We start from the raw sequence: 106,328 nt of genomic DNA, 5'->3' as shown, positions 1-106,328 counted from the left end.
CTTTTGTAGGCCAGGATGCAGTGAAAGAGGCGTCCAAAGGCCCCGGTCTGGCGGTGGCGCAGGCGCCCTCCGGGTGGAACAGGGCGGGGGGAGCAGGGGCCGGCAGTGCCGGATTTCATGCATGAAATCGGTCTCCAGCCCAATACAGTCAAGCGGGGATAGCTATTGTTTGCATAGCAAAATGGAGCCGGTGCATGGCCCCCAAGGAGGCGGAAACCGGTTCAGGCCCCGGGGGTCATCAGGGCAGGCGCTTGTCGCTGCGAATCTCGCGCACTTCAACGTCGACCACGTCGGCCTCGCGCGCCGCGGTGGTGCCGGGTTTGACGGCGCCCGGCCAGGCGGCTTGGGACGAGAAGCGCTGGAAACTGCCAAACACGACGGGTTTGGGCTTCTGGCCGGTGATCAGTGAGCGCAGCAGGCCCAGCGCCAGCAGGACAAGGCCGGCCAGCATCAGGCTTACCGCGAAGATGGCGGCAAAGGTCCACAGGACCAGACGCAGGAGAAAGGACAGGACGCGGCTGAGGAAGCTGGGCACGTGAGGGTTTCCCGTAAGAGTCAGAGCAGCTTATATGCGGGCAACTACCGTCGCTTCAAGCCCGGTAGAGAGGCGTAGAAGCTACCAGCGGACCCCCAGCTTGCCGAACAGCTTGCTCAGCACGAACAGCGGGCCCACCCAGAGGTACTGGATGTCCTCGAAAAACGAAGGCTTTTTGCCTTCGAGCTTGTGGCCGACAAACTGCAAAATCCAGGCGCCGACAAAAATCGCCAGCGACAGCGGCAGCACGCGCTCACCCATGGCGTGCACCAGCGCCAGCAGGATGGCCGACCAGAGCACCATGGTTGCCAGAAAAACCAGCGACAGCCGCAGGTAGTAAACCATGCTGGCGGCGACAAAAAGATAGGCAACCCAGGGATGCAGCGCAAACATCATGCCGAGCAGGCTCAGCATGATGAGCGGGATGGCAATGAAGTGGATCAGCTCGTTCTTCGGGTTCTGGTGGCTTTCGCCGTAATGGGCGAGCAGGCGGTCCACCTCGCGTGGATCGGCGGATGCGTCGGATGATGTGCTGGGGTTCATGTGGCCTCCGGTGCCGCGGTCGAAAAGCCGCCGGCTAGCGGGTCACTGTAAGGGATCGCTGCGGTTTGCGAAAGCAGGGGAATTACTGCATTTTCGCCAGCCGATGCAGTTGTTCGTGCAGCGCATCGGGAATCGTCAGCCCCGATTGTCCGGCTTGCTGTTCCAGCGCGATTCTGCGCGCGCCGGCCAGGCGCACACCGTCGTCCACCAGCATTTCCGCGATCAGCGTTTCCATGCGTTCGTAATAGACGTCCTGGCCCGCCAGCGCGCCCGGGTTGATCACGACAAAGGCCTGGCCAAGGCGCGGCGCGTTGCCCTCGTCGACAAAAAACGAGGAAGCTTCAAAGCCGAACTGCGCACCGAGCAGGGCCGTGACCAGCAGCTCGACGATCAGCGCCAGCATGGCGCCTTTGGGGCTGCTGGCAGCGCCCAGCGGCAGCATGGAGCCCGCCAGGCCGGCTTTCGGGTCGGTGGTGGGTCGCCCCTGGCTGTCCAGCGCCCAGCCCAGCGGAATGGCCTGGCCCTCGCGGGCTGCCACCATCAGCTTGCCGCGCGCGACTTCGCTGAGGGACAGGTCGATCATCAGCGGGTCGGCGCTGCGCCGCGGAAAAGTCGCTGCGACCGGGTTGGTGCCGAAGATGGCGTGTTTGCCGCCGGCCGCCGGCATGGCGGCCGGCGAGTTGGCAAAAGCCAGCCCGACCAGGCCGGCGTCGGCCACTGCCCGCAGATGATCGACCAGCACACCGCAGTGGTGGCTGTTGGTCACGCCGGCGAAGCTCACACCCAGCGTGCGGGCGGTCGCGATCGCTGTGGAGACGGCCAGATCGCAGGCCGGAAAGGCCAGGCCCTGGCCGGCATCGACCAGCACGGCCGCCCCCTGGTGTCGCATCACCCGGGGCACGGCGCTGCCGTCGGCCCGGCCGTTACGCAGGTGGGTCGCGTACTGCGCCACACGGATCAGGCCATGCGAGGCCAGGCCTTGCGCCTCGGCGCGCACCAGCGCTTTTGCGGTGCTGGCTGCCATGGCCTGGCCCGCGCCGGCATGGTGCAGTGCCTGCAAGGCCAAGCGGGTGGCTTCTTCAAGGGACAGGTGGGCCATGGTTTCAGGTTCTCAGGCCAGCAGGGCCTGCGAAAATTCCCGGGCGTTGAAGGTTTCGAGGTCTTCGAGTTTTTCGCCGACGCCGATGAAATAAACCGGCACGGGCCGCAGGCCCGGCGAGGCCTTGGCGCGCTCGCGCGACCACAGCGCAATGGCGGCCAGCACGCCGCCTTTGGCCGTGCCGTCGAGTTTGGTGACGATCAGGCCGGTCAGCTGCAGGGTCTCGTCGAAGGCCTTGACCTGGCTCAGCGCGTTCTGTCCGGTGTTGCCGTCGATCACCAGCAGCACTTCATGCGGCGCCGTGGCATCCGCCTTGCTGACGACACGTTTGATCTTGCGCAGCTCTTCCATCAGGTGCAACTGCGTCGGCAGGCGCCCGGCGGTGTCCACCAGCACCACGTCCTTGCCGCGTGCCTTGCCGGCGCTGACCGCATCGAAACTCACAGCGGCTGGATCGCCCCCCTCCTGGCTGACGATCTCCACCATGTTCCGGTCCGCCCAGGCTTCGAGCTGTTCGCGCGCGGCGGCCCGGAAGGTGTCGGCCGCGGCCAGCAGCACCGACGCGCCTTCGTTGGCCAGGTGGTGCGTGAGCTTGCCGATCGAGGTCGTCTTGCCCGCACCGTTGACACCGGCCACCATGATGACCGTGGGTTTGTATTCGCCGATCACCAGCGGCTGCTCCAGCGGCTTGAGCAGTTGGGTGAGCGCCTCGGTCAGGATGTTCTTCACGGCCACCGGATGGGTGACGCCGCTGTCTTTCACGCGTCGCTTGACTTCATCGAGCAGGTAGGCGGTGGCGCCGGTGCCGGCATCGGCCATCAGCAGGGCCGACTCCAGGTCTTCGTACAGCGCGTCGTCGATGCGGTTGCCGGTGAACACGCCGGAAATGCTGGCGCCGGTCTTGTGCAGGCCAGAGCGCAGCTTGCTGACCCAGTGCTCGCGGCTCGCCGGTATCGTTCCGGGCAGCGGGATGTCGATGGGCGTGACCAGCGCACTGCCGATCAGTCCACCGCCAGGCAGCGCCGGCGTGGCTGCAGCCGGGGCCGTAGCGGGTGCCGCACCGCCGGGCAGGGCAGGGGGCGGTACCGCTGCCGGCGCGGCCTCAGGGGGGGCAGGGGGCTTTTTTTTCTTGAAGAAACTGAACATTGGTTGTGCTTTGGAGTCACACTATTCTATGAAACACACCACACAGGATTTCATGGGCAGTTTTATCCGGCTTCCGGCACCCTCGCGCAACACGCTTCTCCCCCTTCTTTCCCTGCTCTTCAGCTTCTTTCTGGCCAGCCCCGCGGTGGCCCAGACTGCTACCCCCGTCACGCAGTTCCAGCTGGTCAATGGCCTCACGGTCATTGTCAAGACCGACCGGCGTGCGCCCACTGCGGCCCACATGCTCTGGGTGCGGGTCGGCTCCATGGACGAGGTCGATGGCACCACCGGCGTGGCCCATGTGCTGGAACACATGATGTTCAAGGGCACACCCAGCCTGAAGCCGGGCGAGTTCTCACGCCGTGTCGCGGCGCTCGGTGGGCGCGAAAACGCGTTCACATCCCGGGATGCCACCGGTTATTACCAGCAAATCCCTTCCGGCAAGCTCGAGGAGGTGATGCGCCTGGAGGCCGACCGGTTTGCCCACAACCAGTGGGCCGACGAGGAGTTCATCAAGGAACTCGAGGTCGTCAAGGAGGAGCGCCGCCTGCGCACCGAAGACTCGCCGCGCGCGCTGATGCACGAAGCCGCCAACGCCATCACCTTTGTTGCGTCGCCTTACCGGCGCCCGGTGGTGGGCTGGATGAGCGACCTCGAGGCCATGACGCCCGACGATGCCCGCGCGTTTTACCGGCGCTGGTATGTGCCGGCCAATGCGGCCGTGGTGATTGCCGGCGATGTGGATGTGGCGCAGGTGCGGCGGCTGGCGGAAAAATACTATGGCGCCGCGGTTTTCCGACCGGTGCCGTCGCGCAAGCCGCGCATCGAGCCGGTGCAGACCGGCCTGCGCAGGATGGACTTCAAGGCACCGGCCAGCCAGGCCTATGTGAGCCTGTCCTACAAGGTGCCGGGTCTGCAGTCGCCAGCGAACGCCGCGCCGGCCACGGCGGACGTCTTCAACCGCGATGCGCTGGCGCTGACGGTGCTGGCCGCTGTGCTCGACGGTTACAGCGGCGCCCGGCTGGAACGCGCCCTGACCCAGGGTGACAACCGGCTCGCCGACAGCGCCGGCGCGTCCAATGGCCTGATCGGCCGCGGCCCGCAGGTCTTTGTGCTCGATGGGGTGCCTGCCGCCGGAATAACCACCGACCAGGTGGCCGACGTCCTGCGCCAGCAGGTCGCGCTGATTGCCCGCGAAGGCGTCAGCGAGGCCGAACTCCAACGCGTCAAGACCCAGTGGGTGGCCAGCGAAACCTACAAACTCGATGCATTGTTCAGCCAGGCCCGCGGGCTGGGCGCCTACTGGGTCAACGGCCTGCCGCTCGACACCGACGAGCGCCTGATCAGCCAGTTGCGCAGCATCAGCAGCGCCGAAGTGCAGGCCGTGGCAGCACGTTATTTCCGTGACGACCAACTGACCCTGGCCAACCTGCTGCCGCAGCCGCCCGACCCGGGCCGCGCCAAACGTGTGCCTGCCGCGGGGTTGCGGCATTGAGCGCGCGCCGCCCGCACGGGGCCTTCTCTTCCATCCTGTCTTCTTCGGGAACCGTTGTGACAAGTGCTATCAAAAAAAGAGCTATTGGCGCCCTGTTGATGGGGGCTGCAGCCATTTTTCATCCCATGTTTTCATGGGCCGCGATTCCCGTGCAGCACTGGACGCAGCCCTGCGGCGCCAGGGTCTACCTGGTCGAAAGCCCGGCCATCGCCATGGTCGATGTGCAGCTGGACTTCGATGCCGGCAGCCGGCGTGTCGCGGCCGACCAGGCCGGTCTGGCCGGGATCACCGCGTCGCTGCTCTCCAAGGGTGTGGCGGCACGCGGCGGCGAGCCTGCGCTCGATGAAAATGCGCTGGGCGAAGCCTGGGCCGATCTCGGCGCGCAGTTCGGCGCATCGGCGGGTGCCGACCGTTTCAGCTTTTCACTGCGCAGCCTGACCGAGCCGGATCTGCTGGGCCAGGCCATGCGGCTGGCCGCACGCCAGATCGCCGAGCCCTCGTTTCCGGACCCGGTGTGGCAACGCGACCGCCAGCGCATGCTGGCCCAGCTCAAGGAGGCTTACACCCGGCCCGGCTACCGGGTGGCACGCGCTTTTTCCGAAGCGGTGTACGGCAGCCATCCGTACGGCCATGAAACCAGCGAAGCCAGCCTGGGGCGCATCAGCGTGGCCGACATGCGGGCCTTTCATGCGCGCTACATCACGCCCTGCCACGCCCGTGTCAGCGTCGTGGGTGCGCTGACCCGCGCGCAGGCCGACACGCTGGTGACGGGGCTGCTCGCGCGCCTGCCCCAAGGCGACTGTGCGGCAGTGCCACCGCTGCCGGCGGTGGCGGAGGTGGCGCCGCTGGAGCGCGCGCAGCAGATCAACATCCCGTTTGACTCGGCACAGGCGCATGTGCTGATGGGCCAGCCCGGCTACAAACGCAACGACCCTGATTTTTATGCCCTCACCGTGGGCAACTATGTGCTGGGCGGTGGCGGTTTTGTCTCGCGTCTGACCGAAGAGGTGCGCGAAAAACGCGGCCTCAGCTACAGCGTCTCCAGTTATTTTTCGCCGGGCCGCCATGCCGGCGCGTTCACGGTGGGCCTGCAGACCCGTCCCGACCAGGCCGCGCAGGCCACCGCGGTCGCCCGTGAGGTGGTTGCAAAGTTTGTCGCCAAGGGCCCGACACAGGCCGAACTCCAGGCCGCCAAGGACAACCTGATAGGCGGCTTCCCGCTGCTGATCGACAGCAACCGCAAACTGCTCGGCAACCTGGCCAACATCGCCTGGAACGATTTGCCGCTCGATTACCTGGACACCTGGACCGACCGCATCGGCAAAGTCAGTGTCGCGGAGGTCAAGGCCGCGTTTGCGCGCAAGCTGCAGCCTGAAAAAATGGTGACTGTTATCCTAGGCGCTGCTCCCCAGTAAACGGCATGTCCTTTGATGGGATCCATCCCAGGCGCCGCACATGAGCCGTACATGAAATACACCCCAGCCTCCGACAACAAATCTTCCAAACCTGCCGCGCCACGACCGAAATCGGGCAAGGTGGTGGGCCGCAAGTCCGTGCCGCCGGGCGAGATCCGCATCATCGGTGGGCAGTACAAACGCACCAAGCTGCCGGTGGCCAACAAGCCCGGCCTGCGCCCGACGCCTGACCGCGTGCGCGAAACCCTGTTCAACTGGCTGGGCCAGGACCTGAGCGGATGGCGCTGCATCGACGTGTTTGCCGGCACCGGCGTGCTGGGCTTTGAGGCCGCCTCGCGCGGCGCTGCCGAGGTGCTGCTGTGCGAGCAGGATGCCGGCCTGGTGGACCAGCTCAAGGCACTGCAGGCCAGGCTGCACGCCGACATGGTGCGGGTGGAGCGCGGCGATGGCGTCGCCGTCCTCCGGCTGGCAACACCGGCCAGCATGCAACTGGTGTTCCTGGACCCGCCGTTCGATTCGCCGCTGTTCGAGCCCGCGCTCAAGGCGGCGGCGCAGGTGGTGGCCGAGCCCGGTTATGTCTACCTCGAGGCGCCGCAGGCCTGGACCGACGAGGCACTGGCCGACTACGGCCTGCAGCTGCACCGCAGCGGCAAAGCGGGCGCGGTGCACTTTCACTTGCTGGTGCGCAAGAGCGTTTCGCTGGAAGGCGCGTAGCCCTGCAAGCGGCAGGGACTCGCGGCACCACGGTCAGGCGGGCATAATTGCCGCATGGCGACAAGCACCCCGAGTTCCCGTGTGGCGGTTTATTCCGGCACCTTCGATCCCTTCACGCTCGGGCACCAGGACATCGTGCGCCGCGCGGCCGGGCTGTTTGACCGGCTCATCATCGGGGTGGCCGTGGCGCACCACAAGAAAACGCTGTTCAGCCTGGACGCGCGCCTGCAGCAGGTGCGCGAGGAAACCCAAGGCATGGCCAACGTCAGCGTGCTGCCTTTCGACGGCCTGATCATGGATTTTTGCGCGGCTGAGCAGGCCGTCGCGGTGGTGCGCGGCGTGCGCAACCTCACCGACTTTGACTACGAGGCGCAAATGGCCGCGATGAACCGCAAGCTGCGGCCCCAGGTGGAAACCGTGTTTTTGCTGCCGGACGCGCCGCTGCAATGCATCAGCAGCACCCTGGTGCGCGAGATCAGCAAGCTCGGCGGCGATGTGGGCCAGATGGTCAGCGCCAATGTCGCCATCGCCATGCAGCAGGCGCAGAAGGAGGGCTGACCATGGCCTTGCTGATCACCGACGAGTGCATCAACTGCGACGTGTGCGAACCCGAATGCCCGAACCAGGCGATTTACCTGGGCAAGGAAATCTACGAGATCGACCCGAATCGCTGCACCGAGTGTGTCGGCCATTTCGATGAGCCGCAATGTGTGCAGGTCTGTCCGGTGGCGTGTATTCCGGTCAACCCGGCTTTCATCGAAGACCGGGAAACGCTCTGGCAGAAGTACCAGCGCTTGCAGGCAGAGCAGCCTGCGGCGGTGGTGGCAGTGCGTTCTTCATAGTTTTTTGGTTTCCAGCCATTATGTGGCGGGCGCAAGCAGCTATTGAATTCATAGCAACCTCTCCCCACATCTGTCATCCCGGACTTGATCCGGGATCCATGTTTGCTCACCAATCATTTTTTCGAAGGGCTGAAGCTTGCCTGCAAGCCGGGTCTCGCCCCGGCGGGCGAGGTACTTTCTCTTGCGTCGCCAAGAGAGAGTAAGCAAAGAGAAGGCGACCCGATGGTCTGGGTCCTTCCGCTTCGCTGCAGGCAACCTGCGGTGCTCGGCAAAAGCGGGGTCTCGCTCGAACTCGCCTTCGGCTCAGACAATCGCGAGCCCTGATCCGCTTTGACCTGTGCTCCTCGGCCCAGCCTAACGGGTAGGGAACGGAAACGGACGCGGGGAGCCCTGACGCGCAAAGCGCGTCAGGGCCAACGCCGTGGTGGGCGTGATCTAGCGGCAGTGACGTTTGCACGCGGTCGCAGCACACACGGCCAAATGAAGCTCCCCGCCATCGCCCAGCGGGGCGATGGGAGGGGCGGGAGTGGGGAGTTGCGCCTACTGTCCTGGGCAAGCATTTGCCGCAGCGTGACGCCCCTAATCGTTGATGGAGTCGTCAGCCTCAGGCTTGCGCGGTGGCTTGGGCCGCTGTGGCGCGCTGGTGTGGATCAGCATGGTGGCTTTTTCCATCTCGCCGGCGAGCAGGTCGGGCACGGCCTTGAGCGCGCGCGCGATGCTGTCCTCGATCGCCACGCGGTGTTCCTGCGATGGTTTTTTCAGCACCCAGTTGATGACTTCCGACTTCACGCCCGGGTGGCCGACGCCTATGCGCAGGCGCCAGTAGTCGCCCGTGCCGAGCTGGGCATGGATGTCGCGCAGGCCGTTGTGCCCGGCGTGGCTGCCGCCGAACTTGAGCTTGGCCTGGCCGGGCACGATGTCGAGCTCGTCGTGGGCCACCAGGATCTCTTCGGGGACGATCTTGAAAAAACGCGCCAGTGCCGCCACCGATTTGCCCGACAGGTTCATGAAAGTCAGCGGCTCGAGCAGCCAGACGGTCTGGCCCTTGATGGTGGTGCGGGCAACGCGGCCGTGGTAGTTTTTGTCGAGTGCCAGGTTCAGCTTGAGCTCGCGCGCCAGCGCCTCGGTCCACCAGAAACCGGCGTTGTGGCGGGTTGCCTCGTATTCAGGGCCGGGGTTTCCCAAGCCTACAAAAAGTTTGATCATGCTGTGTGATGAGAGGGGAAAACGGTCTGCAGGTGGGGCCCGCCACCGGATTATGGGTGCAGCAAGACCTGGCCCCAAGAAAAACGGCCCTTGACCTCCGGGGAGGACAAGGGCCGCTGGCCTTTCAGGCCGGTGCCGTCAGGAATTACTTCTTGGCAGCAGGCTTGGCAGCGTCGGCCTTGGCGCCGGCTTTGGCTTCCTTGGCGGCAGCGGCCTTGGCGGCCTTGGGATCCACAGGCGCGGCAGCGGCAGCGGCTGCGGCGGCATCGGCTTCAGCCTCTTCCGAAACGGCAGAGACCGACACCAGCACCGGGTTGTCCATGCCGCCTTTGGCGACAAACTTCACGCCCTTGGGCAGCGTGATGTCCTTGACGTGCAGCGAAGTGCCTTTTTTCAGACCGCTCAGATCGACGGCGATGAATTCAGGCAGGTCTTTGGGCAGGCAGGAAATGCTCAGCTCGGTCAGCACGTGGTTGACCAGGCAGTTTTCGGCCTTGACCGCGGGGGACTCTTCCTGGCCGCTGTAGTGCAGTGGCACTTTCATGGTCAGGCGGGTCTTCGCGTCGACGCGCTGGAAGTCGATGTGCAGGACCAGTTGCTTGAACGGGTGCATCTGCAGATCGCGCAGCAAGACCTTTTGTGTCTTGCCGCCCAGTTCCATCTCGAGGACGGAAGCGTGGAAAGCTTCTTTCTTGATGGCGTGCCACAGTGCGTTGTGATCGAGTTCGATCAGCGACGGTTCACCGGTGCCACCGTAAACGATACCGGGCGTGCGGCCCGTGATGCGGAGACGGCGGCTCGCACCCGTACCCTGCTTGGCGCGCTCAAAAGCGACGAATTTCATAATCTTCTCCAAAAGAGGTGGGCCGCGACCAGCTCACCCCGACATAAAAAAGCTGCACGAATGCAGCCGGCTTTTCGCTCCGGATCAGAACAGGTTGTCCTGGTCCGAGAACAAACTCATGACCGACTCACCGTTGGCGATGCGCTGGATTGTCTCGGCAATCAGCGGTGCCACGGAGAGCTGGCGAATTTTCTTGCAGTCCTGCGCGGCCTGGCTCAGCGGAATGGTGTTGGTGATCACCACTTCGTCGAGGGCTTCGCCCTGCGCAATGCGTTCAATCGCGGGGCCCGAAAAAATCGGGTGCGTGCAATAGGCATACACCTTTTTGGCGCCGCGCTCCTTGAGCACCTCGGCGGCCTTGACCAGCGTGCCGGCGGTGTCGATCATGTCGTCCATGATGACGCAGTTGCGCCCGTCGATGTCGCCGATCACATGCATCACTTCCGACACATTGGCCTTGGGGCGGCGCTTGTCGATGATGGCCATGTCGCAGCCCAGCTGCTTGGCCAGCGCGCGGGCGCGGACCACGCCGCCGACGTCGGGCGACACCACCATCAGGTCGTTGTAATTTTTCTGGCGCAGGTCGCCCAGCAGCACCGGCGAGGCGTAGATGTTGTCCACCGGGATGTCGAAAAAGCCCTGGATCTGGTCGGCATGCAGGTCCATGGTCAACACGCGCGAGACGCCGACGGCCTGCAGCATGTTGGCCACCACCTTGGCGCTGATGGGCACGCGTGCCGAACGCGGGCGCCGGTCTTGCCGGGCGTAGCCGAAGTAGGGGATCACCGCGGAAATGCGCTCGGCCGAGGCGCGCTTGAGCGCATCGACCATGATCAGCAGTTCCATCAGGTTTTCATTGGTCGGCGCGCAGGTGGACTGCACCACAAACACGTCACGCGCGCGCACATTCTGCTGGATCTCGACCGTCACTTCTCCGTCGGAGAAACGTCCCACATGGGCGGCCCCCAGCGAAATGCCCAGATGCTGGGCGATCTCGGATGCCATGCTCGGATTGGCATTGCCCGTGAAAAGCATGAAGTCGGAGTGGTGCGGTTGCATGTGTGGCCCAGCGGGTGTCCAGGAAGAAAACGTTGCTGAATGGATAAAAGCAATAAGCGCACTGAAAACACGGACGCCCCGTGTCCGTTCCGTGTCAATGCGGCTTCTGGCCATTTCCTGCCCGGCCAATTCAGCGGCTGAATTGCGCAGGCAGAGCCTTCACCGGAGACACTCAACAGTCAGCGAGCACGGCCCCCGTTGTCGGGTGGCCTAAAAACACGGGCCCCACATGGGACCCGAAAATTTTGGCAGGGGTGGAAGGATTCGAACCTGCGAATGCCGGAATCAAAATCCGGTGCCTTAACCAACTTGGCGACACCCCTACACAGGTAGATTGTCGGACCTGAAAACTGTCAAAGACAGATGTCAGGGGACCGGCAACCAACCCTTTAATCGTTGTTTCTGGAAACACATTCCATGGCCCTTATCTTACCAACCGGCCAGAGGATGTGCATCCAGGTTGCTGCACTTGCGGACCTGCCAGTCGCCCGGGGCGACCGCGAGTTCCATCTCGTGCGGCATATGCGCAAATACAGCACTTCCCGAGCCAGTCATGCGGCCTTGCAAATGCTGCATGGACAGCCAATCGAGGGATTGGCCAACCTGCGGACACAAGGTCTGCGCGACTGGCTGCAAGTCGTTATGGCCGAATTCGTAAACAGAGCCATTTGCGTTTGCAGCAAAGCCTCGGATTGTAGCAGTTTCTGTATCGCGTTTGAGCCCAGGCGAGCGGAAAATGGCGTCGGTCGGCAGCCCGGCAGCGGGCTTGACCACGACAAAGCGGGCAGCAGGCAGGGCCAGTGGCGTGATTTTTTCACCGACACCTTCCACCCAGGCGTGGCCGCCGCTGAGGAAAAACGGCACGTCGGCACCGAGGCCGAGGGCGATGGCCTGCAGTTGCTCCGTTGGCAGCCTGACGCCCCACAGGCGTTGCAGGCTCAAGAGGCAACTGGCCGCATCGGACGAGCCGCCGCCCATGCCGGCCTGCGACGGAATGCGCTTTTCCAGCCCGATGTGCACACCCAGTGGGGTGCCGGTCGCGCTTTGCAGCGCCCGCGCGGCACGCACCACCAGGTCTTCGGCCGGCAGCGCCTCGCTGGCCTCGCTGCCAAGGTCGGTGCGCGTGATCTGGCCGTCCTGGCGCAGTTCGAAATGCAGGGTGTCGCACCAGTCGATCAGCATGAACACCGACTGCAGCAGGTGGTAGCCGTCGGGACGGCGCCCGGTGATGTGCAGGAACAGGTTGAGTTTGGCCGGCGCCGCGACATCGTAGATCGCTTTCAGCGGCGGGGCCGAAGCAGGGCGTGACAGTCCGACTTGCATCAGGGTGCCGCCAGCACGATGCGCAGGTCGGAGCGCGGTTGCGGCATCGTCCGGCTGGCCGAAATCCGGCCCTCGGCCTGTTGCGAAAGATCGGCATTCCAGCCGGCCGCGGCGGTGTTTTTGCCGTCCAGCCAGTCAAACAGCGCCGGCAGCGGCACGGCTGCGCCGGTGGCTTTTTCAATCAGTTCGTCGACGGTGGCAAAGCGCTGGATCTGGTTGCCGGAATCGAGCACGGCCTCCTGCGGCGACCAGCGCAGCACGGCCAGGCTGTTGCCCAACGGGCTGTTCAGCGTCAGCTCGCCCTGCGTGGGGTTGCCCTTGAGTTCGAAGCCGGCAAAAAAGGCCTGGGGCGGCTCGCTTTGCACCTGCAGGCTGATGCGGCCTGCCCAGAATGATTTTTTTTCATCATTTTGGCCTGTAGCCCTTGGTGGACTTGCGCAACCAGCTATGAAAAATGTAGCAAATAACAGGCTCGCCAGCAGGGCGGCCGACCGGCGCAGCGGGGCGTCAAAGACGGTCATGGCGGTTTACAGCCTGACCCGCAGGCGCTTGAGGGTACCCAGCAGCGTCTCGTTCTCGGCGTTGAGCAGCATGCCCTCCTTCCAGATGGCCAGGGCCCTGTCGCGCTGGCCCAGACTCCACAGGACCTCCCCGAAATGCGCGGCGATCTCGGCATCGGGCTTGGCCTTGTAGGCGGCTTCAAAAATGCTCAAGGCTTCGGCCTTGTTGCCCAGGCGGAACTCCACCCAGCCCAGGCTGTCCTTGATGAAGGGGTCCTCGGGTGCGTACTCCAGTGCCTTGAGAATCAGCTGTTTGGCCTCGGGCAGGCGCACGTTGCGATCGGCCAGCGAGTAACCCAGCGCGTTGTAGGCGTGGTGGTAGTCGGGCTTGCGCTCCACCACCTGGCGCAACAGGCGTTCCATTTCCGGCAGCGCATCGAGCTTCTCGGCCATCATGGCCTGGTCGTAGAGAAGCTCGGGTTCGTCCGGGAATTGCGTGACGGCCTGCGCGAGCAGCTCGTAAGCGCTGCGGTATTCCTTTTGCTCGCGCAGCAGGTTGACCTCGGCCATCAGCTTGAGGCGCTTGTCATCGGGGTTGCGTTCGGGCAGCTTGCGGATCAGCTGGCGGGCCTCGGCGAGTTTGCCCTGCCGGGCCAGCAGCGAAGCGCGGCGCACCTGCGCCTGGACCAGTTCCTGCGCATCGGGAATCTTGTTGATCCAGCTTTCCGCTGCGGCGAAATCCTTGCGTTTTTCAGCAATCTGCGCGAGCGACAGGTAGGCCTGGGACTGGCCGCGGCTGGTCTGTGGCTGGGCTTCACCCTGGCCGGCCAGTTCGAGATAACGCAGCAGCGAAGTCTGCGCCGCCGCCAGCTGGTTGTCCTGCAATTGCAGGGAGCCCAGCACCAGCCAGCCTTCGGGGTAGTCGGGCTTGTCGCGCGTGACCAGCTGCAGCTGCGTGCTGGCTTCGGCATAACGCTGGACATCGAGCAGGACGCGGGCATAGGCCATGCGGAGTTCAGGCACGGCCTTGGGGTTGCCCTCGAGGTATTTCTGGACCAGGGCCTCGGCGCGCGGCAGTTTGGGGTCCATCAGTTCCAGTGCCAGCAGGGTCGGCCCTTCAGCCGCGGGGTCGATGGCCTGCCCGCGTTCGGCCGCCTCCAGCGCGCCGGGCTGTTCGCCGGCGGCCAGCCGCATGCGCCCGACGGCGGTCCAGGCGGCTGCGCCCGTGGCGGGGGCCTTGAGCTCGTCGGCCAGTGCCTGCTCAAGCACGCTGGCGGCGAGTTTTTTGTCGCCGACACGGGCAAAAAATCGTGGCAGGCTGGTGATGGCCTGCGGGCGTTCGACCTGGGGCGCGAGCTTCACCTCATTTTTCAGCGGCTCCGTGGTCTCGGTGATGCGGTTCAGCGCCAGCAGGATTTGCAGCACATAACGGTTGGCTTCCCGCGAGGCCGGCTGGGCCTGGCGCCAGGCCTGCGCCGCCTGCAGCGCTGCGTCGCCCGAGCGCGATTGCAGGGCAATGTCGGCTGCGCGCTGGTACAGCTGGGCGTCGTTGGTTTTGCGGGCAGCGTCCAGCATCAGTGAAAAACCGCTCGGGGCATCCCCTTCGCGGGCCGTGAGTTCACCGAGCAGCACCTGGTAGAACAGCTCTCCGTCCAGGCTGGAAGGTACGGGGGTGAGGGTCTGGGTCGCGGCCGGCGCCTCAGGCTGGGCAGCGGGTGGCAAGGCCGGGGCAGGCTGGGCGGTCTGGGCCCACAGCACCGGAACTGCCAGGCAAAGTGCACTGAAAACGCTGATAAGTTGTTTCATCGGACCATGATAATTGAAGCCCTGCGCCCATGTAGGCGTGTTTCCCGATTGCCCCGAGTTGCCCATGCCCGAATTGCCTGAAGTCGAAGTCACCCGCCTGAGTTTTGCCAGTCGCATTGCCGGCGCAAAAATACTGGACCTGCAGATGGGCAAGCCGCTGCGCTGGCCCCTGGGCTGCGATGCCGCGCACCTGACCGGGCACACCGTGCTCGAGGTCCGCAGGCGCGGCAAATACCTGCTGCTCGACACCACCGGCGGCCTGCTGCTGATCCATCTGGGCATGTCCGGCAGCCTGGGTTTCGCTGCAGACTTGCCGCCACCCGGGAAACACGACCATTTCGACCTGCGTACCACGGCAGGCACCTTGCGACTGCACGATCCGCGCCGCTTTGGTGCCGTGGTGTACGCGCCTGCCGAGCACGACGCTGCTGCGCAGAAGCTTCTGGGCCGGCTGGGTGTGGAGCCGCTGACGGACGCCTTTGAGGCGCTGGCCTTTTACCGTGCGCTGCAAGGCAGGCAGACGGCGATCAAGCAGGTGTTGCTGGCCGGCGAGATCGTGGTCGGAGTTGGCAACATCTATGCCTCGGAAGCGCTGTTCATGGCCGGCATCCGTCCGACCGTGCGGGCGGGGCGGCTGAGCAAACCCCGCGCCGCCAGGCTGCATGCGGCAATTCGCAGCGTGTTGACACAGGCGCTTACAAAAGGCGGCAGCACCCTGAAGGATTTTTCCAACGCCATGGGCGAGAGCGGCTACTTCCAGCTCGAAGCCATGGTTTACGACCGGGCCGGCCTTCCCTGCAAGCTGTGTGCGGCGCCGATCCGCATGCTGCGGCAGGGGCAACGTTCCACTTTTTACTGTGTCAACTGCCAGAAACCCTGAACATCCGTCTGCCCGGGGGCTGACCGTTTCCGGTGGGCGATGCTATATTGATTGACCTATGTCCACGGCGCACCATGTCCTTTAACCAACAATTTGACCAGCACGGCGCCTGGCGGCGCGAGTTTGCCTTGCGTCTCAAGCTTTTATCCGAATGGATGAAGGGCCACGACCTGCTCAACGCCGCCGTGGAAGAACGCCTGCTCCGGCTGGAGTCGCAGGTGCGTTCGGACAAGGTCATGGTGGCTTTTGTCGCCGAATTTTCGCGCGGCAAATCAGAGCTGATCAATGCGATCTTTTTCGCCGGTTATGGCCGTCGCATCATGCCGGCCAGTGCCGGCCGCACCACCATGTGCCCGACCGAACTGGGCTACGACGCGGACTCACCGCCCTGCCTGCGCCTGCTGCCCATCGAGACCCGGCTCAAGCCGCAGGCCCTGATGGAGTGGCGCATGGTTCCCGAGAAATGGACACGTGTCGACCTCGATGTGAACGATCCGGTCAAGCTCTCGAAAGCGCTGGAAAAGGTGGCCGAAGTCCGCCACGTCACGCAGGACGAGGCGCGCGCGCTGGGTTTCTGGCATGACGACGCGCCGCAGGACAATCCGCGGGTCAATGCCGACGGTCTGGTCGAAGTGCCCAAGTGGCGCCATGCGCTGATCAATATCGCCCACCCGCTGCTCAAGCAGGGGCTGGTGATTCTGGACACCCCGGGGCTCAACGCGATTGGCGCCGAGCCGGAACTCACGGTGAGCCTGATTCCGCAGGCCCACGCGGTGGTCTTCATCCTGGCGGCCGACACCGGCGTGACCAAATCCGACCTGGCCATCTGGCGTGAACACCTGATCACCGAGGGTGACGACAACGACGCCCGCCTGGTGGTACTCAACAAGATAGACACCCTGTGGGACGCCCTGAGCTCGCCCGCGCAGATCCAGGCCCAGATCGACCGTCAGCGTGCAAGCTCGGCAGAAATTCTCGGGCTGCCGGTGGCGCAGGTCATTCCCGTCTCGGCCCAGAAAGGCCTGGTCGCCAAAGTCACAGGCGATGACAAGCTGCTGCAGGCCAGCTGCCTGCCCGGGCTGGAGCTGGCTCTGGCGCAGGGCGTGATGGGGCAGCGGCAGAAAATACTGCGCTCTGCGGTGGCCGCCGGCATTGTCGAATTGCGTGCTGAGGCCGGCCGCGTCATCCACATCCGCCGCCGCGACCTGGCCGAGCAGATGATCGAACTGCGCGGCCTGCGCGGCAAGAACGACTCGGTCATCAAACACATGCGCTCGCGCATCGAGCAGGAGCAGGTCGAATTCAACGCCAGCGGCGCCAGGATACAGGCCGTGCGTTCCATCCATCTGAAGCTGCTCAGGGAAGTGTTCCACCTGCTGGGCACGCCGACCCTCAAGACGGAGCTGGCCGAACTGACCGACGCGCTCAAGCAGCCCGGCATCAAGCTCGGTGTCAAGAAAGCCTATGGCCAGACCTTTGGGCGGCTGCGCGAAGGCCTGAAGAAAGCCCAGACCACCAGCGCTGACATCCAGAGCATGCTGGGCGGATCGTTCAAGCAGCTCAATGCCGAGTTCGGTTTTTCCCTGCAGGCGCCCAAAGAGCCTGAAATGAACCGTTTCCTGGAGGACCTGGAGCAGATCGAACGCAGCCACCTGCAGTACTTGGGCGTGGCCAACATCCTCAAGCTGGCGCAGCCGGATTTTTCCGAACGGCTGGTGCGGGCCCTGGCCACACGGCTGCGCGTGGTCTACGAGACCGCACTGGGCGAGGTCGAGCTGTGGAACAAGTCGGCGGCTTCTCAGCTGGATGCCCAACTCAAGGAACGCCGCAAGAATTTCAGCCGCCGCATCGAGGCGATCGAACGCATCCAGCAGGCCGCCACCGGCCTGGACGAACGCATTGCTGAAATTGCCGCTCACGAGCGTGCGCTCGATGAACTCGACGGCAAGCTCGACGAGCTGACGGACCAGCTCGTGCATGCACCGGCCAGTCCGCATGACCCGGCTCTGGCGGCTCCGGCCGCAGCAATGATCCAGGCCGCCTGAGCGCGGGCATGGCCCTGACCTCCACGCCCGGCGCCGGTGTGCCCCCGCTGCTTTCCGGGGCGACCGAAACCGGTTCGCAGGCGGCGGCACTGGGCAGCCGTTTTTCCACGCAGGTCGTGCGCTGGCAGAAAAGCCACGGACGCCACAGCCTGCCCTGGCAGAACACGCGTGACCCTTACCGCGTCTGGCTGTCAGAGATCATGCTCCAGCAAACGCAGGTGGCCACGGTGCTCGACTACTACACCCGCTTCCTGGCGCGGTTTCCGGCGGTGGCCGATCTGGCCGCCGCCGCGCAGGACGATGTGCTGGGTTTGTGGAGCGGGCTGGGTTATTACAGCCGGGCCAGAAACCTGCACCGCTGTGCACAGGACGTCGTGCGTTTGCATGGCGGAGAGTTTCCGCAGACGGCGGAGCTGTTGCAAACCCTGCCCGGCATCGGGCCTTCGACCGCTGCGGCCATCGCCTCTTTCTGTTTTTCGGAGCGGGTGGCCATCCTCGACGGCAACGTCAAGCGGGTGTTGACACGGGTTACCGCGTTTTCCGGCGATCTGGCCTCCAGCGCGCAGGAGCGGGAACTGTGGGCCATCGCCACCGAGCTGCTGCCGCGCCGCCAGCTGCCTGAGACCATGCCGCGTTACACCCAGGGCCTGATGGATCTGGGCGCCACGATTTGCACAACACGCCAGCCCTCCTGCCTGCTGTGCCCGGTGCAGGGCATGTGCCGGGGCCTGGCCGGCGGCACGCCGGAAAGTTTCCCGGTCAAGACCCGCAAGCTCAAGCGCAGCGCGCAGTCGCTCTCGCTGCTGTGGGCTGAAAAAGCCGACGGTAGCGTGTGGCTGGAACGCCGCGCTGCGCCCGGCATCTGGGGCGGCCTTTATTGTTTTCCGGTGTTCGACAGCGAAGAGGATTTGCTGGCGGCCTTGCCCGCGTCCCTGCAGTCCCGCCTCGCGGCGATCCAGCCCTTTGTGCATGTGCTGACCCACAAGGACCTGCGCCTGTCGCCCATGGTGCTGGCGCTGTCGGCCCGTGAGGCCAGAAGCATCCGCCTGCCGGGCACGGGGGCCTGGTTTGCGCGCGGCGCCTGGGAGGCCCTGGGACTGCCTGCACCGATCAGGAAGCTGCTCGCGCAGCGCGAGGCCTGATCCTCCGCGGTTATTGATGAAAAAGGCTTCCAGCCGTTGAGGAACGGGCGCAGGCAGCTATCAAAAAGAGAGTAACTGAGTCGCGGCGGCCAGGCTCACGGCGCGGCGTCGAGTTCCCGGTGGCGCTTGAGGGTGACCCAGTGCGGGCCAAAGGCCTGCGCCAGCTGCTCGACCAGGTAGACCGAGCGGTGCTGGCCGCCGGTGCAGCCGATGGCCACCGTCACATAGCTGCGGTGGTCGCGGGCCAGTGCCTGCAGCCAGTGGCCGATGAACTGCTCGATGTGGCGGAACATGTCGCCCACCTCGGGGTAGCCTTGCAGGTAGCTCACCACCGCTTCGTCCTTGCCGGTCAGGCGGCGCAACTCCGGTTCGTAGTGCGGATTGGGCAACATGCGCACGTCAAACACATAGTCGGCGTCGACGGGTACGCCGCGCTTGAAGGCAAACGATTCAAACACCAGGGTCAGCTGGGTGGCCGGTGAGGAAATCAGCGCCTTCACATAACCCTGCAGCTGGGACGGCCGGATCATGCTGGTGTCGATCACATGGGCATGCTCGCGCAGCTCGCCAAGCAGTTCGCGCTCCTCGCCAATCGCATCGACCAGGGCCCGCTGCTGGTCCAGGTCGTCCCGCCGCGACAGCGGGTGCATGCGCCGGGTTTCCGAAAAGCGCCGCACCAGCGTGTCGGTGCTGGCGTCGAGAAACACCGATTGCACGGACACGCCTTCTTCCCTCATCTGGGCCAGTTGCAGCGGCACCAGCGGCAGCGAGGTGGCGCTGCGCACGTCCATTGCGATCGCCACCTTGCTGGCGCCGTGCTGCTTTTCCAGCGCGACAAAAGGCAGCAGCAACTCAGGCGGCAGGTTGTCCACGCAGTAGTAGCCCGCGTCTTCCAGGGCATGCAGCGCGATGGATTTGCCGGAACCGGACATGCCGGTGATCAGCACCATGTCCATATCCGGGGCCATGCTCGGAGCCCTGTCCGGGGTGAGGTCGGTGGCGGTGTTCATTGGCCCAGCATCTCCTTGGCGTGGGCCAGTGTGGTGCCGGAGAGCTTTTCGCCGCCCAGCATGCGGGCCACCTCGGCCACCCGCTGCTCGCTGTGGACCAGCTCGACGGTGCTCACGGTCTGGCCCTTGTCCGGGCGTTTGGCCACCATCAGGTGATGGTCGGCACAGGCTGCGACCTGCGGCAGGTGGGTGACGGCCATGACCTGGCGGTCCTTGCCGAGCTGCTTCATCAGGCGGCCCACGGTTTCGGCAACGGCGCCGCCGACGCCCGAATCGACCTCGTCAAAAATCAGGGTCTGTGCCTGCCCGAGCTGGCTGGTGGTCACGGCGATGGCCAGCGCAATGCGCGACAACTCGCCGCCCGAGGCAACCTTGCCGACCGGCCGCGGCGTGCTGCCGCTGTGGCCGGCCACCAGAAATTCTGCCTGCTCGAGGCCATGCTGCGCGGGCTGCTCCAGCTTGCCCAAGGCCACTTCGAACTTGCCGCCCTGCATGCCCAGGCCCTGCATCGCCTGTGTGATGGCCTTGGCCAGCAGGGGCGCGGCCTTGCTGCGGGCTTTCGACACCTGGCGCGCTGCGTCCATGTAGACGGCCTGGGCCCCTTGCTCGGTTTTCTCCAGGCCGACGAGGTCGGCCGCCGCATCGAGTTTTTGCAGCTCGCTGCGCCAGGCGGACAGCAGTTCCGGCAGCTCGGCCGGCGTGCGCTTGTAGCGGCGTGCCAGGCTGACCCACAGCGAGAGGCGCTCATCGAGTTCGGCGAGCCGCTGCGGCTCCAGCTCGGCATGCCGCGCGTAGCCGTTCAGCGAATGCACGGCATCTTCAACCTGCGCCAGGGCACTGCTCAAAACATCGATCAGCCCTTTGAATTCGGGCTCAATATGCTCCTGATTCTGTAGCGCGGTGAGGGCACGGCCCAGCAGGGCGCTGGCGTTGTCGTCGGACTCCTGCAGCGCATCGACCGCAGTCTGCACTGCATCGCGCAAGGCCTGCACATTGGACAGCCGGCTGTGCTGCGTGTTGAGTTCTTCCCACTCGTGCTCGCCCGGTGCCAGCTTGTCGAGTTCGCCGATCTGCCAGGCCAGGCGTTCACGTTCGCGCTGCAGGCTGTCCTGCGCCTGGCGCGCGTCAAGCAGGGCCTTGTGCGCGTTGCGCCAGGCCTGCCACGGCTGCGCCAGGGCCTGGGCCGGTACGCCAGCGTAGGCATCGAGCAGGCCGCGCACCGCCTCGGGCCGGGTCAGGCTTTGCCAGGCATGCTGGCCGTGGATGTCGACCAGCAGGTCGGCGATCTCGCGCAGCTGGGTGGCCGTGGCCGGGCTGCCGTTGATCCAGGCCCGGCTTTTGCCCTGGGTGTCGATCGTGCGGCGCAGCAGCAAGTCGTCTTCTGCGGCAAAGCCGGCCTGGTCCAGCCAGCCGGCCAGAGTGGCCGGCGCGTCGAAGGTGGCACTGATCTCGCAGCGCTGCGCGCCCTCACGCACCACACCGGCGTCGGCGCGTGCGCCCAGGGCCAGTTGCAGTGCGTCGATCAGGATGGATTTTCCGGCACCGGTCTCGCCGGTGAGGACGGTGAAGCCGCTGTCCAGGTCCAGCGCGAGTTCGCGCACGATGACAAAGTCGCGCAGGGCGATGTTTTTAAGACTCATACCGCACCTTCATTCCAGTGAAGTTTTTTCCGCAGGGTGTCGAAGTAGCTCCAGCCCCGGGGATGCAGGAAACGCATCTGGTATTCCGAGCGCCGCACCGTGATGCGGTCGCCGTGCAGCAGGGTGGCCAGCGACTGCATGTCAAAATTGGCGCTGGCATCGCGGCCCGCGACAATTTCCACGGTGACCTCGCCGGTGTCGGGCAACACGATGGGCCGGTTCGACAGCGTGTGCGGCGCAATCGGCACCATGACCCAGCCGGAAATCGAAGGATGCATCAGCGGACCGCCCGCCGACAGCGCATAGGCGGTGGAGCCGGTGGGCGTGGCAATGATCAGGCCGTCGGCGCGCTGGTTGGCCACAAAACGGCCATCGACTTCGACCCTGAGCTCGACCATGCCGGCCGTGGCGCCGCGGTTGACGACCACGTCGTTCATGGCGGTGGCACTGAAGACGCAGCGGCCGTCACGCATGACTTCGGCCTGCATCATCCAGCGCCGGTCTTCCTCGTATTCGCCGCGCAGCATGGGCTCGAGCGCCGTCTGGAAATCCTCGAAGGCAATGTCGGTGATGAAGCCCAGGCGGCCCTGGTTGATGCCGACCAGCGGCACACCGAACTGGGCCAGCTGCCGTCCTATGCCCAGCATGGTGCCGTCGCCGCCGACCACCAGGGCCAGGTCGCAATGCGCACCGACGCCGGCCACATCGAGCACCGGGTAGTGCATCAGGCCGGTGTTGCTGGCCGTGTCTTTTTCCAGCGTGACCTCGCAACCCTGCGTGTGCAGGAAGCCGGCAATTTCCTCCAGCGCCGAGAGTGAACCCTGTGCGTGGTACTTCCCGATCAGGGCGACGTGACGAAATTGCGACTTCATCGCCAAATTACATCACAACATCCTTGCCAAGCTTCGTAGAATGGCTTCATGCTTGATGAACGTGCCCGACTGTTGTTAAAAGCGCTTGTGGAGCGCTACATCGCCGACGGTCAACCGGTCGGTTCGCGCACCTTGTCCAAGGCCTCCGGACTGGACCTGTCGCCGGCGACCATACGCAATGTCATGAGCGATCTGGAGGATCTGGGCCTGATCGTCAGCCCGCACACCTCGGCCGGCCGCATCCCGACCGCCCGCGGTTACCGCCTGTTTGTCGACACCATGCTGACCATGCAGCGCGACCAGTATTCGTCGCTCAGCGCGCTGGGCACACCCCGCCTGGCACCGGACCAGCCGCAAAAGGTTTTCAGCAACGCAGCCAACATCCTGTCGGACCTGTCGCAGTTTGTCGGTGTCGTGATGGCCCCGCGCCGCACCTCCGTGTTCCGCCACATCGAATTTCTGCGCCTGTCCGAAAAACGCATCCTGGTCATCATCGTTTCGCCCGACGGCGATGTGCAGAACCGCGTGATCTTCACCGAGACCGACTACACCCAGAGCCAGCTCATCGAGGCGGCCAACTTCCTCAATTCGCATTACGCCGGCATGGCGATCGAGGAAGTGCGCGAGCGGCTGGGGAGCGAGGTGGAAGCCCTGCGCGGCGAGATCGCCAGCCTGATGCAGGCGGCCGTGCAGGTCAGCAGCGAAGCGATCGAGTCGCGCGACGAGGTGGTGATCTCGGGCGAACGCAACCTGCTGGCGGTCAGCGATTTTTCCAGCGACATGGGCAACCTGCGTAAGTTGTTCGACCTGTTCGAGCAGAAAGCCCAGCTCATGCGCCTGCTCGATGTGTCCAGCCGGGCCGAGGGCGTGCGCATCTATATCGGCGGCGAAAGCCAGGTCGTGCCCTACCAGGAGCTGTCCATCGTGACCGCACCCTACGAGGTGGACGGCAAGGTCGTGGGCACCTTGGGCGTGATCGGGCCCATGCGCATGCCCTATGAAAAAATGATCCAGATCGTCGACATCACGGCCAAGATGGTCAGCAGCGCACTGAGCCACAGCAAGTAGGGCCGGTACAATCGGCACTGGCGACGTGGGGCGTTAGCTCAGTTGGTTAGAGCAGAGGACTCATAATCCTTTGGTCCACAGTTCAAGTCTGTGACGCCCTACCATAGCCAATAACGATAGTTCGCTATCAACATTATAGCAAAACTTCCGCAAAAATAGGATGCTGTTCCGCAAAATCACCGGATCGGCCTTACTTTTTTGCCGACTTTGTGCCGGATGTAGTCGGCTGTCATCGCCTCCGTCGCGTGTCCAAGAATTGACTGCGCGGCCTTGGTTCCGGCTTTGTCATCGGTGGCCGTCGCTACCTTTGCGCGGAAGTCCCGGAACTGGAAAACATCCTTTTCGATCCCCGCAGCCTCGCGGGCCTTGTCGAATCTGTAGCGCAGCGCGTCCTTGCGCAGTGTCTCGCCGTTCTCGTTGACCAGCAGTGTCAGCGAATGCACCGGCTTACCTCGCTTAAATTCCCTGATTTCCTCAAGCAAGACCTCCAGATCACCGGATACCTCAATCCTTAGCTTGGCCTTGGTCTTGCCTTGTTCGACGTGTAGCAGGCCATCCCGCACGTCTGTCTCACTCATGCGCAGAACATCCCCCGGCCTCTGCCCCACAATGTCGGCCAGGCGCATCGCAAAGATCAGCGGCTGGTCGGCGTGCGCCTTGACCAACTCAACAAGCGCGCTATCTGGCGCGGCGTCCCGGCCATCTTCCTTGAAGCCGTTAACGCCGGTACATGGGTTCGGCATGGCGGTAAACCCTTCTTCGCGGGCATAGTTCCACATATGCGAGAAAAGAGCCTTGGCGCGGTTTGCCCGCACTTGCCCGTGCGTGCTTTTGATCTTAATGGGTGCTTGCTTTTTCTCGACTCTGGCGACATTGCGCAGCTCTGCCGCCTTTTTGGCCTCTGCCGCCCGCCAGCGCATGAACTGCCGGATGTGTTGCGGCTCGACGGCATCCAGCGGGGCGGGTGGATCATTGAAGAATTTCAGCAGCCATGCCTTTTCCTGCTCGTTGTCCTTTCGCGTCAGCGGCGCCTTGTTCGGCACGACCTCAAGGAAATAGCGATTCAAGGCGTAAGCGACGGTAATCACGCCGTCCGCTGGCTTTTTCGAGCCGGTGAGTTCGCCCCACTTTTGCACGGCCATCACGTAATCACTGCCCAAAGGAATCTCGCGCCGGGGCTTTTCTCCGGTATCGAGGTAATAGTGGATCAGCTTGCCACGCGGGCGGGCGCGCATCCCTTTGGGTAGATTGTTCCAGCGGCTCGGTTTTCTGCCCATGTCAGGCTCCAACTAGGCGGGGTTTCCAGGATTGCGGAACAGCCTGCAAGGGTGCGCGCTGATCCACAGTGCTACGCAACACGACGGGATGGCCGGTTGCGTTCACCCTGAATGCTAAACCTTCCTTACGCAGCCATGCAATCTGGTGTGATTTCAACTTGCGGCCAGTCAGACGCATCAGCTCGGCGTCCTCAAGAAACAGGCTGTCGCTCATGCCACACCTCGCAAAAACACCTCGACCATAGCCCGCTGCCGACACCGTGCAAGCGTCCAGCCCGTCCGGTCCTGAATCAGCCGCTGTAGAACTGCGTCAATCTGCTGCCGTGTTGGCGAACCGCACTGATCAGCCGTAGCCTGCGACTTGCGGCAAGCCTTTTTTCTGGATTGCTCGCTCATGGTGTCTCGGCTCCTTGATCTTGCCCCGTGGGTGCGGCACGGCGGGCATCTCGCACGGTTTGAATAAAACCCAAGTCTTTCCCGCAACTACGGCATATCGCGCTGCAAGCTCTGTTCTCAAAATATTCAACGTGTTTGCAGCGGTATTTGCGCCATGAGTCAATCGCCCATACTGCCGCTAAAGCCAAGCCAACCAGCCCGCCAGCGGCAATCCCAACAATGTCGCCAAGGGTGATAAAAATCTGCATCACTCCCCCTCCTGTTGACCGATAGCGGCGGCAGCGCGGACTATTGCGCGGCGGGTTGCTGCTTCGATTCCGCCGTACTTGTGGGCCTCGCACGCCTGCCACATTTGATCTGGACGACGCGCAGCGGTCCCGTATCCGTTGTCGATGTGGATTTGCAATTTGACAGCCACTGCAAGCTGTAGCGCGTGGGCGTCATCCTCAAGTGGGTGCCACCAGCCGTGACGGGCCTTGTAAACGCCGTCAGCGTCCGAGTACACGACCGGCTGGGCCAACTCAATGCCCGCAGCCTTAGCCGCCCACTCCAAAAGCTCGCGGTCAGTCATGATTTCTCCTTGTCAGCGCTGGCAGGATTGGCGGGGGTGATGTTGTGGGCTTGTTTCATTTGGCCGGTGGCAAGCACGTCACCGCGTGCAGGCTCGACTATCCGTTTCACTGCAAACCCCACCGGCTTACCGTCTTCGCTGACAATGACCATGTGATGCGTCAGCCCGCAGTCGCAGCATGAGAACGCGAAAGGCTTGGTGGATTCCAATGTGATGCCTTCGCAGTCGATTAGTTGTTCGGTTTTCATGGGAGCCCTTCACGCGACGGGGTTGTGGAACGGCGGCTTTGGGGCGCCAGCCGCAGGGTTTGGGCGTCTTACTCCATCCAGACCGGCCACCCAGCCACCTTGTTCGGGGGCGGGGTTTGTGGTGGCCATGCCCAAAGGCGGATCGCACTGCTCGGCTAAGCGGACGCAGCCCACGGCGGCACAGCGGCGCTTTTCTGCGCAGTTGGTGCAGCGAATTGGCCCGTCGCAGTCGGCTATTGCGCGAGAGACTTGGGCCAGCTTGGATTTCCTGCGCTGCTGCTGCCATCCGATGGCGTAACCGATAGCAAGGCCGCAGATTAGCCCGAGAAAAAGATAGGGTGCGTTCATGCTGCACCGCCTTTCTGTTCAGTGGATGTGCTTGTCGCAAGCATTCGATGCGCTGCGGCAGTTGGTTGAAAATTGATGCATTCCAACAGCCCACGCTGCGCCCAATTCACCAAAACCTCGTAGTCGGTTTCAGTCTCTCCACAGTCTGCAAAATCTTCAAGGGTTTGCTGGAACAGTGCCAGCTCATCGCCGCTAAGCTCCACCCTTTGCACGCGGTCACATTCGCCACTGTCAGAATGAAAAGAATCCGGTCGCGCATCCATCACCACCGCCCCACCAGCATCAGCAGCGATAAGCCTCAGAACGTAGCGCGCCTGTTCCGACTCGATGACGCTGCACTTTTTGTAAACCAGAATCGGCGTGCCCGTTGAAATATCAAGGCCCCAATCCGCCCCACCAGCACCAACGGGAGAGGTGGCGAATAGTTCTTCGCGCAGGAACCGAAGTTGCTGCTCAAGCGCATCCAGACCGGCGACATTTTCAAACCGGATGCGCACGCACATATCCTCGGGATTGAGAATTTTGCGCGGCTCCAGATTCCGAGAGTCACCGACAGCGCGCCCCGCCTTTTCTTCCTCGGTGGCTATGCTGATGATCAACTCTGCTGGATGGTCGCCAGTGTGGTTCAGTATGTACTGGCCTGTGCCCAAATTCGCATAGCCGCGATACTCAGGAGCCAATACCCGGCCCGGCTCCGCAGGCGAAGCAACCGACACACTTTGCATATAGAGCTTTCCTTGATCGTCGTAATGATTCCAATGGCCCTCCCCGTGCTGCTCCCAGCGCCCTTTTTCGCCGGAGTCTTCTGAAGCAACCGGCACACGGATGGCTGCGATCAGTGCCCGGACTTGCGGAGCGCTGAAATACTCAGCCAGATTTGGTGAAGGCGTTGTCATGGCTGGCTTGGGCCACACGATTCCATCCTCATCCGGACCAAACCAGACAGGTGCCGCCACCTCCAGCGGGCGGGCAAGCTCGGCGCGGAGTGATTCCAGCTCTTTGCGCTGGGCAAAAATAATTTGGTCATCAATCGACATTGGCGAGTCTGAGCCTGACCGCGCAAATTTGATGACCTTGACTAAATGATCGCAGCCTGGAATCGGAATTGCGATAGAGTCTGCCGCCTGGTTGGTTGATGTGGTCATGGCGTTTCCTTCGTTGGTTGTGGGGTGAGGGCGGCGCTGGCAGTGGCGAACACGGCGTCCAAGCACCCTTCGCGGTCGTCAGATCGGTAGTTGTCGTCTTTGTCGGGGTCGGTGCACTCGGCAACATCCTCCAAAGCCGCCCGCAGCCGCTCTATCTCGGCCCGCTGCGATTGGGTGGTGGCGTCATGCTCGGCAAGGACCAGCCGAATAATTGCTGCCAACGATGTGACAGAAAGTTTCGCACCCGTATCGCAAGCCCGCAAAACTTCCTCAAGTCCCGCCCGAACCGATGGCTCTGCTTGTGTGTTCATGGTTGTTCCTTGTTCTTGACGTAGTTCAAATTCAGCAGAAACAGGAGCGACCACAGGCTGTGCCACGAGTGGCTCATGTAATACAACCCCAGCAGACAAAGTGCCGTCACCACGAGCGTTACGGCGTTTTCAGCGTGATAGTTCATTTCTGCTCCTTGTTGTCGTTCAATTCACCAGCCTCAAAGTTCTGCACAAGCTGTTCTGGCTCTGCTTGGCCGCTGTTGATGCATTCCAACAACTGCAAAACCCGGTCGTTTGTAGGCGGCTGTTCGCCGTGCTTATGGCTTACTGCCTGGATTCGCTCTCTGTGATTGATCTGCATACAAAACTCCTGGTTTATTTGGCCGCGTGTTTTGCGTGGCCGCGTGCATTAATGACCTACGCTGGCACGTCCTCAAACACCTCGGCGCGCACGGTCTGGAACGTCAGGCGGGCACGGCGCGCTTCCAGTTTTCGTTTCTTCTGATCCGTCGCACGGTCGCTGGGTTCACCCCGAAACTCCGCGCCAATACTGGGGCGACTTCATTGCTCGATAAAACCAGGGCAACATCAGATTCGCTCAACTTGCAGTTTGGGTTTTTTGTTCTAGCCAAACTTCTCTTCTTTTGAACCATGTCTGCCATGTTGTCGGAATTGGTCCCCAAGAAAAGATGGCTTGGGTTGACGCAGCCCGGTGTATCGCATCGATGTAATACGCCAAGCCCGTCCGGGATAGGGCCATTTGCCAGCTCCCATGAGACACGGTGCGCCTTGCCTTGTGTGCCAACGCCAAGCTGAAATACTCCGTATCCACGACGACTGATCGCGCCAGTCCAAAGCCAGCAGCCGGACGCTTCGTCAACGCAATACTTCGCGGAAAATCGCTCGGCTGTATTTGGGCGTTCACGCAGTGGATCGCCGTAGCGCAGGTATCGTGTGTAGTGCTTCTGGCAAAGCGATTTTCTAAGTTTGCCTGTTGTTTCACACCCATCAACGGAGCAGCAATTCATACGAATTCCTCCTGTCTATTTGTCGCAAACGTCAGTCTCCTGTGAACCATTCGAACAGCAGAAACGTCCTTTTTGCAGTAGTCGGCTACTTCTGCAATGCGCCCAGCCTTGACCGCATCCCAAACCGTAGCGCCAGTAATATCGCCCTTGGGTGACTGGATGCCCAGCGCCTTGCACAGCTTGTCCAGGCTGATGCGATTTCCGACACCGGCCCACTGGACCATCGTGTCGAACACCTTGTCTGTCTCCCACGGCTTAGCCTGCGATGCGCGGGAAATCACGCCATGCGGACGGATGCCTTTGACAATCGAGCGTTGCACCATAAAACGCAGGTCAAAGCTGGCGACGTTGTGGCCGATCACGGTAATGGAGCGTTCGGCAGACGGTGAAATCGCATCACCCAAAGCGATGTAGAAGTCTTCCAGCAGCTCGCGCTCGCAGTCGGGACGGTTCCACTCTGCCGACCAGACGGTTCGCGGGGCGTCGTTGTCAACAGCGAAGCCGATAACGCAAATCTGGCCGTAAGCACCATCTAGGCCGGTTTTGCGGTAAGCGGCGTCAACATCCGCATCAAAGGCGTCACGCAGGGCCTGTGCCTTTTGCTGGCCCTCGTTGCTCAGCCATGCCGCGATCTTGTCAGCGTCCTTGTAATTTCCAGGGGCGCGGATTGCTTCAATGTCGGCGGAAAGCTGGGTCTGCTTGCTTTCGCGTATTTCCTCCAGCACGTCCGTGCGCTGGGCTGGGATGGTTTCAATGTCAATGGTCAGGTGTTCTTGCATGATGATTCCTTAGTAGCCGCCGTGGCCTTGGTTGTCGTCGTTGTTGGGTTTACCGCCAAGCATCTGCATTTCACTGGCAACAATGTCGGTTGAATACTTTTCAACACCGTCTTTGTCGGTGTACTTGCGGGTTTTGATCTTCCCTTCTACGTAGACTGGCGAGCCTTTCTTAAGGTACTGCCCGACCACCTCGGCCAACTTGCCGAAAAAGCTGACCCGGTGCCATTCGGTCTCTTCGACCATCTCGCCGGCCTTGTTCTTGTACTTGCTGCTGGTGGCAACAGTGATGTTCGCCACAGCGTCACCGCTGGGCAGGTAGCGCATTTCGGGATCTTTGCCCAAGTTGCCGACGATGATTGCTTTGTTGATTGATGCCATTACGCTGTTTCCTTCGGCCATTCGGCGGTGAGTTTGGTTTGTGTTTTTGCATCAAGCAGCGTCCATACGCTGTCAAGAAGCGGCTTGTCCCATCCGGCCATTGCAATCGCAGCGCCAGCGGCATCGCCAGCAGCAACGCCGATAGTGATTCGATTGGCGCGGGCCTTGGGACTCATGTCCATTTCAGGCTCTGCCGCCTTTTTGACCGGAGTTTTTGCTGCCGCTGGCTTGTTGCTGGCTGCGTTGCCGTCATCGTCTTCAGGGGCGATTCCGCAGGCCGTGGTGAGGCTGTAGCGGCGCGCATAGGTCAAGGCGCTGCCATACCCCTGCGGGTCTTGCTTGCTTGCTGGAACGTGCAACTTCCCGCAGCGGATGGTTTCGCCAGACTCGTGCAGAAATACGGTTTCCACCGTCACGCCGCTGGCGTCCTCGAAAGTTTCCTGTATGAACGCGATACCGTTGGCAAGCAGCGCGTCCTCCACAGCGTCAATGCACGCGCCCAAATCCGCGTACTTGCTGCGAAACGCCGGGTTGTTTTTTTCCTTCAAGGCTGGGCCGAACTGCCGCTTTGCCTTCACGAAAGCCATTGCGATTTTTGGCGCTGGATGGCTCGATTGATTGTTGTCCATAGTTTTCTCCTTGATATTCACCAGATAAATCAGCCCGCTCTTGCAGGTCAAAAACAAGTTCTTTGATGCGGCTCATGTCATCGCCTCCCCGATTTCAGCGGCGGCGCGGACTATGGCGCGGCGGGTGGCGGCGAAGCGGTCAGCGCCAGCCTTGTACCACTCGACGTACACCGGGTCATTTCCGTCCTGAATCCAAATTTCCACCATGCCCCAGAGAGTGGCGTCGGGAGGAGCTTGCGCAATTTCTGGGTTATCGAACGGGGCGAAGTCCTTGATGGTGAAGCGTTTCAAAACAGCTAACCTCATCGCCTCACCATCGTTTTCCAACGGGTTCCACATCATTGAAGGTGTGACCATGTGCCCAAGGTTGCGGACGTAGTCATAGTCCCAATGTCCGCGCCCAATCCCCGCAGCCTTAGCCGCCAGCTCCAAAAGTTCGCGGTCGGTGCTCATGTCATCGCCTCCACAGCAGCAACAGCCGCCGCAAAACAAAGCGCCACTCCAAAAACAGCGGTGCAAATCTTGCCCAGCTCGTTGAGCTTGTCCCACAGGTTGCCAACCCAATCAAGCACCCGGTGCAGCCTGCTCGGTCCGGTGTAAACGTCGATGTGCAGCGCCTGGTTCGGCTCCCAGAAGTGGCGGGCTGCGATGTCTTGCGGTGTTTCGAGTTCTGCTTGCTCGAAGTGACAGAACGTAGGGCTGCAATTCGCGGGGTTGGGGCAGGCGTTGCAGGTCATGGCTTCACCGCCAGTCCGCGCCATGATTTTGGGATGTGCCCGCCAAGTCGGCCCGGAAGTCTTGGGTATTCTGGCCTTGCGTCTTGCAAATAAATCTGACCGGAATGCCAGTGCAAACCGTCAAAATAGTTGTAATAAACGATGCAGGAATCTTCATAATCCCATTCCGCTTCGTATACGCCATCACGCACAGGTTTCACACCCCCCGGAAACCACGGCGTCAATTTCTGTTTCTTGCTCATTGCAGATCCTCCTTTTTCATCGGCAGACCGACCCAGCGATCCCCAAGCATCAGCACAGAGCGAAGCCATGCGCGACGATTGGCCTTGTTGATGTGAAGCGGCGCAAGCTCGTATGAGTACAGGCGAACAGCGCGGCGTTTGAGTTGAATGTTCATGCTGATAGTCCAATCACAAGGTAAGTGGCGAGCAGTACGCCGATGGTTATTGCCAAAATCCAGCCCGCAACGTCCTCCCATAGCGGCCTTGTGGTGCGGTAGTGGGTGCGGTTCATGGCTTGGCCTCTGTTGCTTTCTTGTAAGCTGCTACCCCGGCGTTAAACAGTTCGTCATCGCCTTCCCATCCGCCAGATGCCTCCATGCCGACAAGAATGTTGTTCAGCGCTTCCAGCAAGTCAGGCGCAGCATTGCGGATTCGCTCATGCATTGCTATCGCATCCTGTGCAAATGCACGGCTTACATCGCTCTGCGCATCGCCAAACTTAAACCAGCCATGCTTTTCGTTGAGGGCATGAACTTGATCGTCCGTAAGGAATCGCTCGTTTTGCGCGCTCATAGCCGCCACCCCCCAAGCCGCGCAGCCTCAGACCACTGCTGCTCAAGCTTCACGGCGCGATCCTGGCTGTCCTTTGCTGGGCCGCCGCTTTGCTTGTAGCGAAGATTTGCCAGATCGGCCTCGATGCAGTCGGCTTCGGTAGCCAGCACTGGCAGGCCGTCGCAAACCTGTTCTATGGCATCCGCGTATTTCTGTGCTTTGGCTTCGGACTGCGTCCAGTCGCCATAAAGGCGCGCGCCGCCGATGTATGCCTTAACGCGGTATTCGGTTCCCGATTCATCCGTCACGGACTCGACAAATACTGAATTCTTCATACCGCCTCCGGATATTTTTTGTCGAAAGCAGTGCGCCCGATGGCTTGGCACTCTTCGACGAAATCCCAAACGGCGTCAACAAGGTGCTCCCTGCCGTACAGGTCATCTCCATACTTGAGGGTTTCAAAGTCCCAGCGCTTGTCGATAGCGCGCCGTGCCAGCCGGACAAGCTCAGCTTCTGGCACCCCGCCACCATCCCCACCGGCCAAATGATCTTTTTGCATTTGCTGCTCCTTGTTAGGCGGTGACTGCTTCGCATTCGGCGCACAACTCGCGGAGGCGTTTCGCCTGCGCATCCCCCGCCGCATCCCCCGCCGCATCCCACGCCGCAGCCCCCGCCGCAGCCCACGCCGCAGCCCACGCCGCATCCCACGCCGCAGCCCACGCCGCAGCCCTCGCCGCAGCCCTCGCCGCAGCCCTCGCCGCAGCCCTCGCCGCAGCCCCCGCCGCAGCCCACGCCGCAGCCCTCTCGGCCTCAGTGGCTTCGCCATTTGCAAAGCGTTCGGCAACGTCCAGTGCATCAAGGCTGCGCTGATCTGTCATCAGGTGTTGAACCTGCCGGGCGCACCAAACGCCAAATAGGCGGATTTCGCGCTCGCGGCCTTTGACGGCTTGCAGGCACCACAACGCATCGTCCAGCCCATTGCTATCAAGAATCGTGACGATGCTTAGCGGATCGTCGTCGGCTTTTGTTTTGCCAAGATGTGCCAGCAGCTTTGTCCAGCCTTCATGGCAAGGCGACTTGGCGCGGATTTCGTTCAATGTCGTTTTCATGCTTTTCTCCTTAGTTCAATCACATCCACAAGGCTCTAGGCCCACTACAAAAGTGATGGGTAGGCGTTACTCGGTGCATGAATAGTTTTGCGGGCAAGCGGTACGGCCTGCACACTGCTTCGGGGCATGGCAGAACGTTGGCGTCTTGCCGTGGAGGGGATGCTCGAAGCGCCACACAACCGGCTCGGCGGGATATGGCAGTGGCTTCATGTCGAAGTTTTGGTATTTGCCGCCACCAACAGTTTTGCCCGTGAGCTTTTCCGCAATCGCTTTTGCGTCGTACTCACTTTGGCCCTGTGAGCAGGCTTGGCTACCGTCTGTAAAAGTTATCCAAAATGTCTGCATGCTCATTTCTCCAAGTAGTTAGTAAATCCACACCAAAACTCCAAAGCGCAAGCCCGTTGCGCTGAGGGGTTTAGGCGACAAGCTTTTCAACAATGTCAAAGCCGGTCTGACGGCCCGTGACGTATTGACCGTGATCAGAGAAAGAGGCGATGCGGTTGTGCGCTCCGTCCGCGTCCAAGATGTCGCCAAAGAACCGGCCGTCGTCGTCCTGCCCCCTGATCAGAACGCTGCCGCCGAAGCGGGTCTTGTAGGTGTTGCCGATTTCGAGTTGCATCACGTTTCTCCGTTAGTTGACTTACTCACCACCTCAATCAGCGCGGAACTTGTTCCTAAGACCTCCCTGCTCCATCGTTGGGGTTAGCGCCGTATCGGTTGCGCTAGGTCTTTTGCTTTTTTGAAGTGATGGGGTTACTGTAATCCCATGAATGGGACGTGTCAATCCCAATCGTGGGATTCCGACGAACGGTAGGGGTTATTGAAACGCGCACAAAAAAGCCCGCTCAAGGCGGGCCGCTGTTGGTGGGTTGGTGGCTGGCGGTGCGGTTAGCTGCCAGCGATCAGGCTGGATTGTGTGCCGTCTGCAAGCGTGTGCAGCTTGTAGAGGATTCTGGAGGTGACGGCAGCGGCCATGATTGGGTCGCGGGCGTATTCCCCAGATATTCCCATTGCGTGCTTCTTAATGCCAAGCCGAACGGCGAACAGAAACCCCTTGATTTCCCCTCGCCTGGCTTGCTCAAGCAGGCCCTCTAGTGTCTCAATTGTCTCTCTATTTGCGTACTCGACTAGTTTTGTGACCGACATTTGAATCCTTGGGTTTTGGTCGAGCCAACCCCCCAAAAGTCCCAAGGTTCGCGCCTTTTGTCGGTTTAGGCTCGGGCTGCGATGAAACAAGCAATACCTTCTTAGTATTTTTTGCAGCGAATTCATCTTGCACCGTTTTGGGGCTTTGTCCTACAGGTAGTTCTACGGATGTGTGGTTTTGGCTCACTTGATGCGGCGCAGACACAAGCTGTTTGATTTGGTCTATCAATCTCATGTCGGCAATCACAGGGGGAGAGGCTGGGTTTAAGTCCTCAACCAGTAGCTGCCACGGCTGCAGCCCGAAAACCTCAGCAATCTCGCCAATGGTCTCAATGTCGGTCTTTCCGCCCAATCTTACCCGCCCGATCTTGCCGTTGCTTAGGCGACCGCAGCTGACCTGAACAATTTTCAGGTTTGTTTCCAGGCGTGGCGTGGCCTTCATTAGTTTATTGAGGTTGGCGGCAAGAATTTCGCTGGGGCGCATCCTGAAATTCTGCCGAATCCCTAGTCCCGCGAATGGGATTGACAAAATCCCAGACGTGGGATTATGATGGGGCATGGAATCAATCATTGAATACCTCAAGCGCAACCTGAAAGAGGCGGGTCCGGCCCGATGGGAGCTGATCGCTGACAAAGCCGGGGTCGCCAAAACCCTCCCTAGAAAAATCGCCTACGACTCGAAACGCGAGAACCCCGGCGTGCAGACCATCCAACCCCTGATCGACTATTTCAGGGCCGTTGAGCGCGGGGAGTTTGATCTTCCTGAGCCTGCCAAGCAGGAGGCCTAAATGCCCTCTCTCACCACCACCCAACTGCGCGCCCTCGGCTCTGCTGCTGCTGACCGTGGCGAACAAATCTACGAAGCCAGCATTCGCAGCGGCCTGACCAGCGCCGAACTGATCGAGTTTGAAGCGGGTTATTTCGCGCGGCAGTTTGAGGCGCAGGGGCAGGGCGTCGTATGCGCTGATGAAGGTTGTTTTTCTCATGGGACTGATGGTCCCGTTTTTTTGTCCTAAAGAGGTAGTCAAGTGGCGTCAAAAGAATTGAACCGGAATGACGGACAGGGCGAACTGGCCCTCACGCGCTGCGCTGAGCCAAATGATGTGCCGATGGAAATGGTGCGCCGCCAGAAGTCGCCAGCTGCCGCCTTCGCCCTTTCCTGCCAATCGTCCGGCCTTGAAGACAAGGAGATTTATTCGGGCCTTGGGATTGACCCCGGCTACTTCTCGCGCATCAAAAAGGGCGAGGCCACATTGCAGGCTGATCTTGTTAAGCCGTTCTGCGACTTGGTCAACAACCGCATTTATCCAGAGTGGGGGGCGTACCAGCTCGGATGCACCCTAACCCAACTCAAGTCAGAGGCAGAGAGGCAGCTCGAATTGATGCAGAAGGCACTTGCCGACGAAAAAACAAAGGTTCGCATCCTCACAGAAGCAATCAACGGAAGGGTTCCAGCATGAGTCCAGACCTGTTCGGCTACGCGTCTCCACGCCCAGCCTTCAAAGACATCGGAAACCAGCGGGACACCGTCGCAGAAGAGAAGGCCATTCTTTGCAAGCAGCTTGGAGAGCTGTTCCGCTCTGTCCCGAAATCCATTCAGAGCGCCGACATCAAGAAAACCCGCGAGTGGATGCATCACCTCGAAATGGCAAAGAAGGTTCTTGCCTCCAGCCGTTCAAGCCGAACGCAACTACAGACCGCAGTTGACCAGATGCGCAGCTATATAGCCGCCTAACCACAAGGAGAGAAACATGAACGATTACCGCAACAAGCTGATTAAAAACGGCGTCAAAAACCTCAAAACTTTTGGCTATCCAGAGGTGAACGAAATCAACATCCTGACCGACCTAATTTACAAAGCCTTCTTCCGGTCGATGTTGGAAGACAACCTAGGGTCAAGCGCTGGCATTGACGAGGCTATCAACGAGCTGCTGAAAGAGACCGCCTAACCCCCACCCCAAAAGCTAGGAGATACAGATGAAAAAGCCTTTCAAGATTTATCCATCCATCAAGATCAAAAGTTGCGAAGCCTGTCCCTACAAAGTCGAATGGGAATGCACCTTTACTGGTGGTCCACGGTTCGAGCAAGGTCCGCCGCGCTACATCCATGAATCTTGTCCGGTGGCAAAAGACGAAAAAGCAGACGCCTAACCCCCAACTAAGGAGAAATCATGTTCAACAGCAAACGAATCAAGGCCCTTGAAGACCGGAATACCGAGCTACTGGAGCGCGTCCGCGAATTGGGCGATGAAGTTGCAAAGCTGAAAAGAGCCTGCACCATGCGCGTCGGCGAACACAAGCCATCGCAATCATCGCTCTATGGATATTTATTCTCGGATAGCCGGCCAACCGCCACGGCGATCGAGCTTATTCAGCAGCTCATGGAGCGCCAAAAGCTGACCGTTGAAGCTGTTCCAGCAAGCCCTGCCACGTTCACCGTCACCAAAAGCAATTAAGGAGATACACATGGACGAACAGATTGGAATTTCTGATGAAGAATTGTCCGATGCAATGAGGATGGTCTATGGGACTGGGGTGAACTCAAAAAACCCTATTCATCAATCCGTGATGCGTTCGGCGCTTGAGCAATTTTTACGAGGCCGCGCCGCAGCCCTATCCCAGCCAGCCGCGCAGGGTGATTTACTTCAGGCGGCAAAAGCCGTGGCTTTCTCCAATGGATTCGATGCAGCCTATCCGGACAAGCTGGAAGCGCTCCTCGCAGCCATCGCAAAGGCGCAGGGTGATTCTTCTCATCCTGCCGGTGGTGAATGTGGCAGGGTGCAGGCGCCAAGCGTGACGGTAATCGGCCTTGATGCGATATACGCTGCTGAAATTGAGCGTGTTAGCAATGTGCCATACGACTCGCAGGCGATTTGCCGCTGGTTTTACAGGAACCTCCGGGACGCAATCTGCGCAAAGGCAACAGCATGACACCCAAAGCAATTGCAAACGGCAACCCGCGCTGCTGGCATTGCCTGAACCGCCTGACCTACAAAAAAGGCGGCGGCTTCAAGTTCTCGCTGGTGGTTGACCCGCTGGGTGCAGAGCATCGGGTTCACCTTTGTTGCGTGTCGGAAGTTATCGGCGACGGCGTCAGGGTTGCGCCAAAACAAACGGCGGTGCCAGCATGACCCCAACCCAACAAAAGCGCCGCGCAGCATACGCCCGACTTGTTCTGTCTCTGGACGTACCCAAGCGCTACAGCATCAAAACTCCAACCATGTCAGACGCCGACAAGACGCGGCTGATTCAGCGGGGCAACGTGCGATGAATTCTCAATACACCGGCGCCGGGTTTCAGGCGCAGATTCGGAGGACGGTATGAAGAAGCCTTTTCGGTCTGGCGACATGGTTATTTTGGTTTCCGCCAAGAACCCAGCGGCTAAACAATATTTAGGCCAGATTCACAAGCTTGGCGCTCGCAATCCGTCAAATCGCGAATATTGGCGATTTGATCCCCCGCTTCACCATCCTGGCTATTCCCAGGTTTCATGGTGGGAGGCTGACATGCGCCCCATCCGCGACCAACCCGGCAACGAATCATTCGTCGTCGAGGCCCGCAAGAAGCTGCCGCGCACAAAAGACACGCCAGCGACTATTAACGAGCGCGGGGAGTTGCAGACATGAAGCTGTCCGGCGACCGCAACCAGTGCCAAGGTTGCAAAGAGTACTTCAATTCCTCTTTTGCTTTCAACAAGCACCGGCACGGCGACCACGGCATTGATCGCCGTTGCATGACTGTTGACGAAATGCAGGCCAAGGGCATGAGCAAGAACGCGGCAGGCTTCTGGATTTCTGCCGCCATGCCTGACGCCGTAACCGCTGAAATATCGGAGGCCGTATGACTGCCACCCAACTATCCCTAACGCTCACCACCCCCTACGTGCGCGGATCAGCAACCAGCAAAGCCGCTGCAAACCGCGCCCAATCTCGCACCCACATAGACCGCTCCATGCTGCTCACCTACCTGCGCAAATGCGGCCAGGAAGGCGCCACCGATGAAGAACAACAGCTCGCCACCGGAATCTGCGGCGACCGTCAAAGGCCGCGCCGGGGGGATCTGGACAAGTGCGGGCTGATCTGCAAAACCGATAGGACGCGCACGACTTTGAGCGGGAATCAGGCCGCTGTTTGGGTTGCTGCATGAACTTGTACCTGCGTCACATTGGGGATTTCAACAATGCGACACGGCATTTAACACGTGTTGAACGGAGCGTGTACAGCGATGCAATAGAACTGTACTACGACACCGAACAGCCGTTGCAGTGCGTTGATATGGCTGCATTGGAGCGCCGTTTGTTGTGCCGTAGTGATGACGAAAAGGGCGCACTGAAGGCTATTTTGGCTGAGTTTTTTGTGCTGACCGATGCTGGTTACACCCACGCACGCTGCGATGCGGAAATCGCCAAATACCGCGCCAACACTAGCGCTAAAGCTCGCGCAGGCATAGCAAGCGCAGCCGCACGGAAACAGAATTCAACAGCCGACCAACATAAGTCAACACCTGTTGAACATACGTCAACAAACCGTAAACCGTTAACCGTTAACCATAAACCAATGGAGAGGGAGCGCGCAACGCGCATCCCCGCAGACTTTGAGCCAAAACCCGAACCCGAAGCCGAGTCCGGAATTGATCGACAAAAAGAGCTGGCGAACTTCCGCGACTACTGGACTTCAAAAGCCCGCGACAACACCAAGCTCGATTGGCAAGCGACATGGCGCCAATGGGCACGCAAGGCTGACAGGCCGGGTGTAAGCCGCTTTGCCAAGCCTGACCCCTCCGCCACCGTCCCAAGTCGACCAGGCCCGGACCCCGAGCTTTTGAAGGCAGAGGCCGATTCAAAAAACCGGGCGCCGATGCCTGACGCCGTGCGTGAGTTCAAAAGCCGAATGAAACAAGGAGCCACAACATGATGAAACCTCTCACCGCTAGTCAGGCAATTCTCATTAACTATTTGTGGGCGTTTTTCAACGATAACGACCAGATACCGCCGTGCCAAACCATCGCAAGGGATTTTGGCTGGTCGTCCCCAAACGCTGCGCAAGAAAAACTCGAATCGCTTTGTGGGCGCGGGCTGCTTGCGAAAAACCGAATTGGTAAGTGGAAGTTCACGCCGCAGGCGAAGTCGGAGCTTGCTAAAGGACCATGGGCGATCCCGGAACGTCCGGTAGCGATTATTCAAAAGGCGCTTAAACAACTTCAGCCAAAGAGCGAGTTAACGGCAAATAACCCGTTCTCACTGGAGGCGGCATGAGTCGCCCAAAAACCGTTGAAGAAGCCCGCCGCATTTTGAACGCAGTGCGCGCCGGGTGTGGGAAGCATATCCCGCTGCCGATTATCGATTTTTGCTTGGCCTTGACGGGGGACTTGTCTTGAACTGCGCCGACTGCAAAAACATCACCCGCCACAAGCAGGCCAGCCAAGCGATGTACGCCCGCAAGCACGGATTCAGCGGCTGCGCGCTTCAGCCGGCCTACGTGTATTTTTCGCGCCTCTATGAGCGGCAGTGTGCTGATTTTGTGAGGGTGGCGGGATGACAGTAGCCGTTCTTTTTGCCCGCAGCGACTCGATTTACAAGACGCTGCCAGACGTGGACGTTTACGACATTGACCGTGATGCCAGGACGTGGAGTGGCGACGGCCCAATAGTTGCCCATCCTCCATGTAGGGCTTGGGGCCGCTTGTCACATATGGCAAAACCCCGCCCAGACGAAAAGGAGTTAGCTGTATTTGCCGTCAACCAAATTAGAAAGTTTGGCGGGGTTTTGGAGCACCCATCTGCATCTAAATTGTGGCCGGCTATGGGGCTTCCAAAGCCCGGAGAGGTTGATTGTTACGGGGGGTGGACTTTACCGATACATCAACACTGGTTCGGGCATAAGGCTGAAAAATCCACATTGCTTTACATCGTTGGATGCCGGCCGGGTGATGAGCCGCCTATGCCTATGGTGCTTGGGCTGGCTAAGTATGTTGTAGCGTCTAGCTTACACAGAAATAAAAAAGCGACATGGGCGCGCCCGGAAATTCCAGATGCGGAAAGGGAGCACACCCCGCCAGAACTTGCTGTTTGGCTTGTTGAGTTGGCAAAGCGGTGTTCAAAGGTTGCCGCATGAACCCCACCGACCGCCAAAAATCCATCCATGCCGCAAGGGTGTACCTGATGCAGTCACGGGCGACGAAGCATCGCGGGGTGGCTGCTCAGACCTTTCGATTTCTCCGCGCCTTGATGTTGAGTAACTCCCATAAGCCGGGATGCATGGCGGCTATGCCAGCCTCCCAGTCCTGCAGTGTCCGGCGGGTGCTGCTGACCTGTGCTGCGCACTCTTCCTGCGTCCAGCCCGCAGATTTTCGGAGAGTTTGCAGGGCCTCTGGCGAAAAGGCCACCAGGGGCCTGCTGCGATTCGGATGGTTCGCCATATCAGGCGCTGCTAACTTCTTTGTGAAACCGTGCCGGGACCTTGGCAACTGGATTTTGATAGGCGTCCTCAAAGTGAGTAGGGAGCTTGCCGTCGATCAAGTACGCCCAGGACCGTCCGTTGTCGTCGTCGCGCACCAGCACGGGATCGTAGTGAACATGCCCATCTTCAACATCGTGCGCCTTGAGTTCGTCCAATTGACTTTTGAGGCTTTTGAAATCTGGCTGGAAAAGATGGTCCAGCACGTCATTAAGGCCATCGTCCTTCCCGGTGTAGTCAATCGTTTCTTCGATATCCCATTCGTAAGTAACAGTCATGATTTTCCTTTTGCCCCTGTGCCCGAGGCGCGGTGGATTAATTTAATCCATGACTGTATTATAGCACGGAATCCGTGCTTAGCAACTACCGTTCGTCGGAAGGTTTTGGCGCGGCGCGAGTGCTTGCCTGTGCAGAGGGGGTTGCTGTGATCCAGACCAAGCCGCCAAAACTCAAGGTGTGCAAGGTCTGTGAGTGCAACTTCCTTGCCCCGCCCGGATTGCTTCGCGCTAAGGTGTGCGGCCCTGTATGCGCTGGGAAGATTGGCAGGGCGCAGCGCATCAAGGCTGAAAAGGCCCGCCTGGTCAGGGAAAAGCGCGAGACACGGGAAAAGCTGTCCATCCTAAAGCCACGCGGCTACTGGCTGGCCCGCGCAAAGAAGGCCATTCAACAATTTCGCCGCCTGGAAGAACTGGCAAAGGGCCGGGGCTGCATGAGCTGCGGACGGTCACAGGAGGAAGTCACCGGAACCGACTCATGGAAACCGGGCGGCTTATGGGACGGCGGGCACTTCCTGAGTAAAGGCGCCCGCCCTGAATTGGCCCTTGAGCCGCTGAATATCTGGCTGCAATGCAAGTCCTGTAACGGTGGATCTGGCAAGTACGCCCGCAAGGGCTACACGGTAAACCAGTCGTTTGAAGCAAACCTGATTGCGCAGGAAGGCGCTGAGCTTGTCGAGTGGCTGAAAGGCCCGCATGAGGCAAAGCACTACGAGACGGACGAAATCAAGTCGATTGAGGCGACCTACACGGCAAAGACCAAAGAACTGAAAGCGAGGCAAGCACATGCATAACGCCCACATCCTGAAATGGTATCGCTGGAGGATTTGGGTAGCTGGACAGCAGGGCCGTCTGATGCGTAAGACCTTCCTGATCCAGTGGCACAACGAAGAATTGGCGAGGGCTGCATGAAAGCCATGCTAATCAAGTCCCCCGCTGGTTTGCGCGGATCAACCCCGGCAGATCAGGAGCTGTGGGCGAAGTTCAAACGCAAGCTGGAAACCATGAAACCCGGAGCCTGGTTGCGCATGGAGTGGTCAAGCCCGCGCAATGGCCCGCACCACCGGAAATTCATGGCGCTTGTGCATTTGGTGACGGAAAACAGCGAGGTTTATAACACGCAGGCTAAGGCACTGGTGGCGATCAAGCTGGCCGCCGCCTACTTCGATCCGCACATCGACCCGACTACCGGGGAGGTCACAAAGATACCGCATTCGATCAGCTATGACGCGATGGGGCAGGAGGACTTCGACGTGTTTTACAGCGCCGCGCTTGATGGCGTGTTGCAAGTCATTTTGCCGACCATGAGCCGCGAGACAGCCGACAAGCTGATGGACATGATTGCTGATGGCTGGGCCTAACTTTGATGCCGAGCGGCCCCGGCACCGGGCGCAACAACCGAAAGGAATAGACATGGACAAAGCAGCAATAAGAGCCGAGCTGATGAAGTTCACAGACCATGCGCAGAAAAAAGGCATGAGTTTGGCCGGCGATTACGTGAGGTTTTTCAACCAGAAAACCGCGATGGCTTGGACTAAGTGGCTGGCAGCGCCACGGGACAAATGAACAAAGACTACACCCCGATCCCGGCCCGAAACGCCGAAATAGTAGCCCGAATCCAGCAAGGCGAAAAGCGCTACATGCTGGCAGAGGAATACGGACTGACCAAGCCGTCCATCACCATGATTGGCAGGAAGGCCGGCATTCCCGCCTACACCCGCCCGGGGCGCAGCCAATGAACCACGGCGGCAAACGAGCAGGGGCAGGAAAGCCCCGCACCCAGCTAGACGAAAGGCGCGTTCTGGTGCTGATGGCCCAAAAGGTCAGCCAGCGCGAGATAGCACAGAGGTTCGGGGTGACGCTGGGTGTGATTCAGTACTTCGCCCGCAGGCAGGCGGCAATCAAGGCTGCGGAATCGGTTAACAACTAAAAGGACGGAAACATGGCACGCAGACTAAAAATCCTTGAATCACACACCGACCTTTGCGCCCTGCTTGACCGCTGGGTAATCCACCAGATGAAGTCTGTAAGCGGCGGGCTGGGCTACCCGCGCAAAAGCCTGGACTTTGCCTACATTCAATCGCCGGCCAGCTCAATCGACCCCACGGGCTACGCCGCAGAGGACCACAGCGACACGGACGCAGCCTTTGCCAGCCTGTGCGAAGCCGATCTGCAATTAGCCGCCGCAATCAAGATGCACTACATGCCGTGGACCATCATGGCCCTGATGGGTGAGGGCTACCCGTTTTCGCCAGATAAAACCTTCTATAACCGCCTTGTTCGGGCGCATGTGTGGATGGAAAGCGAGCTTTTCCGGGTTTTGGAAGAAAGAAAGTCTAAAAATCGTGAAAATATCAGGAAATATGCTTGACAGCGCCCGGAAATTACAATATTCTGTCGATAAGTGATATGGTGAATACCTGTCACCCCGCAAGCAAAGCGGGACAAATTCCAAGCCGCCGATAGCAATATCAGGCGGCTTTTCTGTTTCCGTGCCCACAAGCGCAACCCCATGCGGGCCACGTCTTCACCGTAACTATCGCGCCACCGCTCACGAAGCACAGGTTGCTACTCGATAACGGACGTGGCCCCGCTGTTTCACAACACCAGCTAAGCCCATAGCTGGCTGCCCAAGGCAGGCTCCGCATAGCTAGTGCCCCGGGCTTGCAGGGCACGTAACACCGCAGGCGCGCAGCAGCTTCGCTGTCAAGACGTAATGCGCGGCCACAACACAACACAGGGTCACCAACCCTGAGATTTCAAGCAATACCTAGCCTGGCCGGGTGAAAACAGAGAACGCCACTCTGCTGGTATTTGCTCCTAATGGCGGTGAAGGGCGATCACCATGAAAAGCATTCTTGTTAGGTTGTTGAGTAAATACAAGGTGGATGAGTCTTCTGGCTGCTGGAACTGGACTGGCGACAAATACCGCAATGGGTATGGGCGAATCAGGGAGGGCGGCGCATCGAAGCGATTGCTTCGGGTCCACCGCGTTTCCTTTGAGCGGCACAAAGGCCCGATTCCCGCTGGTTTGGTTGTTATGCATGAGTGCGACAACAAAGCGTGCATTAACCCGGCTCATTTATCAGTTGGGACGGTTAAGCAAAACATCAATGACGCGATAGATCGTGGGCTTTCAAGGCCATTCCGAGCGGGTGTTCTCAATTCATCAGCAAGGCTTGATTGCGAGCGTGTTCAGCAAATACGGCAGGACTACAGCGCAGGCGGCATTAGTCAGCGGGTGTTAGCTCAGATGCATGGAGTGGCAGAAAGCACGATTCAGGCGTTGATAGGCGGCAGAAGTTGGAAGTCAGACTAGGAAACATAAGGGCCGAGCAAGTCGAAAGGCACTCGGGAGAACATCATGGGACGACCAAGCAACTACAGCCAAGAGATTGTTGGCGCTATCTGCGAGCGCCTCGCCAACGGTGAGAGCTTGAGGAAGATTTGCGCTGATGACGATATGCCAGCCATTTCGTCGGTGTTTCAGTGGTTGTCGCTGCACAAAGAGTTTGCGGAACAATACGCGCGCGCGAGGGAAGTGCAGGCCGATACGCTGTTTGACGAGATTCTGGAGATCGCGGACAACGGCTTAAATGACACGTACACCGACGAACAAGGCAATGTCAGGACGGATCAGGACGTGATTGCCCGGTCCAGGCTGCGGGTTGACTCGCGCAAATGGATGGCTGGCAAGCTGCGGCCTAAGGTGTACGGCGACAAGCTGGCGCTGGGTGGCGCGGATGATCTGCCGCCGATCGCGGTTGTTAGCCGTGTTGAGTTGGTGGCGCTTGACGACAGCCAAAATTAAGCTCCCTAAGAAGCTCATTCCTGTATTTGCAGGCAGGGCTGACGTAAGGGGTGCAAAGGGAGGGCGCGGCTCAGCCAAAACCCGCAGCTTCGCCAAGATGATCGCCGTCGAGGGCTACCGGCACGGGATGGCGGGCACAAGCGGAATCTTGCTGTGTGGCCGGCAGTTCATGAACTCGCTGGCTGATTCCTCACTGGAAGAGTGCAAGCGGGCAATTGAAGACGAGCCGTTCCTTGCCGCGTATTACGAAATCGGCGACACGTACATAAAAAGCCGCGACGGGCGGATTTCCTTCGCCTTCGCTGGCCTTGATCGCAACATCGCAAGCATCAAGTCCAAGGGCCGGATTCTGATTTGCTGGGTCGATGAGGCTGAGCCGGTCACCGATACGGCCTGGTCAACGCTGATCCCGACTCTGCGCGAAGAAGGCTCAGACTGGAACGCTGAGCTGTGGGTGACGTGGAACCCCAAGCGCAAGACTTCGGCGGTTGAAAAGCGGTTTCTTGGCACCAACGACCCGTTAATCAAGATCGTCGAGCTGAATTGGCGCGACAACCCCAAGTTTCCCGCCAAGCTAGAGCGCGAACGTCTGCGCGACAAGGAAGAGCGCCCCGATCAGTATGGGCACATCTGGGAAGGCGAACACGTTTCAGTCGTTGAGGGCGCTTACTTCGCCAAGCAGATCACAGATGCCAAGGCGCAGGGGCGAATAACCCGCATCTCAGCCGACCCTTTGCTGACGTTGAAAGCCTTTGTGGACATAGGCGGCACAGGCGCCAAGTCTGACAACTTCGTTATCTGGATTGAGCAGTTCGTGGCCCGTGAAATCCGCGTGTTGGACCATTATGAGGTGCAAGGGCAACCCATTAGTGCGCACCTGATCTGGCTGCGCAGCAAGGGCTATATCCCTGGATTGGTGACGATCTGGCTGCCACACGATGGCGACACGCAGGAGAAGGTTTACGACACGTCCTACCGTAAAGCGTTTGAAGACGCCGGCTACGCGGTTGAGGTGGTAGAAAACCAAGGTAAAGGCGCGGCCAGCCAGAGGATCGAAGCGGTCCGGCGAGTGTTCCCCATGATGTGGTTCAACGAAGAGACAACACAAGCCGGGCGCGATGCGTTGGGCTGGTATCACGAAAAACGAGATTTAGAGCGTGGCATTGGTTTGGGGCCTGATCACGATTGGGCATCCCATTCATCGGATGCCTTCGGGCTTGGTGCAACGGTGTACGAAATACCCAACCCGAACGCGCAAAAACCCATCGAATACAAGCGGAAATATCTATGAAACAACTCAAGCAGAAGGCCGCGTAATGGCAAAAATGGACGAAATCTCGCTACTTTCGCACCTGCAAGCGCTAGAGCAAGACTCGTCCGCGTTTACCTGGGGTGAGTTGGCATCCGAGCGCGAGCGCGGCATGAAGGACTACTACCGCCAGCCCTACGGCAACGAGGAAGAAGGGCTGTCGGGCATCGTCACTAGCGAAGTGCAGGACACTATCGAGTGGATCTTGCCAGACCTGCTGGATATTTTCACCAGCAGCGACCAGGCGGTGAGCTTTGAGCCATCCAGCGAAGAAGATGTGAATGGCGCTGAGCAGGCCACGGATGCTTGCAATTACGTGTTTTACAAGCAGAACAACGGATTCCTGAACCTGTACACCGCGTTTAAAGACGCTCTGATGGTGAAGAACTGCGCTGTGATGTGGCGCAAGGAAACCAAGCGCACCAAGAGCGTTACGCCAGTGCAGGGCGCCACCGCTGAAATGCTGGCAATGCTGATGCAAGAGGCCGGCAAAGACGCGGAGATTGAGTCGGCTACGCCTATCGAGCCGCAGCCGATGCAGGGGCCTGATGGTCAGCCGATGCTGGACATGATGGGTCAGCCGATGCTTGGCCCGCAGATGTACAACGCCCGCATCAGCAAGATCGAGCAAAAAACCACCATCAAGGTCGATGTTTTCCCGCCCGAGGACTTGCTCATTAAGCGCGATTGGACTAGTCCGCTGCTGGCAGATTGCCCTTATGTCTGCCGCAACATGCCGGTGACGCTGTCTGACATTCATGAGATGGGTTACACCGATGTGACGGTTGAGGACCTTGATTCGTCGGACGACGCAGGCAAGAGCGCGGACGGCTCCTACCGCATGAACCGCGCCGGCACGAACGGCGATGCCTTCTCCGACAACCGGACAGCCTCCAACGAGGATGACAGCCAGACACAGGGCTTTCTGCGGATTGAATTCGTGTTGGTGGACTTCGACGGCGACGGCATCGCAGAGCGGCGCTGCATCTACCGCCTGAAAGACAAGATACTCAAAAACGAGGAAGCTAGCCACGTACCGATCGCCACCGCATCGCCGATTCTGAACCCGCACCGCTGGGACGGCATGAGCATGCAGGAAGTGGTGAGCGACCTGCAGATTCTGAGTACCGAACTGACGCGCCAAATGGTCGATTCGGGCCGCTTGGCGTTGAACCCGCGCACCAAAGTACTGACGGATAGCAACGGCTCGCCATACGCCAACATTGACGACCTGTTGGACTCGCGTGCCGGTGGTCTGGTGCGACAGAGCCGGGTTGATGCGACCGCTGAGATGATTACCCCGTGGGTGGGTGGGCAAATGTTCCCGATGCTGGAATACAAAGACGCCATGCTCGCCAAGCGCACGGGCGTTTCAGGCCAGTCGCAAGGTGTGGACGCAAATGCCTTGAACCGTGGCGGCAACTACGAAACCCGCGTCATGAACGCCGCACAGAAGCGCATCAAGCTGATCGCCCGCGTGTTCGCCGAAGTGCTGCTGAAGCCTACATTCCAGGGCATCCTGAAGCTGCTGACCGAAGGAGACATGGAAAAACTGTCATTCCGCCTGCGCAACAAGTTTGTGCAGATGGACCCGAACGAATGGCGCGACAGCTACGACATGACCGCCAATGTTGGCCTTGGCACGGGCGACAAGGAGCAGCAAACGATAGTTTTGCAGGCTATTGCCCAATCGCAGGCAGGGATCGCCATGTCGCCGTTTGGCAAACTGCTGGTGACGCCTAAAGGCATCTATAACGCACAGGCTAAGCTGGTGGAGCACGCTGGCTTCAAGAATGTTGGCGACTTCTGGCAAGATCCGGGCGACAAGCAGCCCGAGCCGCAACAGCCGCCGCCTGATCCTGCTATCCAACTCAAGCAGATGGAACTGCAGGCCGACGCGCAGAAGTTCCAGGCCACCAGCCAGCAGGAAACGCAGCGCATCAGCTTTGAAGCGCAAGCCAAGGCGCGAGAGCAGGCCAACACGCTGATGCTGCAGCAGCAAAACGACGAACGCGACGCGCAGCGGGAACTGGCAAAAGCCCAGTATCAGGCCCAACTGGACCGGGCGCAGATCGAGCTGGACCGCTACAAGACCGACCGCGACAACGAAACACGGATTCAGGTCGCCATGATTAACCAACAAGGCCGGCAACAAGCCAGGGCACAACAGGAGCCACAAGCATGACCATCAGGACTTTCACAGCACTTGCCAGCGCAGCGCGCACCACATCTGGCACCGTTGACCTTGACGCGGTGCCGTCAGAGTATCAGGAATTGTCTGTGTACCTGGATGTGACAGCGACATCAGGCACATCGCCATCGATGACCGTCACCTACCAATCCAGCCCGGACGGCGTGACATTCTTTGACAACACGGCAGGCGCTGCGATTACTGCTGTTGGCAAACAACTGATCAAAGTGCCCAGCACCATCGGCGGTTATGGGCGGCTGTCCTACGCCATCAGCGGCACAACCCCATCGTTCACATTCTCGGCAGTGGCGGAGTACAAACGCTCATGACCGAGCAGCAGACCGCAAGCATGGGCGTCAACGCCCGCCAAGTCCTCGACAACGCCGCCTATCAAGCCGCCATGACCTCGCTCAAGGCGCAAGTGGTGCAGCAGTGGAAGGATTGCCCGGTGCGCGACAAGGAGGGCCAGTTGCTGCTGCTCCAGCTTGCCAAGCTGGCCGACAAGTTCGACGGCATCTTGAGCGGAATGATTGAGGCGGGCAAGTTTGCTGAGCACAAGATTGACCTCGATGCAGAGCGCGACGAATCGCGCGGCCGCAGGATGCTGCGTAGGGCGTGGGGCTAACGGCAGGACTTACATGAACATTTTTAAGGGCAAGACATGACGACACAAACAATACGCAACGGGCTAAGCATTGTGATTAATGTTCCACCAGGCCAAAGTGTCGCGGTGGTTGCGGTATCGGGGACTTACAGCGCGTCGATTACGGCGGGGGCTGGTATTGGTGTGATTGCTACGGCTGCAACAGGCGGGACGTATGGCCCATACACTGACGGAACGGTCATTTTGCTAACTGCGAGCGCATTGAGTGAAATCGACTTTGATGTGGCTGTCACGCCTGTGATTATCTCTGACACACACGTCATCGCCGTCATTGATCCAACAACAGGGGCGCAGGGCGTGGCCTTGCTTGGAACGCCTACCTCTTTGGTACTTACAAACGCCACTGGCTTGCCTACTGCTGGCCTAGTTAACCTCGCTGTCACCACGGCTAAGGTTGCCGATCTTGCAGTCACCACGGCAAAAATAGCCGACGGTGCTGTTACATCAGCACAGAACAAAGTCAAGGCGGTTGTAGCTCTCGCAGATGCTGCCGCGACACTTACGGCAGCGCAGATGGTGGATAGCAGCATATTTACCATCACGCCGACGGTTGCACGCACCTTGACTACTGATACTGCTGCCAACATCGTCGCAGCCCTGCCACGTTATCAAGTTGGCACGTGGTTCGACATCATCATCGTCAACACCGCCGCTTTTGACGTTACTTTAGCGGCAGGGACAGGGATAACAATTGTAGGCAAGGCAATCATCAACAACGTCTCTGGCACTTGGAGAGCGAGGATTGACTCCGCCACCGCAATAACAATCTATAGGGGATAAGTAGGAAATATTTGAACGGACCCGATAAGGGTTAACAGTTACCGGCTAATCACCTAGCCTTTCCGGCCTCCGCAGTGAGGCGTGCCATACCCGCCCCGGTGACTTGGGCGGCGGGTTCGACTGAAAGCAAACCATGAGCACTGGACAAGCCGAACACGCCCCAGCAACTATCGATGACCTGGCCGATTTCCTTGTGGACAACTCCGACGCCGACGCAGCGGAGCCCACGGACGAGGAAAAAGACCAACCCTCCGAGGAATCCGATGAGGACAACTCCGACGAGGCAGACGACAAAGCAGACCCTGCTGACGACGAATCGCCCGATGAGGACGAGGAAGCCGAAGACGCCAAAGAGCAGACAAGTCTGAAATTCAAAGTCCCCGTCAAAGGCGAAGACGGAGCCGATACCACGATTGAAGTGGACGAAAAAGAACTGGTGGCCGGATACCAGCGTCACAGCGATTACACGCGAAAGACGCAGGAACTGGCGACAAAGGAACGCGAAGTCACGCAGGTTCTAACGACCAAGCTCCAGGAGGGGCAGAGTTATTACATGCAGCAGGCGCAAATGGCACATGCGGCTGTCCGGCAATTCGCGGGCCTGAAATCTCCTGATGAAATGGCGCAGCTTGCGCACATCGACCCGGCAGCCTGGGTGCAGGAACAACAGCGTGAGCGCTATGTTGCAGCAACCCTGCAGCAGATCGAGCATGGCCTGCAGCGCGAAACCGCTGAGCAGGAAAACACGCGCAAGCAGAATGAATCGCAGGCGTATGAGGAAGCATGGACGGAACTGAAAAAGGACGGCATCGACAAGACCGCCCTGAAGAAAGTTTTCGACACCATGCGCGACAAGTACCAGGTGCCCAATGAGCGCCTGGCAACAGTCATGGACCCAAAACTGGTCCGCATCATGCGCGACGCAGCCGCGTATCAGGAGCTGAAAGACAAGAAGGCGGCGGTGACGAAGAAGGCGCAAGACGCGCCAAAACTTCCAGCCCAGCGCCAGAGCGTGCCCAAACAAGTGCAGCGCGACCAGGCACTCAACAAGCGTTTTGCCACCGGTAAGGCGAAATTGAGCGACCTCGCTGCTTACATCGCAAACAGTTAATCGCATCGCTAAGCAGCGACCGAAAGGTTAGAAATGGCTCTCCCAACAAACACATATACCCGCTATTCGGTGGGTACGAACGCACGCGAAGACCTGATCGAAAAGATCAGCAACGTGTCACCCGAAGAAACCCCCGTTATCTCCAGCTTTGGCCGTGCCACTGCTGAGAACACCTACCACGAATGGCAGCGCGACACCCTGCGTGCAGCCAACGCCGATAATGCCGCGCTGGACGGTGACGACGCATCCGGTTCGGCAAAAGCCGCGCCTGGCCGTGTTGCCAATTACTGCCAGATTTTCCAGGACACCATCGTCGTGTCTGGTCGGGCAGAAATCGTCAAGAAAGCGGGCATGAAGTCTGCATTGGCCTACCACAAGGCCAAGGCTTACAAAGAGCTGCAGCGCGACATGGAGGCTGCTGCGCTGTCCATCAATCCGGCTGTGGCTGGCGCCGCTGCCACTGCTCCGAAGCTCGGCAGCCTCGGCGTGCTGATCTACACCAACGCCCTGCACGGCGGCGCGGGCGCAACGGCTGCGCACACCACTGGCGCTCCCACGGTCGCCAACACTGCCGGCACCAACCGCGCCTTCACCAAGGCGCTGCTGGACACCGCCGCTTCGCAGACCTTCACATCTGCGGGCAAGGTGCCCGAGATGATTGTTGTATCTCCGGCCCACAAAGTGCTGTTCTCCGCCTTTACCGGCCTTGCCTCGAACCGCTGGGACGTGACCAAGAAGGACACACAGGGCGCAGTGGTTGGCGGGGCGGACGTTTACCTGTCCGACTTCGGCAAGATGACCATTGTCCCGCACTACCTGATGGTGGGCGCGGATCGTGTCTACGGCCTGAATCCTGAGTACGGCGATGCGGTCTACCTGCGCGGCTTCCAGTCGGCCAAGCTGGGTAAATCCGGCGACAGCGAGCGCGAGCAGGTTTTGGTGGATTCAACCATCCGCCTGACCAGCGAAACGGCACACTTCGCCATCAAAAACCTGACCCCCTGATAACTAGCTACGGCTAGTCAAGCAGCTCCACGAGGGGCTGTTTCTCTAGACGCGCACACCAAGCCAGCCCGCCCGCTGGCTTTTTTTATGGGAAAAGCATGGCTGATTACACGATCGACGAAGGGTTTAATGCTCAGACGGGTGTGCATACCCGCGTGCATTTTGAGGATGGCGCAATCATCCATCAAAAGACCTTTGACGCTGAGCCATACCTGAAGGCGGCAGAGGAGGCGCGCATTGCATCTGAAGGCGAGCGCTGGGGTGATGGAAAGATCATAGGCACGCTGCCGCCGCTGGTCTATGCGGAAATTCAAGGCATCCCCGACACTGACGAGCGCGACCGCCGAATCATGGCCTTCTTTCGCGCCAACCCGATGTTTGTCAAGTTTTCCAGGGCGCTTAAGTAATGGCCATCGCCACCTACACCGAGCTGCAGGCGTCCGTCCTGTCGTGGATGAACCGTCCCGACTTGTCGGCGCAAGTGCCGGATTTTGTCGCCATTGCTGAATCACGCATCAACGACGATCTGCGCGTCAGTCAGATGCTGACGGCTGCAGCACTGTTCACCGTTGCCAACATGCAAACCGTGGCTCTGCCGACCGACTGGCTGGCCTTCAAGGCGCTCAGCGTGAGTGGCGAGCCGATGCAGTACCTGCCAGCAGACCGCATCCGTGCGCAGGCTGACGGCGGCACCCGCGAGCCAGACAGCTACGCCATTGAAGGAGGTAATCTGCTGCTGAGTCAGACCCCGGACGCGGTGTACACCATCGACACGGTTTACTTCGCCAAAATCCCCTCGCTGGCCTCTGCCGTGGGCGGCGTCAACTGGCTGCTGACCAAGTACCCAAATATCTACCTCTACGGCGCGCTTGTTTCGGCCTGCCAGTTCACCATGAACGACGAGCGGGCGAACTACTGGGGCGGGCTGTACGCCAGCGCGATTGAATCTGCCATTCGCGCCGACCGGCTGGCAACCTCCAGCGGATCCCCACTTCGGATTCGCACGCGATGAACCCAATCGTTGGTTTTGCACCGGATGCTGACAAGATGGCACCGGGAATTTTCACGGACTGCAGCAATGTAATCCCGTATGAGGCGGGATTCAAGGGCGCTCCGACGCCGGTAGCGGTGGCTGTCACTGCACTGGCCGCTGAATGTCGCGGCGCGGTGGTGGCGACCCAGCTTGACGGGATTCGGCGCATTTTTGCGGGCACACAGACCAAACTCTATGAACTGGTGTCGTCCGCATGGACGGACGTTAGCGCAGTAGGCAGTTACACCGGGTCAAGCGAAACGCGCTGGAGCTTCTGCCAGTTCGGTAACACGACCATCGCCAGCAATTTGATTGACGCGATGCAGTCCAGCGCATCCGGAAACTTTGCCGCCGTGCCGACCGCTCCAAAGGCAAAGATTGTTGTCAGTGCGTCAAATAACTTTGTTGTCGCTTTCAACACCAACGACGCGACTTATTCCGCCTCGCCGGATCGCTGGTGGTGCTGCGCGCAGGGCGACCAAACCAACTGGACGCCCAGCGTCACCACATCGGCGACAACGGGCCGCCTGGTAGCTGTAGAGGGCGCGATTGAAGCCGCGATGACGCTGGGCAACGACATTGTGGCTTACAAGCGCCGTGCGATGTTTGTGGGCCGCTTCGCGGCCGCCCCAGTGGTGTGGGAGTGGACCTTGATCCCGGCTGGCGAGGCTGGGGCAGTCGGGCAGGAGGCGGTTTGCGACATTGGCGGCGCGCACTTCTTTGTGAGTGACGACAACTTTTGGTTGTTTGACGGCACGCGGCCTATTCCCATTGGTGACGGTGAGGTTCGGCAATGGTTCCTGAACAACTCTAGCCCGACCTATCGCTACCGGACGAAGGCGATCTACGAAAAGCAGAACAACCTGGTGCGGGTGTTTTACCCGTCACTGTCTTCTACCGGCGCGTGTGACGCAACCCTTGTTTATCACGTCCTGAAAAAACAGTGGGGTCGCCATGACCTGACGATTCAGGCGCCGCTGAACTACATCGCACCGGGCGCGACGATTGACGGCCTGGACGCCTATTCCGCCACGATTGACGGTTTGCCGGATGTGCCGTTTGACTCGCAATTCTGGCTGGCGGGCGGGCGGCAGGCGGCTTATTTCAATACCTCGCACCAACTGGTTTCACTGACCGGCGCAACCGGGCCGTCCAGCTTCACGACCGGCGACATGGGCGACGATGACGCGGTGACGGTGATTGACCGCTTCCGCGTGCGCTTTGAATCGTCGCCGACTACCGCGACGGCGACGGGTTATTACAAGTTCAACGAGGGTGATGCGCTGGCGACCGGACCGAGCAGCACCATCAATGACGGCAAGTTTGACATCCGCCAGTCTGGACGCTTCCACCGGGTCAAGGTGGAAATGACCGGTGACCACAAGGAATACGCCTACGCAGGCAAACCAAAAGTGGTGGGCGGGCGATGAGACTCCCGGCAAATCCCGTCCTGCCGCAGAACCCGGACACGGAATATGCGCGCCAGCTGAACCGGGCGCTGACCGACTACACGCGACTAGTGAGCCAAAAGGTCAATCAGTTGGCTGATGGCCGCTTTGTTGGGCGCGACCTGGTGGCCGCATCGGTCCCGACAACAGGCATGTATGCCAAGGGCGATTTTGTCGCCAACAGCGCACCGGCTGAGCTTGGCTCGGCATCAAGCAAATACGTGATTTTCGGGTGGATGTGCATTACTGCAGGCGAACCCGGCACCTTTGTGCAATGCAGATTTTTGACAGGAAACTAAATGGCAACCAACAACCCTTATTTGCAGCCCGCAATAGACGCGGCTCAAGGCGACATTGTTCGCAATTACAACCTGTCCACGCAGCCTGCCTACAACTCTGCGATGGTGCGCAGTGGTTCGTTCGGCAATTCCGGCGTGCAGCAGCTCAATGAAAACGCGCAATTGAACTTGCAGAAGTCGCTGGGTGACGTGTCCAGCAATATGCGCAACAACGATTATCAATTCAACAACCAGTTCAACCGCTCGCTGTTCAATGACGCCTACAGCCAAAACCAGCAGAACCTGCAGACCGGCATCGGCTTGCTGGACCGGATGCAGGCTTATGACAGCACTGCTACCGGCAACGCTACCACGCAGCAAAACACGCCCCTGAACTACTGGCAGCAATTCAGCCAGGGCGCCAACAGCATCGGGCAGGGCTACGGCACCAGCACTGGATCGCAGGCGGGTGGCGGGTCTAACCCGTGGGTGTCTGCCTTGGGCGGCGCACAGCTTGGCTCGTCGGTGGCGAAGGGCATGGGATGGGGCGGCGGTTGGTCGCCTAGTACCAGCAGCGGCAGCTCTGATTGGGCCAGCGGCTCCGGGTCTTACAGCGGTTACAACCAGCCCGACTACGGAGGCTATTTCTGATGACTGCCACAAGAATAGTTCACCACTTCGGCGCGCATACCTACATCAAGGAAACGCACATAGACGCGGGGACCATCCTGCCAAAACACAAACACAGCTTTGACCATTTATCGGTCCTTGTTAGCGGCTCTGTGCTGCTGACTGTTGACGATGAATCCCGTGCAATTACCGGGTACACAACTTTGAAAATTGAGGCTGGCAAGGCCCACACAGTATCTGCGTTAACTGACGTGATATGGCTGTGTATCCACGCTACCGAGGAAACAGACCCTGAAAAGGTCGATCACGTTTTGATTAAGGAGCATTGATATGCCATGGATTGGACCTGCAATTGGGCTCGTTGGTGGGCTTTTAAGTGATGGCGGCGATGAGGGGGGGCAACAGCAGCAGCAAACCGTGTCGAAAGACCCGTGGTCGTCTGCCGCCCCGTGGTTGCAGGAAAACATCAAGAGCGGGCAGGCGCTGCAGGGCCAATACGCCGCCAACCCGTTCAACGCTCAACAAGTGCAGGGCTATAACAACCAATATGGCAATGCCGACTACATGCGCAGCCTGACCAGCTCGGTACTGGGTCAATTGAACGGCTTCCAGCCATTCGATCGTGGCAACCAAGACGCACGCCCGCAGACCTTCCAGTTCCCGGCTCCGCAGAAAATCGCCGCACCGTCGCCTTACATGCAAGCGCCTATTCCTGCGCCAGTCGTGCAGCAAGCAGTTGCCGCTCCAGCGCCAACCCAAGCCGCACCGTCGCCTATGGATGCCGTACCCGCCGACTACAAAGCCGCCTATAGCGGCTGGCGCGACCTGATGCGGAGCCAGTATGGCGTAACCGACCCAAGTCAACTCAGTTACGACTACTACAGAACCTTCTATGGCGGCGGTCCAGCCAATCCGGAAAACGCCGGTCCCGGCGTAGGGGGTTACTGACATGGCCGGCCTACTCGACGCCCTCAACACCGATGAAGCCCGCCTGGGCTTGGGCCTGCTCGCTGCGGGTGGTTACTCGCCAACGCCCATGAGCTTCGGCCAGCGCATCCAATCCGCAATGCAGGGGCAGGACGCACAAAAACGCGGCGCGCTGCAAAACAAGCTGCTGCAGTCGCAGGTTGACGAGAACGCCAGCCAGGCGCAGCTTCGTCAGCAGCAATTGCTCATGGCGCAGAAAGAGCAGGAATTGGACGCGCAGTTTATGGGCGGCGGCTTGCTTGGCGCATCGCCTGCGGCTCCCGGCGCCATGCCTGGTGCTGCAGGCCCCGCCGCGCCCGGTGGTCAAGCGGCTCCTGCTGGCGGCTTCACGGCGCAACAAATCTCCCAGCAGTTCGGCATCCCTTACGAAGCGGTGGTGGCGGACTACAAATTCAACGGCGGCAAGAAAATCTCTGAATTGATTTCCGAGCGTACGAAGCCGAACTGGCAGAACGTCAATGGCAATCTGGTCAACACCAGCGCGCCAGGCTTCACGGGCGGGATGCAGGGCGGTATGGCCTCCAGTGCAGACGGCAAGGTCACCGCATGGCAGCCTGACGGGCAAGGCGGGCTTGTGGTGGGCGCTCCAAAGGGTGCGCTTGACACATTCCGGGCCTATCAGGGCGCATCTGCTGACTTCAAGCCTATCAGGGTGTTCAATCCTGCCACGCAGCGCGAGGAATTCACCTCCGAGGGCGCAGTGGTGCGTCCCGCTCCCGCGCTCAATCGTAGCGAGGCTGGTATGCGTGCTGACGCACAGGGCAACATGGGCGCCGACCCCGCAGGCATTCAGCGCGAAATCAAGGCCGTGCAGACCGACCTTGCGACCAAGCCACTTGATCCCGGCTCCCGCGCTCAACTGCAGGCGCATCTGGCCGACTTGCAGCAGGCCGCTAAGGTTACGCCAATGCCGTCCGGGAACATGGCGGCTGGGCCTTCTGCTGCGGAGGCGACCAAGGCCGCGACGGATAAAGAGTACGCCGTCAACGCCACCAAAGACATCGGCGAAACGCGCAAAACCATCATGAACGCCGGGTTTTCTGCGCCTTCGACCATTGCCAAATATCAGCAGCTCGGCAAGCTGTTGCAGGACGTAGACGGCGGAACCCTGACAGCCACCGGCACCAATATTGCCAGCGCTATGAACTCGCTTGGCTTCAAGATTGACAAAAATCTCTCCAATAAAGAGGCCGCTGCCGCGCTCGGTAACGAGATGGCGCTGGAACTGCGTAATCCAGCAAACGGCGCAGGCATGCCGGGGGCCATGTCGGACGCTGACCGTAACTACCTTGTCAGCATGATCCCGAATGCCAGCCAGTCCGCGCAAGGCCGCGCTCAATTGTTGGCGGCAAAGATTGCTGTCGAACAGCGAAAGGTGCAGACAGCTACCTTCGCCCGCAATTATGAGAAAAAGTACGGACGCCTGGACAACGGCTTTTTCGAGCAGATGTCCGCATGGTCTAACCAAAACCCACTGTTCAAGGGCAAATAATGGCTGGTTTTGACGCTGATGTTTTTGGGGCGCCCGCTGCATCTGGTGGATTTGACGCGGATGTGTTTTCTGCGCCGTCTTCAAAGCCGGCCGCCCCAGCGCAAGTCACAGCCGCGCCTAAAAAATCCGCACCTGTTGGCCTTCGTGGCGAAGGCTTCGACAAGGCTATGAGCTATAGCGGGCGCGATGCTGTTGGTGGTGCGGTTCGTGGCGCTGGCTCAGTCGGCTCAACCCTGCTCGCTCCGTTCGACTACGGCGAAGAAGCGCTCGGATCGGCAATGGGGATGCCCGCAAATGCTGTCCCAGCCAACACACAGAGGCGCAGGGACATAGACGCGGGGCTGACTTCTGCCATTGGCTCCAACCCAGAATCGACGCCCTACAAGACCACCAAACTGCTGGCCGAAATAGGCGGCAGTTCTGGGGCTGGCGGCTTGGTGTCAAACCTGATCGCAAAGATCCCCGGCGCAGCTACGGCAATACCCGGCTTGCTCGATGCCATCAGCACGGGCGGCATGTCTGCTAGCGGCTACACCGGGGCGGGTGGACTGGCGACACGCGTGGCTGGTGGCGCTGTTAACGGTGCTGTGACGGCGGGTATTGTCAATCCGCAGGATGCTCCGGAAGGGATGATGATTGGCGGTGGCTTCCCGGTTGCCACAAAGCTTGCTGGCGAGGTCGGCGGGGCTATCGGTGGCATCTTTGGATCAAAGGTTCCGCCTGTCAACCCAACAAAATTGCAGACTGCAAAAGAGTCCATGGATGCCGGTTATGTCATTCCGCCTAACATGATCAAGCCCACGTTTAAAAACAGCGTCATCGAGTCTATTTCCGGCAAGCAGGCAACCCAACAGTTCGCCTCCACCAAAAACACCGAAGTAACCGAAAAGCTGACGCGCCAAGCTCTCGGAATTGCTGACGACATTCCACTGACACGCGGCACGATGGACGATCTGCGCAAGACGGCCGGCAAGGCTTACGCGGATGTGTCTAGCTTGTCGCCTCAAGCTGCGACGGATCTGGAGGCGCTGAAAGTCGCCCGCAACGAGTCGCAAGGGTGGTTTAACGCTTACAACCGCTCAGCCAGCCCTGACGACTTGGTGAAGGCAAAAGCGGCCCGACAACTGTCTGACCAACTGGAAACAGCACTTGAAAACCACGCAAAGACGGCAGGAAAAGACGAACTGATCCCAGCCCTTCGCGCAGCTCGCAAGCAGATTGCCAAAACGTACACCGTTAGCCGCGCGCTCAACGACGCATCCGGTACGGTAGATGCCCGCGTGTTTGGGCGGCTTTATGAGAAGGGTAAGCCCCTGTCGGATGGTCTGGATACGGCGGGCCGGTTCGCCAGCGCATTCCCAAAAGCTGCAATGACGCCTCAGCAGGTAGGAAGCCCCGGGGCTCACAACCTCAAGGCCGGACTTGCCGCTGCAATGAGCGCAGCCGGTAGCGCGGGAGGGGTGGCAACGGGTATGGGTGGAGTCGCTACGGGCGGCCTTGGTTTGGCGCTTGGGGCGGTTCCGTTCGTGGCGCCTCCCATGGCCCGCTCAATCATGTTTTCCAAGGGTGCGCAGCAGGGATTGCTTAACCAGGGCGGCGGCCCGGGCTTGCTCAGCAACACGCTCGATGAAGCATTGCCACTGATGTACCGGACGAACCCCCTACTTGCGCAGGGACTTATCGGCCAGTGAACGCCTTCCAAAAGCGATAGCAAAAAGCCAGTACCGCAACGATTACAAGCTTCCAGATCATCCAGTCGGTAATTTCCATCGGCAAATTCTAAGCCGTAACTGCAAAACCACCAAACCGCCCCCGAGGCGGTTTTTTTACGTCCAAAAGAGGTAATAAATGCCAATTCCAACAGTTATCACCGACCTGTCTGCAACGGCTGCGTCCAACTACCCCGCAGGAAGCAATGCCCCCAGCGTGCTTGATGACGTGCAGCGCGCGCACGGCGGATTCATCCGTAATCTGCTTGATGCTACGCAATCGCAGGCTTATACGGCATTCACGACCGCAGGCACCAGCACAGCCTACACGCTGACGCCATCGCCAGCGATCACCGCCTATGCGGCCAATCAGTCGTTTTTTGTCAACTTCAACGCAGCCTCTGGTGCCGATCCAACGCTTGCAATTAGCGGGATTGCAACACCGCCGAACCTGGTTAAAGAAAACAGCGACGGCACTTACAGCAACATCGCAGCGAACGACATCCCCATCAACCACCGCAGCCGGGTAACGCTCATCAGCACCACACAGGCGCTGGTGGAGCGGTTGCCATCGATTCCCGGATATAGCAGCGGCAATCAGACCATTACAACAGGCGGCGCACTTACATTGGCGCACGGACTGACCAAAGAGCCAAGAATAGTAATCTTATGGCTGAAATGTCTGACCGCCGAGTATGGCTACTCCATCGGCGACAAGTTGCTGACCAACAGCGAACACAACAGGGTTGATGGCTCGCCCATCGGCACCAGCGTTATTGTCAACACCACAAACATCGTTATTCGGTATTCATCGAGTGCAACCTGTTTCTCAGCCGCAAACGCGACTACCGGCTCAGCAACAAACCTCACAAACGCAAACTGGGCTCTTGTCGTGGAGGCGTTCGCATGACGTACCACTTTCGGCAATCTCACTGCTCCCTGTAAAGCTAGAAGTTAACCAAAGGCCATCATGTTTTCATCGCACGTATTCATTCCTTTCGCTGTCGAAGCGGAGCCAGTTGTGTTCAACGGCAGGTTGATTGTTCTCTATTCGTCGCGGATTCCTGAAAAGACGAATCTGCTGAGTATTTGCGACTACTTCACGGGGGAATTAATTGCCGAGGTGCCAAATCACGGTCTTGGCCTTGGATGCGCCCTTGTCGTTGGTTCAACGCTGCATTTCTGGGGTACGGATCAAGTTTTGAGCAAAAGCATCAGGCATATGTCCACCACTGATCCGAACATGCTGGTCTGGACGACGCCCGATGATGCGTGGACCTCGACCTCGCAGGGGCAGTATTTGTTTAATACAAGTGTCTGTTATGACCCGTTGAACAACAGATACATCATGGCCTATGAAACGGACGAGCTTGGTACTCCGATGTTCAGTATTCGCTGGCATTCCTCCAGTAGCCCCAACGGACCATGGACTCCATACGGCGGAGTTTATGGAGCAGAAAGATACGTCGCGTGTCCGACCTTGAAGTTTTCGACGGCAAACAATTGCTGGTATATGTTTTATCTTGTGCACGAAGGCGGCCAATTCCGCACTCGCGTTGCCAAGGCATCGGACCCGGCTGCTACGTGGGTTGAATCAACCAGCTATATTCTGCTTCCAAAATTCCCGGATGACTTGATTAACGTATCCGACTTTGGTTTTGTTGAGTTCAACGGTGTGACTTACGCGCTCTACTCGGTTGGCGACCAGACAACCTCGATGGATGTGAAGCGCGTTTGGTGGACTCAAACACAAAACCAATTCCTGGCAGCGATTCCGTGACTATGATGTAGTCATGAAAATTGGACTATCCACCCTTGCGCTTCTTCTGTTGACATGGTTTCCGCTGTGGTGGTCAACCACACCCAGCATCGGTATTCGCGGCATTTACAAGCAAGACTCCGTCTACATGCGGGACGTGATGGAGTCTACCCCGATAGTCTTCAATTGGACGATGTACGCCATCATTCACAAACGGTCACCACGAGGAGCGCCACTGGTCAGTGAGGTGATTATTCAGGAGATTGGAGGCAAGCATATTGCAACCCTGCAACTGCCGGGACTGAGCCTGATTTCTGCTTTTGTTGACGGTGGCCGGGTGACCATCTTCGCCTCAGATTCTGAAAAGTCTGATCTTGTCGTGTCCCTGAGTTCCGCAGACCTGCGAAATTGGTCCAAGCCAGAAACAGTATTGCGTGCCGCTCCAGACCAGCAGATATTGAACACATCAGTTACTCGCGGGCCTGCTGGATTCGTGATGGCCTACGAGGTGCAGGAAAAGGGAGTGGTCGGGTTTACACCGCGCTTTGCGACTTCACCAGACATGAGAAACTGGACGCCAGTTGGCGAGCCGTTCGACCGGACAAGGTATGCGGCCTGCCCGACGCTGCGGCATATCGACGGCTGGTATTACATGCTGTACCTCACCATTCTGGACGAGGACAACGCAAAGAAAAGGTTCGTTACGGTTGCGGCGCGAAGCCGGGATTTGAAGGTCTGGCAGCACGCAACAAAGCCAGCATTTGAGCCGACCGGAGGCGAAGGAATAAACAACTCTGATGTTGACATGGTGCAGGCCCTTGGAGTTACCACATTCCTGTATGCAGATGGCGACCAGCAGGACCGCGTTGCATTGAAGCGCGCCGTCTACATTGGATCAGAGGGCGATTTTTTCAGGCAGTTTGAGTACGCCGACAAGCGGCTCTAAAAACAACAACCCCAACACCAACCCGCCGCGTGCGGGCTTTTTTACGCCCAACCGATAAGGACCATGCCCATGCACGAGCAAAACAACCCCGTACTAAAAGCGACCGTCGCATGGGGGGGCGTTGCCTTTTCCAAGTGGCTGGAGTCAGTAGGCATCACGTCATGGGGCGACTTCGCCGCGATGCTGGCCGCCATTTATTCGCTGTTCCTGATTCTGGACTGGTTGTACAAAAAATGGTCAAACCGCTGATTCTCGTTTTGCTACTGCTGACCGGCTGCGCAACGACAAAGCCGGATACCTGCGACGACTGCCTGACGCTGACAAAAGCAAATCTGGTGAAGGCCATGCAATCAGCTTGGAATGACGGCTACACCAAGGGCTGGGACAAGGGTGAGGACAGCGTTGCTTGCATGAGGTCGCTATGAAAACCGCGCACGACTGGTACGACATTTTGGTCCGTTGCCAAGTCAAGCCGACCGTGGCCGCCGTCTGGTCTGAGGTGTTTGCCGATGTAGTCAAGCCCGGGAGCTTCAGCCAGGGCGATGCGGAAATAGACGATTTTCTCGGGCAAGTTTTGCACGAATCCGCAGGGCTGACACGATTCAGCGAAAACCTGAACTACAGCGCTGACCGCTTATGCAAGGTTTGGCCCTCTCGCTTTCATACGCTGGCCGATGCGCGGCCTTATGAAAGAAACCCGGAGGCACTGGCAAACCGGGTGTACGGCGGGCGCATGGGCAACACCGACCCGGGCGACGGCTGGCGGTATCGCGGGCGCGGGCCGATTCAGCTTACCGGGAAAGACAACTACCGGATTGTGGGCGACCTCATGGGGCAGGACCTTATCGGGTTACCGGAACTCATGGAACAGCCGCGATACGCCCTTGAGGCAGCTATTGCATGGTGGGAGGACCGGATTCCTGATTCCATGCTTGGAGACACAGAAAAGGTTTCTCACAGGGTCAACGGCGGGCTTATTGGGCTTGCTGACCGCATCGAATTAACTCACGCGGCTGGTGCCGCACTCGCCTAAAGGACTGCTATGGACTGGCTTGCAACACTCAAATCAATCGCCCCGACCGTGGCGACTGCCTTTCTCGGACCGCTGGGCGGCATCGCTGTAAGCGCCGTGGGCGACCTCTTGGGCGTGTCAGACGCCACGCAGACAAAGATTGCCGATGCCATCAAGTCCGGGCAGATGACTCCTGAGCAGATCAGCGCCCTCAAAAAGCTGGAACTTGAGTACCAGAACAACGAAAAGGAGCGCGGCTTTCGCTACGCAGAGCTTGCCTTCAAGGACCGGGATTCAGCGCGGCACGCCAATGTCCAAGGCGGCACCCAGCGCTACCTTTTTTGGCTCAGCCTGGTTCTGCTGGCATTTACGCTTGGGTGTGAGGGGTACGTGTTGTTCAACGGGCTGCCGGCAGACACGCCGGATATTGTTGTCGGACGCGTGCTCGGATTGATGGATTCCGTTGCGCTCATGGTCATGGCCTACTGGTACGGCACCAGCAGCGGCAGCGCACAAAAGAGCGAACTGCTCGCACAGGCGCCCGCCAAATGATCACCGGATACGCCATCTGCCTTCTGGTCGGCATAGTGGCCGGCATCTGCATATCGGCCATGATTCGCGGCTGGTAATGAAATACCCCGACCAAGACGGCAGCGACGCCCGCCACCATCGACGGACCGAAAAACAGCAGCTTGACCGGCAAACGCGGGACATCAGAATGGCGCGGCGAATACTGCTTGAGCGCATCGCCGACGAACCGCCGCGTGATGATGATCTGCCGCCGCCTAGGGTGGATTAATAGCCGTCTTTCCGCAACTGCGTCCGGCCATTGCTGGCAGGGATAGGCAGAGGGCTAGGAGTAGGGCGGGGGTCATCATCTATAAGCTTCGACTTGGCGATCCCCGTCTTCATACGTCGCATGCCCACCACCGGCGCGGAACCCGGCCACTATTCCCAAATAGCCAAAATCAACGCCATCGTAAGTCGCATCCTCTATAGCCTGCTGCGTGCACTTGAAGCGCCTTGCCGCTTGGCGGACAGTGGGGTAGACGGAGCCACTGCCAGCCAACTCGTGGCGGCGGGTAAATTTCTCGGCATAGTTAAAAAGTTTCTGAGAATCAATACTCATCACTCACTCCTTAAAAACTTTGGAATTGTTCCGCAAATAAAACGACTGCCGCGCCAGTGTTGGTTTTGCGGTGCACGTAAAACCAATTATTGCGGAACACGTCTTGCCGCAAGTTGTTGATTTCATTGAATCCAGCGAGGGACTCATAATCCTTTGGTCCACAGTTCAAGTCTGTGACGCCCTACCATCCCACATAAAGCTTCCGGCGGAAGTGAGCGTATACAAACGCTGCGCCAAAACGGCGTCCAGTCGCCACTTCGTTGCCGTTCTTGCCGCGAAAGGGTAGAGCGATGAAATCACCTGAGCTGTTTCGATCTTTTCCTATTCGCCGAATGGGCGGATTCGATTTGATTGGGAGTCGTTCCAAATTGTTATCGGAGTTGTCTCAAGACGAACTAAAAGAGTTTGCCATACGTCTTGAGGCCGACGATTACACCTTTCAGCGTTACCACGGCGTTCCACAGCTTCGTGTTTGGGAGGCATTGGCGCTGCATCACTACCTGGACCCTGCGATGTTGGGGCTCAACAGGAAAGGCCGATTGGCCGAATTAAAGCGAGCGGCATACAAGCTGCTGCCTTCAAGCGTCCGGCTGCTGAACTTTGTTGCTTCGGTGCCGCCTCTGCTGCAAGACATTGATCAGGGAAAGCTGGTCTGCGTCAAAGCAACAGACGACCTTTTGCAAAGCTTCACAACGCCGGAGCGATTCAAGACCTACGTGGCGAACCAGCGACTTGGTGTTTATCCGCAGCGGGCATCTCCCCGGAAGAGTGAGGCATTCGATCCGGCGTCATTGCCGCCCGAACTCCGCGATATGTGGGAAGGCAGGGAGCTCTGGAAGACGATTGACCAAGGAGGAAAAGTTGTCCCAGGACGCCGTTCGACCGAGCCAGACTTAGTGCAATTTTTTGTTGGCCGGGACTATTCACTCCACCAAAGTGAAGTTTTAGCGTCAATTCTTCGGCCATCCTATGCCCGCCACATTGGACGTCCCCCTAAAGCGGGATGATAGTGGGTGCTATTTGCTTGGCAAGGACAAATACGAAAGGGTGAAACCCTTTCGTCCCTTCGGAGAAATAACTGTTGAACTTTTAATTTTCTCACCCCTGACGCAGCATGTGGCCTCACTTAGGCTTACATCCATGGCGAGCATCATGACGAAAAAAGAGGAGTCCGCAGACCTCTCTCTGTTACGCGAAGGTCAGATCCTTCAGTTGATCCCAGTGTCCCGATCAACCTTTAGACGGTGGATCAAGGCGGGGAAATTTCCCGCCGGCTTCAAGATAACAGAGAGAATCACCATGTGGCGTAGCTACGTTGTTTTCGATTGGATAAAAACCCAAAAAATTGGCGGGGGGTGCACCAATGAAATTGACCCGTGAGCAGCTCTACAAATGGGTATGGAATTATCCGGTGACGAGAGTTGCCGAGAAACTCGGAATCTCTGACTCCAGCTTGGCCAGAAAATGCAGAGCGCACAACGTGCCTACACCTGGTAGGGGTTACTGGCGGCGGGTAGAACAGGGCATACCTGTCCAGCGCCTGCCACTTCCGAATCCAGATCAAGGTTCTACCGAGGTATCCGTAAGAGTGAGCGAGGCGCGCGCGGCAGAGTTGGATCAATTGCTGCTGCCATTTGTCGAATCATTGATTGGTCAGACCGCGAAAGTCAATTCGAGTGACGGGCTGGATTTACCAGAAGCATTGGAAGTTTTTGAGGGCCACCAAGTCGCGCCTACACTCGATTTTGCTAGCGGTATTGCAAGTCCGCAGATTGGCTTGACCGAAGAGACATGCCAAGCCATGGCAGATCCCGCCGACATCATTGCGCTGGCGGCACTTCATGACAAAACCGAATTAGCGAGGCGCTTTATAGAGGCTGTGAGAGAGGCCAGCCATGATTGCGATGCAGCGACGAAGGCGGTGCTCATTTTATGGACCGATGCCGCCAGAGCTACCATCTTTGAATCTGATCCTACCACCTGTGTCCTCAAAGAGTGCCGATGTGTGGCGTCCGGGAGAGTCAATCCTGAATGGTGGATCACTATGCAGAAGGGAAAGCGCGAGCATCACTGACTCATGTGCTGCCAAATTGGAATGCTGGGCATTGGCAAGTATTCCGCAGATGACTTTAATTCCTGCTTTCTTTTGGTTCTAATACTGGCAGGGTCCGCATCTTGAGTCGAACACGCAGTTCCCCGACGTTCCATAATGTCACTCTGCCGATTCGAGTGGGCTGCGGTAGGTGACCTGATTTGCACCAACGCCAGACGGTTGCCGGCGAGATTGCGAAGAGGGCAGAGACAACGGGAAGCCTGACGCCCGCAGATGAAGGAAGACTATCAAAGTTCGCGAAGGCCGATCGATCGGTATCCCTCATATTCCTGACCTCCTATGTCATTACCAGCGGCGTACAGTTTCTGCATTTGCCGGAGCTAATCCATCGTGGGTGCGTCGGGGGCGCATACGCCTGGGACGTATTGTGTCTAGGGCACGCTCGGCGCTCAGAAGGTCATAAAAATCTTCCGCGCGAACCGTACGCGGATCTGCAGGCCGAATTCTGAACAGAGGCAATCCTGCCAGCTGAAATAGCTTGTTTTTTATGTCGTCGCGACGCGCCGCGGCTTCAGCGTCATGCCATTCTGAGTCCAGCTCGAACCCCGCTATCGGATCCTCGTCGCAGGTGCATAAAAGAATGTCGACCTGCGACTGCCATGCAAATTGCTGAAAACTTTTAGAAATTGAGAGGCCAAGTGCATCTAGATCGATGAAGTTGCGCAGTGCGATGTTTGGATAAGACAGCATCGACGGGAAATATTGGCGGATCGCACGCAGAAACTCTCTTTCCTGATTGCTTGCGCACAAGTTCCGTCGAAAGTCGAACCCATCGGAAGCGGACCAGGTGCGAATGGAATATGTACTAACGATCGAAACGCGCTTCATCTGTGAAGCCTCTTGGGAAGGAGTGGACACAGGTTGTCGACCAATCGTGTCAGGAATTTGAGTCGCTATCTCAATACCAATCGGCAAAGGTTTCGCCGGCAAGCCAGTAGTCATCGCTAGCGTCTTCAGCGCGTCATCAATGTTCTGATTGATCATGACTCTTAGATCGTTCTCAACTAGCAGCAAGCTTCCGTTCATCGTAAGCCGCCATAGCGTGACCAGCGTTTTGGCAGTGACACTGCCCTTTTCGAAGCCACTACGCAACGCCGACGGAAGAGCAACTTGTGTGAGGGGTATCGCGGCGGGCTCAAATGCTACGGTGAGCACGTACTGCTCATATGCCGCCAGGAAGCCATCAAGATCATCAACCTCCAGTCGTCTTCTCATATGCTTGATCGCAGCACTTACTCGAATTGGTTTCACAAAGAACTGCACTTATGTTCGATAGTGGGCCTTCAATCTGTAGAAGGTTGATCGCCGGAATTGAGAGGAGCGATCACGGCCCGTTATAAATTTATGTGAATTAATGTTTATGTGATTGAGAGCATATTCGAAGTGACTCCTTCTGTGAAGCAATACACCTTTTCAAGTCTCTTGAAATTAGGTAATGACAAGCATTTCGGCGTACCTCGAAAGGGCATGAATCGCTATGGATACTCATGAACCTCTGTGGCTCCGTGCGCAATTTTTGCGTTTTCGCCACAAAAGAGCGAAGCGCAAGTGCGCCGTCAGTATCGGGATGGCCTGTTGAATGCGATTTTTTGGGGTCTGGTTCAGGACGCTTCGGATGAGGCGCCCAAGTGTCCCCAGTTGCATCCAATCGAGACCCCCTGAGGTAACGAGCCTATTCCCGGTCAATTCTTCGGGAGAATGGCTGGTTAAAACAGTTTGGGGTTCAATATCTGTGAGGCGAGTTAATGCCCCTTAGCCCATCAAATGGCCGTTACTTGGTCTCGCCAGAGGACCTTACCTGTTCGAAGAACTCAAAAATCGAGAGGTTGAATGCACCGGCGATGACCTCAAGTGCATTGAGTGTTGGGTTGGCTTGACCCCGTTCAAGTCGGCTAAGGTAGGTTTGATAGAAGCCGCAGCGCTCACCAAAAACAACTTGGCTCATCCCGCTCTCAACACGGAGCTTGCGCACTGTCGTTCCCACTCTTAAGGCCAAGGTTTTCTTCACCTTGGTGAATATCTAGTCAATGCTCTAATTCGCATAAACACTAATTCATATATTTCGAGGGCATTGAAAGCGCTGATAACGAAAGCAGCTGCGCCATATCTCGGTAAAACGAAGACTGTTCGACGCGGACGCAGTCTGGTACCTTCACCCTAGCGGGATATCAGATATTCACCCGAGTCGGTAGGTGGCCTCGTGAACGCTCTTAGGTTTGATTTGGAACTGCTTGAGGACCCTGGCCCACGACGGTATCAATCAGCGGCCCTCCGGTTGCCATGGCCACGACTGCGCCCAGCGCGGTCTAATGTTCCGAAAGCGTGTTCCCCAGTTGCCTGATGGTGTCAGATTGCTTGAGCAACTGATTCCGAAACTGCCTCAGGAACTGGGCGGCAAGATCGTCACGAGTGCTGAACGACTACAGGTTGAAGGTGATGATGAACGGGCCAGAGAGTTCGGTGTCAAGGTTTGGAGTGATGGAGAATCTGGTCCTTCTTGACCCGTCTGTTTTTTCAGTCAGACCGAGCCCGTGTCGTTGGCGCGAACTTCAATTGCTAGGCCTGCCTCCATCAAGGCGTCAAAGGGCAAGGCATCTCCCACCATGACTTCGTCGGCCACCATATTTTTGTAGTCATCGGCCAGCGCATCTCTTGCCGCTCCCTCAGGAACAAGCTTTAACTGCCCATTCGTGGCGGAAAAGTAATCGATGATCTCGCCAGCGACGTTCTTCTCACTGAAAAAATACGTCTTATGCTCGGCGACGGCCTGCGCCACGGCCCGGTCCGTCACTGACCTCTCGTAATACCCACTGCGTGCAATTGCCGCCAAGTCATGCCAATGTCGCGCATACCGTTCGCCGCGTATGCGCCCTTGGGCGCAGTACACGTGGGCCGCGGTGGCTTTCTCCCAAAATGTCCGCGCCACGCTCATCACCATCGGTGATGCTTCCGGAAATTGGATGCCATCAATCTGGCCTGCCATGTCGCAGGTCACCGGAAGGATGCCATGCGGTTCGCCGGTTGCTCGTCCTCCAAATTCCAGCAAAACGACTGGGGCCACATATCCGGTGCCCTGGTTGATCGGTGGATAGCTCAAAAGAAGCTTGTCTCTCTCCTCGCCACCGATCTTCAAGGTCGCTTTCAGCCCGTCCCGCTCCAATGCCGCCGCGAGGATGGGCTTCACCGATTCTGCAATCCACCCCGGAAGCCGATCACGCACGGCCTTTGTCCACTTGCTTGCCTGGCTCCGGCTTGTGGGCAGGTAGTCGTCATTGCCCGTCAAGTCGCCGATCAGCTTGCGGATGTCATAGGTGAGGTCGATGTCCTCTGAAAATCTCTCAATGATCTTGTAGGCCTTGGACAAGGAGGTGCCGCCTTTGAAGGTCAGGTCGGCGGCCAAGGGCGAGTCGAATAGGGCGCCCAACGCCCACACCACCCATACGTCCTTTTCTAGCAGATGGGTGGGCCGGCCGGTCGTTTGGCGAACCTGCTCCAGCACTTCGCGCTGGTCATCTGGGCTCAACGCAACGAAGCGTTCAGCCACGGACGGCTTCCTCACCAATTGCCCGCGCCATCCATGAAGGCAACCCCGCGCGCGCGCCGGCCAGTGCTTGCCATTCCGAAGAGGGCAGCGTGCGCCGCAAGGTGGCCAGCGACTCGTTGACATGAGACGGACCCATCCAAGCCAAGGCCCGCACGGCGGCGCCGGCCGAGCCTCCCAAGGCCAGCATCCAGCGTGGGGCATGGTTGACGGCAACTTCGGAGCGCCCCAGCCGCAGTTTGCGAGAAGGGCCGGAGGTCAGGTAGACCTCCCGGATCGGAACTTGGCGGGTGAGGCCGAGCGCGTTCGCCGCACTCGCACCATGCGGAGTCACGGTTTCCCCGGTACGGGTCGACAACGCCTGCACGACCTTTTCCGGCGAGGGCGCACGGGTGCCGAACCGGGTGGTCACCGGAGTCACATAAGTACCACGCGCAACGCGCAGCAGGCGCCCCTCTTTGGTCAAGCGTGAAAGTGCCTGATCCACAGCAGCCCGGGTCCCCAAATGCAGAAATTCCTTGGGCGACAGGACGCCACCCTCAGGCAGAGACTGAGCGTGCAACAGGATGGTTTCAGGCAGCTTGGACATAGTGGTACTTTCAGATATCAGAATTTTAGCCGAGTTTCTGACATTTAGCATGATCCGTCTCGACGGCATGCAACCCAAAGAGGTTGACGACTGAAGAAATTTGCACAAAAATGACATTGACGAAATTAAGGATCTGCACAAAATGTCTCTGCCATTGCCCTCCACCTTCAATTCCGGCCTTACCTCGGCCCGCCTTCAATTGGTTGCGCAGTGGCTGCTGGAAGAGCTGTACGCCACGGAGGATGACCTCGTCCGATCTACGGACAATGGATACAGCCGAGGTTGCACGACATTCATGCGCCAGAAAAATCGGATCATCGCGGAAGCTTTCTCTGGACGGCATTCCTGGCTGGCACTGACCAACAGCAGCAACGCGCTGGTTTTCACGGTATCAGGCGTACCCTGCCGGTTTAGCAACGACGATCCTGCGAACCCGTCCAAAGATGCAGTCCTCACAGCCAACCGTTATCAGTTTGACTTTATGGAGTTCACCACGCCTGGCGAGCCCGGCCGGTTCTGCTTCATCATCGACCGCGGCCATGACGAGTCTGCCGAGCCGCGCGTCGAATTCCTGGGCTTCGCACCCAGTGGGGAAGTGGCATGCCGCTGGGTATCAGACAACTTCCGCATCCTTCGAGTCGAATCCCAGGAATCGCTCGCTCCCACAGTGCATGTGGCTAAACCCCAAGTCGCACCCAAGCGCCGCGACGAAGGCGACGCTACCTCCGAAGCCGCGCAATGAGCGAGTTTGTTGGAACCAACCTTCGACTCATCCGCCTCTTTCACGATCTGTCACTTACAGAACTGGGAGAGCAGGTCGGCGTATCCAAACAATTTCTCAGTCGGGTCGAGACCGGTGCGGAAGTCGTATCCGCCGCTCTAGAAGCTGCGTTGGCCGAGTCCTTGGCGGTGCTGCCTGACTTTTTCTATCACATCGACCCCAATCCCATCGTTGATGAGCAGTGCCACTTCAGACGGCAACTCACGACAAAGGTCGCTCTGCGCCAAGTGGGGCGAGCCCGTGGCGAGATTCTGAAACGCCTGGTGGGTGTGCTGGACGAGCACGTCGAGCTGCCACGCTACCAAGTGGGCGAAGCCGATCCCGAAACCCCCGAAATGATCGAGCATGCGGCCGAACGATTTCGGTCGCTGTTCGGACTGGGTCTCGGACCGTTGAGTAACGTTACGCGCATCGCAGAAAACGCCGGTGCCGTGGTACTAAAGGTACATGGCCTCGCGCCTGAAATCGACGCTGTCTCCTTCGCTACTAAACGACCCGTGATTGCGCTTAACGGTGATGGTCGATCCGCTTGCCGTGAGCGCTTCGGAATAGCGCATGAACTGGGCCATTTCTCCCTGCACATCGGTGTGCTGACCGGCGACCGCCTGACGGAGACCCAGGCCAACCGCTTCGCCAGTGCACTGTTGTTGCCGCGCAGCACGTTCGCCACGGAATGTCGAGTCGCCTTGCGCGGCACGCGGCTGAACTGGACCGGCCTCTCCGAACTCAAGCTGCGCTGGGGGGTATCCAAGGCCGCCATCATCTTTAGGGGGCGGCAACTAGGGGTGTTCTCGGATGACCAGGCGCGGTCTGGCTACGTAGGCCTCAATCGCCATGGCGAGGCCGTTAAGGAATCGGAAGACCATCTCATGGTCAACGAAGAACCCGAAGTCATCGCAGAGAGCTTGAAGGTCATGCGAGAGCACTTTGGCGTGCCGCAATCCGCAGTGGCCAGAGAGATGCGCGTGCAGCCCAAATTGCTGCAGGCGCTTCTTGAACCATCACAAGCCCAGGCAACCGGCAACGTCGTGAACTGGACCGGTTCGCTGTTAAAGGCTGAGCGCCCCACCGAGTCAACTGACTTTGTTGAAGGCAAGCTAGGAGCTACTGTGCTGACCTGGCCGAATGCCCGTCCACGCTGAGCATGGACGATTCCTCGTCACCGAAGCGTCAGCAGACGATCAAGTTGGCGATCGATAGTGAGACTGTTGAGCTTATGGCTTCGGAGGCATTGCTGGAGTTACCGGAGGCCGAATTCACCGGTCTCCGGAGGGAAGCTATGGCCGCGCGGTTGGAGCGTCGCCGCTGCGGCACCGCGATGCGATTTCAATGCGCCATTTGCCGTGGATCTCTGTATTTGTCCCGGCACATTCGAGGGTGGCAGAACCGATGGTTTGCACACTATGGCTCGGCCCAGCACTGTCCTTGGTATGAAGGTAGCTGCAAAGTACGCTGCGCCACCTAGACGGGCTGCATGACAAGGAAAGCGGTGTAGACAGACCCCTTCGACTAGGAGCGGGAAAATTGCTTCCACTCGAATACATTAGGTTCCAAATGGGAGGATCTTCATGTTGGATTCAAAATTGGATAGCCATGCTTTCGGTACCGAAATGGCCAGCCTCGTCTCGCCTGCTCGTCCAATCCAGAGCATTGAGTATCTGCATGGCCGCGCTAAAGAGCTTGAACGCATTAAGAGAGCATTGTTCGCTCCGGGAAGGCACATATTCATTTATGGAGACCGTGGCATCGGTAAATCTTCCCTAGCCGCCGCTGCAGCCGCGCAAGTCCAGTCAGCCGACTCTCCCTACATCGACGTTTCCTGTTCGACGGACTCGACGTTTCGCAGCGTGATTGCGAATATCGGATCGCAAGCGGTCAGGCTGAGTCGGATCCATAAAACCAAGAAGACACAGTCCGCCGGTTTTGAACTGCGGTTTCTTCGCGCCAGCGCAAGCGAAGAAGTCACCGAGAACGACCTTTACGATGTAATCCGCACCGTGGGAGACGCTGTCGAGATTCTGCGGGAGGTCGCTTCCGTTCATTCGGATCGCCCCGTCGTTGTGTTGGACGAGTTCGACCGGATGGTGGATGAGCGGGAGCGTGGACTTTTCTCGGATCTGGTTAAGCAGCTCGGCGACAAGAAGATCAACGTCACTTTCTTTTTCACGGGGGTCGCGCCAACGCTTGATCAGCTGTTGGGTGCGCATCCGTCCGCTATCCGTCAGTTTGAGACTATAGAGCTGCAGAAGTTAAATTGGACCGCCCGATGGGACATCACAGTGAACGCACTGGCCAAGTTTGGTGTAGAGATCGAAGATAACATTAGAGTGCGAATTGCCGCAGTTAGCGACGGCTATCCAGCCTATGTGCACTTGATAACCGAAAAATTACTTTGGCGATTGTGGGATGATCCAGCTGTCGTTGCAAATGTCGATTGGGGGCACTACAACGGCGCGATTCAAGATGCTATCGTCAGCGTCAATGCAGAACTGAAGCGCCCTTATGAGCAAGCCGTGAACCAGCGGACCGAGGACTTCGAAGAGGTGCTGTGGGCAGCTGCGGACTCTGAATATCTTGATCGTGATCTGCGGCAAATTTTTAGCTCATACAACTACGTTATGAGGCAACGCCCGGGTCGTGCGGCTATGGAGTACAAGCAGTTTGCCGTTACTCTCAACAAACTCAAGACAAAGTCCTGCGGAGAGATCATCGTGGCGTCGCGCTTCGATCGCCGCGGGTGGGTAGCCTACCGGGAGAGCATGTTGCGTGGCTACGCTCGGATGCGGGCTGAAGCCCGCAATATCAAGCTCGTGGGCGAGCAAGAAGCCCCGCGGCAGGTAATGCATGCGCCTGGTGGAGGCGGCCGTTCGTTCGGCCCGTCCATTCCGAAAGGTGTCCATACTGGACGCATCCGAATGCCTGAAGAAGATCAAACGACCGAAGAATAAGCGGCTAAGCGACCATTAAGGACAGTCGCGTTCAACGAACTCCGAGCACTGCCTCCCGGTAACAGCGCACGACTGCTTTCGGCCAGAAGCCGACGTTGGCGAGTGACCGGATTGGAGTAGCGAAATCTTCGCTCTTGTCCCCAAACTGCTTTGAAAAAAGACGTATGAGGGCGTCAACGTGATAATTAGCGACCGTCAATCAGGCCATGTAGGCCAGATCCCGAATGTCGCTGCGCAAGGCAGAGCGGTTCAGGCCATGCATCGGCAGCGCAACTCAATCAACCCGATGCTTTTTTGAAGCCAGCTTTTCAGCCTTTTCTAGGAGGCACATGATTGCCTCTATCAACTGTTCGGTGGTCGAATTTTGATCGCCCAGAATGGCTAACTCGTCCTTGCACTTGAGACCTGGAAGGTACTGCTCCGGATGGGCAACCGCTTGTTCCCATACGCGTTGTGCAACATGCCCACTCACCCCGATGGGGACAACAGGCTTACCCAGTCGCAAAGCAATCTGGACTTCTTCATCGACACCGGGAGAGGCAATCACAGTACCGTCGTCGCCGGTCTTGTTGCCTGAAACGACCACCATTGCCCCGACCCGGGAAATCATCTCTCCGCGATGCCGGGTGAAGGCTGCTGCCCGCTGAGCTGCAGGTGTACTGCCTGGGAAAGGGCGGATCAAAACACGCTCCTCAGGCTGTGCCTCTTTACTTTCATAAACGGCGCGGAACGCACCAAGAATGGATTGCTCTGCAATGCCCACACCGAAACCGGAAACCAGGTTGAAGCCACGCCGAATGATTTCGCCGCCGAGTGCGCGGCTCAGCTCATTCAGCCGGTCTTGCCCCAAGGGAGATGGATCACTTGCAGCCCCTGACATGAAGACACCACGTCGGGTGACATAGGCCTCCAAGGCCAGCAACAGCTCAGGAATGTGAGCGTACTCGTCCACCCAAACGGTTTGAATGCCATACCGCTTCAGGTCCTCGCTTTGCAGCCTGGCCTTGCGCTCGTCATAGGCGAGTTCTTCGGGCGATTTGGAGCCATCCGAATTGATCGTCGGGGGCCTGCGGGTGATCCAGTAGTGATCCCGCTTGTTTTGCCCAAGTTGCTCGCGCACCTTGGCCAAAATGCGCTCGACGTTTGGGTCCGTGAAACTGAAACCGAGGAACAGCAGCGTCTTCTCAATGAAGTCGCCTTTCAGGCTGTCCGTGAACAGACGGCGCGTGCGGTCGTAGTCTTCATAGTCCTCTTTGGTCAGAATCGCTTGATGAGGCTGAGTAATGCAGCCATGCATCTTGTAGAGCGTGACATCTCTGCCCCTACGCGCCTGAGCCAGGTTCTCGATCGAAAGCTTGACCTCCACGCGCCTGCCCGCGGCTTCATAGGCCTTCTCGAGCAGCTGCTCGTAGTTCGTGGTCCAAACGGTATCGATGGGCAGTCGCGCCACGATTTCAAGCAACGGCGTTGATCGGGCATCCCGGGTGAACGCTTCGATCAATTGCTGATTGATGTCGTGGCGACCACCTCTTGCATTGACCTGGTACTGCGCAATAGCCAGAAGGTCATGCTCCTTGTCGATGTCGAGATCCAGTTCCTCGGCCACCCAATCATCGAGGGCATCGAGATCAAATTCCTCATCAATCTCCCGCTCTTCCATGAAAATCGGATTCTCACGATTGATCCGCATCTTGGTATCGCGACCATCGGGCGTAGATTCAAACTTCACGCACCACTCGCCATTGGTGCCGATCTCATAGCCCACCACTAGTGGCTCATTGCGGAGATCGCTCCACCCGACGATTAGACGCACACTCACACTGAGCACCTTCCGCCGGATCGTCCCCAATGCCTCATAAAACCTCCAGACATCGGTGTCGTCCGTCTGCCAATCCTCAAACGCCTCGGGCACCAGCTCCGGGATGGGAGTCTCACCCAGCGCCATCTCAATCTCGATCTCGATGCGACTCTTCCGGTCGCGCCCATGCACCAGGTTCAGAAACCCGCCCAGGTCCACCGCGTCACCCCCTTGCAGGGTGCGGTCGGCATTGGCATTGTTGCGCTCCAGGATTTCGCGTACGTACTGCAGCGCGTGCAACACGCTGCTTTTGCCTGCGCTGTTGGCGCCGAAGAGCAAGGTGATGGGGCGAAGCTCGATAAGCACTTCGTCGGAGAAGCCCTTGAAGTTTTTGAGCGAAAGTGACTTGATCAGTGATGTCATACGGCTGAGGCGAGTGGCAGGTAGTAAGTTAGCTGAAGAAACTGGATGCCAACGATTCAACAAGGTGATCTGAATCGATCTCTCCAGTGCGCCCCTGCTTTAGGATCGACTCTGATCGCTGGCGAATTGCGAGGAACCGGTTGACGAGACCAAGAGGTGGCACCAAGACAGGAAGCGACTTGATCATTCCCAAGTTCAGGTTTTCCTGGTTCCCGCCACGGCCCATGGCACGCAAGTGCTCATACATCATAGAAAGCTGTACGTACAAGAAAAATGGGTCGATAGAGGCTGAGGGCAGTATGGCCGCACATGCCTGATTCGTGGCAGCCGGCATACCCAGCATGCCGACTTTCCCCCTCGTCTTACCTTGCCCGTACATCGCGATCAAGATAGTTCGTTCTGGGAATATTTTGCAATTCGTCTCATTTATGGCTGCATCGCTTATGTGCTCCTCCGCATTGGTGATCCAGGGAGAATCAACCTCCCCTGTCTTTATCCAGGCGTGTGCTCCACCAAAGAAGTCTGACCGTTCGCGACTGGGCGTGGCCCCAGTTGCTACCGAGCAAAGTTGTTCAATGACCTGGGTCGTGAACTGTTTGGTATTCGACACAGGGTCACCAAACATGTCGAAGAACACCGCCCGAAGGAATTCGTCGGCGAGGCGGATGGCTTCTCGGCGTTTGCGGCGCAGGCTGTCGGCCTTGTCGAGGATGGCGGCGATGCGCTGCTGCTCCCCAGGTGACGGTTTCGGAACACTGCAGTTCTTTAGAAATTTGAAGTGGCGGCTATAACCTAAGCTCTCCGGTAGTCGAACAGTTCTCAGGAAGTGGAACAAGAAGCGTGCGTCGAATCCCGGAAGGGGTTTCAACACCTTGACACCATCAGCGCCTAGCGCAAAGTCGAAATCTACGAACCTCAACGTTCGGGTGTGGTCGCCGAAAAGGATCACTGGACCATCGCGACGACAAACTGCAGTCAGGTTGTTAGTAAAGCCTGCAATCTCGGCCTGGCCCTGATCTATGACGGGGATGGCTCCTTCGGCCTGGTACTCGGTGGTGAGCAGTCGCTGGTTCCCGCCAGTGATGTCAAGTACCGCTTGCTCAAAGGGGACTCTGACTGTCATCACGTTAACAGGCCCTCTAGCTCGCTCAAGTCCCGCATGATCGCGGCTTCTAGCTCCTTCAAGCGGCCAAGGATCTGGATCGGGTCGTCGTGCTTATCAGCGACATGCTTCGTCACTTTGTATCTGTTGATCGACAAGTCATAGCTCTGCGCGCGAATGTCATCCGCAGACACCTCAAATGCTTTCGCCGTTCGATCGCTGAAATCGCTCTTGCCATCACACCACTGCAGGTACTTGGCTTGCACATCTGGCAGGTCGCCCTTGCCATTGCCAATCCTGTTCCGCTTGTCATCCAGTGTGAAACCATCCGCCTGAACGTCGTAGAAAAACACGTTCTCCGTCTTACCTCCCTTGGCGAAGACGATGATGGCGGTGGACACTCCCGCGTAGGGTTTGAACACGCCAGAGGGAAGTGAAATCACAGCCTCCAGCTGGTTGTTCTCGATCAGGTGATGGCGGAGCTGCACATGGGCCTTGCTGGAGCCGAAAAGCACGCCGTCGGGCACGATGGTGGCGCTTCGTCCGCCCACCTTGAGCATGCGCAGGATGAGGGCGATGAAAAGCAACTCAGTCTTCTTGGTCTTGACGGTGCGCAAGATGTCGGGCGCAACGTCTAGCTCGTCCAAGGTCCCCTTGAATGGCGGATTGGCCAGGATGAGGTTGAAAGCGTCTTTGGAGCCCTTGGGATGTCGCTCCTCGAAGCTCTGGCTCAGCGTGTCCTGGTAGTGCACATCGGGTTCGGCCACGCCGTGCATCACCAGATTCATGGTGGCGATGCGCAGCATGGTAGCGTCAAAGTCGTAGGCGTGGAACATGTCTGAGTCCACATGTTGACGGTGTTCACCCAGCAAATCGCCGCTATAGGTGATGTGCTCTTCACCATCGATGACTTCCACATGCTTGCCCGCCTCGCTGGTGTGTTGGCGCAGCAGGTAGTCGTAGGCTTCGATCAGAAAACCGGCCGTGCCGCAAGACGGATCGCAAATACGGTCTGTGGGTTGTGGCTGCATCAGCTCCACCATCATTCGAATGATGTGGCGCGGCGTGCGGAACTGGCCGTTGATGCCGGCGGTGGTGAGCTTGCTGAGCAGGTACTCATACAGGTCGCCCTTGGTGTCGCCACGCTCCAGTGGCAGGTCTTGTACGGCGTTGACGGCCTTAACCAGCAGCGTGGGCTTCTGGATCATGAGCTGCGCGTCTTTCATGAACGCGGCGAACTGGCTGCCCACACCGGTGCTGCGCTCAGCCAGGCGACGGAAGTGCGGGAATACCTTGTCGCGTACATGGGGCAGCATTTCATCAGCCCCATAGTGGCGCCAAGTCTCCCAGCGGCAGTCCTGATCGGCCTCGCCAAAGCGGCTGAGGTGCGGCTTGCGGGTCACGGAGCCGCGTTTTTCGTCTTTGCGCTCCTGCATGTCCAGCAAGCGGCTGTACATGAGGAAGGTAATTTGCTCGATGACGGTGAGCGGGTTGGTGATGCCGCCGGTCCAGAATTCAGTCCAAAGGCTGTCGATGCGGTTCTTGAGTTCGCCGGTAATCATGATTGCTTTGTTATGTTTTGTTGCTGAAGTTAATTTCAGCTGGTGGAAATTTGGGTACTCGCTCGCATGGCTGCCGCTGTGGTTCTCTATGTGGAGAGATATTAGGGTCTTCCGAGTGGGTCTAATTGCTCGTAAGTGGTGATGGGCTTCATGAAGCAGGCGACGGATTGAGTGGTTCACCGAAGCTGCGCACCAGTTGAACGATTTGATCGAGCTGGTGTTCATTGGGGAACACGCCGCCCAGGCCTTCGGAGTGAATGGTGGTGAACGGGGCCTCAAACAACTGCCCGAGGCTCAGGGCCCCGTATTGGCGGATGTTTTCCTTCAGAAGAGAAAGAAACCTCAGCTGGGTACTGGAAAGCGCATGGGCTTGAGCAAAGACGGTGAAACGCTCTTCCACCGCTTTGTGGTCATGCCCAACGATGCTGCGCAAGATGCTGGCCATGGGGACAGCGGTTTCAGGGAAAAACTCACGCAGTGTCGCCAGATCCACATTTGGGTTTCGGGTGTGCAGCAAGCTGTTGAGGCTATCCAGCTCGTCCAGCGAAACGGGTTCTCCCCTGCGAATTTTCTGAAGCACTGGGTCGGTATCAAACAATGGCTCCAGGGCGGACTGCACCGCTTTGCGGTAGATGCCGAAATCCACCGACTTGATCTTGGTCGGGCGTTCTTCAATGTGGTAATCGCCCGCGTCTTCGTGAATGTCCAATCGCGTCACCAATGACGGTGCCAATCCCACGGGAGCCTCTGCAAAGTGAATGACGCTGCGAAGCGCTTCGCGCATGGCGTCCAACTGCGCGAAGGTGGGCTGCAGCCAGAACGCATCTGAATGCAGCGCTATAAGCTCGGCCGCTTTGGCTCGAACGGGGTTCAGATGCGGGGGCAGACGGTCCACCCACTGTTGTATTTCGAGGCGACAGGGGTTGGCCGCTGCCGAATCTGAGATGGCGGCAGCCTGGGCTTTGCCCAACAACAGGTCCCAGCGCAAGGCCTCGCCCTGGCCCCGCACATCGAGAGCATTCATCAGAGGCGCCACGGTATCGAGCAAGAGTTGGCGGGTAACGGGCGCAAACTGGTGAACCAGCTTGGGATCTCGTGCCTGCTGAACGGCTTGCCAATGCTCGCGCACCGAAATCCCGCGATCTGGCAGCGCCAGTGCGTCTTGCTGGATCTGGATGGCCAGCGCGTCGAAAGCTGCAATCTCCGACTTGGCCAGTGCCAAGGTAGCCAACTCAATGCGCGCTTCATAGCGCCGCTGGGTCAAAGGCTTGGGTACCTTGGGTTCGACTTCTTCAACGTCCAGGTCGTGGTACGCGAAATTGCCCCAATGGTCAAAGATTAGGAACTCGGACTTATCTTTTCCCGCTCCAAACAGGTCTTTGCACAGGCGCGTACCGCGTCCAATCATCTGCCAAAACTTCACCTTGCTCTTCACCGGCTTGGCGAAGACCAGGTTCACGACCTCGGGCACATCGATACCAGTATCGAGCATATCCACAGAAATAGCGATACGGGGATCCAGCTTACCCTTGAAATCGTCGATGAGCTCTTCAGCGCGCGGTTCTTGTGAATGGATCACTCGGCAGAACTTGCCGGCGAACTGCGGGTACATCTCGTCGAACAACTCGGCGAGGAGGCGAGCGTGGTTGATGTTGCGGGCAAAGACGATGCTCTTGCCAGGCAACTGACCGTCGGCATCGCGAATACCGTTGTCCATCAGGTTGCGCAGGATGACACGGTTGGTGTCTTTGTTGAACACTGCATCGTCAATTTCCTGGGCATCGAACTCCAATGTGTTCGGGTCGATACCTTGGTCTTCAAGTTCAGCGATCTGCTCGTCGGTCAGGTGGGCGGCTTTGATGCCATCGCGCAAAAACTTGGTGGTGTGGGCGACCACCCGGAAAGGCACCAGATTGTGGTCGGCAATCGCTTGCTCCAAAGGGTAGTTGGCTGTGGGCAGTTTGTAATCGCAACCGAACAGCTGGCAGGTGCTGCGGCTGACCATTTCGACGGGCGTGGCGGTCAGACCAACCTGCAGCGCATCGAAATACTTGAAGAGATCACCGTACAAGTTGTAGACAGAGCGGTGTGACTCGTCGGCAATGATGAGGTCGAAGAAGCCCACATCGAACGACTCGTAGTCGTTGATCAGCCCTTGGTAGATGCCTATGTAGACCCGCGCATCGAGCTTGCCGATATCGTTTTGCTGCCCAATGACATACAGCGGCTCCTTGAGGAAATCATTGAAGGCGTTTTTGGCTTGTTTGCGCAGCTCTTTGCGGTCGCACAAGAACAGCACCCGCTTGACCCAGCGCGCCTCGATCAGCAGCTTGGTCAGCGAGATAGCGACCCGGGTCTTGCCGGTGCCGGTGGCTTGAACCACCAGGGCTTTACGATGGCGCTGGGTGAAACGCTCGGCGACACGGGTGATGCCTTCGATTTGGTACATGCGACCAGCGATCAGGGGATCGGGCCGGGTTTGGAGGAGATCCAGGCGCTCCTTGCGCTGAAAGCTGACCCGGTATTGGAGCGTGTCTTTGGAATAGAAACCGTACACGTAGCGCGGCGGGTAACCGGCAACGTCGTCCCACACCCAAATGTCATGGCCGTTGGTGAAGAAGATCATGGGCCGCTGGCCATGCATCTTTTCCAGCCCATCTGCATACAGACGCGCTTGCTCTTGGCCCACGCGGGCATCCACACTGGTCTTTTTGGCTTCTACGACTGCCAGCGGTTTGCCGTTGTCGTCCCACAAGACGTAGTCGCAGTAGCCTTTGGTGGTGGTTGTGGGCTGGTGCAGGACTTCGACTTCCTGTCCAACAGACTCGTTACTGGCCAGTCCCGCAGAAACATCCCAACCGGCCATGCGCAGATCGCGATCAATGAGCCACTTGCGGGTGTTGTCTTCGGAAAAGCGTAGCTGCTGGGCAGCCTTTGCGGCGCTTTGCGCAGTGCGTCTCAGCTCTGCCTCGTCTGGGCTGGGCTCTTTGGGAGGCTCTGTCTCGGAAGGCGTCTTGTCCGCTGCGCGAAGATCGGCCAGCTCCTGCAGCGCTTGGCGCAGGCGTTCTTCTTTCAGGTTGTTTTCAATGGCGAGCGCTTTGACCTTGCGCTTTACCTCGGCTTTGTTGTCAATTCCTTCCGCTGGCGGTATTTTGAAATCGGAAAAGTCATCGGGCTGGCCAGCCAGAAAAGTGACATGCAGCCAGCGGGCAAGTTGCCAGGCTTCCCGCACACAGCGCACAGCATCTTCAGCTTGCACGCCTTCACCATGGGCAGCCCGGTTGCCAAGCTTGCGAATGAGGTGCAGTTTGTCCAGGGGAAGGTCGGTCGCGACCATCTGAAAACTGGCGTTGTTCAGCAAATCGATGAAGTTGGACTGAGGAGCGCGCTGGAGTTTGAGCTTGACGTAGATGTGATCCACCACCCGCTCAGCAAAGTTACGCAACTTGACCAGCGAACTCTCAGGATCTGAATGGGCGTAGTGCTCCGCGTACCCGCCCATATTTGCGAGTTCGGGCCACACTGAGCGCAATGGCTCAAAGTTAAGCGATGTCAGATCTTGCATCCACATTTGGACGGCTTTCGCGTTGGTTCATGCCAACTAATCAGCGATAACCGTGCCAAGCCTCCCTAAGGTGATGATTTGTTATTTTCCATGCCCAGACGCTTCATCCAGTTTCCCAGCGTCTGGTAGTTATCGAAGCCTAACAGCTTGGTGGCGCCGGTCTTCTTCTGACCGGATTTCGTCATCGCTTGATCGATGAAGTCGCGAGCAACATCATCCAAATAGCTTTGCAAATCAATGCCTTGCCCAATTTTTCGAGCAGGTTGTCCATCAAACTTTGCCACCAGAGGAAGAAGCGCAGCCAAAACGTCTTGATCGGTGATTTCTGAACCCGTGGACCAGATCGCCGCTCGCAAAAGCGTGTGATACAACTCTCGGATATTGCCTGGCCAAGGCTGGGAAAGAAGAATATTTCTTGCTTCTACGGAAATATTTTTATGCTGAGCCTCGGGCTTGCCCTTTGCGTCGGCATTGATGATCTCCATAAAGTGAGCAACCAACACGCCAGCATCGCCATCACGCTCTCTGAGCGGCGGGAGGCGCAGGATTCCAACGGCCAGGCGATGGAAAAGATCCTCCCGGAAGCGTCCCGATGCCACGTCTTTCCCCAAATCACGGTGGGTCGCAGCCAGAATGCGGGTGTTGACCTTGACAGCGCCAGATTGCCCCATGGGCGTGACTTCGCCCGCCTGAAGAACTCGCAACAGCCGCACCTGGGTGTCCAGGGGCAGATCCCCAACCTCATCCAAGAAGAGGGTTCCTCCAGAGGCCTCCTGGAAATGCCCTTTACGGTCGGTGATCGCACCCGTGAACGCGCCCTTTTTATGCCCAAAGAGTTCCGAGTTGGCAAGCTCGGGGGGGATGGCTCCGCAGTTCACCGCAACAAATGGCTTTCCCGCGCGAGGACTGGCTGCGTGGATGGCCTCGGCGAAAAGCTCCTTGCCGGTACCGGTCTCTCCCAGAATCAAAACTGGGACGTCATAAGCGGCCATCCGACGAGCAAGCTGGATTTGCGCCTCAACCACCCGGCTCTTATGAATAACTTTGCCGAACTCCGGAGCGGGTTCTTTGGCAGCATCGGACAGCCGAGCGACCCGATCTCCACTGCGCTGCAGGTACTCTGGCAAAAAGTCGTTGGCGAGGTCGAAGAAGAAGTCGACCTGCTCTAGGCCACGTTCTCTGGATGTCTGGATCAGCTTCGCAGGAAAGCGGGTTTTGGCCAAGATGATCCAGATGGCTGCCATGGCAGGCGTGCCAGGGCTGAGATGAAAGGTGAGGTCGATCTCGTCGCGCGGAAGCCCTGCACCCACCAATTGACTACTGACCTGGGTATAGATCTCACCGTAATCAATTGGGCTGGACAAGTCGACCTGATACAGGTCCACGTCATCAGGCGCATATGCCGCCTTTTCCTCGAGCCACGCGCAAAACCGCTTGCTGCGTTCAAAGTCGTAGTTGGTCAGCAGGTAGACGCGGTTGTAGCGCTTGGTGCCTATCAGCGCCGTTGCAACCGGCCCAAGATCACCGCCGTGCGCCCCTTCCGCGCACTCGTGGTCCATCTTGCCTATCCAGGCCACTAACCACGATTGATTCTTCATGCGGCATGATAAACATTTTATAAAAAATAGTAAGAGCGTTTATATTTAGCAAATTCTCTTCTCTGGCCCTGGGCTTTGAATGTGACTGGTGATTGCGAGGCATAAAGTCCGTCGGGCTTTTCTCACAGCATGAAAAATGAGGATGAGAAAACGGCCTTGGCGGTAAGACATCCAGAAACGGCAACTGCTTTGGAGAAGGTAGGCGCTCGTCGGCAAACTGGCCAATATGCAACTTCGTAAATGTCGGCTTTGCGACGCTGATTTCCCGTGTATCGAATTCCGCTTTGTCGTCGAAACCAGTCGGTGCCTGACGACGGATGAAGGACCGCATTCAGTCTGAAACAGACAGTCGGCTAGTGTTGCACTAACGGCCGCTTCTGGCCGAAAGCAGTCGCAGCGGCTGGTTATCGATAATCGAACATTGCCGATAGTCAGCGTCCCAACGTAGCGAGCTGACTGCCGGCCTCTTTCTTACTGACACCTCGCAACGTGGCAATCGAAGAAAACTAGCTGACCCTGGGACGGGCATTCCAATTTTCCCATTTGTAAACAGATCTGTGATCGGTTGCAGACATCATCGAATTACGGCGCCTGAGGATCTAGCGCCTGCTGTGCTTTGGTAGCGACTTCGTGAACCGCGGCCTCAAGTTGTTCCCTATTCCTAAATCCGAACGGTATCCAAACCGACGGAACCACTGCAGAAGCTGGATCGAGATGAACGCGTTGGTCATCGAAGAATATGTGCGGCTTGAAAACTTCAAGTACTCGTTTTTTTTCGATCCCCCCCATCAAGAACAGTTCTGCGGCGTGCATACCCCAATCATCAAGTGTCGTGACAAGGCGTTCATTTGCGGGGTGGTTTCGTGCGGTCACAATGGCAACCCGCATAGCTGGGCGGTAGCTGCGATCTTCTGCGGCTCTTTTTGCTTCCAAGCGTTGAAAGTAGCCGATTTTCGTGAACAAATCCTTTAGGGGGCCGGGATCGTGTGGAACCGCAGACTTCTCCACCTCATGTTTGTGAAAGAGGTCCAATCCGCCATCCCCGTAAACAATTTCTGCCTTGTCATCGGCAAGAACGCCATCGAAGTCGAAAGCGATCCTAAAGTCGTGGTCGCTGTCATCGTCTTTGGTCGCGCCGGGAAGAACCAGGCCCGCAGGTAGACCTGCCGTAGTAGCAGCGACTACATCATCGGCATTCGCACTCAGGAATACTGAGGCATTGAAGGCGTCCACGAATGGGTAAGGATCTTGTCCCGAAAGAAATGCCCCACGGGATATGTCCAGTTGGTACTCCTTACAAGAGCGAAAGAAGCGCCGCCCAGTCTCTGGACTGTTCCGCGACAGCACGACGACTTCAACCGGTCTCTGAGCCGGGTACAAGTCGTTCAGGGCGAGGAGCCGTTTAACAAACGGGAAGGCGACTCCTCTCTCAAGACGCTCGTCCAAACGCTCACGCTGGTACGATCGGTAAGCCTCAATTCCTTCCTGATCAAAAACCCTATTCGCATCCTCCAAGTCGAACACGGCGCGACTGGAAACAGCGACCACTAGCTTCCGCTCAATAGGATATGCCACGCAAACTCCTCCAAGTCACCAATCTTAACGCGGACATGCAGTGCACAGCACTTCGTAGCGAGTCAGCTTCAGGCGGAAAGCTGTTGCAACGGCTGATCATCGATAAGGACATATGGTCGGTAGCGATGCTGAGGCGGATGGCGCAAGTTATGGCGTTGGCTGTGTCCAGCGTCGGCAATGCCGTGCCACTAGCAGATCTAAGCGGAGGCCAGACGGGCCGGATTGAATTCATGGCGTCTAATCCACCTCATCGGTGGGCGCTCATTCGAGGGGAGCTTGGGCCACGGCAGGCCATTTACGGCGATCTGCTGTTGCCACCAACTCCGAATGCGAAGATCCCAGCGGTTGTCATGAGTCATGGCAGTGATGGGATAACGGAAGGTATGCGGGAGGTCTGGGCTAAACCTTTCCTGGCCGCTGGGTATGCTGTTTTCATGGTGGACAGCTTTTCCCCACGTGATAGCGCAAAGATTGCTGGGACCGGAGCGCAGTTGACATGGAATACCACAGTCAACATTTCTGACGCTATCTATGCTCTCAAGCTGTTGACAAGTCATCCTAAGATTGACGCGTCTCGCATTTTTCACCTTGGTTGGTCACGTGGCGGAAGCGCAGTCACAGGAGCAATGTGGCCAAATTATAGATTTCCAATCACCCAGGCGGAGTCGATTAAGTGGGCTGGCAGCATACCTGTATATCCAGGCTGCAACCTACGCTATAGAAACCCAACCCTGAAGGTCAGTGCTCCTGTCCTTTACCTCTTTGCCGAAAAAGACGATATGACCCCCGCTGAGCCATGCGTCGAAGAAGTAAATTTGTTAGCTGCAGAGGGCAATGCAGTTCAATACAAGGTTTACCCTGGGGCTTATCATGTATTCGACCGCTTGAATCAGGCGCGCCAAAGCTTCCGTGAAGGTACATATGCGCGCTGCGCAGTGGATGTAGTGATGCCTTCGCATGTCTCTGACAGGAAGTGGGGTCCAGCATTCAATCGCGCGACCAAGACCACTCTGGAGACGCCACCCGAATGGGAGGCAGCGGTCAAAGATTGTGCGGGAACCTTTTGGATCACAAGTGCAACGGATGTCAAGGCAAGAGAGCAAGCGGTAAAAGATGCGCTTGAATTCATGGACCGCACTAGCAGGGCTTTAGCCCAAGAAAGCAAGCCTACAACAGACAAGGCCGAGATCGATAAGCGCGCGGAAGAAATCTTGCGGCTGGTAAATTTCAAGTAGTTGAAGAGTGCTGAGATGGCAAGAGTCAGCGCGACGGTGCCGCAAGCTGACTGGCAGCCTCTTTCTTACTCATCCCTCGCAGCGCTGCAATCGAAGCAAACTGGCTGGCCCTTGGTCGCGTCTTTCCGTTTTCCCATTTGTAAACAGATTGATCTGAAACTCCCAGAAGAAGGGCAGCTTCCGATGCCGACAGCCCCAGCCTTTTCCTTTGCGCCTGCAAGCCGCTCGCGCTAAAACGGAAAGCGTTGGCCGGCTGATCGACCGCGGCGCCTGGCGCCTTCTTGGCGGAACCTTTGCTCAGACGTCCAACAAGTTTCTCGAGCACTGCAATACGACGTTTCAGGGCTGCTATGTCTGAACGGTAATGAGCCGACGCCTTCTTGAGCTGCTGTGTTTCAGTTCGCATTTCCTTCCGCGCAACGCGTGCGATTTCTTCTTTCAGGACGCTGGCGATATTGGGCATAGCTTTTACTTGTAGTGAACCAGCTTCGATCATAAATCGTCGATGCTCGTTCAAACTCGTCCTATCGACTTCCGCGTCCAAGCGGTCTAACTACGCCTCGCCGCCTGCCCGAGCTCTTAAAAGTCAGGCTGCGGGCCGTTGGCGTAGGCGCCGACTAACTTGAGCAAGCTACGAGCGTCCCTTAGATGGTACGGCCAGCAACAAGCTAAGCCCGGTCATGATGGCAAATGCGAGTTGCGGGCTTTCAGGCGCGCGCCCCAAAGCATGGCTCACGAAGTGTTCACAATTCCAGGTGAAGAGATCGTAGCGTTGCCCTAGCTTCGCGCGAGCCCTTGAAAGGATCTCGTAGTTGGTCAGGGTCGTCGGCTCATCTACTAGTTCAGGGAGAAAGCCGCCTAAGAACTCGCTTAAACGCTCCTCCACCACCTTTCCTCTGCGATTTGAGCAACAGATCACCAATTGCTCCCCGCTTTCCCACCGATCAGTCACGATTCCGGTGTGTTTGTAGAACAATCGGGAGGTTTTCAAGACTTGCCCCACCTTGTACACTGCACGTTCTGTCACTTTCATATCTTCCTCTTGGTGATATAGTCTCGAAATGAAACTATTCCTTAAAAGAATACATGATTAATCCTCAGGCTGTCAAGGGCGGTGGTCCGCGTCCGGTGGTTCCTTACAACACGTTAGTTGGCAAGGCGATTGAAGCGTTGCGTTCGCAAGCAGGTTTGAATCAGTCAGATATGGCCGCGGCTTTAGAGCTAGGGCAGTCGGGCTATTCCAAACTGGAGTCGGGACAAGCAGCAATGACGTTGGCTCAACTTCGGGTGATCGCCGCGAAACTTAAATGCGCGCCTCATCAAATTCTGCAGCGAGCAGATGAGCTGGCTGTTCGGCTTGAAAAGAGCGGTGTAGACGTACCGGACAAAAAAGAGGACAACAAGGCAGCCGTCCTTATAGGTCTTGGGCTGCTATTTGCGATCATGGCAAAGAGCTAAACGCGCATAGCCAACTCTGGGCGGCCGCTTGAGCGCATAGTTCAGATGAATTATTTTTTGTCGCATAAACCCTGACCTCACATCCAGGTCAAGTGGTTGACGCGTCAGTCGGGCTGACCGGCCACAGGACTCAGCCAGAGCTCTGCTGCATCTGCTGGCGGCAATGCGCGAAGATGCGAGTCTTGCCAAAGCTCAATCGCTACCTCCTCCAATTGTGCAGACTCAACAGTGTGCCAGCGCTGATGCAATCGCTCAGCGCATTGAGTAACCCATTGGGTGGGAGAGATGTCTTCCATGGTGTTTATGATACTGTACATAAATACAGTTGTCCATTAGGATGATTGGCCCCATGAGAGCCGACCGAAACCACCCCATGCAAGCTTTGTATACCCAGCCGGCCCGTGCCCCGGTCGTGCCGCTGTCCCTGCCGCCCGGCATCCGGCGACATCCGCCGTGGCCGTTTCCCGCCGCGCAAGCCAAGCCTCTTCCCAACGATATCGCCGCCAATGCGAGGAAGGTGATTGCCACCACGGCGCGCGCATTCCTGGTTCATAGCTCGGTATGAAAATAGCCATGCAGCAGTTTCCCGCGCGGTTATTTAGCCGCAGGGCGTGGCGTGGCCTGCTGTTCACGATGTTGGCGCTGGGCCTTTCCATAGTGGCCGCTGCAGCCGTTCTGGAAGGCAGGGTCGTAGCAGTGACCGACGGGGACACCGTCAAGGTGCTGGATGCCAACAAGTTCGAGCATGTGGTACGCCTCTCCGGTATTGATGCGCCCGAAAAGAGGATGCCTTTCGGCCAGCGCTCCAAGCAAAACCTGTCCGACCTGGTTTACGGAAGGTGGGTAGAGGTGGAGGGTGAGAAGAACGACCGTTACGGCCGCTTGGTGGGGAAGGTACTGGTGAAGGGGCGCGACGCCAATCTAGCCCAGATTCAAGCAGGCATGGCTTGGCACTACAAGGAGTACCAGCGTGAACAGACCGTGCCTGACCGGCGGATGTATGCTGAAGCCGAAAGCATGGCGTCTATGGCCAAGCGAGGTCTTTGGACTGACCACAACCCTGTTCCGCCGTGGGACTGGCGCAAGGCACGCCGCCGAAAGGACTAACCGCCCTCAGCGGGTCAGTCCAGGCGCACGCATTGCATCGAATTCAAAGCGCAGAAGCGCTTAGGAACCTTACGGTCAAGCGCCAACTGCGTCCTTTACGCATTTCTTGCTGAAGCTCGACTTGGCGGCACCAGCGAGTTTCTTCTCCTGGCTGGCAATCTCGCATTTGGCCGCAGCGTCTTTCTCGCACTTCTTCAGGAACGAGTTCTTCGCAGCGCCGGCAAGCTTCTTCTCGGTAGCGTTAGCCACGCACGTGGCGTCTTGGGCAAAGGCGGCGCCCGCGAATGCGACGGCTATGGCCAGGCAAACTTTCTTGAACATGGTTTCTCCTGTTAGGAACGTGACTGAGCTGGACCCTGAAAGCCGTTGGCTCATCGCAATCTTAGAGTAATCCCGGCAGCTTGCCTGGAAACTCACGCTGCCTTTCCCGCTTAGCGGGCTAATACCTAGTCCAAATAGAGGAGGCGTTTGGTCAAGGTTCATGCGACGATATGTACGGGAGACTGACAAAACTGATAAAGATCTTCGAAGGAGGCTGCAATGTGTCTGTCACCATGGGGTTGGGCGCACACGCGGGTTTTGGCTCTCATCGGAATTGCGATATGTTTCACCCAGAAGAGCATTGCTGATATTGGTGGCCTTCCAGAAGCAGACAGGCGCGTAGTCGTGTACCGAGCTTTGGAGCATCAGTTTGTCAACAGCAATTGGAAAGAAGAGGCCCCAACGGCAAGTTGTAAGGTCAGAAACCAAGATGAGCCACAAACTTTTTCTATCTGGCAGTACCAAAGTTTCAAAGCGCTAGAAGACTGCACAATTGATATTGACACGGGTTGCCAATATGGAATGTTCCCAGCTTCCAACTGGGACCATGATGGGCGATGGGCGTGGACTAAATCTCGCATTGGGCACCTTCTGTATTTGAAGGAACTGGCCCGCACTGTCGGCGTGCCGGAGACGGTACTCAAAAATGAGTTCGGAGCGATGGAGAGCCTAATTCTTAAAAATATTGAGCGTAGGCTTAAACGACCAATCAGACTTCAGGTTTATGAGCTCAATTGGGGAATGGGTGTTGTTAATGATGCGGATACCCACGATGGTAGTACGCGCACTTGGGAGGAAAGGTTTGCCAAGCGGTGGAATGGTTATGCGCGTTCTCTTCCCAAACAGCGGCGTACCGAAGTCCCCATTTTGAATGGTAAGACGGATGGATGCGGTGCGGGTGAGACTGAATACGAGGTTGGCAGCAGTCCTCCCGGTGGCACGATCCGACTCATAAGCGATATGGATGCTAAGTTATGTGAGGCTTTAAGGGTTGACCCGTGGGATTTCAATAGCTGTCAGGGATGGTCGGCCATACTTTCCAAAACAATGGGCCTTGTTGGAACATACCGGTATGTTGTTGAGTGGCCGAATGGTAAAACTGCACGCGACAAATTCACCACAAATCAGATGCGGGAAAACAAGCTCTGTGTCCCACAGGCTTGCTAACGGCCGACTTTGAGGATATGACGCTCTCAGGAATATGATCGGAGATCTCTGATGCCATCTTCCCCGCTGACCGGCCTGGACGAATTCTTTGACGTTCTGCGTGAGGTCCGAAAAATCGCTTTAGTTGCTGCAGGGGGGTTAATCCTTTTGCCTGTGTTAGCGGGGATAGGGGGATACGTTCCACCGTGGCCCGCTGGAATCGTAGGGATTACGTCCTTGGTAGAGCTTGTGGCACTGATCGTTGCCTTCCAACTACTTTCGCGGACGAAACGCGCGACAGCATCCCGAGTCATTGTTTGGTCAGCCGTTCTCCTGCTGATTCTCAGCACGGCCTACTTGATACTGAATGTGATTTTCGTATATCCAATACCGAACAACACCGTAAAGGTCGTGTTGGGTTGCGGACTTTCTGAGAAAACGCAACTGATCCTGTCGAATTCCGGGTTTCAGTCAAGGGTCGTTTGTCCCGGCGAGTTCTCATCGTTGCTTGCTTCTGCACAATACGAAACGGATGTGGTTTGGAGCAAGTTGTCGGTAAGTCTCATCAAAGCAGCGTTGGCTCTTTCTTGGCTCGGGGCTTTCGGTGCGCTCGCAGCTCTCACTGGCGTTTTCGTATCATTTCAACGGCGGCAAAGAGTTCCGACAGCTAAGTCCGCACCATGATGGGCGGCCTATGAGAAGTTAATCTTTGTCGATATGCAAAGTAACTACTATCTCTAAGCAGCGATTGAAGTCGTTAGTGGCTGACTAACGACAATATGTAGTTATCGATAGTTGACGGCATTTGACGCTTGCGGAAAACCACACGGGATTCACGCAGTAAGGGGATTTAGTTGCTCACCAAAATAAAAATTCAGGGATACCGAATTCACAAGGAACTGATCCTCACGCCCAATCGAAAGTTCAATCTCATTGTCGGGGCCAATGAGTCCGGCAAGTCCACACTCATGGAGGCAGTTGCGCTCGCATTGACGGGCCGTATAAACGCTAGAAGCGCCTCCGAGGAACTTAACCCTCATTGGTTCAATGCTGCTCTCGTCCAAGACTTCCTTCAAAAGAGGGCGCAGGGTCTTCCAGTGGGCTTCCCAGAAATTCTGATTGAACTATCCTTTGAAGACGTTCCCGAACTGAAAATTCTGGCTGGTGCAATCAACACATATGTCCCAACCTACGCATGCCCGGGAGTCACCATGCGGGTCGAGCCTAACCCTGAGTATGCGGTGGAGCTGGAGGAATGGGCCAAGGCTCCAACTCCGTTGCTTCCCGTCGAATACTACCGTTGCGACTGGCGCTCTTTTGCCGACAAAGTGCTTACGACCCGCCCCAAAGTACTGGCTACCGCCATTATTGACTCGCGTACAGTCCGAGCGACTTCGGGCATTGATTACCACTTGCGCCAGATCCTCGGGGATCAACTGGAGCCAGCCGAACGCGCGGCGGTCTCGCTCGAATACCGCAAGGTGAAAGCGCTGATGTCAAACACTGCATTAAGCGGCATCAACACGAGGATGAGTTCTGTGCACGCGACGCTGCACAGCCAGCCAATCGCTCTTGCCATGGATCAGACTTCCAGAACCTCTTGGGAAGGAGTCGTCACACCCTACGTTGACAACGTACCGTTTTCAATGTCTGGTCAAGGGCAACAATCAGCGATAAAAATTTCACTTGCCATGAATCGGCATGCCGGACGCGCGAAATTTGTGATGATTGAGGAGCCCGAGAACCACCTTACACACACCAGTCTTGTAACTTTGCTAGCGCGCATTGAATCCCTGGCTGGTGAGAAACAACAACTTTTCGTCACCACCCACAGTTCGTTTGTGCTCAACCGATTGGGGCTGGACCATCTAGTCCTGATGGGAAATAACGCGGCAGCGAAGCTCGCCGAACTGCATCCCGATACGGTGTCCTACTTCAAGAGGCTTCCTGGATACGACACGCTACGCATTGTTCTTGCGAACAAAATAGTTCTTGTCGAAGGGCCGTCAGATGAAATTGTATTCGAGCGCATCTTCTTCGATATGTACGGCAAGCGACCGATGGCGTGTGGCATTGACGTTCTAAGCATGCGCGGGCTCTCTCTGGCACGCGGTCTAGCTCTTTGTGCTGCACTTCACAAGCCGGTGGCCGCGCTTCGTGACAACGACGGCTGTGATCCAGCCGGACTCCGTGAGTCTGTAGCCGAGTGGTTGATGCCAGGAGAACGAGAGGTATTTATTGGAGAGGTTGCCCATGGCAAAACGTTAGAGCCCCAGTTGATTCACCACAGCGGCGAAGTACTGCTACGTGACATCCTCGGCATCACTAACGCCGCTGATTTGCTGACATGGATGACTAGAGAAAAGACCGAGACGGCACTGCGTATTGGCGAGGCAGCAAAAAGAATCGTGCCTCCAGCGTACATGCTTGCGGCAGCCAAGTTCTCTCATGGGTAATCAGCTTACGCTAGCAGTTGCAGGCTCCCGTAAGACGCAGGGAATTATCGAGCACTGCGCTTCGCTACCCACTGATCGAAGAGTGCTTGTGCTTACGTACACCCAGGCTAATCAGGAGGAGCTGCGCAGCCGTCTCCAGCGCTACGCAGGGGACCATCATCACATCGAGGTGATGGGTTGGTTTACTTTCCTCTTGCGTGACTTTGCCCACCCATTCCTGCCATTTAAGTTTCCCGGCCAGAGAGTGCTAGGCTTCAACTTTGATGGAAGACCGTGGATCACGGCGAGGGGCAAAAGCCGGTTCTTGGACTCAAACGGAGCGGTTTATGCATGCGAGCTTGGCAGGCTTGCTCATGAACTTGTGACTAACAGCAATGGCGCCTTGTTGCGAAGGCTTGAATGCATTTACGATGAAATTTTGGTTGATGAAATTCAAGATATGAGTTCCCACGATTGGGAAATTTTCGATGTGCTCTTACGCTCATCCATCGACATTCGGATGGTCGGTGACATTCGACAATCAGTCCTTGCCACCAATCCTCGAAGCAAAAAGAATGCTAAGTACTCTTATGCTAATTCAAACAGTTGGTTTCGGGAGCGTGAAGCAGAAGGTCTGCTGGAAATAAGGGATAGCGCAGTCACTTGGCGATGCCATCCGGACATTGCCGCATTTTCCGATTCCATTTTTGATCCTTCGTGGAGGTTTCCTGCGACGCACTCTAAAAACGAAACGGTTACTGAACACGACGGCGTTCATCTTGTGGCAACCAAACACGTCATCGAGTATGTCGACCAATACAAGCCGCAATGTTTGCGTCACAGCGTATCTTCAGGCAAGAAATTTGATCTCGATTTTCTGAACATCAAGGTATCAAAAGGCATGACTTATGAACGCGTCCTGATCGTTCCTACTGAGCCAATCAAAAAATTTATTTCATTGGGAGCCTATCTGGAACCGACTCCTGCATCTTCTTTTTATGTGGCGGTCACAAGGGCGAAGCAGAGCGTCGCGATAGTCCTAGATAGTCCAGGTAGATCGACGCTGCCGTACTGGAAGCCACAGCGGGTCCTGCTTGACTGAAGTATATAAAGCGAAAGATCAAGCTGCGGACTACACCCAGTCGTATCCGTTTTTCCGAACTACAAAGATCGTCGTCGAAATAGCTGGCTATCGATAAGTACTTACTGTCGTTGGTCAGCTTTTGACCGTTTTCGGCCAGAAGCGGACATTCGCATTTACAACAATTGCGCTATAGGTGGTGACATGAGCAAATGGTCATCGTGGAAAATTTGCAACTTTCTCTTATGCGGGCTGAGGAAATCCTCTATTTGGGCGATTTAAATGGGCATTCATCAAAAAATGACTGCTTTCGGACGCAGAACGGCGTGGCACTGTCCGCGCTCGTAAAACCATTGACAGGCGACTGTGGGCATCTGTTCGGTCTTCTGATAGCCACAGACGGGGCAAGTGAGGGTACCGTAAGTGGCCATTGCCCACCTTTCGGTCAGGCTCGATCGAAGTACGCTCGAGTCGGCGGTCGATCATTGTCTTCCGGACCATTGCCTTACTTGGCTTGCTCAAGCGCCACGACTGTGAAGCCTGCTTCGCCCTTTTCAGCTCGGAACAGGATTTTGTCGCCTTGCTTGAGGTCCTTGAGCAGCCTGGCATCCAGAACTCTGAAAACCATGGTCATACCCGGCATGTCCAGGTTCTCGAGTGCCTCATGTTTGATGGTCAGCTTGTTCTGTTCAAGGTCCACCTTGCGCACCTCGCCGGCTGTCAGCCTCGTTGTGGCAGTCACCTTACCGGTGTTCTGGGCTCCGGTTGGAGCGTCAATCGCGGCAATGGCAAATCCAGTCGCGCTCATGGAAAGCACGGCCGTCACCAAAAAAACACTGATCTTAAATTTCATGAAAAACTCCTAAGGATATGAATAGATCGTCCGGATGGCCTGCACCCGGCTCGGTTCCTCGCTCCGTATCAGTTGACAGACTGCTCCCGGAACAGACGGCGCTCCGCGTCTGTCATGGCGAGGCTTGGCTTCGGGGTGTTGTGTGCAATGCTGTCGGTGTGGACAAGCCTGCCGTCCTGGAACGCATAGCTGTGCTGTGGAGGCATATAGCCTGCCTCGCCGCCGACCAGCGTGCCGCCTTCAGCAGTGGTAGGGTTGTTGCGGAAAGCGCCCAACTCCTTTGGTTCCAACACTTGGAGCCACTGCGATGCAAACTCTGCATCACAGTTGTTAATGTAGAAACCCAGCTGCGACACCACCCTGACCCGGAGATTACGAATACGTTATGTACGATCGAGGCTTGTTTTGAAAATTCTGGTGATTGAAGACGAACCCAAGGCCGCCGCCTACCTACGCCAAGGGCTGACCGAAAGCGGTTATGCCGTCGAGGTGGCGTACAACGGGACGGACGGGTTGCACGCGGCGGCCAATGGTGACCATGGTTTGGTGATCCTGGACGTCATGCTGCCGGGCATCGACGGATTTGCCGTTCTGTCGGCGCTACGTACCTCCAAGCAAGTGCCAGTTTTGATGCTCACCGCCCGCGGCAAGACCGACGACAAGGTGCGTGGCTTCGATCTGGGAGCCGATGACTACCTGGTCAAACCGTTTCAGTTTCCGGAGTTACTGGCCCGAGTTCGGGCCTTGCTCAAGCGCGGCCAGCCCGTGACCGGGGAGCCCGTGCTGCGTGCGGCGGACCTGGAGATCGATTCCGTACGTCACCGCGCCACTCGCGCTGGCCAGCGCATCGACCTGTCGGCCAAGGAGTTCGCCTTGCTGACTCTTCTGGCCCAGAAAGCCGGCGAAGTCCTCTCCAGAACTCAAATCGCCTCGCTGGTCTGGGATATTCACTTTGATTCGGACACGAATGTGGTCGAAGTGGCGATACGACGGTTGCGCGCCAAGATCGACGACCCTTTCGAAGAGAAATTGATTCATACCGTGCGCGGCGTGGGCTATGTCCTGGAGCGCCGGGCCGTGCCGTGAAGCAACGCTTGCTCCCCAGCTTCTGGCTCAGAAATTCCCTGGCTGCGCGCATTGCGCTCGCCAGCTCTTTTTTTGGTCTTCTGATCACTGGCGGAGCCATCGTGGTCGGGTTCTATGCACTGACACATCAGCTTGACGCGCGGTCAGTAACAGAGCTGCTGGGCAAGCGTGACTTGGTGCTGCATGTTTTATCCGAAATTTCGTCACCGGAAGCGGTCAACCAGAACAAACACCGCTTTGGCGATCTGCTGATTGGGCACGATGACCTCCACTTGGCGCTGGTAGATCCCGCTAGCGGTCAAAGCGTGGCGAGCTTTTCTGCGATTGCGCAGCAATCCGTGTCTGCGCTGGACGCCGGCCCGAACAGTTCCACGTCCGTTCACGCGTGGACGGCGCCGACTGGTGAACGGCTAAATGCCATTCACGGCATCGGTATGGCCGCCAATGGAAAGTCTGTGCGTTACTACCTGTCGCTGGATCGCCGGCACGACAGCCGATTACTGGCTGACTTCATCAAGGCAACTCTGGTGGGCTTGCCGATACTGCTACTCATCGTGGCGCTGGGCGCTTGGCTCATCGCGAGCACCAGTCTGGCACCTTTGCGGCGCTTCCATCGGCTGGCGGCATCCATCGGCGCACAGTCGCTCAGTCAGCGAATATCTTCCTCAGGTCTGCCCACGGAACTCTACGAACTTGCAGAAGAGTTCAACGGCATGATGGATCGCATCGATGCGGGTTACCGGCGGCTGCAGGATTTCTCCGGTGAGCTCGCTCATGAAATGCGTACGCCGGTTGCAACGCTCATGGGGCGAACACAGGTGGCACTGTCCCACAAGCGCACATCCGCTGAATTCAAAGAAGTCCTGGAAGGCAACGTTGAAGAACTTGAGCGCTTGTCCCGCCTGATCGCCGACATGCTCTTTATTGCCCGCGCAGACCACAGCGAAACATTGCTTCAGGGAGAGCTTCTGGAGCTTGCCAAGGAGGCTCAACGAGTGGCCGATTACCTCTTGCTGATCGCTGAGGAGCGAGGGATTGCGGTGGAGGTGACGGGCACCGCGATTGTTATGGCCGATCGCCTGTTGGTTGAGCGCGCGATCACCAACCTGTTGTCCAATGCAATACGCCATGCCTTTGCGAATTCGAAGGTAAGCATAGTGATCGCCACAGACGGCGACTGCACCACCTTGGCGGTGACCAACCAGGGCGAGGGGATCGCTCGAGCCCATCTGGATCGCATCTTTGATCGTTTCTACCGCGTCGATGCCGCGCGCGCCCGCCTCGATGGCGGAACAGGACTGGGTCTGGCAATTGTGCGATCCATCATGTTGGCTCATGGCGGGCAGGTGATCGCAGACAGCCGGCCGGGCGGCGAGACGACTTTCACGCTGGTATTTCCAGTAGCCGGTTTTCCTGCGCCGAAACTGGCCTGAAGTCCTGCATGACGAGGGTGAGTGCGAGGTGCATCTCATCATTCCCGATGAGCACCGCGCCTGCAGCGCAGTCGTATTCGCTGAGACCCTGTCGCAGGTATTCGGTCGGCCTGAGTTCGTCTTTGACCGCAAGAAGACACACGGGATTTTTTACTTGTTTTACAGCTGCTTGTGTTTTCGGAGAGATTACAAATTTGTAATCTCCCGGTAGGTCTGGCGCAGGATTCGGATATTTAAACTCGGGGTCTCTCAACCTGTGATCGACACGGATGACGCACTTTCGTCCCGATGGGCGAAAAATTCATATCTAGGAAGTGCCCGCATACGAAGCACTGATTCTTTTTTCCTGCCACCGCCCTTGAAAGGTATTCAATGAAATCAAGAAACATCCTGCTCTCTCTGCCTTGCGCCTTGTTGTCCTTGTCCGCGATGGCGGCCGGAAGCCACGCGGGTGACCATGGCGACGGCGCGATTGGCAAGCCCGGTCTCTCATCTAAAGTCACGCGCACAGTGATCGTTGATATGAAAGACGACATGCGCTTCCACTCTTCAAACTTCAACGTCAAACAAGGTGAAACCATTCGCTTCGTCGCCAAGAACTCCGGTAAGGTCAAGCACGAAATGGTGCTGGGTACCGAAAAGGATCTCCAGGACCACTATGAGGTGATGAAGAAAAACCCGGAGATGGAACACGCCGACGACAATATGGTCACCGTAGCGCCGGGTAAAAGCGGCGAGATCATCTGGCAGTTCACAACGGCGGGCAAGGTTAACTTCGCCTGCCTGCAGCCCGGCCACTTTGACGCCGGTATGAAAGGGCTGGTGAATGTGGCAAGCAGCAAACTACCGCCAAAGAGTGACGGCCCTAACGGTCACAAACACTGACCTTTACGGCTACCACTGGCGTTAGCCAAGTCGGCGCGCTCGGCATGTCCGTGGACTGAACCGGAATGGAAATGAGTGAAAACTCCGGTTTCTATGGCGCTCTGCGCGTGCTGAGCACTTGAGCGCCATTTGCAGGGACGTTTTTCGCCTGGCTGCTTTATCGAATGACGCATTGATTGCCGTCGGATCCGGTGAACTGGCGGGATAGCAGAAGCTTGTAAAGGGCAGTTATATGTTGCAAAGAAGACAGCTGTTTCAGTTTGCCGGTGTGGCGACCGTGGCCGCCGCTGGGGGCGCCGCCTGGATGTATTACGGATCGCCCCGTTCCGGGGCGCTGGCGGGCGGGCCGTTTCGTCACTATCCCTTCGATCCGGTGGCAGCAGAAAATTTCCAGCAAAAGCTGTTCATTCCTGGGGGCAGCGGGCCGTTCGGAGTACTCGATGTCGCGGGACCTCTGAAAATCCGCACCACCGCGGCGAGCTTCCCGCTGCTGCCCGGCCGCGAATCCCCCTTCTTGCTGTACCAGACCGAGCAGGCGGGCAAGGCTTACCAGAACCCCATCCTGCGCATCGAGAGCGGCGCGCGCTTCACGGTCAGCCTGAACAACGCGCTTCAGGAGTCGACCATCATCCACTGGCACGGCCTGCACACGCCCGCCGCCATGGACGGCCATCCGGCAAGCACCATCGGCCCCGGAGGTCGCTACGCGTATGACTTCAAGGTCAGTAACCGCGGCGGCACTTACTGGTACCACACCCACGCGCACGAGCTGACCGCTGAGCAGGCCTACCACGGTCTGGCGAGTTTCTTCCTGGTGGACGACGACGACCAGCGCCGGCTGAGCAAGTCGCTTGACTTGCAACTCGGCGTCACCGACTTGCCCCTGGTCATCCAGGACAAGCAGTTCGACGCGCAGGGCAAGCTGTTGTACAAGCCTGATGCCCATGAAGCCATGATGGGCTGGCTCGGTGACATCGTGCTCGCCAATCTGACGCCCAATGCGGTGCAGGCCGTCACACCGCGCACCTACCGCCTGCGGTTGCTCAACGGATCGAATGCGCGCATCTACCGGCTCGCCTTCGTCAAGGGTAAGACAACGCTGGACTTCACTGTCATCGGCACCGATGGCGGCCTGATCGAGCGGCCGGAAACGGTGAGCGAAGCTTTTCTCGCGCCGGGCGAGCGCCTCGATGTGCTGTTCGACGCGGGCCAGGCTCAGCCTGGTGAGGACATCTTCCTCAGGAGCCTGGCGTTCGATGCGATGGAAAACGAAGGGCCTGCTGGCAACATGGGCGGCATGGGCATGGGGCGGATGATGGCCACCATGAGCTCGTCACGGCTGCCGCTGGGTGCGGAGTTCAACGTGTTGAAGCTGTCGGTGATGGCCGGCGAACGCGTTGTCGCCAAACTGCCAGCCACGCTGTCCCAGGTCAAGCCCATCCCTACCAACGGCGCCGCGCAGCGCAAGATCGAGCTGTCGATGGGACAGATGCGTTTCCTCATCAACGGACGCACCTTCCGCATGGACGAGATCGCATTCGACGTCAAACGCGGGGCGGTGGAAATCTGGAACATCAGCAACCCGACGCTGGGCATGCCGCACCCGATGCACATCCACGGTTTTTCGTTCCAGGTGCTCGAACGCATTGGCAGCCCGCCCCAGGTCGCGGCCACGGCGCGCTTCGGCCAGGGCCGCACCGTGAGCGACCTCGGCTGGAAAGATACCGTGCTGGTCTGGCCCGGCGAAACGGTGCGGGTGGCGATCGATTTCGCCCACGATTACCCCGGCGACCAGATCTATGTGTTCCATTGCCACAATCTGGAACACGAAGATGGCGGCATGATGATCAACTTTCGCGTGCAAGCGTGAAGGGCACTTCCCCTTTGGGTTTGAGTCTTTGCAGAGCTATTTTTGAATCGATGGCTGTCATTTCCAGTTTCAAGGATATGACTGTGTGGATCTGCCTCAAAGTGCGTCGCTGTTTCCGCGATTTTGTTGCCTCGATTCCCAGCCAGGTGGACAGCTTCCCGGCGTAGGGATAGCGCTTGCTGGCGCTGACCCGTCTTTCGTCGCTGGGCTCAGTCTCATCTGATCGCAGGTACTTCTTCACTGTGTTGCGAGCCAGGCCTGTACGCCTTGCAATCTCGCGGATGGACATCTGATCTCGCAGTATGGAAATTACTGCCCTAACTGGGTCAGTTTTCGACGGAATTCAACAGTCATGTCATCGTTTTTACACGCGGTAAACAAAATACAAAATGCCTTGATGTGAGTGCGATGGAAACTCCAAAAACGATGTGAATGACCAAGCTCGGATACATCACGGAGAAGCCAAGCGTCCAGGGGGTTTGATCCCCAAAAATCAGTGGCAGCGCCAAGGAATTGAGGATGACATAGTAGCCAAGGCCGTAAATGGCGCCCACGGCCCATGCGGCAAATCTGTTTTTCAACAGAACGAGAAGCACGAGCAAGGGAACCGCAGACAGCCAGCCGATGACGAAGTGTTCGATGAACATCAATAGTCGAAATGTCATCTCGGAATAGTTGGTGAAAAATACTTCGAGCAGTTTTTTCCCGTAGTGACCAACGCGCAGCCCTAGAAGCTGGAATACGAAGCCGAAAGGAATCATCGCGATCGATGCAATGGTGCCGGATCGAATCGACTCCTTGACAAGTCCCTGGAGCAGGCTCTTTCGGTCCGGCCTGTCTGTCATCCCTTGCATCGCCATGGTTGATTCCTTGAGCAGGCTCAGCGCGGTCCGAGGACGCGACTCAGCATCTCGGCCGACGGTGCGCCCTGTATGGTCTTCAGGTTGCCATCGGCGTCTTTGTAAAGCGTCGTCGGCGTGGCGGAAAAGCCCAGTTGCTGCATCAACTCCTGGTTGGCGTCGAGCTGCGCGCGGACTTTGGGCGAAATCTGAGCCAGGGGCTTCACACCACCGCTGCGATGTTGTTGTTCATGCTGCGTCAGTGCGGTCTGCGGGTCCTGCGCAGACAGGAGAGCCGCCGCTTTCCCCGGGCTGGTTGGCCCGAGAATGGCCACCATGACATGGCGCAGCTGAACCTTGCCGGCCGTCACCCAGGGCCTGGTATCGTTCCAGAGCTTGTTGCAGTAGGGGCAGTTGGGGTCGGTGAAGGTGTAAATGATCCGCGGGGCATTTTTGGCGCCATCGGCAATCCAGGTGCTGCCCTCCAGCTGCTTCCAGGTTTTCGCGGCCATGGGTTTGGCCACCAGCCGGTTCAGCGGTTCCTGGCTCAGGTCCACGCCTTTTGCATCGATCATGGAGCCGACGATGGCTTGCTTGCCGTCGGCGGTCAGGTAGATGGCCAGCGGCTGCTGCTCGATCATGGCGGCATAGCCGGTCAGTCCGCCGGGCGCATCGAATGTCCCGATCACCTCAACCCCCTTGGCTTCCAGCGCCTTGATCGGTGCGGGCCAGTCTTTGGCCTGTGTGCCCATAGCCATGCCGAGCAAGCCCATAAAAATTGCAAATTGAACATATGTTTTTTTGATCATGGGAAATCTATTCCTTGGTTGAGAAAGTGGTGCGCGTGCGCAATGGGTTTAACTTGCTGGCCAGCGAGGCGGCCGACAGTTCGCCCATGTGGGTATCGGCCAGTTGTCCGCTGGCATCGTAGAAGAGCGTGGTCGGCAGTCCCGTCGAGCCGACTGCACGGCCCAGTTCAGCGCCGGGGTCGAGCACCACATTGGCCAGACTCAGTGCGCTGGCGCTCAGGTAGCGCAGGGCGGTCGCCGCGTCTTCGCTCTGGTTGGCGAAGACAAAAGTTATTCCGGTTTCCCGCTGCTGTGCCTCGGCGAGGACTGGCATTTCGCGGCGGCAGGGCGGGCACCAGCTGGCCCAGAGGTTGACCACCATGGGCTGGCCCTTGGCGAGCGCCGCGAGGTCTGTCGATTCGCCTGCAAGCGTTGTCAACGCCACGGTTGGCAGGGCCGGTCTGGGGGTGTTGTCGAAGGTGCCGAGCGCACCCGACATCGCTGCCCAGGCGAGCGCACCGGCGGTCAAGCCCAGGGCCAGCGGCTTGCGCAGCGCCGCGCGGTGCCAGCCGTGCACGATCGCCACCAGCAAGGCCGCTGCCAGGCCGGCCCATGGTGAAAAGCCGCCGTCGCGAATGTCCAGGATGGACCACGGTGCGTCGCGGTACAGGTCAAACCATGTGGCGACGAAGGCGATGCGTGCGACCAGCAGTCCAGCCCACGCCATGTCGGACAAGACGTTGACGATGCCCGCTTGCTGACGCCGCCCGGCCAGGTGGCCGACTCCGGCCGCGACCAGCAGGGACGCCAGCACGAGCAGATGGCTGACTTGCACGGAGAAGGGCCCCAGATTGACGTTGAGCATTCAGGTTCCTTGTTTTGCACGCGCCAGGCGGGCGAGAAATTCGTCGGCATCGAGTTCGCCGATGATGCGCTCGGCACGGCGTTCCTTGCCATCGGGGCCAATCAGCAGCATGGTCGGCGGTCCGAGAATCTGGTGGGCGCGCATCAGCGCCTGATCGTCCGCATTGTTGGCCGTCACGTCGGGGCGCAGCAATTGCATGCCGGCCAAAGCCTGTTGCACCCGCGGCTCGGCGAATACCTTGCGCTCGATCACGTCGCAGGACACGCACCATTCAGCGTAAAAATCCACCAGCGTCCACTGCCCGCGCTGTCCGGCTTCGGCAATGCGGGTCTCGAGCGCTTGTTGTGTCTTGAGCGGCTCGAAGCGGGCCATGAAGTCACTGCCGACCGCCGCCTGCGCGGGCGCGACGCCTCTTGCCTGGAAGGCCAGCGGCTGCAGGGGATTCTGGGCGCCTCCGGCCGCGCCGATCACCATCGCGCCGCCCCACAGGCCGAGCAGCAGTGCCAGGTAACGGGACATCAGGCGTCCGCTGGCCATGCCGAGCTTCTGGCCCAGCGCCAGCAAACTCAGTGCGATGGCCAGCAACCAGGCGCCCCACAAGCCCAGCGTCAGCGCCGCAGGCAATACCCGCGCCACGAACACAATGGCGGTGCCCAGCAGGACAAAGCCGAACAGCACCTTGACCCGGTTCATCCAGTCGCCGGGACGCGGCAGCAGCCGTGCGCCCAGCGTCCCGACCAGCAGCAGCGGCACACCCATGCCCAGGCCCATGGCAAACAGGACCAGGGCGCCGGTCACGACATCGCCGGTATTGCCGATATAAAGCAGCGCGCCGGCCAGGGGCGCGGTCATGCAGGGGCCGACCAGCAGTGCCGACAGCACGCCCATCGCGGCGGCGCCCGCCACCGTGCCGCCGCGCCGGCCCTGGCTGGCGTTGTTCAGGCGGTTGCGCAGCACGGCGGGCAGTTGCAGTTCATAAAAGCCGAACATGGCCAGCGCCAGCACGACAAACACCAGACCGAAGGTGCCCAGCACCCAAGGATTCTGCAACACCGCCTGCAGATTGGCGCCGGCCAGCGCCGCGGCCGCGCCGACACCGGCGTAAGTCAGCGCCATCGGCAGTACAAAGGCCAGCGAGAGGATAAAACCGCGCCAGGGACTCGCGCCGCTGCCCGCGATCAGGCTGGAGAGAATTGGCACCATCGGCAGCACGCAGGGCGTGAAGGTCATCAGCAGCCCCAGGCCGAAGAACACGACAAGCATCCAGCCCATAGGGATACGCGACAGGCGTTCGGCCAGGTCCTGGTCTTCGCCGAGCGCGCCTGGGGGCTCCGGACTCTGGCGGGTCGTGGCCGGATCGGCCGGGACTGCCAGCGTTGCCGCGACATCGGCCAGGTTGACGCGCCGGGTCTGCGGCGGGTAGCAAAGACCCGCATCGGCGCAGCCCTGCCAGCCGATGGTCAGCGCCCGGGCATCGGTCGCCTTGACCAGGACGCTGACCTGGTCGTGATAAACCTCGCTTTTGCCGTAGGTTTCATCGGTTTTGGGCGTGCCGGCCGGCCACAGGACCTGCAGCGCACCACCGGCGGGGTCGGCTTCGACCTTCATTTGCTGGCGATAAAGGTAGTATCCCTTGCGGATGTCCCAGTTCAGGCGCACCTGGCCATCGCCATCCTGGCTGATGCTCAGGCGAAAAGCCTGATCTACCGGCAGGAATTCCTGCTGGGCATGCGCCGGCAGCGCCCACAACACGGGCACCATCACGATCAACCACAACAAACGCAGCATGAATGCCTTCACATCAAATGAAGCACTCATCTTTGCGTGCCCAGATTAAGGCTGCGTTAACGCTGGGATAATTTAAGGCCTGGATACTATCCGGCATGGAGGACAGGTCGTGCGCGTGTTGCTGATTGAAGATGATGAACTGATAGCCCACGGCATCCTGGCTGGTCTGCGCGCGCACGGCTTGACGGTCGATGGCGTACGTACCGCGGCGCATGCCGAAGCCGCCTTGTCGGGCGTGCATTGTGACGTGGTGATCCTTGATCTCGGGCTGCCCGACGAGGACGGCATGCGCCTGCTGCAACGCTTGCGGGCCAATGGCATGACGCTGCCCGTTCTCATCCTGACAGCGCGCGACGCCGTCGAAGACCGCGTGGCCGGGCTGCGCGCCGGCGCGGACGACTATCTCCTCAAGCCTTTCGATCTCAACGAGCTGGTGGCCCGCCTGCAAGCCTTGCTGCGCCGTGCCGCCGGACGCAGCGTGGATGTCATCGAGCACGGACCGCTGCGCCTTGATCCGGTCAGTGGCGAAGTTTCCCTGCACGGACGCGCTGTCACTTTATCGCGGCGCGAGCTGGCGCTGCTGGCCGCCCTGCTGCATGCGGGTGGACGCATCCTGAGCCCGGACCAGCTGAAAGACAGCCTTTACGATTTCAGTGAGGAGATCGAAAGCAACGCCCTCAGTGTGCATATCCATCATCTGCGGCGCAAGCTGGGGGCCGATGTGATCGAAACGGTGCGTGGCGTGGGTTACCGGTTCAGCGCGGGGAAAGCATGACGCTCAGGCTGCGCTTGTTGCTGATGATCGGCATCTCGATGATCCTGCTGTGGGGCGCCGTCGCGCTCTGGATGCTGCACGGTCTGGACAAGGAAATGCAGCGCACGCTGGATCAGCGTCTTGCCATGTCCGCCCATATGGTCGCCGGACTGATGTCGCAGAACCCCGCAGCCTGGGATGGCCGCACCGGAAAAGCTGGCCCATCCACCTTGAGCATGCCGATGGAGGCAAAAGGGTTGGCGTGCCAGGTTTCCATGCGCGGCGAGGTGATCGCGCGTACGCCAGGCGCTACGCCAGAGTCCCTCGCGACGGCTGCCCTCGGTTTTTCCGACCGTGAAATCAAAGGCGAACACTGGCGCAGCTATACCCTGGAAACAAATGGTTTGCGCGTTACCACGGCGGACCGCCTGACCGAACGGGATACGCTGCTGCGCAATGTGACGGTTGCAGCGGCCACGCCCTTTGTCGCTGCCCTGATCGGCAGTCTGCTGGTACTGTGGTTCGGCGTTGGAAGTGGCCTGTTGCCGCTGGAGCGCCTGCGGCAGGTGCTGGCCAGCCGGACGCCGGACGCGCTGACCCCGATTCAAAATATCCCCGTCTCGCGTGACCTGCTCCCGCTGGTCAATACCCTGAACCATTTGCTGGCGCGCATGAGCGAGACCATCAGCCGCGAACGCCGCTTCACCAGCGATGCTGCGCATGAATTGCGCACGCCGCTCACCGCG

134 protein-coding genes, 2 tRNA genes and 3 pseudogenes are annotated in these 106,328 nt (G+C 58.5%); 77 read left to right on the top strand and 62 right to left on the bottom strand.

The annotated features are described in order from the left end of the window. Window positions 1-238: 238 nt before the first annotated feature. From B7X65_RS14130 to ftsY, 4 genes are all read right to left on the bottom strand, one after another. Window positions 239-535, bottom strand: a complete 297-nt coding sequence (locus B7X65_RS14130) for a hypothetical protein (RefSeq protein ID WP_293594937.1) — start codon at window positions 533-535, stop codon at window positions 239-241. 81 nt (window positions 536-616) lie between these two features. Next, window positions 617-1,078, bottom strand: a complete 462-nt coding sequence (locus B7X65_RS14125; protein ID WP_293594936.1) for an Mpo1-like protein — start codon at window positions 1,076-1,078, stop codon at window positions 617-619. An 82-nt stretch (window positions 1,079-1,160) separates the two neighbouring features. Beyond that, window positions 1,161-2,177, bottom strand: a complete 1,017-nt coding sequence (locus tag B7X65_RS14120; protein ID WP_293594935.1) for an Ldh family oxidoreductase — start codon at window positions 2,175-2,177, stop codon at window positions 1,161-1,163. A 12-nt stretch (window positions 2,178-2,189) separates the two neighbouring features. After that, the gene (ftsY, locus tag B7X65_RS14115) at window positions 2,190-3,323 is read right to left on the bottom strand and encodes a signal recognition particle-docking protein FtsY (RefSeq protein ID WP_293594934.1); all 1,134 of its coding nucleotides are present in this window, start codon (window positions 3,321-3,323) and stop codon (window positions 2,190-2,192) included. 52 nt (window positions 3,324-3,375) lie between these two features. Here ftsY and B7X65_RS14110 point away from each other — a divergent pair, with 52 nt between their 5' ends. The 5 genes from B7X65_RS14110 to B7X65_RS14090 all read left to right on the top strand — a co-directional run bounded on the left by B7X65_RS14110 (window position 3,376) and on the right by B7X65_RS14090 (window position 7,789). Beyond that, on the top strand, window positions 3,376-4,818 hold the full coding sequence (locus B7X65_RS14110) for a pitrilysin family protein (RefSeq protein WP_293594958.1): 1,443 nt from the start codon (window positions 3,376-3,378) through the stop codon (window positions 4,816-4,818). Window positions 4,819-4,943: 125 nt separating this feature from the next. Next, complete coding sequence (locus B7X65_RS14105; protein ID WP_293594933.1) at window positions 4,944-6,233, top strand: pitrilysin family protein; 1,290 nt, start codon at window positions 4,944-4,946, stop codon at window positions 6,231-6,233. Window positions 6,234-6,284: 51 nt separating this feature from the next. Continuing rightward, window positions 6,285-6,947, top strand: a complete 663-nt coding sequence (gene rsmD / locus B7X65_RS14100) for a 16S rRNA (guanine(966)-N(2))-methyltransferase RsmD (protein WP_293594932.1) — start codon at window positions 6,285-6,287, stop codon at window positions 6,945-6,947. A 54-nt stretch (window positions 6,948-7,001) separates the two neighbouring features. Continuing rightward, on the top strand, window positions 7,002-7,505 hold the full coding sequence (gene coaD / locus B7X65_RS14095) for a pantetheine-phosphate adenylyltransferase (protein WP_293594931.1): 504 nt from the start codon (window positions 7,002-7,004) through the stop codon (window positions 7,503-7,505). Between the two features lie 2 nt (window positions 7,506-7,507). Continuing rightward, window positions 7,508-7,789, top strand: coding sequence for a YfhL family 4Fe-4S dicluster ferredoxin (locus B7X65_RS14090; RefSeq protein ID WP_293594930.1), 282 nt, complete (start codon window positions 7,508-7,510; stop codon window positions 7,787-7,789). 579 nt (window positions 7,790-8,368) lie between these two features. Here B7X65_RS14090 and pth read toward each other — a convergent pair. The 7 genes from pth to B7X65_RS14055 all read right to left on the bottom strand — a co-directional run bounded on the left by pth (window position 8,369) and on the right by B7X65_RS14055 (window position 14,527). Next, complete coding sequence (gene pth, locus B7X65_RS14085) at window positions 8,369-8,995, bottom strand: aminoacyl-tRNA hydrolase (RefSeq protein ID WP_293594929.1); 627 nt, start codon at window positions 8,993-8,995, stop codon at window positions 8,369-8,371. A 145-nt stretch (window positions 8,996-9,140) separates the two neighbouring features. Then, window positions 9,141-9,839, bottom strand: coding sequence for a 50S ribosomal protein L25/general stress protein Ctc (locus B7X65_RS14080; protein WP_293594928.1), 699 nt, complete (start codon window positions 9,837-9,839; stop codon window positions 9,141-9,143). Window positions 9,840-9,923: 84 nt separating this feature from the next. Beyond that, window positions 9,924-10,898, bottom strand: a complete 975-nt coding sequence (locus B7X65_RS14075; protein WP_293594927.1) for a ribose-phosphate pyrophosphokinase — start codon at window positions 10,896-10,898, stop codon at window positions 9,924-9,926. A gap of 246 nt (window positions 10,899-11,144) precedes the next feature. Continuing rightward, window positions 11,145-11,221 (bottom strand) — tRNA-Gln (locus B7X65_RS14070). Window positions 11,222-11,327: 106 nt separating this feature from the next. Next, window positions 11,328-12,182, bottom strand: coding sequence for a 4-(cytidine 5'-diphospho)-2-C-methyl-D-erythritol kinase (ispE, locus tag B7X65_RS14065; RefSeq protein ID WP_293594957.1), 855 nt, complete (start codon window positions 12,180-12,182; stop codon window positions 11,328-11,330). A gap of 38 nt (window positions 12,183-12,220) precedes the next feature. Continuing rightward, window positions 12,221-12,742, bottom strand: coding sequence for a lipoprotein insertase outer membrane protein LolB (locus B7X65_RS14060; RefSeq protein WP_293594926.1), 522 nt, complete (start codon window positions 12,740-12,742; stop codon window positions 12,221-12,223). A gap of 6 nt (window positions 12,743-12,748) precedes the next feature. Continuing rightward, entirely contained in the window at window positions 12,749-14,527 is a 1,779-nt protein-coding gene (locus tag B7X65_RS14055; RefSeq protein ID WP_293594925.1) for a tetratricopeptide repeat protein, read from the bottom strand. Between the two features lie 64 nt (window positions 14,528-14,591). Here B7X65_RS14055 and mutM point away from each other — a divergent pair, with 64 nt between their 5' ends. The 3 genes from mutM to mutY all read left to right on the top strand — a co-directional run bounded on the left by mutM (window position 14,592) and on the right by mutY (window position 18,594). Further along, window positions 14,592-15,407 carry a bifunctional DNA-formamidopyrimidine glycosylase/DNA-(apurinic or apyrimidinic site) lyase gene (gene mutM / locus B7X65_RS14050; protein WP_293594924.1) on the top strand — a complete coding sequence of 272 codons (816 nt, stop codon included), beginning with the start codon at window positions 14,592-14,594 and terminating at the stop codon, window positions 15,405-15,407. Window positions 15,408-15,481: 74 nt separating this feature from the next. Then, window positions 15,482-17,452 (top strand): dynamin family protein, encoded by a 1,971-nt coding sequence (locus tag B7X65_RS14045; RefSeq protein WP_293594923.1) that lies wholly within the window; start codon window positions 15,482-15,484, stop codon window positions 17,450-17,452. Window positions 17,453-17,541: 89 nt separating this feature from the next. Further along, on the top strand, window positions 17,542-18,594 hold the full coding sequence (gene mutY, locus B7X65_RS14040) for an A/G-specific adenine glycosylase (protein WP_293594956.1): 1,053 nt from the start codon (window positions 17,542-17,544) through the stop codon (window positions 18,592-18,594). 95 nt (window positions 18,595-18,689) lie between these two features. Here mutY and rapZ read toward each other — a convergent pair whose 3' ends face one another. From rapZ to B7X65_RS14025, 3 genes are read right to left on the bottom strand one after another with little or no spacing between them, the layout of a single operon-like run. Then, window positions 18,690-19,562 (bottom strand): RNase adapter RapZ, encoded by an 873-nt coding sequence (rapZ, locus tag B7X65_RS14035; protein ID WP_293594955.1) that lies wholly within the window; start codon window positions 19,560-19,562, stop codon window positions 18,690-18,692. A 38-nt stretch (window positions 19,563-19,600) separates the two neighbouring features. Next, window positions 19,601-21,244 carry a DNA repair protein RecN gene (gene recN / locus B7X65_RS14030; protein ID WP_293594922.1) on the bottom strand — a complete coding sequence of 548 codons (1,644 nt, stop codon included), beginning with the start codon at window positions 21,242-21,244 and terminating at the stop codon, window positions 19,601-19,603. Then, a complete protein-coding gene (locus B7X65_RS14025) occupies window positions 21,241-22,116 on the bottom strand; it encodes an NAD kinase (protein WP_293594921.1) in 876 nt (291 codons plus the stop codon). Before B7X65_RS14025 ends, recN begins: the two co-directional genes overlap by 4 nt. A gap of 48 nt (window positions 22,117-22,164) precedes the next feature. On the opposite strand from B7X65_RS14025, the gene hrcA reads away from it, so the two are divergent. Then, window positions 22,165-23,184 carry a heat-inducible transcriptional repressor HrcA gene (hrcA, locus tag B7X65_RS14020; RefSeq protein ID WP_293594920.1) on the top strand — a complete coding sequence of 340 codons (1,020 nt, stop codon included), beginning with the start codon at window positions 22,165-22,167 and terminating at the stop codon, window positions 23,182-23,184. Window positions 23,185-23,211: 27 nt separating this feature from the next. After that, window positions 23,212-23,288 (top strand) — tRNA-Ile (locus B7X65_RS14015). A 72-nt stretch (window positions 23,289-23,360) separates the two neighbouring features. Here B7X65_RS14015 and B7X65_RS14010 read toward each other — a convergent pair. From B7X65_RS14010 to B7X65_RS13895, 24 genes and pseudogenes are all read right to left on the bottom strand, one after another. Next, the gene (locus B7X65_RS14010) at window positions 23,361-24,461 is read right to left on the bottom strand and encodes a tyrosine-type recombinase/integrase (protein ID WP_293594919.1); all 1,101 of its coding nucleotides are present in this window, start codon (window positions 24,459-24,461) and stop codon (window positions 23,361-23,363) included. 1 nt (window position 24,462) lies between these two features. Beyond that, the gene (locus B7X65_RS14005) at window positions 24,463-24,675 is read right to left on the bottom strand and encodes a DUF4224 domain-containing protein (protein ID WP_293594918.1); all 213 of its coding nucleotides are present in this window, start codon (window positions 24,673-24,675) and stop codon (window positions 24,463-24,465) included. A 178-nt stretch (window positions 24,676-24,853) separates the two neighbouring features. Then, the gene (locus tag B7X65_RS14000; protein ID WP_293594917.1) at window positions 24,854-25,105 is read right to left on the bottom strand and encodes a hypothetical protein; all 252 of its coding nucleotides are present in this window, start codon (window positions 25,103-25,105) and stop codon (window positions 24,854-24,856) included. Further along, window positions 25,105-25,428 carry a hypothetical protein gene (locus B7X65_RS13995; RefSeq protein ID WP_293594916.1) on the bottom strand — a complete coding sequence of 108 codons (324 nt, stop codon included), beginning with the start codon at window positions 25,426-25,428 and terminating at the stop codon, window positions 25,105-25,107. The genes B7X65_RS14000 and B7X65_RS13995 overlap by 1 nt, the downstream gene beginning before the upstream one ends. Continuing rightward, a complete protein-coding gene (locus B7X65_RS13990) occupies window positions 25,425-25,676 on the bottom strand; it encodes a hypothetical protein (RefSeq protein WP_293594915.1) in 252 nt (83 codons plus the stop codon). Before B7X65_RS13990 ends, B7X65_RS13995 begins: the two co-directional genes overlap by 4 nt. A 344-nt stretch (window positions 25,677-26,020) precedes the next feature. Next, window positions 26,021-27,169: a hypothetical protein gene (locus B7X65_RS13985; protein ID WP_293594914.1), complete on the bottom strand. Its 1,149-nt coding sequence runs from the start codon at window positions 27,167-27,169 to the stop codon at window positions 26,021-26,023. Then, complete coding sequence (locus B7X65_RS13980) at window positions 27,166-27,480, bottom strand: hypothetical protein (protein WP_293594913.1); 315 nt, start codon at window positions 27,478-27,480, stop codon at window positions 27,166-27,168. Before B7X65_RS13980 ends, B7X65_RS13985 begins: the two co-directional genes overlap by 4 nt. Then, a complete protein-coding gene (locus B7X65_RS13975) occupies window positions 27,477-27,626 on the bottom strand; it encodes a hypothetical protein (protein WP_293594912.1) in 150 nt (49 codons plus the stop codon). Before B7X65_RS13975 ends, B7X65_RS13980 begins: the two co-directional genes overlap by 4 nt. Continuing rightward, complete coding sequence (locus tag B7X65_RS13970; protein ID WP_293594911.1) at window positions 27,623-27,802, bottom strand: hypothetical protein; 180 nt, start codon at window positions 27,800-27,802, stop codon at window positions 27,623-27,625. Before B7X65_RS13970 ends, B7X65_RS13975 begins: the two co-directional genes overlap by 4 nt. Window positions 27,803-27,905: 103 nt before the next feature. After that, a complete protein-coding gene (locus B7X65_RS13965) occupies window positions 27,906-28,469 on the bottom strand; it encodes an HNH endonuclease signature motif containing protein (RefSeq protein ID WP_293594910.1) in 564 nt (187 codons plus the stop codon). After that, window positions 28,466-29,248: a hypothetical protein gene (locus tag B7X65_RS13960; RefSeq protein ID WP_293594909.1), complete on the bottom strand. Its 783-nt coding sequence runs from the start codon at window positions 29,246-29,248 to the stop codon at window positions 28,466-28,468. Before B7X65_RS13960 ends, B7X65_RS13965 begins: the two co-directional genes overlap by 4 nt. A gap of 33 nt (window positions 29,249-29,281) precedes the next feature. Further along, a pseudogene (ssb, locus tag B7X65_RS13955) lies at window positions 29,282-29,626 on the bottom strand (single-stranded DNA-binding protein); the annotation flags it as partial. Further along, window positions 29,626-30,255 carry an ERF family protein gene (locus B7X65_RS13950; protein ID WP_293594908.1) on the bottom strand — a complete coding sequence of 210 codons (630 nt, stop codon included), beginning with the start codon at window positions 30,253-30,255 and terminating at the stop codon, window positions 29,626-29,628. The pseudogene ssb and the gene B7X65_RS13950, both read right to left, overlap by 1 nt. Window positions 30,256-30,327: 72 nt before the next feature. Beyond that, complete coding sequence (locus B7X65_RS13945; protein WP_293594907.1) at window positions 30,328-30,708, bottom strand: hypothetical protein; 381 nt, start codon at window positions 30,706-30,708, stop codon at window positions 30,328-30,330. Then, window positions 30,705-30,992, bottom strand: coding sequence for a hypothetical protein (locus B7X65_RS13940; protein ID WP_293594906.1), 288 nt, complete (start codon window positions 30,990-30,992; stop codon window positions 30,705-30,707). The genes B7X65_RS13945 and B7X65_RS13940 overlap by 4 nt, the downstream gene beginning before the upstream one ends. Further along, window positions 30,989-31,234 (bottom strand): hypothetical protein, encoded by a 246-nt coding sequence (locus B7X65_RS13935; protein ID WP_293594905.1) that lies wholly within the window; start codon window positions 31,232-31,234, stop codon window positions 30,989-30,991. The genes B7X65_RS13940 and B7X65_RS13935 overlap by 4 nt, the downstream gene beginning before the upstream one ends. Beyond that, window positions 31,231-31,389, bottom strand: coding sequence for a hypothetical protein (locus tag B7X65_RS13930; RefSeq protein ID WP_293594904.1), 159 nt, complete (start codon window positions 31,387-31,389; stop codon window positions 31,231-31,233). Before B7X65_RS13930 ends, B7X65_RS13935 begins: the two co-directional genes overlap by 4 nt. A gap of 112 nt (window positions 31,390-31,501) precedes the next feature. Continuing rightward, complete coding sequence (locus tag B7X65_RS13925; protein WP_293594903.1) at window positions 31,502-31,786, bottom strand: hypothetical protein; 285 nt, start codon at window positions 31,784-31,786, stop codon at window positions 31,502-31,504. Then, complete coding sequence (locus B7X65_RS13920; protein ID WP_293594902.1) at window positions 31,783-32,100, bottom strand: hypothetical protein; 318 nt, start codon at window positions 32,098-32,100, stop codon at window positions 31,783-31,785. Before B7X65_RS13920 ends, B7X65_RS13925 begins: the two co-directional genes overlap by 4 nt. After that, the gene (locus tag B7X65_RS13915) at window positions 32,097-32,324 is read right to left on the bottom strand and encodes a hypothetical protein (RefSeq protein WP_293594901.1); all 228 of its coding nucleotides are present in this window, start codon (window positions 32,322-32,324) and stop codon (window positions 32,097-32,099) included. The genes B7X65_RS13920 and B7X65_RS13915 overlap by 4 nt, the downstream gene beginning before the upstream one ends. A gap of 13 nt (window positions 32,325-32,337) precedes the next feature. Then, window positions 32,338-32,874, bottom strand: coding sequence for a hypothetical protein (locus B7X65_RS13910; protein ID WP_293594900.1), 537 nt, complete (start codon window positions 32,872-32,874; stop codon window positions 32,338-32,340). 66 nt (window positions 32,875-32,940) lie between these two features. Further along, window positions 32,941-33,219: a hypothetical protein gene (locus B7X65_RS13905; protein WP_293594899.1), complete on the bottom strand. Its 279-nt coding sequence runs from the start codon at window positions 33,217-33,219 to the stop codon at window positions 32,941-32,943. A gap of 70 nt (window positions 33,220-33,289) precedes the next feature. Further along, the gene (locus B7X65_RS13900) at window positions 33,290-33,493 is read right to left on the bottom strand and encodes a hypothetical protein (protein ID WP_293594898.1); all 204 of its coding nucleotides are present in this window, start codon (window positions 33,491-33,493) and stop codon (window positions 33,290-33,292) included. 492 nt (window positions 33,494-33,985) lie between these two features. Beyond that, window positions 33,986-34,504: a hypothetical protein gene (locus tag B7X65_RS13895; protein WP_293594897.1), complete on the bottom strand. Its 519-nt coding sequence runs from the start codon at window positions 34,502-34,504 to the stop codon at window positions 33,986-33,988. A gap of 73 nt (window positions 34,505-34,577) precedes the next feature. Here B7X65_RS13895 and B7X65_RS13890 point away from each other — a divergent pair, with 73 nt between their 5' ends. From B7X65_RS13890 to B7X65_RS13820, 15 genes are all read left to right on the top strand, one after another. Beyond that, entirely contained in the window at window positions 34,578-34,808 is a 231-nt protein-coding gene (locus B7X65_RS13890; RefSeq protein WP_293594896.1) for a hypothetical protein, read from the top strand. Then, entirely contained in the window at window positions 34,809-35,036 is a 228-nt protein-coding gene (locus tag B7X65_RS13885) for a hypothetical protein (protein WP_293594895.1), read from the top strand. It begins immediately after the preceding gene. Window positions 35,037-35,048: 12 nt separating this feature from the next. After that, window positions 35,049-35,480 carry a transcriptional regulator gene (locus tag B7X65_RS13880; protein WP_293594894.1) on the top strand — a complete coding sequence of 144 codons (432 nt, stop codon included), beginning with the start codon at window positions 35,049-35,051 and terminating at the stop codon, window positions 35,478-35,480. Beyond that, complete coding sequence (locus B7X65_RS13875; protein ID WP_293594893.1) at window positions 35,477-35,755, top strand: hypothetical protein; 279 nt, start codon at window positions 35,477-35,479, stop codon at window positions 35,753-35,755. The genes B7X65_RS13880 and B7X65_RS13875 overlap by 4 nt, the downstream gene beginning before the upstream one ends. 16 nt (window positions 35,756-35,771) lie before the next feature. Continuing rightward, window positions 35,772-35,969, top strand: coding sequence for a hypothetical protein (locus B7X65_RS13870; RefSeq protein WP_293594892.1), 198 nt, complete (start codon window positions 35,772-35,774; stop codon window positions 35,967-35,969). A gap of 28 nt (window positions 35,970-35,997) precedes the next feature. Then, complete coding sequence (locus B7X65_RS13865) at window positions 35,998-36,171, top strand: hypothetical protein (RefSeq protein WP_293594891.1); 174 nt, start codon at window positions 35,998-36,000, stop codon at window positions 36,169-36,171. Window positions 36,172-36,191: 20 nt separating this feature from the next. Further along, window positions 36,192-36,476, top strand: a complete 285-nt coding sequence (locus B7X65_RS13860; RefSeq protein WP_293594890.1) for a hypothetical protein — start codon at window positions 36,192-36,194, stop codon at window positions 36,474-36,476. A 10-nt stretch (window positions 36,477-36,486) separates the two neighbouring features. Continuing rightward, window positions 36,487-36,951 carry a hypothetical protein gene (locus B7X65_RS13855; protein ID WP_293594889.1) on the top strand — a complete coding sequence of 155 codons (465 nt, stop codon included), beginning with the start codon at window positions 36,487-36,489 and terminating at the stop codon, window positions 36,949-36,951. Beyond that, entirely contained in the window at window positions 36,948-37,151 is a 204-nt protein-coding gene (locus B7X65_RS13850) for a hypothetical protein (protein ID WP_293594888.1), read from the top strand. Before B7X65_RS13855 ends, B7X65_RS13850 begins: the two co-directional genes overlap by 4 nt. A gap of 189 nt (window positions 37,152-37,340) precedes the next feature. Continuing rightward, window positions 37,341-37,646 (top strand): hypothetical protein, encoded by a 306-nt coding sequence (locus B7X65_RS13845; protein WP_293594887.1) that lies wholly within the window; start codon window positions 37,341-37,343, stop codon window positions 37,644-37,646. Beyond that, the gene (locus B7X65_RS13840) at window positions 37,643-37,864 is read left to right on the top strand and encodes a hypothetical protein (protein ID WP_293594886.1); all 222 of its coding nucleotides are present in this window, start codon (window positions 37,643-37,645) and stop codon (window positions 37,862-37,864) included. Before B7X65_RS13845 ends, B7X65_RS13840 begins: the two co-directional genes overlap by 4 nt. 107 nt (window positions 37,865-37,971) lie before the next feature. Beyond that, window positions 37,972-38,166 (top strand): hypothetical protein, encoded by a 195-nt coding sequence (locus tag B7X65_RS13835; RefSeq protein WP_293594885.1) that lies wholly within the window; start codon window positions 37,972-37,974, stop codon window positions 38,164-38,166. Beyond that, complete coding sequence (locus tag B7X65_RS13830; protein WP_293594884.1) at window positions 38,163-38,933, top strand: YdaU family protein; 771 nt, start codon at window positions 38,163-38,165, stop codon at window positions 38,931-38,933. The genes B7X65_RS13835 and B7X65_RS13830 overlap by 4 nt, the downstream gene beginning before the upstream one ends. Continuing rightward, window positions 38,930-39,274 (top strand): hypothetical protein, encoded by a 345-nt coding sequence (locus B7X65_RS13825; RefSeq protein WP_293594883.1) that lies wholly within the window; start codon window positions 38,930-38,932, stop codon window positions 39,272-39,274. The genes B7X65_RS13830 and B7X65_RS13825 overlap by 4 nt, the downstream gene beginning before the upstream one ends. A 118-nt stretch (window positions 39,275-39,392) precedes the next feature. Next, window positions 39,393-39,557, top strand: a complete 165-nt coding sequence (locus B7X65_RS13820; RefSeq protein WP_293594882.1) for a hypothetical protein — start codon at window positions 39,393-39,395, stop codon at window positions 39,555-39,557. 660 nt (window positions 39,558-40,217) lie between these two features. On the opposite strand, the gene B7X65_RS23910 is transcribed toward B7X65_RS13820, so the two are convergent. Continuing rightward, window positions 40,218-40,436, bottom strand: coding sequence for a helix-turn-helix transcriptional regulator (locus B7X65_RS23910; protein WP_363104228.1), 219 nt, complete (start codon window positions 40,434-40,436; stop codon window positions 40,218-40,220). 1 nt (window position 40,437) lies between these two features. Further along, on the bottom strand, window positions 40,438-40,752 hold the full coding sequence (locus tag B7X65_RS13815; protein ID WP_293594881.1) for a hypothetical protein: 315 nt from the start codon (window positions 40,750-40,752) through the stop codon (window positions 40,438-40,440). A gap of 74 nt (window positions 40,753-40,826) precedes the next feature. On the opposite strand from B7X65_RS13815, the gene B7X65_RS13810 reads away from it, so the two are divergent. From B7X65_RS13810 to B7X65_RS13660, 31 genes are all read left to right on the top strand, one after another. Continuing rightward, window positions 40,827-41,543: a recombination protein NinG gene (locus tag B7X65_RS13810; RefSeq protein ID WP_293594880.1), complete on the top strand. Its 717-nt coding sequence runs from the start codon at window positions 40,827-40,829 to the stop codon at window positions 41,541-41,543. 114 nt (window positions 41,544-41,657) lie between these two features. Continuing rightward, window positions 41,658-42,110 carry a hypothetical protein gene (locus B7X65_RS13805; protein WP_293594879.1) on the top strand — a complete coding sequence of 151 codons (453 nt, stop codon included), beginning with the start codon at window positions 41,658-41,660 and terminating at the stop codon, window positions 42,108-42,110. Window positions 42,111-42,162: 52 nt separating this feature from the next. Further along, on the top strand, window positions 42,163-42,315 hold the full coding sequence (locus B7X65_RS13800; protein WP_293594878.1) for a hypothetical protein: 153 nt from the start codon (window positions 42,163-42,165) through the stop codon (window positions 42,313-42,315). Continuing rightward, on the top strand, window positions 42,312-42,488 hold the full coding sequence (locus B7X65_RS13795; protein ID WP_293594877.1) for a hypothetical protein: 177 nt from the start codon (window positions 42,312-42,314) through the stop codon (window positions 42,486-42,488). Before B7X65_RS13800 ends, B7X65_RS13795 begins: the two co-directional genes overlap by 4 nt. A 203-nt stretch (window positions 42,489-42,691) precedes the next feature. After that, window positions 42,692-43,120 (top strand): hypothetical protein, encoded by a 429-nt coding sequence (locus B7X65_RS13790; RefSeq protein WP_293594876.1) that lies wholly within the window; start codon window positions 42,692-42,694, stop codon window positions 43,118-43,120. 474 nt (window positions 43,121-43,594) lie between these two features. Next, on the top strand, window positions 43,595-44,068 hold the full coding sequence (locus B7X65_RS13785) for an HNH endonuclease (RefSeq protein WP_293594875.1): 474 nt from the start codon (window positions 43,595-43,597) through the stop codon (window positions 44,066-44,068). Window positions 44,069-44,113: 45 nt separating this feature from the next. Further along, on the top strand, window positions 44,114-44,560 hold the full coding sequence (locus tag B7X65_RS13780; protein ID WP_293594874.1) for a terminase small subunit protein: 447 nt from the start codon (window positions 44,114-44,116) through the stop codon (window positions 44,558-44,560). Continuing rightward, window positions 44,541-45,851 (top strand): phage terminase large subunit, encoded by a 1,311-nt coding sequence (locus B7X65_RS13775; RefSeq protein WP_293594873.1) that lies wholly within the window; start codon window positions 44,541-44,543, stop codon window positions 45,849-45,851. The genes B7X65_RS13780 and B7X65_RS13775 overlap by 20 nt, the downstream gene beginning before the upstream one ends. A 25-nt stretch (window positions 45,852-45,876) precedes the next feature. Beyond that, window positions 45,877-48,054, top strand: a complete 2,178-nt coding sequence (locus B7X65_RS13770; RefSeq protein ID WP_293594872.1) for a hypothetical protein — start codon at window positions 45,877-45,879, stop codon at window positions 48,052-48,054. Further along, window positions 48,051-48,389 (top strand): hypothetical protein, encoded by a 339-nt coding sequence (locus B7X65_RS13765; RefSeq protein WP_293594871.1) that lies wholly within the window; start codon window positions 48,051-48,053, stop codon window positions 48,387-48,389. Before B7X65_RS13770 ends, B7X65_RS13765 begins: the two co-directional genes overlap by 4 nt. Further along, window positions 48,386-48,685 (top strand): hypothetical protein, encoded by a 300-nt coding sequence (locus B7X65_RS13760; RefSeq protein WP_293594870.1) that lies wholly within the window; start codon window positions 48,386-48,388, stop codon window positions 48,683-48,685. Before B7X65_RS13765 ends, B7X65_RS13760 begins: the two co-directional genes overlap by 4 nt. 36 nt (window positions 48,686-48,721) lie before the next feature. Continuing rightward, window positions 48,722-49,504: a hypothetical protein gene (locus B7X65_RS13755; protein WP_293594869.1), complete on the top strand. Its 783-nt coding sequence runs from the start codon at window positions 48,722-48,724 to the stop codon at window positions 49,502-49,504. Window positions 49,505-49,637: 133 nt separating this feature from the next. After that, the gene (locus B7X65_RS13750) at window positions 49,638-50,615 is read left to right on the top strand and encodes a hypothetical protein (RefSeq protein ID WP_293594868.1); all 978 of its coding nucleotides are present in this window, start codon (window positions 49,638-49,640) and stop codon (window positions 50,613-50,615) included. Window positions 50,616-50,648: 33 nt separating this feature from the next. After that, the gene (locus B7X65_RS13745) at window positions 50,649-51,620 is read left to right on the top strand and encodes a DUF5309 family protein (protein WP_293594867.1); all 972 of its coding nucleotides are present in this window, start codon (window positions 50,649-50,651) and stop codon (window positions 51,618-51,620) included. 98 nt (window positions 51,621-51,718) lie between these two features. Continuing rightward, window positions 51,719-52,027, top strand: coding sequence for a hypothetical protein (locus tag B7X65_RS13740; RefSeq protein WP_293594866.1), 309 nt, complete (start codon window positions 51,719-51,721; stop codon window positions 52,025-52,027). Next, window positions 52,027-52,632 (top strand): hypothetical protein, encoded by a 606-nt coding sequence (locus B7X65_RS13735; protein WP_293594865.1) that lies wholly within the window; start codon window positions 52,027-52,029, stop codon window positions 52,630-52,632. The genes B7X65_RS13740 and B7X65_RS13735 overlap by 1 nt, the downstream gene beginning before the upstream one ends. After that, on the top strand, window positions 52,629-54,083 hold the full coding sequence (locus tag B7X65_RS13730) for a hypothetical protein (protein WP_293594864.1): 1,455 nt from the start codon (window positions 52,629-52,631) through the stop codon (window positions 54,081-54,083). The genes B7X65_RS13735 and B7X65_RS13730 overlap by 4 nt, the downstream gene beginning before the upstream one ends. Beyond that, on the top strand, window positions 54,080-54,400 hold the full coding sequence (locus B7X65_RS13725) for a hypothetical protein (protein ID WP_293594863.1): 321 nt from the start codon (window positions 54,080-54,082) through the stop codon (window positions 54,398-54,400). Before B7X65_RS13730 ends, B7X65_RS13725 begins: the two co-directional genes overlap by 4 nt. Beyond that, on the top strand, window positions 54,401-55,030 hold the full coding sequence (locus B7X65_RS13720) for a hypothetical protein (protein WP_293594862.1): 630 nt from the start codon (window positions 54,401-54,403) through the stop codon (window positions 55,028-55,030). After that, window positions 55,030-55,338, top strand: coding sequence for a hypothetical protein (locus tag B7X65_RS13715; RefSeq protein WP_293594861.1), 309 nt, complete (start codon window positions 55,030-55,032; stop codon window positions 55,336-55,338). Before B7X65_RS13720 ends, B7X65_RS13715 begins: the two co-directional genes overlap by 1 nt. Before the next feature lies 1 nt (window position 55,339). Then, a complete protein-coding gene (locus B7X65_RS13710) occupies window positions 55,340-55,957 on the top strand; it encodes a hypothetical protein (RefSeq protein WP_293594860.1) in 618 nt (205 codons plus the stop codon). A 1-nt stretch (window position 55,958) separates the two neighbouring features. Further along, on the top strand, window positions 55,959-57,488 hold the full coding sequence (locus B7X65_RS13705) for a hypothetical protein (RefSeq protein ID WP_293594859.1): 1,530 nt from the start codon (window positions 55,959-55,961) through the stop codon (window positions 57,486-57,488). After that, entirely contained in the window at window positions 57,488-59,179 is a 1,692-nt protein-coding gene (locus tag B7X65_RS13700; protein WP_293594858.1) for a hypothetical protein, read from the top strand. The genes B7X65_RS13705 and B7X65_RS13700 overlap by 1 nt, the downstream gene beginning before the upstream one ends. A gap of 157 nt (window positions 59,180-59,336) precedes the next feature. Beyond that, window positions 59,337-60,107, top strand: a complete 771-nt coding sequence (locus tag B7X65_RS13695) for a hypothetical protein (protein WP_293594857.1) — start codon at window positions 59,337-59,339, stop codon at window positions 60,105-60,107. Window positions 60,108-60,167: 60 nt separating this feature from the next. Further along, window positions 60,168-60,977 (top strand): hypothetical protein, encoded by an 810-nt coding sequence (locus tag B7X65_RS13690; protein ID WP_293594856.1) that lies wholly within the window; start codon window positions 60,168-60,170, stop codon window positions 60,975-60,977. Window positions 60,978-60,990: 13 nt separating this feature from the next. Continuing rightward, on the top strand, window positions 60,991-61,902 hold the full coding sequence (locus B7X65_RS13685) for a hypothetical protein (protein WP_293594855.1): 912 nt from the start codon (window positions 60,991-60,993) through the stop codon (window positions 61,900-61,902). 69 nt (window positions 61,903-61,971) lie between these two features. Further along, entirely contained in the window at window positions 61,972-62,151 is a 180-nt protein-coding gene (locus B7X65_RS13680) for a hypothetical protein (RefSeq protein WP_293594854.1), read from the top strand. Beyond that, window positions 62,136-62,327 (top strand): hypothetical protein, encoded by a 192-nt coding sequence (locus B7X65_RS13675; protein ID WP_293594853.1) that lies wholly within the window; start codon window positions 62,136-62,138, stop codon window positions 62,325-62,327. The genes B7X65_RS13680 and B7X65_RS13675 overlap by 16 nt, the downstream gene beginning before the upstream one ends. Next, window positions 62,324-62,935: a glycoside hydrolase family 19 protein gene (locus tag B7X65_RS13670; RefSeq protein ID WP_293594852.1), complete on the top strand. Its 612-nt coding sequence runs from the start codon at window positions 62,324-62,326 to the stop codon at window positions 62,933-62,935. The genes B7X65_RS13675 and B7X65_RS13670 overlap by 4 nt, the downstream gene beginning before the upstream one ends. A gap of 9 nt (window positions 62,936-62,944) precedes the next feature. Beyond that, a complete protein-coding gene (locus B7X65_RS13665) occupies window positions 62,945-63,466 on the top strand; it encodes a hypothetical protein (RefSeq protein ID WP_293594851.1) in 522 nt (173 codons plus the stop codon). A 76-nt stretch (window positions 63,467-63,542) separates the two neighbouring features. Continuing rightward, window positions 63,543-63,713 carry a hypothetical protein gene (locus tag B7X65_RS13660; protein ID WP_293594850.1) on the top strand — a complete coding sequence of 57 codons (171 nt, stop codon included), beginning with the start codon at window positions 63,543-63,545 and terminating at the stop codon, window positions 63,711-63,713. A 75-nt stretch (window positions 63,714-63,788) separates the two neighbouring features. Here B7X65_RS13660 and B7X65_RS13655 read toward each other — a convergent pair whose 3' ends face one another. Beyond that, window positions 63,789-64,043: a hypothetical protein gene (locus B7X65_RS13655; RefSeq protein WP_293594849.1), complete on the bottom strand. Its 255-nt coding sequence runs from the start codon at window positions 64,041-64,043 to the stop codon at window positions 63,789-63,791. Window positions 64,044-64,333: 290 nt separating this feature from the next. On the opposite strand from B7X65_RS13655, the gene B7X65_RS13650 reads away from it, so the two are divergent. The 3 genes from B7X65_RS13650 to B7X65_RS13645 are packed head-to-tail and all read left to right on the top strand — an operon-like array spanning window position 64,334 to window position 66,117. After that, window positions 64,334-65,050, top strand: a complete 717-nt coding sequence (locus B7X65_RS13650) for a hypothetical protein (RefSeq protein WP_293594848.1) — start codon at window positions 64,334-64,336, stop codon at window positions 65,048-65,050. Next, a complete protein-coding gene (locus B7X65_RS23905; RefSeq protein ID WP_366557375.1) occupies window positions 65,013-65,423 on the top strand; it encodes an AlpA family phage regulatory protein in 411 nt (136 codons plus the stop codon). Before B7X65_RS13650 ends, B7X65_RS23905 begins: the two co-directional genes overlap by 38 nt. Beyond that, window positions 65,407-66,117 carry a hypothetical protein gene (locus tag B7X65_RS13645; protein ID WP_293594847.1) on the top strand — a complete coding sequence of 237 codons (711 nt, stop codon included), beginning with the start codon at window positions 65,407-65,409 and terminating at the stop codon, window positions 66,115-66,117. Before B7X65_RS23905 ends, B7X65_RS13645 begins: the two co-directional genes overlap by 17 nt. A 324-nt stretch (window positions 66,118-66,441) precedes the next feature. Here B7X65_RS13645 and B7X65_RS13640 read toward each other — a convergent pair whose 3' ends face one another. Beyond that, window positions 66,442-67,419 carry a DUF2726 domain-containing protein gene (locus B7X65_RS13640; protein WP_293594846.1) on the bottom strand — a complete coding sequence of 326 codons (978 nt, stop codon included), beginning with the start codon at window positions 67,417-67,419 and terminating at the stop codon, window positions 66,442-66,444. Window positions 67,420-67,927: 508 nt separating this feature from the next. Then, entirely contained in the window at window positions 67,928-68,128 is a 201-nt protein-coding gene (locus B7X65_RS13635; protein WP_255250131.1) for a helix-turn-helix transcriptional regulator, read from the bottom strand. A 379-nt stretch (window positions 68,129-68,507) separates the two neighbouring features. Between B7X65_RS13635 and B7X65_RS13630 the strand changes: the two genes are divergently transcribed. Further along, complete coding sequence (locus tag B7X65_RS13630) at window positions 68,508-68,657, top strand: hypothetical protein (RefSeq protein ID WP_176491448.1); 150 nt, start codon at window positions 68,508-68,510, stop codon at window positions 68,655-68,657. A gap of 17 nt (window positions 68,658-68,674) precedes the next feature. Here B7X65_RS13630 and B7X65_RS13625 read toward each other — a convergent pair whose 3' ends face one another. Both B7X65_RS13625 and B7X65_RS13620 read right to left on the bottom strand, forming a co-directional pair. Beyond that, window positions 68,675-69,700, bottom strand: a complete 1,026-nt coding sequence (locus B7X65_RS13625) for a nucleotidyl transferase AbiEii/AbiGii toxin family protein (protein WP_293594845.1) — start codon at window positions 69,698-69,700, stop codon at window positions 68,675-68,677. Then, window positions 69,693-70,286: a DUF6088 family protein gene (locus B7X65_RS13620; protein WP_141396432.1), complete on the bottom strand. Its 594-nt coding sequence runs from the start codon at window positions 70,284-70,286 to the stop codon at window positions 69,693-69,695. The genes B7X65_RS13625 and B7X65_RS13620 overlap by 8 nt, the downstream gene beginning before the upstream one ends. A gap of 100 nt (window positions 70,287-70,386) precedes the next feature. Here B7X65_RS13620 and B7X65_RS13615 point away from each other — a divergent pair, with 100 nt between their 5' ends. The 3 genes from B7X65_RS13615 to B7X65_RS13605 all read left to right on the top strand — a co-directional run bounded on the left by B7X65_RS13615 (window position 70,387) and on the right by B7X65_RS13605 (window position 74,015). Next, window positions 70,387-71,028 (top strand): hypothetical protein, encoded by a 642-nt coding sequence (locus B7X65_RS13615; RefSeq protein WP_293594844.1) that lies wholly within the window; start codon window positions 70,387-70,389, stop codon window positions 71,026-71,028. After that, window positions 71,025-72,209, top strand: a complete 1,185-nt coding sequence (locus B7X65_RS13610; RefSeq protein WP_293594843.1) for an XRE family transcriptional regulator — start codon at window positions 71,025-71,027, stop codon at window positions 72,207-72,209. Before B7X65_RS13615 ends, B7X65_RS13610 begins: the two co-directional genes overlap by 4 nt. Before the next feature lie 426 nt (window positions 72,210-72,635). After that, window positions 72,636-74,015, top strand: a complete 1,380-nt coding sequence (locus B7X65_RS13605; RefSeq protein ID WP_293594842.1) for an ATP-binding protein — start codon at window positions 72,636-72,638, stop codon at window positions 74,013-74,015. A gap of 274 nt (window positions 74,016-74,289) precedes the next feature. On the opposite strand, the gene B7X65_RS13600 is transcribed toward B7X65_RS13605, so the two are convergent. The 6 genes from B7X65_RS13600 to B7X65_RS13575 form a co-directional block, all read right to left on the bottom strand. Next, complete coding sequence (locus B7X65_RS13600) at window positions 74,290-76,236, bottom strand: SIR2 family protein (protein WP_293594841.1); 1,947 nt, start codon at window positions 76,234-76,236, stop codon at window positions 74,290-74,292. 28 nt (window positions 76,237-76,264) lie between these two features. Continuing rightward, window positions 76,265-77,359 (bottom strand): restriction endonuclease subunit S, encoded by a 1,095-nt coding sequence (locus tag B7X65_RS13595; RefSeq protein ID WP_293594954.1) that lies wholly within the window; start codon window positions 77,357-77,359, stop codon window positions 76,265-76,267. Then, window positions 77,359-78,900, bottom strand: a complete 1,542-nt coding sequence (locus B7X65_RS13590) for a class I SAM-dependent DNA methyltransferase (protein WP_293594840.1) — start codon at window positions 78,898-78,900, stop codon at window positions 77,359-77,361. The genes B7X65_RS13595 and B7X65_RS13590 overlap by 1 nt, the downstream gene beginning before the upstream one ends. Before the next feature lie 148 nt (window positions 78,901-79,048). Continuing rightward, entirely contained in the window at window positions 79,049-82,465 is a 3,417-nt protein-coding gene (locus B7X65_RS13585) for a DEAD/DEAH box helicase family protein (RefSeq protein ID WP_293594839.1), read from the bottom strand. A 65-nt stretch (window positions 82,466-82,530) separates the two neighbouring features. Further along, a complete protein-coding gene (locus tag B7X65_RS13580; protein WP_293594838.1) occupies window positions 82,531-84,063 on the bottom strand; it encodes a sigma-54 dependent transcriptional regulator in 1,533 nt (510 codons plus the stop codon). Between the two features lie 582 nt (window positions 84,064-84,645). Then, window positions 84,646-85,638 (bottom strand): 5'-nucleotidase, encoded by a 993-nt coding sequence (locus B7X65_RS13575; protein ID WP_293594837.1) that lies wholly within the window; start codon window positions 85,636-85,638, stop codon window positions 84,646-84,648. Between B7X65_RS13575 and B7X65_RS13570 the strand changes: the two genes are divergently transcribed. Then, window positions 85,632-86,873 (top strand): dienelactone hydrolase family protein, encoded by a 1,242-nt coding sequence (locus B7X65_RS13570; RefSeq protein ID WP_293594836.1) that lies wholly within the window; start codon window positions 85,632-85,634, stop codon window positions 86,871-86,873. The genes B7X65_RS13575 and B7X65_RS13570 overlap by 7 nt on opposite strands. Window positions 86,874-86,898: 25 nt before the next feature. Here the strand turns inward: B7X65_RS13570 and B7X65_RS13565 are convergent, their stop codons facing one another. Both B7X65_RS13565 and B7X65_RS13560 read right to left on the bottom strand, forming a co-directional pair. Then, window positions 86,899-87,336 (bottom strand): helix-turn-helix transcriptional regulator, encoded by a 438-nt coding sequence (locus B7X65_RS13565; RefSeq protein ID WP_293594835.1) that lies wholly within the window; start codon window positions 87,334-87,336, stop codon window positions 86,899-86,901. A gap of 168 nt (window positions 87,337-87,504) precedes the next feature. After that, window positions 87,505-87,906, bottom strand: a complete 402-nt coding sequence (locus B7X65_RS13560; protein WP_293594834.1) for a lecithin retinol acyltransferase family protein — start codon at window positions 87,904-87,906, stop codon at window positions 87,505-87,507. A 53-nt stretch (window positions 87,907-87,959) separates the two neighbouring features. On the opposite strand from B7X65_RS13560, the gene B7X65_RS13555 reads away from it, so the two are divergent. The 3 genes from B7X65_RS13555 (at window position 87,960) to B7X65_RS13545 (ending at window position 89,438) form a co-directional block, all read left to right on the top strand. Next, window positions 87,960-88,331: a helix-turn-helix transcriptional regulator gene (locus B7X65_RS13555; protein ID WP_293594833.1), complete on the top strand. Its 372-nt coding sequence runs from the start codon at window positions 87,960-87,962 to the stop codon at window positions 88,329-88,331. A gap of 373 nt (window positions 88,332-88,704) precedes the next feature. After that, entirely contained in the window at window positions 88,705-88,896 is a 192-nt protein-coding gene (locus tag B7X65_RS13550) for a hypothetical protein (protein WP_293594832.1), read from the top strand. Between the two features lie 8 nt (window positions 88,897-88,904). Next, window positions 88,905-89,438: a thermonuclease family protein gene (locus tag B7X65_RS13545; protein WP_293594831.1), complete on the top strand. Its 534-nt coding sequence runs from the start codon at window positions 88,905-88,907 to the stop codon at window positions 89,436-89,438. A 75-nt stretch (window positions 89,439-89,513) separates the two neighbouring features. Here B7X65_RS13545 and B7X65_RS13540 read toward each other — a convergent pair whose 3' ends face one another. Beyond that, window positions 89,514-89,759, bottom strand: coding sequence for a hypothetical protein (locus tag B7X65_RS13540; protein ID WP_293594830.1), 246 nt, complete (start codon window positions 89,757-89,759; stop codon window positions 89,514-89,516). Between the two features lie 258 nt (window positions 89,760-90,017). Between B7X65_RS13540 and B7X65_RS13535 the strand changes: the two genes are divergently transcribed. The 4 genes from B7X65_RS13535 (at window position 90,018) to B7X65_RS13520 (ending at window position 94,442) form a co-directional block, all read left to right on the top strand. Further along, the gene (locus B7X65_RS13535; protein ID WP_293594829.1) at window positions 90,018-90,926 is read left to right on the top strand and encodes a hypothetical protein; all 909 of its coding nucleotides are present in this window, start codon (window positions 90,018-90,020) and stop codon (window positions 90,924-90,926) included. 51 nt (window positions 90,927-90,977) lie between these two features. Then, window positions 90,978-91,589: a hypothetical protein gene (locus tag B7X65_RS13530; protein WP_293594828.1), complete on the top strand. Its 612-nt coding sequence runs from the start codon at window positions 90,978-90,980 to the stop codon at window positions 91,587-91,589. A 170-nt stretch (window positions 91,590-91,759) separates the two neighbouring features. Continuing rightward, complete coding sequence (locus tag B7X65_RS13525; protein WP_293594827.1) at window positions 91,760-93,361, top strand: AAA family ATPase; 1,602 nt, start codon at window positions 91,760-91,762, stop codon at window positions 93,359-93,361. Further along, the gene (locus tag B7X65_RS13520) at window positions 93,354-94,442 is read left to right on the top strand and encodes a UvrD-helicase domain-containing protein (RefSeq protein ID WP_293594826.1); all 1,089 of its coding nucleotides are present in this window, start codon (window positions 93,354-93,356) and stop codon (window positions 94,440-94,442) included. The genes B7X65_RS13525 and B7X65_RS13520 overlap by 8 nt, the downstream gene beginning before the upstream one ends. A gap of 287 nt (window positions 94,443-94,729) precedes the next feature. On the opposite strand, the pseudogene B7X65_RS13515 reads toward B7X65_RS13520, so the two are convergent. From B7X65_RS13515 to B7X65_RS13505, 3 genes and pseudogenes are all read right to left on the bottom strand, one after another. Next, window positions 94,730-94,852: pseudogene (locus B7X65_RS13515) on the bottom strand (GDCCVxC domain-containing (seleno)protein); the annotation flags it as partial. 74 nt (window positions 94,853-94,926) lie between these two features. Then, window positions 94,927-95,274: a copper-binding protein gene (locus B7X65_RS13510; protein WP_293594825.1), complete on the bottom strand. Its 348-nt coding sequence runs from the start codon at window positions 95,272-95,274 to the stop codon at window positions 94,927-94,929. Window positions 95,275-95,342: 68 nt separating this feature from the next. Further along, window positions 95,343-95,633 (bottom strand): hypothetical protein, encoded by a 291-nt coding sequence (locus tag B7X65_RS13505; protein WP_293594824.1) that lies wholly within the window; start codon window positions 95,631-95,633, stop codon window positions 95,343-95,345. A 46-nt stretch (window positions 95,634-95,679) separates the two neighbouring features. Between B7X65_RS13505 and B7X65_RS13500 the strand changes: the two genes are divergently transcribed. From B7X65_RS13500 to B7X65_RS13485, 4 genes are all read left to right on the top strand, one after another. Beyond that, the gene (locus B7X65_RS13500) at window positions 95,680-96,360 is read left to right on the top strand and encodes a heavy metal response regulator transcription factor (RefSeq protein WP_293594823.1); all 681 of its coding nucleotides are present in this window, start codon (window positions 95,680-95,682) and stop codon (window positions 96,358-96,360) included. Then, window positions 96,357-97,793, top strand: a complete 1,437-nt coding sequence (locus tag B7X65_RS13495; RefSeq protein WP_293594822.1) for a heavy metal sensor histidine kinase — start codon at window positions 96,357-96,359, stop codon at window positions 97,791-97,793. The genes B7X65_RS13500 and B7X65_RS13495 overlap by 4 nt, the downstream gene beginning before the upstream one ends. 372 nt (window positions 97,794-98,165) lie before the next feature. After that, window positions 98,166-98,678 (top strand): cupredoxin family protein, encoded by a 513-nt coding sequence (locus B7X65_RS13490; protein WP_293594821.1) that lies wholly within the window; start codon window positions 98,166-98,168, stop codon window positions 98,676-98,678. Between the two features lie 232 nt (window positions 98,679-98,910). Next, window positions 98,911-100,548, top strand: a complete 1,638-nt coding sequence (locus B7X65_RS13485; protein ID WP_293594820.1) for a multicopper oxidase family protein — start codon at window positions 98,911-98,913, stop codon at window positions 100,546-100,548. Between the two features lie 85 nt (window positions 100,549-100,633). On the opposite strand, the pseudogene B7X65_RS13480 reads toward B7X65_RS13485, so the two are convergent. From B7X65_RS13480 to dsbD, 5 genes and pseudogenes are all read right to left on the bottom strand, one after another. Continuing rightward, a pseudogene (locus B7X65_RS13480) lies at window positions 100,634-100,891 on the bottom strand (helix-turn-helix domain-containing protein); the annotation flags it as partial. Window positions 100,892-100,898: 7 nt separating this feature from the next. Further along, the gene (locus B7X65_RS13475; RefSeq protein ID WP_293594819.1) at window positions 100,899-101,408 is read right to left on the bottom strand and encodes a hypothetical protein; all 510 of its coding nucleotides are present in this window, start codon (window positions 101,406-101,408) and stop codon (window positions 100,899-100,901) included. 20 nt (window positions 101,409-101,428) lie between these two features. Beyond that, on the bottom strand, window positions 101,429-102,196 hold the full coding sequence (gene dsbG, locus B7X65_RS13470; protein ID WP_293594818.1) for a thiol:disulfide interchange protein DsbG: 768 nt from the start codon (window positions 102,194-102,196) through the stop codon (window positions 101,429-101,431). A gap of 7 nt (window positions 102,197-102,203) precedes the next feature. Then, window positions 102,204-103,040: a TlpA disulfide reductase family protein gene (locus tag B7X65_RS13465; protein WP_293594817.1), complete on the bottom strand. Its 837-nt coding sequence runs from the start codon at window positions 103,038-103,040 to the stop codon at window positions 102,204-102,206. After that, entirely contained in the window at window positions 103,041-104,858 is a 1,818-nt protein-coding gene (gene dsbD / locus B7X65_RS13460; protein ID WP_293594816.1) for a protein-disulfide reductase DsbD, read from the bottom strand. It abuts the gene before it with no gap. A gap of 79 nt (window positions 104,859-104,937) precedes the next feature. On the opposite strand from dsbD, the gene B7X65_RS13455 reads away from it, so the two are divergent. Together B7X65_RS13455 and B7X65_RS13450 are read left to right on the top strand one after the other, a co-directional pair. After that, the gene (locus B7X65_RS13455) at window positions 104,938-105,603 is read left to right on the top strand and encodes a response regulator (protein ID WP_293594815.1); all 666 of its coding nucleotides are present in this window, start codon (window positions 104,938-104,940) and stop codon (window positions 105,601-105,603) included. Then, window positions 105,600-106,328: sensor histidine kinase N-terminal domain-containing protein (locus B7X65_RS13450; RefSeq protein WP_293594814.1), on the top strand; the 729-nt coding region annotated here is incomplete at its 3' end. The genes B7X65_RS13455 and B7X65_RS13450, both read left to right, overlap by 4 nt.

This window comes from Polaromonas sp. 39-63-25 (assembly GCF_002278925.1).
Taxonomy (GTDB): Bacteria; Pseudomonadota; Gammaproteobacteria; order Burkholderiales; family Burkholderiaceae_C; genus Polaromonas.
Note: the sequence above shows the minus strand (reverse complement) of the source record. Positions and strands in the feature narration are given on the sequence as shown.

Excerpts from the sequence above, each read along its gene's own strand:
- B7X65_RS13735 (WP_293594865.1), top strand. The coding sequence starts at position 52,027 with ATGGCCATCGCCACCTACACCGAGCTGCAGGCGTCCGTCCTGTCGTGG.
- B7X65_RS13590 (WP_293594840.1), bottom strand. The coding sequence starts at position 78,900 with ATGATTACCGGCGAACTCAAGAACCGCATCGACAGCCTTTGGACTGAA.
- B7X65_RS13475 (WP_293594819.1), bottom strand. The coding sequence starts at position 101,408 with ATGGCGATGCAAGGGATGACAGACAGGCCGGACCGAAAGAGCCTGCTC.
- B7X65_RS13825 (WP_293594883.1), top strand. The coding sequence starts at position 38,930 with ATGATGAAACCTCTCACCGCTAGTCAGGCAATTCTCATTAACTATTTG.
- B7X65_RS13935 (WP_293594905.1), bottom strand. The coding sequence starts at position 31,234 with ATGAGCAAGAAACAGAAATTGACGCCGTGGTTTCCGGGGGGTGTGAAA.
- B7X65_RS13600 (WP_293594841.1), bottom strand. The coding sequence starts at position 76,236 with ATGACATCACTGATCAAGTCACTTTCGCTCAAAAACTTCAAGGGCTTC.
- B7X65_RS13890 (WP_293594896.1), top strand. The coding sequence starts at position 34,578 with ATGGAATCAATCATTGAATACCTCAAGCGCAACCTGAAAGAGGCGGGT.
- B7X65_RS13540 (WP_293594830.1), bottom strand. The coding sequence starts at position 89,759 with ATGTTCAAGAAAGTTTGCCTGGCCATAGCCGTCGCATTCGCGGGCGCC.
- rapZ (WP_293594955.1), bottom strand. The coding sequence starts at position 19,562 with ATGGCCCCGGATATGGACATGGTGCTGATCACCGGCATGTCCGGTTCC.
- dsbG (WP_293594818.1), bottom strand. The coding sequence starts at position 102,196 with ATGATCAAAAAAACATATGTTCAATTTGCAATTTTTATGGGCTTGCTC.
- B7X65_RS13730 (WP_293594864.1), top strand. The coding sequence starts at position 52,629 with ATGAACCCAATCGTTGGTTTTGCACCGGATGCTGACAAGATGGCACCG.
- B7X65_RS13950 (WP_293594908.1), bottom strand. The coding sequence starts at position 30,255 with ATGGACAACAATCAATCGAGCCATCCAGCGCCAAAAATCGCAATGGCT.
- B7X65_RS13940 (WP_293594906.1), bottom strand. The coding sequence starts at position 30,992 with ATGACCTGCAACGCCTGCCCCAACCCCGCGAATTGCAGCCCTACGTTC.
- B7X65_RS13510 (WP_293594825.1), bottom strand. The coding sequence starts at position 95,274 with ATGAAATTTAAGATCAGTGTTTTTTTGGTGACGGCCGTGCTTTCCATG.
- B7X65_RS13725 (WP_293594863.1), top strand. The coding sequence starts at position 54,080 with ATGAGACTCCCGGCAAATCCCGTCCTGCCGCAGAACCCGGACACGGAA.
- B7X65_RS13485 (WP_293594820.1), top strand. The coding sequence starts at position 98,911 with ATGTTGCAAAGAAGACAGCTGTTTCAGTTTGCCGGTGTGGCGACCGTG.
- B7X65_RS13980 (WP_293594913.1), bottom strand. The coding sequence starts at position 27,480 with ATGAACACACAAGCAGAGCCATCGGTTCGGGCGGGACTTGAGGAAGTT.
- B7X65_RS13805 (WP_293594879.1), top strand. The coding sequence starts at position 41,658 with ATGAAAGCCATGCTAATCAAGTCCCCCGCTGGTTTGCGCGGATCAACC.
- B7X65_RS13490 (WP_293594821.1), top strand. The coding sequence starts at position 98,166 with ATGAAATCAAGAAACATCCTGCTCTCTCTGCCTTGCGCCTTGTTGTCC.
- B7X65_RS13595 (WP_293594954.1), bottom strand. The coding sequence starts at position 77,359 with ATGACAGTCAGAGTCCCCTTTGAGCAAGCGGTACTTGACATCACTGGC.
- B7X65_RS13945 (WP_293594907.1), bottom strand. The coding sequence starts at position 30,708 with ATGAGCACCGACCGCGAACTTTTGGAGCTGGCGGCTAAGGCTGCGGGG.
- B7X65_RS13855 (WP_293594889.1), top strand. The coding sequence starts at position 36,487 with ATGGACGAACAGATTGGAATTTCTGATGAAGAATTGTCCGATGCAATG.
- B7X65_RS13770 (WP_293594872.1), top strand. The coding sequence starts at position 45,877 with ATGGCAAAAATGGACGAAATCTCGCTACTTTCGCACCTGCAAGCGCTA.
- B7X65_RS13605 (WP_293594842.1), top strand. The coding sequence starts at position 72,636 with ATGTTGGATTCAAAATTGGATAGCCATGCTTTCGGTACCGAAATGGCC.
- B7X65_RS13860 (WP_293594890.1), top strand. The coding sequence starts at position 36,192 with ATGTTCAACAGCAAACGAATCAAGGCCCTTGAAGACCGGAATACCGAG.
- B7X65_RS13700 (WP_293594858.1), top strand. The coding sequence starts at position 57,488 with ATGGCTGGTTTTGACGCTGATGTTTTTGGGGCGCCCGCTGCATCTGGT.
- B7X65_RS23910 (WP_363104228.1), bottom strand. The coding sequence starts at position 40,436 with ATGGCGAACCATCCGAATCGCAGCAGGCCCCTGGTGGCCTTTTCGCCA.
- B7X65_RS13580 (WP_293594838.1), bottom strand. The coding sequence starts at position 84,063 with ATGAAGAATCAATCGTGGTTAGTGGCCTGGATAGGCAAGATGGACCAC.
- B7X65_RS13550 (WP_293594832.1), top strand. The coding sequence starts at position 88,705 with ATGCAAGCTTTGTATACCCAGCCGGCCCGTGCCCCGGTCGTGCCGCTG.
- B7X65_RS13925 (WP_293594903.1), bottom strand. The coding sequence starts at position 31,786 with ATGAGCGCGCAAAACGAGCGATTCCTTACGGACGATCAAGTTCATGCC.
- B7X65_RS13690 (WP_293594856.1), top strand. The coding sequence starts at position 60,168 with ATGTTTTCATCGCACGTATTCATTCCTTTCGCTGTCGAAGCGGAGCCA.
- B7X65_RS13850 (WP_293594888.1), top strand. The coding sequence starts at position 36,948 with ATGACACCCAAAGCAATTGCAAACGGCAACCCGCGCTGCTGGCATTGC.
- B7X65_RS13785 (WP_293594875.1), top strand. The coding sequence starts at position 43,595 with ATGAAAAGCATTCTTGTTAGGTTGTTGAGTAAATACAAGGTGGATGAG.
- B7X65_RS13930 (WP_293594904.1), bottom strand. The coding sequence starts at position 31,389 with ATGAACATTCAACTCAAACGCCGCGCTGTTCGCCTGTACTCATACGAG.
- B7X65_RS13900 (WP_293594898.1), bottom strand. The coding sequence starts at position 33,493 with ATGCAACTCGAAATCGGCAACACCTACAAGACCCGCTTCGGCGGCAGC.
- B7X65_RS13685 (WP_293594855.1), top strand. The coding sequence starts at position 60,991 with ATGAAAATTGGACTATCCACCCTTGCGCTTCTTCTGTTGACATGGTTT.
- ftsY (WP_293594934.1), bottom strand. The coding sequence starts at position 3,323 with ATGTTCAGTTTCTTCAAGAAAAAAAAGCCCCCTGCCCCCCCTGAGGCC.
- B7X65_RS13585 (WP_293594839.1), bottom strand. The coding sequence starts at position 82,465 with ATGCAAGATCTGACATCGCTTAACTTTGAGCCATTGCGCTCAGTGTGG.
- B7X65_RS13710 (WP_293594860.1), top strand. The coding sequence starts at position 55,340 with ATGCCATGGATTGGACCTGCAATTGGGCTCGTTGGTGGGCTTTTAAGT.
- B7X65_RS13815 (WP_293594881.1), bottom strand. The coding sequence starts at position 40,752 with ATGACTGTTACTTACGAATGGGATATCGAAGAAACGATTGACTACACC.
- B7X65_RS13555 (WP_293594833.1), top strand. The coding sequence starts at position 87,960 with ATGATTAATCCTCAGGCTGTCAAGGGCGGTGGTCCGCGTCCGGTGGTT.
- recN (WP_293594922.1), bottom strand. The coding sequence starts at position 21,244 with ATGAGTCTTAAAAACATCGCCCTGCGCGACTTTGTCATCGTGCGCGAA.
- B7X65_RS13610 (WP_293594843.1), top strand. The coding sequence starts at position 71,025 with ATGAGCGAGTTTGTTGGAACCAACCTTCGACTCATCCGCCTCTTTCAC.
- B7X65_RS13990 (WP_293594915.1), bottom strand. The coding sequence starts at position 25,676 with ATGAAAACCGAACAACTAATCGACTGCGAAGGCATCACATTGGAATCC.
- hrcA (WP_293594920.1), top strand. The coding sequence starts at position 22,165 with ATGCTTGATGAACGTGCCCGACTGTTGTTAAAAGCGCTTGTGGAGCGC.
- coaD (WP_293594931.1), top strand. The coding sequence starts at position 7,002 with ATGGCGACAAGCACCCCGAGTTCCCGTGTGGCGGTTTATTCCGGCACC.
- B7X65_RS13650 (WP_293594848.1), top strand. The coding sequence starts at position 64,334 with ATGAAATCACCTGAGCTGTTTCGATCTTTTCCTATTCGCCGAATGGGC.
- B7X65_RS13620 (WP_141396432.1), bottom strand. The coding sequence starts at position 70,286 with ATGTCCAAGCTGCCTGAAACCATCCTGTTGCACGCTCAGTCTCTGCCT.
- pth (WP_293594929.1), bottom strand. The coding sequence starts at position 8,995 with ATGATCAAACTTTTTGTAGGCTTGGGAAACCCCGGCCCTGAATACGAG.
- B7X65_RS13960 (WP_293594909.1), bottom strand. The coding sequence starts at position 29,248 with ATGCAAGAACACCTGACCATTGACATTGAAACCATCCCAGCCCAGCGC.
- B7X65_RS14000 (WP_293594917.1), bottom strand. The coding sequence starts at position 25,105 with ATGCAGATTTTTATCACCCTTGGCGACATTGTTGGGATTGCCGCTGGC.
- B7X65_RS13985 (WP_293594914.1), bottom strand. The coding sequence starts at position 27,169 with ATGACCACATCAACCAACCAGGCGGCAGACTCTATCGCAATTCCGATT.
- B7X65_RS13520 (WP_293594826.1), top strand. The coding sequence starts at position 93,354 with ATGGGTAATCAGCTTACGCTAGCAGTTGCAGGCTCCCGTAAGACGCAG.
- B7X65_RS13670 (WP_293594852.1), top strand. The coding sequence starts at position 62,324 with ATGAAAACCGCGCACGACTGGTACGACATTTTGGTCCGTTGCCAAGTC.
- B7X65_RS13745 (WP_293594867.1), top strand. The coding sequence starts at position 50,649 with ATGGCTCTCCCAACAAACACATATACCCGCTATTCGGTGGGTACGAAC.
- B7X65_RS13840 (WP_293594886.1), top strand. The coding sequence starts at position 37,643 with ATGAAGCTGTCCGGCGACCGCAACCAGTGCCAAGGTTGCAAAGAGTAC.
- B7X65_RS13675 (WP_293594853.1), top strand. The coding sequence starts at position 62,136 with ATGGTCAAACCGCTGATTCTCGTTTTGCTACTGCTGACCGGCTGCGCA.
- B7X65_RS13970 (WP_293594911.1), bottom strand. The coding sequence starts at position 27,802 with ATGCAGATCAATCACAGAGAGCGAATCCAGGCAGTAAGCCATAAGCAC.
- B7X65_RS14125 (WP_293594936.1), bottom strand. The coding sequence starts at position 1,078 with ATGAACCCCAGCACATCATCCGACGCATCCGCCGATCCACGCGAGGTG.
- B7X65_RS13975 (WP_293594912.1), bottom strand. The coding sequence starts at position 27,626 with ATGAACTATCACGCTGAAAACGCCGTAACGCTCGTGGTGACGGCACTT.
- B7X65_RS13720 (WP_293594862.1), top strand. The coding sequence starts at position 54,401 with ATGGCAACCAACAACCCTTATTTGCAGCCCGCAATAGACGCGGCTCAA.
- B7X65_RS13905 (WP_293594899.1), bottom strand. The coding sequence starts at position 33,219 with ATGCAGACATTTTGGATAACTTTTACAGACGGTAGCCAAGCCTGCTCA.
- B7X65_RS14075 (WP_293594927.1), bottom strand. The coding sequence starts at position 10,898 with ATGCAACCGCACCACTCCGACTTCATGCTTTTCACGGGCAATGCCAAT.
- B7X65_RS13760 (WP_293594870.1), top strand. The coding sequence starts at position 48,386 with ATGACCGAGCAGCAGACCGCAAGCATGGGCGTCAACGCCCGCCAAGTC.
- B7X65_RS13655 (WP_293594849.1), bottom strand. The coding sequence starts at position 64,043 with ATGAGTATTGATTCTCAGAAACTTTTTAACTATGCCGAGAAATTTACC.
- B7X65_RS14105 (WP_293594933.1), top strand. The coding sequence starts at position 4,944 with ATGTTTTCATGGGCCGCGATTCCCGTGCAGCACTGGACGCAGCCCTGC.
- B7X65_RS13800 (WP_293594878.1), top strand. The coding sequence starts at position 42,163 with ATGGACAAAGCAGCAATAAGAGCCGAGCTGATGAAGTTCACAGACCAT.
- rsmD (WP_293594932.1), top strand. The coding sequence starts at position 6,285 with ATGAAATACACCCCAGCCTCCGACAACAAATCTTCCAAACCTGCCGCG.
- B7X65_RS13875 (WP_293594893.1), top strand. The coding sequence starts at position 35,477 with ATGAGTCCAGACCTGTTCGGCTACGCGTCTCCACGCCCAGCCTTCAAA.
- B7X65_RS13465 (WP_293594817.1), bottom strand. The coding sequence starts at position 103,040 with ATGCTCAACGTCAATCTGGGGCCCTTCTCCGTGCAAGTCAGCCATCTG.
- B7X65_RS13570 (WP_293594836.1), top strand. The coding sequence starts at position 85,632 with ATGCCACGCAAACTCCTCCAAGTCACCAATCTTAACGCGGACATGCAG.
- B7X65_RS13530 (WP_293594828.1), top strand. The coding sequence starts at position 90,978 with ATGCCATCTTCCCCGCTGACCGGCCTGGACGAATTCTTTGACGTTCTG.
- B7X65_RS14025 (WP_293594921.1), bottom strand. The coding sequence starts at position 22,116 with ATGAAGTCGCAATTTCGTCACGTCGCCCTGATCGGGAAGTACCACGCA.
- B7X65_RS13680 (WP_293594854.1), top strand. The coding sequence starts at position 61,972 with ATGCACGAGCAAAACAACCCCGTACTAAAAGCGACCGTCGCATGGGGG.
- B7X65_RS13830 (WP_293594884.1), top strand. The coding sequence starts at position 38,163 with ATGAACTTGTACCTGCGTCACATTGGGGATTTCAACAATGCGACACGG.
- B7X65_RS14010 (WP_293594919.1), bottom strand. The coding sequence starts at position 24,461 with ATGGGCAGAAAACCGAGCCGCTGGAACAATCTACCCAAAGGGATGCGC.
- B7X65_RS13715 (WP_293594861.1), top strand. The coding sequence starts at position 55,030 with ATGACTGCCACAAGAATAGTTCACCACTTCGGCGCGCATACCTACATC.
- B7X65_RS13920 (WP_293594902.1), bottom strand. The coding sequence starts at position 32,100 with ATGAAGAATTCAGTATTTGTCGAGTCCGTGACGGATGAATCGGGAACC.
- B7X65_RS13765 (WP_293594871.1), top strand. The coding sequence starts at position 48,051 with ATGACCATCAGGACTTTCACAGCACTTGCCAGCGCAGCGCGCACCACA.
- B7X65_RS13695 (WP_293594857.1), top strand. The coding sequence starts at position 59,337 with ATGCCAATTCCAACAGTTATCACCGACCTGTCTGCAACGGCTGCGTCC.
- B7X65_RS13740 (WP_293594866.1), top strand. The coding sequence starts at position 51,719 with ATGGCTGATTACACGATCGACGAAGGGTTTAATGCTCAGACGGGTGTG.
- B7X65_RS13660 (WP_293594850.1), top strand. The coding sequence starts at position 63,543 with ATGAAATACCCCGACCAAGACGGCAGCGACGCCCGCCACCATCGACGG.
- B7X65_RS13995 (WP_293594916.1), bottom strand. The coding sequence starts at position 25,428 with ATGACTGACCGCGAGCTTTTGGAGTGGGCGGCTAAGGCTGCGGGCATT.
- B7X65_RS14110 (WP_293594958.1), top strand. The coding sequence starts at position 3,376 with ATGGGCAGTTTTATCCGGCTTCCGGCACCCTCGCGCAACACGCTTCTC.
- B7X65_RS14005 (WP_293594918.1), bottom strand. The coding sequence starts at position 24,675 with ATGAGCGACAGCCTGTTTCTTGAGGACGCCGAGCTGATGCGTCTGACT.
- B7X65_RS13645 (WP_293594847.1), top strand. The coding sequence starts at position 65,407 with ATGAAATTGACCCGTGAGCAGCTCTACAAATGGGTATGGAATTATCCG.
- B7X65_RS14045 (WP_293594923.1), top strand. The coding sequence starts at position 15,482 with ATGTCCTTTAACCAACAATTTGACCAGCACGGCGCCTGGCGGCGCGAG.
- B7X65_RS13865 (WP_293594891.1), top strand. The coding sequence starts at position 35,998 with ATGAAAAAGCCTTTCAAGATTTATCCATCCATCAAGATCAAAAGTTGC.
- B7X65_RS14055 (WP_293594925.1), bottom strand. The coding sequence starts at position 14,527 with ATGAAACAACTTATCAGCGTTTTCAGTGCACTTTGCCTGGCAGTTCCG.
- B7X65_RS13705 (WP_293594859.1), top strand. The coding sequence starts at position 55,959 with ATGGCCGGCCTACTCGACGCCCTCAACACCGATGAAGCCCGCCTGGGC.
- B7X65_RS13780 (WP_293594874.1), top strand. The coding sequence starts at position 44,114 with ATGGGACGACCAAGCAACTACAGCCAAGAGATTGTTGGCGCTATCTGC.
- B7X65_RS13895 (WP_293594897.1), bottom strand. The coding sequence starts at position 34,504 with ATGCGCCCCAGCGAAATTCTTGCCGCCAACCTCAATAAACTAATGAAG.
- B7X65_RS14080 (WP_293594928.1), bottom strand. The coding sequence starts at position 9,839 with ATGAAATTCGTCGCTTTTGAGCGCGCCAAGCAGGGTACGGGTGCGAGC.
- B7X65_RS13565 (WP_293594835.1), bottom strand. The coding sequence starts at position 87,336 with ATGCCCAATATCGCCAGCGTCCTGAAAGAAGAAATCGCACGCGTTGCG.
- mutM (WP_293594924.1), top strand. The coding sequence starts at position 14,592 with ATGCCCGAATTGCCTGAAGTCGAAGTCACCCGCCTGAGTTTTGCCAGT.
- B7X65_RS13910 (WP_293594900.1), bottom strand. The coding sequence starts at position 32,874 with ATGAAAACGACATTGAACGAAATCCGCGCCAAGTCGCCTTGCCATGAA.
- B7X65_RS23905 (WP_366557375.1), top strand. The coding sequence starts at position 65,013 with ATGCCCGCCACATTGGACGTCCCCCTAAAGCGGGATGATAGTGGGTGC.
- B7X65_RS13750 (WP_293594868.1), top strand. The coding sequence starts at position 49,638 with ATGAGCACTGGACAAGCCGAACACGCCCCAGCAACTATCGATGACCTG.
- B7X65_RS13965 (WP_293594910.1), bottom strand. The coding sequence starts at position 28,469 with ATGAATTGCTGCTCCGTTGATGGGTGTGAAACAACAGGCAAACTTAGA.
- B7X65_RS13560 (WP_293594834.1), bottom strand. The coding sequence starts at position 87,906 with ATGAAAGTGACAGAACGTGCAGTGTACAAGGTGGGGCAAGTCTTGAAA.
- B7X65_RS13795 (WP_293594877.1), top strand. The coding sequence starts at position 42,312 with ATGAACAAAGACTACACCCCGATCCCGGCCCGAAACGCCGAAATAGTA.
- B7X65_RS13665 (WP_293594851.1), top strand. The coding sequence starts at position 62,945 with ATGGACTGGCTTGCAACACTCAAATCAATCGCCCCGACCGTGGCGACT.
- B7X65_RS13870 (WP_293594892.1), top strand. The coding sequence starts at position 35,772 with ATGAACGATTACCGCAACAAGCTGATTAAAAACGGCGTCAAAAACCTC.
- B7X65_RS13915 (WP_293594901.1), bottom strand. The coding sequence starts at position 32,324 with ATGCAAAAAGATCATTTGGCCGGTGGGGATGGTGGCGGGGTGCCAGAA.
- B7X65_RS13845 (WP_293594887.1), top strand. The coding sequence starts at position 37,341 with ATGAAGAAGCCTTTTCGGTCTGGCGACATGGTTATTTTGGTTTCCGCC.
- B7X65_RS13885 (WP_293594895.1), top strand. The coding sequence starts at position 34,809 with ATGCCCTCTCTCACCACCACCCAACTGCGCGCCCTCGGCTCTGCTGCT.
- B7X65_RS13790 (WP_293594876.1), top strand. The coding sequence starts at position 42,692 with ATGGCACGCAGACTAAAAATCCTTGAATCACACACCGACCTTTGCGCC.
- B7X65_RS14060 (WP_293594926.1), bottom strand. The coding sequence starts at position 12,742 with ATGACCGTCTTTGACGCCCCGCTGCGCCGGTCGGCCGCCCTGCTGGCG.
- B7X65_RS14090 (WP_293594930.1), top strand. The coding sequence starts at position 7,508 with ATGGCCTTGCTGATCACCGACGAGTGCATCAACTGCGACGTGTGCGAA.
- dsbD (WP_293594816.1), bottom strand. The coding sequence starts at position 104,858 with ATGAGTGCTTCATTTGATGTGAAGGCATTCATGCTGCGTTTGTTGTGG.
- B7X65_RS13835 (WP_293594885.1), top strand. The coding sequence starts at position 37,972 with ATGCTGCTCACCTACCTGCGCAAATGCGGCCAGGAAGGCGCCACCGAT.
- B7X65_RS13545 (WP_293594831.1), top strand. The coding sequence starts at position 88,905 with ATGCAGCAGTTTCCCGCGCGGTTATTTAGCCGCAGGGCGTGGCGTGGC.
- B7X65_RS14120 (WP_293594935.1), bottom strand. The coding sequence starts at position 2,177 with ATGGCCCACCTGTCCCTTGAAGAAGCCACCCGCTTGGCCTTGCAGGCA.
- B7X65_RS13755 (WP_293594869.1), top strand. The coding sequence starts at position 48,722 with ATGACGACACAAACAATACGCAACGGGCTAAGCATTGTGATTAATGTT.